This window comes from Lysobacter rhizosphaerae (assembly GCF_054779795.1).
Genome location: NZ_BAAGXO010000002.1, coordinates 1 through 113882 on the forward strand (window position 1 = coordinate 1; position 113882 = coordinate 113882).

Genomic DNA, 113882 nt, shown 5'->3' on the forward strand with positions numbered 1-113882 from the left:
CTTGAAGGACGTCCAGAAGCTGCTGGAAAGCCGGCCCGAGATCGCCGCCCTTACGCGCGGCGGCAACGAGAAGGCCATCGCCGATGCGTTGAAAGAACAGCTCAATAATGCCGGCGGCGAAAAGGCCGTTGCCGACGCCGTGAAGGAACAGCTCAAGAATGCCGGCGGCGAGAAGGCCGCTGCCGACGCCTTGAACCAGTACCTCAGCAAGCACCCGTTGAAGGATGGACAAGACATCACGGACCTTGCCCGCAACGGCAAGGAGAAGGCCATCGCCGCTGCCTTGAAGGCACGGTTCGGCAAGCATCCATGATCACGCGGTGACTCAACCCCGCCGGTCCCTGCCACTTCGATTAGTGCCTGCCAATGAACTCACGTCGCCCCATAGCCATCCTCGGTGGCCAGCGCATTCCCTTCGCCCGCCAGAACACCGCATATACGCATGCGTCCAACCTGGAGATGCTGACGGCCACCATCGACGCCGTCGTGGAGCGCTTCAACCTGCAGGACCAACGGCTTGGCGAAGTCGCAGCCGGCGCCGTCCTCAAGCACACGCGCGATTTCAATCTGACGCGTGAAGCCGTCCTGGCCAGCCAACTGGCACCCCAGACCCCCGCCTATGACGTGCAGCAAGCCTGCGCGACATCGATCGAGACGGCCATCCTGGTCGGCAACAAGATCGGCATGGGACAAATCGAAGTCGGTATCGCAGGTGGCGTCGACTCGTCCTCCGATGCGCCTGTGGCACTCAGCGAAAGCTATCGCCAACTGGTCCTCGCCCTGAATCGTGCGAAGACAACTAGCGAGCGCCTGCGCGTTCTCGCTGGCTTTCGGCCTTCGATGTTCCGGCCGTCCGTGCCTAACGTGAATGAGCGCCGTACTGGCCTGTCAATGGGCGAGCACTGCGAGTTGATGGTCAAGCAGTGGGGCATCACCCGGGAAGCACAGGACGAACTGGCGCTGGCCAGTCACCGCAACGGCATCGCCGCCTATGAAGAAGGTTTCTACGACGACCTGGTGGTTCCGTTTCAGGGCCTGCAGCGCGACAACAACCTGCGTGTCGACACTTCGATGGAAAAGCTCTCCAGGCTCAAGCCGGCCTACGACAAGACCAGCGGCCATGGCAGCCTCACAGCGGGAAATTCCACACCGCTTACCGATGGCGCCGCTGCGATCCTTCTCGCCTCAGCCGAATGGGCCGATCTGCATGGCATACGCCCGCAGGCGTGGGTGGTCGATGCGGAAACCGCAGCCGTTGACTACGCCGGTCCGCACGCGGAAGGACTTCTGATGGCACCGGCTTATGCCGTGCCGCGCTTGCTCAAGCGCAATGGACTGAGCCTGCAGGACTTCGACTACTACGAAATCCATGAGGCCTTCGCAGGCCAGGTGCTGTGCACGATGAAGGCATGGGAAGACCCGGATTACTGCCGCGAACGACTCGGACTGCCGCACGCGCTTGGCAGCATCGATCGGAGCAAGCTCAACGTGCGGGGAGGCTCGGTAGGGCTTGGGCACCCCTTTGCGGCGACCGGTGCCCGAATCCTGGGCAGCGTGGCCAAACAGCTGATGCTGCATCGCATCCAGACCGGAAAGCCGGCGCGGGCTCTTGTCTCTGTTTGTGCCGCAGGCGGCCTTGGCGCCACCGCCATCGTGGAGGCATGAGTGCTCGCCAGAGCATCAACGGAGCGCACCGGCCTTGTGGAAGTCAGGCCGCGCGTCTCGAACGATCAGCGCTGAACCAGAGCAGCGCCGAGGCCTGCGAGCGAAATCGCCGATAGAAGTAGCCTCGAATTGCCGCCACGCATTCCACACTCGTTCCGAGCGCGGGGTCGCCGACATAGGCGATATGCACGTGCCGCACGATAGGCTCGCGGGCCAGGCGCACGGCGTACTCGAGCGTCTCCGAATTCGAGGCATCGATCAAGGAAGCCTTCGTCAGATCCACGAGCACGTTCCGGAACGATGACTCAGTCTGGAGTTCGATCAGATTCGCAAGAGCGCCGCTCCTGTCCTGAAGCGAAACCTCCCCGTCGAAGACCACGCGAATGACACGTGGGCCGGGCAACAGATCAACCACGTACGGCATCGAAGCGGCTCGAGAGACGACTTGCAGGAGCATGCCGTTCAATTACGACAGACGTCTTTCAGCAGACGTCTTTCAAATGACTCTGCGCAATCAGGAACTTCGATCCTGAATCGCCATGCTGCCGTAACTGCAGCACTCCCTGCCAGGTTGGCCGCTACTGGATCCGTGCAGGAAACCTTGTCATTGCAGCGACTCAATCAGTCGACCAAGCGTGCCCTGCCCGCTCATGCGATCTATCCACCACGCAAGAGCCGCGCCCTCTTCGCCACTGCGCCAAGCCAGACGGACCGTCTCGGCGGCGCGCGGCTCCTCCACCTGCTTCTCGACCAGCAATCCGGCACGGATGGCGCCACGCGCCACTGGTTCGGGCAAGAATCCGAAGCCCAATCCCGATATCTGCAAGGCGAGCTTGGTGCGCATGTCGGGCACGGTCAGCGTGTCCTGTCCAAACAGCAGGCCGACGGTTCGCGGCAACAGCTTGCGTGCGGAATCGGCCACAGCAATAGCCCGGTGCTCATGCAGCTCCGCCTTGCCCAACGGCCGATCGCGATCCGCAAGCGGATGTGACGGTGCGACGGCAAACACGAATTCGATCGTTCCCATCACCTCCGAAACATAGCCACCACCGGACGGGCCATCGCCCGTGGCGCCGATCAGCAGGTCGACGCGACGCTCCATGAGCGCTTCCCATGTCCCTGTCAGTTGGTCGAGCGCTATGCGCAGGCGCGTGCTGTCGGCGACGGCATAGAAATCCCGGATGTCCGCCTCCAGTGCCAGAGGCGAGAACACCGAGTCCATGCCGATCGAGAACTCGGTCTCCCAGCCCGAAGCCACGCGGCGCACGCGCAGCTCCAGGTCCCGCGCGGCCTTGAGGAGATAGCGCCCTTCCTTGAGGAGTTCCTGCCCTGCCGTCGTCAGCGCGACACGCGGGCCCAGCCGCTCGAAAACCTGGACGCCCAGGTCGTCTTCCAGCTTGGCAACCGTGTAGGAAATCGTCGAGGGGACCTTGTGAAGCTCCTTGGCCGCCGCGGCAAAAGAACCGCGCCGGTCGATGGCATCGAGGATCTCCAGGGCGTCCAGGCTCAATCTAAGCATTCGATTTTCTCGATCATAGGACGGCAATCTACTCGCTTTTCATTCGCAAATGCCGTCCACATACTGTGCACCAAGCCGATATCAAGCCATTCGGCGAACTTTCGAATTATTCGCACATAGCGATTGGAGCACAACATGATGCAGGTCCGTAAGAGCGAAGAGCGCGGCCGCGCCGAGCACGGCTGGCTGAGCTCCAGGCACACGTTTTCGTTCGCCGAGTATCGCGATCCCCGCCACATGGGCTTTGGGCCCCTGCGCGTGATCAACGAGGACAAAGTCCAGGGCGGACAAGGCTTCGGCACGCACGGCCACCAGGACATGGAGATCATTTCCTACGTGCTGGACGGAGCCCTGGAACACCGCGACAGCATGGGAAACGGTTCGGTACTGCGTTACGGCGATGTCCAGCGGATGAGTGCCGGGACTGGCGTGCGCCACAGCGAGTTCAACCACTCGCCGACCGAGCGCGTGCATTTCCTGCAGATCTGGGTGATGCCGGAAAAGGGCGGCCTCCAATCGGGGTACGAAGAAAAACATTTCGACCCGTCTTCCAAGCGCGGGCAACTGCGGCTGGTCGTTTCCCCGGATGGTCGCGACGGGTCGTTGCGGATGAACCAGGACGCGTTCCTGTTCGCGACGCTGCTCGATGGCGATGAGCACGTCGAACACACACTCGCACCGAACCGCCGAGGCTATGTCCACGTGGCCCGCGGCACCCTCAAGGTCAACGGCGTGGAACTGCGTGCCGGTGACGCCCTGAAGATCGAGCAGGAGCAACGCATCACCCTCGATCAGGGCTCGGACGCCGAAGTCCTCCTTTTCGATCTTCCCTGACTATTCCGGAGACACCAATGAACATCCTCGACAAGATCCGTTACCCGGTGGCGCGCGTCTCGCTTGGCGCCATCTTTTTCATCCTGGGCCTGAGCAAGATCTTCAGCTTCGCCGGCGTGGCCGGCTGGATGGCCAGTTCTGGCCTGCCCTTCGCAAAGCCGCTGCTCGTGCTGACCATCGCCATTGAAGTCGGCGCCGGCCTGCTGCTGATCATGGGACGCCACACTCGCCTGGCCGCCCTGGTGCTCGCCCTGTTCCTGGTTCCCGTCACCCTGGTGTTTCATGCGTTCTGGAGCGCGGATGCCGCCAGCTTCCAGGACCAGCTCACCCAGTTCCTGAAGAACCTGGCGATCTTCGGCGGCATGCTCCTGCTGGTCGACCGTTCGCGCGACACAGCCAAGGCCTGAGTTTCACCCGCCCTGCCCGGCTGCGCATGATGCAGCCGACAGGGCGGCGCGCAAGTGACTGACTCAATAATTTGGCGGAGCGGTGAGATTCGACTCACGGATGCGTCACCGCATCGCCGGCACAATCGTGGCACGCGCTGCTTGGCGGCAGCACTCGAGGCCCGGTGCGCCTGAGCGACACATCTTCGTAGCGGACGTTGCACCCGTTTGTAGGATTCCAGGCCGTCCTCAGAGGTCCCAGCCTTTCTCCTGCCACCAATGCAGTACCGACGTGATCAACGCAGATTTTCTTGCGTTCATCGAGAGTTGAGCGTCGCTCTGTGTCCCATCCAGGAGCTCAGATCATGGTTCCTGTTGCGATGATTCCACTGCGTGAATTCAGCATGGCGTGCCGCGAAGAACTGGCGGCGCGGGAGCACCGGTACTAGGAGGACTTCCGATGGCCGATCGAATCCAGGACCCGCGACTGCGCGCAAAGCGCATGGATGCGGACGCGGCGGCAGCGCTGATCGGCCATGGCATGAACGTGGCGATGAGCGGATTCACCGGGGCGGGCTATCCGAAGGCCGTGCCGGGTGCATTGGCCTCCCGCGTGCATGCGGCCCACGATCGCGGCGAGGAATTCCGCATCAAGGTGCTCACCGGCGCGTCGACCGCACCGGAACTCGACGGCGCGCTCGCGCGCGCGGAAGGCATCGAGCTGCGCCTGCCGTACCAGTCGGACCCCGTGTTGCGCGATCGCATCAATGCGGGCGAACTGGAGTACATCGACCTCCACTTGAGCCATGTCGCCCAATACACGTGGTTCGGCTACTTCGGTCCGATCGACGTAGCCGTCGTCGAAGTCACCGCGATCGACGAGGACGGCCATCTCGTTCCCTCGTCCTCGGTCGGCAACAACAAGACGTGGCTCGAACAGGCCGGGCGCGTGATCCTGGAAGTCAATCATTGGCAGCCCGCTGCGTTGCGCGGGATGCACGACATCTATTACGGCACGGCATTACCGCCGAACCGCAAGCCGATCCCGCTCCTTCGTCCCGACAGCCGCATCGGCGAGCCGTGGCTGCATTGCGATCCCGACAAGGTCGTCGCCGTCGTCGAGACCGATGCGCCGGACCGCAACACGCCCTTCGACCCTCCTGATGCGGCATCGAAACGGATCGCGGAGCACCTGCTGGAGTTCTTCCGCCATGAGATCCGACGCGGACGGCTGACGCCTTCGTTGCTTCCGTTGCAGTCGGGCGTCGGCAACATCGCGAACGCGGTGCTGGCCGGGCTGGCCGAGTCTGGCTTCCACGATCTCGCCGCCTACACGGAGGTCATCCAGGACGCGATGCTCGACCTGATCGAACGCGACGTGCTGCGCATGGCGTCGGCGACCGCATTCTCCCTCAGCCCGATGGCAATAGAGGCGTTCGTCTCCAACGTCGATCGTTACCGCGAGCGCATCGTGCTCCGGCCACAGGAAATCTCCAACCATCCGGAACTGATCCGTCGCCTGGGGTGCATTGCGATGAACGGCATGATCGAGGCCGACCTGTACGGCAACGTCAATTCGACGCACGTGTGCGGCAGCCGCGTCATGAACGGCATCGGCGGCAGCGGTGATTTCGCGCGGAACGCATACCTGTCGGTGTTCATGGCGCCGAGCACCGCGAAACGCGGTGCAATCTCCACCATCGTGCCGATGGTCAGCCATGTCGACCACACCGAGCACGATGTCATGGTCGTGGTGACGGACCAGGGGCTCGCGGACCTGCGAGGGTTGTCACCCAAGCAACGCGCGCGGACGGTCATCTCCCATTGCGCACACCCGGATTACCGGGACGCGCTGCAGGATTATTTCGATCGTGCGTCGCGCGACAGTTTCGGCAAGCACACGCCGCACCTGCTCGGCGAGGCGTTGTCATGGCACCAGCGTTTCATCGAAACCGGCACGATGCGCGCGTGAGATTGGCGGAAGCGGTGTCCGCCAAACCCAATTCCAGCGAGATCCGATACGTTCCTGAAGATCCTATAAAACAGGCTTACTTTTAGCCATTATCTCGCAGGATCGTCCGATGACATCCATTGACTACCGACAGAATCCGATGCTCAATGTAGGGAACTATGTTGGGTACAGATTCCATGGCCCGGTCAGTCAACAAGCTCTCGAACTTGCGGATCAAGGCCCTGAAAGAACCCGGGCGCTACAGCGACGGAGATGGGCTCTACTTCTACGTCTCGCGGGCAGGCAATCGCTCGTGGGTGTTTCGTTACCGTGACCGCGTAACGGGAAAGCTACGCGATCGTGGCCTGGGCCCCGCCCGTGACGTAACGCTCGAACAGGCCCGTGCAGCAGCGCGACTTGCACGAGGAGAACTCCGGTCCGGTGTCGACCCAATCGACACTCGCCGAGCGCAGCGACTGGAAACGGCGCGCCAGCGACTCCAGGCTGTCACCTTCGGGCAGTGCACCGATCGCTACATCGAGACGCATCGGGCCGCTTGGCGAAACGCGAAACACGCAGGCCAATGGCGGGCCACCCTGGACACCTACGCAGCCGCCCTGCTCCCTCGCCCCGTTGCCGAGATCGACGACGCCGACGTTCTCCAGGCGCTTGAGCCTATCTGGGCCAGCAAGACCGAGACGGCCACCCGGCTCCGTCAGCGGATCGAGGCGGTTCTGGACTGGGCCGCCGCGCGCCAATACCGCCGCGGTGACAATCCCGCGCGCTGGCGCGGCCACCTCGACCACCTGTTGCCCACTCCCAGCAAGCTGAAACCCCACCAGCCCCGTGCGGCCCTCCCCTATGCCGACACACCGGACTTCTTCCAGATGCTGCAGGAGGAGGCTGGTATGGCCCCCATCGCCCTCCAACTCCAGATCCTCACGGCCACTCGCCCCGGCGAAGTCGTCGGCGCCCGGTGGGAAGAGTTCGATATGGACAACCTGACTTGGACAATCCCGGGCGAACGCATGAAAGCTGGGAAGGCGCATCGCATCCCACTGTCGCCTCAGGTCGTCAAGCTACTGGAGGCGGTGCCGCACGCGGCCGAATTGGTGTTTCCCGGGCGCTTGGATAAGGGAATGACCACAGCGGCACTACTGAAAGTGCTCAAGACTCTGCGGCCTGGGCTGACGGTTCACGGTTTCCGATCCACCTTCCGAGATTGGGCCGCCGACATGACTGCCTACCCGAGGGAGGTGGCGGAACAGGCCCTGGCCCATTCACTGCAGGACAAGACCGAGGCTGCCTATCGCCGGACGGACCTATTCGCAAAACGTGCGCTGCTGATGCGTGACTGGGCCCGCTATTGCGCCAGCCCTCGCTCGGCGAATGCGTCACTCTCTCCGATCCGCGCTTCCCGACGTTCCCGCTAAACGACCATCTTGGGCGTAGCTGACAGATGACTGACAGAGCCAGATCAATCCTCCCAGCCGAGAGTTATTCCCTGGCGGAACTGGCGAGACTCTTAGCTCCGCTGGTTAAAGAGCCGGGCGAGTCCATGCGGAACGCGGTCGACAAGGTGCGGAAACGACTGGAATACGCCGTCGAGCATGGCCAGCTACAGCAATTGGACGCAGGCGTGTTCTCAACGGCTCAAATTATCCCGTGGGCACGAAAGAAGTGGCCGAAAGCATTGGGGGCCATCCCTGTCAGGCAAGACGTCGACCTAGAGGCTGGCTTGGCTGTCAGGGATACGCCAACCCCCGACGTCATTCCGGGTGACATTGATCTGCGCCGGGAAGCGTTTATGACCTTCTTCAAGGCCATCGGCCGGTTGGAACGAGAACTGGCAGCGGCAAGTGCCGAAGCCGAGCAACTCCGTCCCGCGGCCGAAAAGTACGAGGAGCTTCGCAAGAAACTGAAGGCATCGGCCAAGCGCCCGAGGAAAGGCAGATAACGCCGGCGCAGAGAAAATCACTAGCGTTGCTAAGAATTTTTCTCGACACACAATGAGGTAGCCATGTTCCCAAGCGCACCAAGGAGCGCTCAACATGGCCAACAAGCCCCCGCAAGTTCCGTCTAGTATTTCGATCCTTCGCCGCCCGGAGGTCGAGGCCCGAACGGGACTCTCCCGCAGCACGATCTACCTCAAGGTAGCCCAGGGCGCGTTCCCGAAGCCGATCAATCTGGGCCCTCGGGCAGTCGGCTGGGTGGCTGCTGAGATCGATTGGTGGTTGGAGCAGCAGCTTGCCGCCAGTCGTCGAGGTGGCTAACGATGGGAGCGCTGGCACCCGCCCCCGGCAAGCGGATACCGGAAAGAAAGCGGCGCAAATTCAAGGGACGAACGTCGCTCCCCTTTATCGCCATCCCGCGAGAAGTCCTGGACTCTTCTGAGTTTGGAGACCTCAGCCCGCAAGCGACGAAACTCCTGATGGAGCTGTCTCGTCAGTTTCGTGGCAACAACAACGGCGATTTCAGCGCCGCCTGGAAACCTCTGTCCGAGAGAGGCTGGAACAGCCCAGGCACGTTGAATCGCGCCAAGAAGGAACTCACCGAAACCGGCTTCGCGCTTGTCAGCCGACAAGGCGGTAAGAACCGCTGCTCGCTTTATGCCATGACTTGGTGGGCCATCGATGAGTGCAATGGAAAACTCGATGTGGCGCCCACCCACGCGCCCCTGAACTTGTGGAAAAAAACAAAACCTGTAGTCCATATAGGTACCAACCTAGACCACTCGAGTACTAACCACCGCACCTTAGCCGACGCTGCTGATTCGACTGGTCCAAGTAGGTACTTGCCAGGGCAATTGAGCGGGGTCGGTTAGACCACAGGCGTACGCCTTCTTAGATCTACCAGCGGCTGTTGCTCTTTCAGCCAGTGTTGTCACATAGAACTCCTCGCGCGCAGGCGCGCGCGAATGACTTTGGTGAACCCGTGACCATCAATAAATGTGGAGCTCAGACACGGAAAGGTACCCCTTGCCAGGCCAAGGGCCGGCTCAAGGGTGGACGTTGCAAGTGGCACGGGGGGTGTTCCACCGGCCCCAGGTCCCGAGAGGGAAAGGCGCTCGTAACGATGAACCTCCCAAGGGTTCGTGCAGCTCGCTCGGCCAAGGCCCTTGCGTAGAACCGTCCCGCGGTTCCGCTGGCGCAGTCCTCGCTAGGCAGTTGCTAGGCAGGTTTTCGACCACGTCCCATCCCAGGAAGAATCCCTGTCGGCATTCGCCGAAGTCGAGGGCCCGGCCATGAAACGCCTCCCTCCCAAACCAACTCCCGCTTTGTCGCCAGGGTTGTGCTGGCAGGCTTCGCCGCGACTCCCCGCTTGAGGCCACTGCTCCCACAGCGATTCCCGCCCGGGTGCCTCGCATGGACGCGCAGCCAGAACCGAAGACTGGAACTGGTCGCTGGGGCACCCCTTGATCTGGGGCCAAATAGGGTGGTCAATAGGCGCGCCAATCCCGCACCAACGAATCAGGGGCCCTCATGCGCGAAACCCGAAAGTACCTGGCGATCTTCTGGGTACCACGCACACAGGCGGAGCACTCCTCGATCGCCAAGGCCGTCGCCCACCACTCCGATGGTGACTATCAGATGGTGTTTATGCAGGCCGGAGCGAAGCCTGACATTCCCTTCGTAGTCGCCTACATCTTCACGTCGGGCACTGAGGCCAACCAGATGGGTTTTGGCCTGCTCAATGGCGACAATTACCTCGTGACGGAGATTGGTGACCGCAATTGGGTAAACGGTAGCGTTCGCGCTCAGGAGTGGCTGCAAAAGCATCGGCCAGAGGGAAGTCGATAAGCACGCTGATCCCAATGGCGGAGCACTCCTTCGCCTAAAAAACGCTTTCGAGGCCAATTTTCTCGGGGCAAAGCGAAACCGTCCGGAAGCATCCCCTACGAAGTTCCCACTCACAAAAGCTCTCAGCGGGGAACCTTGTCAGGCAGCCAGCCGATGTTCGAAGTACGGCCGCTCACGGTCGTCGAGAATTGTGTAGAGCTGGGCCAAGTTGCGCGGATCCGGATTGAGCCAGGTGTCGACATGCTCGGACTTGATCGGACTGATGCAGCGATCATGGCCGGCCGCCGCCACTTCGGGCGGTGGGTCGTCGGTGATCACGGCGAACGACAGCAGGTCGGGCTCGCCCGCACCCTGCCAGTGCGACCACAGGCACGCCACCAGCATCGGCTTGTGCGTATTGGGCCGAAATTCGAGGATGACGTTCTCCTCCTTCTCGCCCAGCACCGACTCGCGGCGTTCCATAGCGCGGCGGCTCACATTCTCGTAGAACGCATTGGCGACCACGACCCCGTGGTGGTGACCGAATAGGTCCTTCCAGTAGCTGCCCAGGCTGTCACGGCGCGCGTTGTAGGTTCCCGGGAACTTCACGTCGTTGAGCGCTGGCTTGCCCGCGGGCCGGCACTGGTAGCGCATCGGCTTAACCACGCGCTTGCCGTGCTCCATGACCATCACCGGCGCGTACCAGCCGGGAAAGATGCGCGAATCCTCACCCACCAGCTCCGTGCGGCGTAGATCATTCAGCTTCCCCATCGCCCATTCGATCTTGTCGGCGGCAATGCGCTTGCTTTCGGTGGCGGCCTTGGTGGTCTTGGTCTGAAGGGTGCGTTCGGCGTCGGCAAGGCGCTTCTTCTGCTTGAACAGCTCCTGCTCCAGCTTGCCCGCCTGTTCGGCGTTGTAGCCGTGCACCATCTCCAGGATCTGCCGTTCCTCCCCCGTATCGGGATTGGCGAACGTAGAGTCCATAGCCTTGGGAATCTTCACCTTCGCGCCTTCCCGGCGGTCCCAGTACAGGCGCACGAATTCGCGGATGCCGATATCGGCACCGAAGTGGCGCACGTACTTGTGGTAATCCGCTTCGATCTCGGCTGAGTAGCACATGTTTCGTCCTCCGGTCGGCGACGTTCAGGCCATGGTAGCGAGGACGGCCGCGCCGGGCGTGACGCTGGCCGCCGTGTCGGCTTCGCCCATCGCGCTCAGGTGCCGCAGCAATCGCGCCAACGACACCACATCCTGGTGGTTATGTGCGAGCACGCGCCGCAGGGTGTGCGCGCTGCTGCCGCGCAAGTACGACAGCCATGCCGCGGGCGCCTCGGAACCGGGCAGGTCGTCCTCGCGCAGCACGCGCAGGACCTGACGCTCGATTGTCGCCAGCCGGCAGTTCTCGTACACGCCCCGCCAGCGCCGGCGCGCGGGATATAGCAGGTCGACGTGCAGCAGGCCCGCTAGCGGATTGGCTCGCCGTGCGAGGCGGTAGCGGGTCGCCAGCAGCGGCGCGTCGTAGCACTTGCCGTTGTAGCTGACGAGGATGGTGCCTGGCGCCAGCCAAGTGCGGAAGGCGTCTAGCATCGACGCTTCCGCCGCCATGTTGGCGATGGTTAGCTGGCGGATTCGCAGCCCGCCCTCGAACCAGTCGGCCGCGCCAATCATGAAGGCGCGAGTGCCGGTTCCGCCAGCGAGGCCCGTGGTCTCGGTATCGAAACAAAGCAGGTTCGCCGTAGGCAGCGCTTCCTTGCGATCGAACGCGCCACAGAATTGATCCGGCACGGCGTCGTCGCATATGCGTTCCTCGCGAAGGAACAGGCCAGGCGCGATTTCGCTGCCTGGTAAGGCGCGGTCGTGAGAGGTCACACGAGTGACCGCCGGCGCACGTACGCGCAGCAACTGCCGCAGCGCATCGATCGAGGTAGAAGAAGACGGCGGCGGTGGCACTGTTGCAGGCGCCGAGCCGCCCGCCTGCCGCTTCAACTGCTGCAGCTTGGCCAGGGTGAGGCTCATGCCGCCTCCAGTGCCGATAGCACGCTAAGCGCCAGTCCCTTGGGCGAAGTCGCCGCGTCCTCGTGCACAGCCAGCACCGGCCCCACGCAGGCCGGACATCCGGATTTGCAATCGCAGCGTTCCACCAGTTCGCGCGCCCGTACCACCAGTTCGCGCTGGCGTCGCCATAACGGCTCGCTCTGCCCCACCCCGCCGGGATAGTTGTCATAGAGGTACACCGTCGGCACGAAACGGTCGTGCATCGCCACGTCGACCGCACTCCCGTCGGTTGCGCGCAACTGCCCACGCCCGCGTCCGTCCGCGGTCGCGAACCATGCGCCATCGCCGCCGCCCACCGCCTTCTGCAGGTCGGCGGCATCGGCCATCACCGCCACCTTTGCCACCACGTGCAGCGCGTAGCCCGCGCCGAGGAAGCCATCGAGCGCGTCCTGGCGCGAGGCGAAGCGTGCATCCAGCTCATGCTGCGGCAACTGCCACCACAACGACGTTGTGTGCATCTCCTGATCGGGCAAATTCACCGGCCCGTAGCCGATGTTCTCGTGGGTGTAGTAGCGGATCTTCTTGTAGCCGGCCACGCGCCGCACCACGTGCACTTCGCCGTGGTGACAGGTACCGGCGCCGGCGACGGCCCCGTCGAAGCGCTCCAGCACCTTGAGCTTGGTGTAGTCAATCGCGTCGGTGTAGTAGTCGACGTGCGTGCGCGTGACATATGCCTTGCGCCCTTCCCAGTCCAGGCGCTCCACCTGGTACGGCGTGGACTGCACCATGTGGATCGCGCCCTCGTACAGCATCAACGGTGCGGAGGAGAAATCCACCTCGGCGATGATCACTTGGCGCCCGTCGGTGCGGTCGACCACGACAAAGTTGCCGTCCGCCACCGAGCGCAGGCTAACCGCGTTGGCCGGATAGCTGTCGGCGATCCATTCCCAGCGCTCGCCTTCGGCGTGCACCACGCCATCCTCGGCCAGCAGTTGCAGGTACACCTCCGGATCGACCGTGCCGAAGCGTTCACCTTTGAGGAACGGCAGCTCGAACGCCGCGCAGCGGATGTGGTCGAGCAGAATCACCGGCTGGTCGGGCGCGATGCGTGCGTGCTCCGGCGTCGCCGCGGAGAAGAACTCCGGATGCCGCACCACGTATTGGTCGAGTGGATCGGAACTGGCGACCAGCACGCCCACCGACGCCTGTTGCCGCCGCCCGGCTCGGCCGAAACGCTGCCACGTCGCCGCGACCGAACCCGGATAGCCGTTGAGCACCACGACATCGAGGCTTCCGATGTCGACGCCCAACTCCAGCGCCGAGGTCGAGACGATGCCGTCGATGCTGCCAGCGCGCATCGCGCGCTCGGCTTCGCGCCGCTCGGTCGGCAGGTAGCCACCGCGATAGGCGCGGATCCGAGCCGGCTTGCGCGGGTCGCTGTCGAAGACGTCCTTGAGGTACTTGGTCAGCACCTCGACCATCGTCCGCGACTGCGCGAACACCAGCGTCTTCAGCCCCGCCTTGATCGCGGTGCGCGCGATCCGGTTGGACTGCGAGCGCGCCGACGCTCGCAGCCCGAGGTCGGGATTCACCACCGGCGGATTCCACAGCAGTACGTGCTTGTCGCCGCTGGGCGCGCCCGAGTCAGTGATCGCGTGCACGTCGGCCTCTAGCAGCGCCTCAGCGTGGTCCTTGGGATTGCCGATGGTGGCCGAGCACAGGATGAACTGCGGCGACGCGCCGTAGAACGCGCACACCCGCTTCAGCCGCCGCAGCACATTGGCTAGGTGCGAGCCGAACACGCCGCGGTAGCTGTGGATCTCGTCGATGACGACGTATTGCAGCCCTTCGAAGAACTGCGCCCACTTGGTGTGGTGAGGCAGGATGCCCTGGTGGAGCATGTCCGGATTACTCACCACGATGTCGCCGTTGAGCCGGATCGCCTGACGCTGGTCGCCCGGCGTATCGCCGTCGAACGTCGCGGGCCGCAACCCGAGATCGCCGGCCCTGTTGAGCTCGAGCAGCTCCGCGACCTGATCCTGAGCCAGCGCCTTAGTTGGGAACAGGTACAACGCCTTTGCCTGCCGCGTCATCGCCCCCGCAACGACCGGCAGCGTATAGCACAGCGATTTTCCCGAGGCCGTCGGTGTCGCCACCACCACATGGCCGCCGCGCTGTACCGCGCCCCAGGCCTCGGCTTGGTGGGCGTAGAGCTGCGTCACGCCGCGGACGCGCAGGGCAGCGGCCAGACGCTCAGGCAGTTCTGCAGGTACGTCGGCGTAGCGCCCTTCCCTACCCGGCAGTACGAAGTGGCCGGTGATCAGCGAGGCGTGCTTGCCAGCCAATCGCGTGGCGAGCAAGCCGCCGTCGACAGATGGACCAGGCAGCGATGGCGGAGCGAAAAGGCTAAGGGCCGACATTGTGGATCCTGCTGAATGGCGTAGACGTTCTATCCGCGGACCATCTCAATCCCTAAGACCGGCGCAGCCGCAACGGCCGCTTGCCGTCAGTGGCAAGCTGCTATTAGTATTATTACTAATTAAAGCCAGTAGATGCCATGAACTGCCTGGACGCAGCCATTCTCTTCAATCAGCGCTGCCCGAAAGGCTCGGCCGCTGAGATCGTCCACAAGTCGGGTGAGCGACTGAGCGTACGGACCGCAGGGGCCGCCTTCGTATGGGGAGGGCTGGCGCTGGTGGAGTTAGAAGGCGCCAAAGGTCTGTTTCAGGTAGAGCATGTGCGGCCGGTCAGTGACCCATCGCAAGCTTCCACGGACACAGACCCTGCAGTTTTCAAGCAGAACCAAAGGTCGCCTAATCGGAGCAAGGCCGCACTTCCGCAAGAATCCGCGCTCGTTCTAGTCGGCACGACTCGTTAAGGCTCGACACAGCCTGCCGGAGCGGCCCTAGGCTTAGTGCGGGAGTGGTACCGACGCCTACATTGGTTACGCTGGCTCACCTATGCGCGATGTCCGCTATCGGCCAGAAGCGGACATAGGCGTCTACTGCATGGGAAGTGGCCGCAGCAATTCGGGCTTGAAGAACCGGCTTGCAATCGCCGCCAAGATGATTGGCGCGAAACCGATCACGGCGGCAAAGAACAAGAGGCCCGCGTTACCGAATACACCGGCCTTGTAGAGCGCGTAGCCCGAAAACAGCAAGGCATGCGTGACAGCCCCGGCGGCGTACGCCACGCCTACAACCTTGCCGCTATACGGCCCGCGAATCGCGGACGCGTAAATGACCCAAATGGACAACGGAACGAACAAGAACGCGGCGCTCCACAGACCAGTGTTGTAGGCGCCCGCCGCGATTCCGCCGGCGGTGTGCACAAGCCCGTTGGCGAACAGCAATCCCCAGAAACTGAAGCCGATTAGGACGTTGCGCCTGAAGAGATACGCAGCCAGCGGCGCCCCGAACCACATGAGCGCGATGTTCACCACCGGGTAGAAAGCCAGCGGAATCGGACAGGCTGGATACGGCGGAAAACCGATCTTCTGGCAAATCATTTCCTGAATCGAGTAGTCGAAGCCCAGCACCGGCAGGCTGTATTCCTCGAACTGATGTATCCAATAGAGCGGCACGGCGAGCCACGCCAGCCAAGCCGAATCACGCCACCGCGATACCGTGGTGTCGCCACGGAAGGTGTCGGTCGTTAGCAGGATGGCGACCATCACGATCGCACCGCCTACCCCAATGAACGGCCAAACGGTGTAGAACCAATGCGTTTGCACGGAGCCTCCACATTCGCAATGCCCCAACCGAGCATACCGGCTCAGACGTTGACTGACTGCTTTGGGTCGGAAGCAGCCATCGATCCGCTTCGTCTAGCTGCTACCGCCTAACGGTCGCAGCGTCGGCGACACGCACACGCACACGCACAATTCCGCCATGCGCCCCGCAGGCAACCATAGCCCTCACCCCGATCTGGCCTGGCGACCTGCGGCGGCGTTCGGCCACGACCGGCAGCTGAGCTGGTCGAAGTGTTGGGCTAGCGCAAGGCAGCTGTGAAGCGTCCGCTAACGGCCAGAAGCGGACCCGTGAGGCGCTGCTAGCTTCACCGCTGCGGGCTGCCCCCCCAATGGCCCCGGCGACACGGCTGGGCTACATTTGGGTCCCTGCCGGAGAGCTGCGATGACAGAGCGCGACCGCTTTTCCAGGTCGATCCACAACATCGACTCGCAGGACCTGGATCTCCTTGAATGCCTTTTGCGTATCGATCAGCACCGTCCGTTGGACGTACGAGCCAACGGCCTGCTGGATCGCCTTGTGGAAGGTGGTCTGGTCGATAGGGAGAACGGGGATCTGAGCTTGACGCCTGCGGGTGTGGAGCGTTGCCGCTCCCTGCAGCATCGCGTGGCCTCCGACAAGGAGGCTGCGAAAGTGCTCGCCGCACGTGGATTTGAGCTAGCCGAGATTACCAGCAGGAAATGACTGACCGCGTTACTGGCTGCGACGATGCGCTGCCTTGTCCAATTCCGCCGGACTCCGACCCGGACTTAATAGGGCCGCGTTGAGTTCGGGCTACGGCGGGGCATGTCGGACGGCCGCTATGGGTCGGAAGCGGACATTGGCCGCGTCGCTGCCGCCTAACGGTCGCAGCGTCGGCGACACGCACGCGCACAATTCCGCCATGCGCCCCGCAGGCAACCATAGCCCTCACCCCGATCTGGCCTGGCGACCTGCGGCGGCGTTCGGCTACGACCGGCAGCTGAGCTGGTCGAAGTGTTGGGCTAGTTCAAGGCCGCTGTGCATAGGCGGCAAGCGTCCGCGGGTTAAGCCGAAACCTCGGTCCCAGCACGATGCACATGCTCGCGTTCCCATGCCCTCGTGCGCCTTTTGGCCTCGTCGAAAAGGCGCTCATGGTTCTCCAGCCGGATCATCCGGCTCGCTTCCGGTGTCAGCAGTTGCCACACCGGATCGTATAGGTGGAACACCTTCAGCATCGACTGCACGCTTGTAGGGGCTACGCAGTCGGTGCCGAAAAGGAAGCGATGCGGATGGCGGTTGATCACGCCGGCGACGCGTCGCGCGCTTTCCTCCGACTCCACGGCATAGTTGACGACCTTGTCCCAAGAGATGTCCAGGTACACATGGTCGAGGTCATGGTTCTCCAGCACGTCCTCGATGATCTCGGCTTGCCGCTCGATGGGGTTGACCACGCGCCCAAGACCAACATGCGCCCAGATGATGGTCGTCTTCGGATGGCGCATGAAGAGTTCCTTCGTCTGCAACGCGAAGATCGGCTGCTGGCCATTTTTTGGGAGCGGTCTTTCGATTTCGGTGTCAATTAGCGCGATCAACCCGACGTCGGCGGCGAAATCGAACAGGCGACCCAGCGCCGGATTGCCGAGCGTCGCCTTCTCGCCAGCAATCTTCGCCGATACAGACTCCTTGATGACCGAGAATTCGCCAATCCCGCAGAACACGCCGGGAAACGTATTGAGCACGCGGCGAACGTGGTCGGCGGCGTACATGTCCGCCGGATTGAACCCGGAGATGAGCGGATCGAACCGCGCTTGCGCCTGCGCATCCAGCGACCGGAACTGCATCGCCAAGTGTGCGTCGGTGAACGAGTAGTAGTAGAGCGACGCGTCAGACTGCATGTAGTACGTCGGCGGCACGTAGCCCATCTCTGCATACGACCAGTGTTGCTGCAACGGCAGCCCGAATAGCACCGACCGCTTGATGGTGTCTCCCATCATGGACAGAAAGTCCCTGATGTCAGGACCTTCCTGAACGTAGTTGGTCAGATGGACGTGGGAGTCGTTGAACAGGTATTCGGCCACGACACGCCTCCTCAAGCCATGCCCACCTTGCCGAGCTTGCCGTTGCAAAAGCGTGAACCATCAGGGCGCTGGTTAGCCGATGCAATCGGCCCCGCGGGTAGGGCCAGCTCGCGCCTCGAACGACTGCTATGGGTCGGAAGCGGACATTGGCCGCGTCGCTGCCGCCTAACGGTCGCAGCGTCGGCGACACGCACGCGCACAATTCCGCCATGTGCCCCGCAGGCAACCATAGCCCTCACCCCGATCTGGCCTGGCGACCTGCGGCGGCGTTCGGCTACGACCGGCAGCTGAGTTGGTCGAAGTGTTGGGCTAGCGCAAGGCAGCTGTGAAGCGTCCGCTAACGGCCAAAAGCGGACGTTCAAAAAAAGCCGCGCTTGTCAGATCCGGGGCAGATGCAATTTGAAAGTCGTCGTGCCCTCCCCCGATTCCGCGCGAATGGTGCCGGCATGGGCCTGCGCGATCTGACTCACGATGAATAGTCCCAGACCCAGGCTGGCCTGCTCCGATTCGCCGCCGGATACGCCCCCGCGCCGGAGGGGTTCAAACATCAAGTCGAGCGTTTCGCGTGGAATTGGGTTGCCGGCATTGCCGACTGTCAGCTCAGCGCCGGAGCCTTCGTCGCGGAGCTCGACGCGAATGTCGCCGCCGCGAGTGCCGTATTTCTGTGCATTCACCACCAGGTTCGCCAGCGCTTCGCGTATGTGCGCGGCGTCGAACATCCCGCGCAATGATCCAGGGGACTCGAACTGGATCCGTGTTTCAGGCATGGACGCCCGCAGCAGCTCGATCTCTTCGCGGCACTCATGTGCGAGGTCGACGTCCGCCTTCTCCACTTCGAAGCCCATCCCTATTTGCGCCCGGTTGTACACCAGCAACTTGTCCAGCAATTCGCGCATGCGCACGCCACTGCGAATGAGGCGTTGCGCAGCGGTTGCGATCGGGGCATCGACCGCCATGTGCGCGATCATCTCGGACGTCATCACGATGGCGCTGAGGGGGCTGCGCAAATCGTGGCCTAGCACGCCCAGGAAAATGTTGCGCCACCGCTCCACCTCGACCGCGTAGTGGCTCACCGACTCGGCGATAGCCTCGTCGATCGCCTCGTTGAACCTGGTGACCTCGTCAGCGGAGGCAGATTTCTGGTCAGGCGCATTTGCCCACAATCGCAACACGGACGCGCGCAGGGCGCGGTACTCCGACACGAGATTTGAAATGCTGTAACCGCTGTGGGCGCGATGCAGGGCATGTGTACCGGCTGACGACCGGGGGCGCCCGATGGGCGCCAGTGCCCGGCCTTCGGACTTCGCGATTTCCTCAGCACGTGTCTGCGGCGTCCGCAAGTCCGCCACGATCGCCTCCACGATCTCTGGTAAGTGGTCGCGCAGTGCAATGTTGTCCAGCGGCGTGCCGACCTCCACGGTCTTCGCGAACGTAATCGCGTCTTCGATGATCGTTTCGGCGTGATGCTCGATGAAGTCCGCCAGTCCGCTGTTCATGCCGTGCGTCCAGTCCTAGATCCGAGGGCATCCTAAGCCATAGGCGAGCCGTGCCCGCCGCCATGTGGACGAATATCCGCAATGCGTCGAACGCTGCCCCCAAGCATCGTGGCATCCAGCCAGTCTTCATGCGGGGATAACGTCGTATGCCACAGGGTGGTTTTGTTGCAATGCAGCAACCGCAAATTAGGAAGTCGCTTGTCCCTATTGACCAAGCTTGTGGCGCGCGCGCGTGTAGCCCTCACTCCGCCCAAGGCCCACGCCGCAGCCGAGGACCTGCAGGTCCAGATCAGCCGGGTTATCAATAATGCGCTGGTTGCCGCTGGCCTTTCGTCAAAGTCACCTTTGTCGCCACCTGAAGCAAATGGGCTACCTGCGCAAGAGCCATGGTGGAGCCAGCCCGCCCCTCGATCCCGCCGCACGACTAAGTCGGATCCACTGCCAGGAACATTCGCGGCGCATTTATTTGCACATGCTGCCGGCAAGTGTCGCTACAAACTGTACGTACCTGTGCAATACACAGCGAACTCGCCATCTACTTACCCGTTGCTATTGATGCTTCATGGCTGCACGCAGTCGCCTGATGATTTTGCAGAGGGCACGCGTATGAACGAGCTTGCCGAACAGCATGGATTCTTGGTTGTCTACCCTGCGCAATCCGCGAAAGCAAACGGTTCAAAATGCTGGAATTGGTTCAGGCCGAGTCATCAAATGCGTGCGAGTGGTGAGCCAGCCCTGCTCGCTGCCCTTACCCAAGACATCGTCCTCAAGTACGCCGTCGATACGAAGCGCATCTACGTGGCCGGACTCTCCGCAGGAGGTGCCATGGCGGTAATCTTGGGTGCCACATATCCCGATGTATTTGCGGCTGTTGGCTCCCACTCCGGGCTTCCCTATCGCGCCGCCCACGACGTACCTTCGGCCTTTGCAGCAATGGGTGGCAGCCATATCACCCTTGATCCCATCGATGATATTTCGACGGGAGTATTGGCTTCGGTCACCCCGCTGATAGCGTTTCAAGGTGATTGCGATAGGACGGTCGCTGCGAGTAATGCCGAGACGCTTGTAAGGCATGCAATCCGGGCTGCAGCGGCGCTCTCTCCAGAAAGTCATGTAAGCAAAGGTGAAGGAACTGGACGGGCTTATACCCGGACTACCTACACGACGTCGCTGGGTGAGCCCCTGGTCGAGCTGTGGCAGATACATGGTGCTGGCCATGCCTGGTCGGGAGGAAGCCCCATCGGTAGTTACACCGACACGCAGGGACCTGATGCTTCCGCTGAGATGGTGCGGTTCTTCCTACAGGTGAGCCGCGAGGCCTGAACAGGCGGAGCAGTATGCGAAAAAGCAATGGGCGACTGCATTCACGCCAGTCTCCAGCAACTTTGAACAAAACCCCCAGCGCTTCATCCAAGCCGCATGACGCGGCAGTGGCAGCGCGAGCCATGGTGCGCACGGTTGCCGCAAGCGTGCTATGTCGGTGTCCGCGAATGCTTGCCTGCGGCGGACAACGGCATTATTGGACCAAAGACTGCCTAAGCCCGGCCCTGGCCTTCTCCGCGACGACGCGAGTTGCTGCGGTGCCCGTCTGTTTCCAGGTTTCGTATTGCTCATCCAGCTCTGCCCGTTCCTCGGCCGAGAACAACTCGCGCGCCATCTTGAACATGGTCTTCTCTTCTTCCTTCGCGTGATGGTCGATGAACTCGCCAAACACCTTGGTGCGCCCTGCAAATTCCGGTGTTCCGAGGTCGGCGGCATGTACTTCCGGAATTATCGAAGTCTCGACGGCGTGGTGCTCCGCCAACGCCTCGGCATGAGTCTGCAGCCCGTCGCGATCGGCCCGTTTCTTGAAGGCGGGATAGAACACCTTCTCCTCCCACTTTGCGTGCGGGATCAGATTCGCCTCGATCTCTTCAAGCAACCCGGCGCGCCTCTTAACCCCGCGATCGGTGGTGTCTTTCATTTCTACAAACAGCGCGCGCAGCGCGTCATGTTCGGCCTTGAGTGTTTGCAGGATGTCGCGTGCCATGTGATGAACCTCGATTCGCAAATGAGCATTTACGTTCGCACGCGAGCGGTGCACGTAACGTGACCCGCCACGTACAAGTACCGGCAGACTGAACTATTTAGCTGGCCATCTAAAGTGAATGGCGATGCATCACAGTCTGTTACGGGATACGCGCCATCTTTTGTGCAACGGACACTCGTCGAGTACACAGGAATAGATCAATGCAATGGGGAACAAAAAAACGGCCGCCTCGGAAGCGGCCGTTTGCCTTGGTGCTGCGAGCTAGTCTACTTCTGCCTCTTCGACCTGCTCCACATGGCGTTCCGTACCTGTCTGCCGCTGCTCTTGAAGATCGTTGCGCTCTTTGCGCTCTGTGTCCACCTTAGCCTGTTGGCGAGGGGTGCGTTCCGCATCTTGGGCATGCTGCGATGGAGTCTGCCGATAGCACATGGTGTCGTCCCTCTTCGAGATCCGGCCTGTTGCCGGCACCAAAACCATACGCTGACCGCAAGAAGGTCTTGCGTGAGAAATTCGTGGAATTGAGTCCTATATCCGCGCCGGAACTCAAACCTGCTTTCCCCTTGGGCTGAATCCACATGGTGGAATCGCCTGGAAGCGGGACGGCGAATTGGGGTCAAGTTGATAGAATTGGAGGTAGGAAATCGAGATCGCTCCCCTGCATCCGATCCTCGCGCGCCACCCCGCGATACCGGGTGGCTACCTAATTACGATTGGACCGCTTGATTGCGGCTCGCAATCTCTTCAACTAACCCAGGCCTTATGGATGATGGGCTTCGCCTCTTCCCAAGTCATCGTCTGAGCCTTCCAGCTCTCGTGGATACCGGCGAGAGCATCCCAGCTCCTTTTGACGCTGGATCTGCACTCTTCCCAGTTTTCGCCTCGGAGCACCCTGCGACAAGCCAGGCCGAAATGTTCTGCATATTCCTTGCCGGAGTGCGGAAGTTGATGCATCGCTAACCTCGTAGGGGCATGGAGGTAACGAAGGTACAGGGGGGTGACTGAACGATGGCGCGATATGGACGGGCAAGGGGCGTTTAAAGTCCTGCTGCTTTCTGACCCGGTTAAGGGGCGCATCTAGTCTGTTGAATGATCGAACGTTCGCCAGATGGAAAAGGTTCCAGCAGCCTGCAGCGCCTTGGTCGTCGCGGGCGGGCTATCAGATCGCAGTCGCGTGAGGCCCACTGAACGGCGGTGTCAGGGTGCCGTATCGGTCAAGGCACGCCCCCAGCAACACCAGTCCCAGGTCTTCGGACAGGCTGGCGAAGGAATGCCGCTCCCACTCCGACCAGATGCGCATCCAGATATGGGGCGACAGCAGGTGCGAGTGGATCGTGCCTTCGAAGATCAGAGGACCATGGATGGCGGCCGCCTGGGTCGGTCGCACGCGTTGCGGTACGACCACCCAGGAAGCCATGCCGGAATAGAGGGAAATGAGCATTGTCGGGTCCTGTCTTTGCAGCGAGCTGCACGGAGGCCCGTAAAGCACGACGAAAGGTGGAAGTCGTCGAGTGCGAACTAGTGGCCGCGCATCACCGTGGCCTGGATGACCGACAACGCGGCCATCGCCTCCTCGCCGGCGCGCCGCATCGCCATGGGCTGCGGCCGTTCCGGAGGCCAGCCTTCATTCTCCGCGGATGCGAGGGCGTCACCGCAGCGATCACGGCTACTGGCAACCATGGCTGCGCTCTCGAGGACGATCCGGTGAGTCTTGATGGGATGCATCACGGGGTCCTCTGTAAGGACCCGCTCCCGTGGAAAGACACGCGTCATTGCCGGCGCTCTTCAACCTAACACCTTTCGAACGGAGCGCTCGAACATTCGGACCAGTGGCCACCGTCGAGGCCGGTGATGTCGATCGCCATCGGCGAATGCACGCCAGACGACTAGTTGCGACGATCGCCTGTCAGATTACGAATAAGCAAGTTGTGAAACGGCGGTGCTCTGGCCCCGCCGTTTTTTATCCGGCGCCCGCGCACCGCGCTGGCGTGGTCGGAGCAACTTGGGAAGGGCAAAGCCCAAGCCGTGGGCGACGGCCACCTTGGAAGGGAGTGGAATGTCCGCCATGGGTCGTTAGCGGCCACTCGCCAACTCGTCGCGGCGGACTGCTGATCTACGACCGCTATCGGCCAAGAGCGGACATTGGCTATGCCTAGGCGGAACCAAGCTCAAGAGATGGGAGAGGGCCGTCAAAAGCACTTAGCGTCCAGCATGACCGACGAACGCAGCCAGTAACACGAGCTCGATGGCAAGCAGGGCCAGCGACACATCATTGCGCAGCCCGGGTGCGACGCAGGCCGACAGCACCATCGCGCCCATGAACACCATGCGGATCCATGACAGATGCCCGCTGGCCAAGCGCAGGTACCACGTCTGGACGAGCAGGTAGCCCAGGGCTCCGCCGAACATCAGCACCGCGAGTACTCCGCCCGTGCGCGCGCCGGGATCGGCGATGGTGACTTCGTTGGCGACGGCTACCGCGATCAGGCCCGCGACCACGAGCACCATGCCGTTGGCCGCCAGCCTTGCCGCCCGCAGTGGATCGGACGTGGTTTCGGTGTGTCGCGATACCAGCGGATCCGAAGCGGTGAAGTACAGGGCCCAGAACGCGATCACGATGACGGCGGCGCACACGCCGGTGAACAACGTGGCGACACCGGCACCGGCCTCGGCAATGGCCTGGCCCGATGCGAACACGATTTCGCCCAGCGCGATGATGAGGAACAGGCGCAGCCGCTCGAGCATGTGGGTGGCGTCGAAGGGCATGTGTTCGGACTGCAGGCGCGTTCCGGGCACGGGATGGGCGAGCCACGTGCCGATGAGGTCCACGCCGGCAGCGGCAGACCACCACGCCAGTCGCGTTTCCGTGTTGCCGAGCGCACCGGCCAGCCAGAGCGGGGCGGCTAGCACCTGCCAGCCCAGCATTCTCCAGTAATGGTTGCGCAGGTAGCCCGGCACCGTGGGCAGCGTCGAGAAGATCGTGCGTCCAATCTGGATCACCAGCATCGGCACCACGAAGGCGAGTGCGCCGTGTTCGAAAGCATGGTCAATGGCTGCGTTCATGAAAAGTCCGAGGACCATCACCACCAGCAGCATCGCCCGCGTCCTGGCGGGGCGGCCGTGGGTCAGCGTGACTTCGAAGGCGCTGTACGTCCAGACGAAGAACACGCCGACCAGCATCACCAGTGTCTCGGCCAGGCCGCGCCAGTGCAGCGCATGTACCAGGTGTGCGGAAAGCTGCGACACCGCGAACACGAACACCACATCGAAGAACAGCTCCAGCGGGCTGACTTCAGTCCCCAGGTTCCCCGAGTCAGGGCCTTCTGCAACAATCCGGTGACCGGCAGGTTCCGTCATGACCCCTCAGGAGTGGTAGCACCATTCAAGGATAGGCCGGGGTCGGCTTAAGGAGCCAATTCGCCGAACTTGTAGGAAGCGGTGACGCCGCCGTCCATGAGGAAATCACTGCCGGTGATGAAGCCAGCGTCGGGGCCCATCAGCAGCGCGCCGATGGTCCCCACTTCGTCGGGCGTGCCAGCGCGACCGGAGGGAGATAGCTCGATCATGCGGCGATAGCCGGGACCGCGCGGACCGGAAAGCTCTTCCTTCGCGAGCGGCGTGATGATGATGCCGGGGCTAATGGTGTTGATCCGCGCGCCGCGCTTGCCCCAACGCACCGCCTCGGCCATCACGCGCAGCGAGTTCCCGCGCTTGGATAGCTGGTAGGCATGCAACGGGTCGGTGACCTTGTCCGACTGCAGCATCGGCAGCGCGAGCAGTTCTTCCGTTGGCGTGGTCGCCAGCGCTTTGTCCTGCTCTGGCGTCAGCGCCGGCAGGCGATGGCCGGACTGCGAGGCGATGACCACGCCCGCACCGCCCGGCGCGATCACGCTGCCGAATGACTCCAGCACGAGCGCGGTGCCGTACAGGTCCACCTTCAGGATCGTTTCTGGCGATGCCTGCGTGGGCGATACACCGGCGGCGTGGATAAGGCCGGTGACGGACCCGAGCCGCGTGGCGCGTTCGACCAATCCCTGTACCGACCCCCGGGAGGACACGTCGACGATGGCAGTCGTGACCTGGAATCCGGCCTCCCTCAGAACTATCGAAGCCGCGTTGGCATTTTCCTCGCGCAGGTCAGCCAACACGATGTGCTTGCCGGCTCCGACGCGGCGGGCGATCGCCTGGCCGATCGAGCCTGTCCCTAATAAGACGATGATGTCGGACATAGTTCTCTCCTTCTCGGCAATTCGTTCAGAGCGAGCAAGGGTGGCTTCGCTAACGTGGGTTGCGGACATCCAGCGCCGCAACTCCAAATCAGAACGGCCGCATGCGCTTGATGTCTCGCTGGGGCGGCTCGCCGAATAATCGACTGTATTCGCGACTGAATTGAGAAGGACTCTCGTACCCGACGAACCCGCCAGCGCTGCTTGCGTCAACGTTGTCATTAAGCATCAACTGCCGCGCTTCTTGCAGCCGCAACTGCTTCTGGAACTGAAGCGGGCTGGTTCCGGTGATCGAGCGGAAGTGCTGGCGGAATGTTGAAGGGCTCATGTGCGCCCGGGCAGCAAGTTCCTCCACTTCCATCGGTTCCTTGAAGTTCCGTTTGAGCCAAGCGACGGCCTTGGCGATCTGCTGGCTCGGGGATCCAGCGGCCACGAGGTCCTGGAGGTGTGCGCCGTGTGGCCCAGCCAGCAAGCGGACGACGATCTCCTGCTGGACCAACGGAGCCAATGAAGCTACGAGAGCCGGTTCCCCCAGCAGTTCCACCAGGCGCACCAGTGCATCGAGAAGCGCGGCGTCCGATGCTTCGACCGAGATGGATCGAAATGCTCGATCGCGCGGCCGCCGCGCAATCTCCACCTCAGACGCCGCCTGCGTGATCAGACGGGAGTCCAGCGTGAGAAACAGGCCGAGGAACGGCTCTCGTTGACTGGCCTTGGCGACGTGCGCAACTACGGGCGAGTCGATGGTGGTCAGCATGGATTGCCCAGGGGCGTAATTGATCACCTCGCTACCCAGCAATACCTGCTTGCTGCCTTGGACGATGACGCCCAGGCCGAGCCCGTAGACGCAATGTAGGGGAACGGTAGGGCTGCTGCGCCGATGCAAAGACAGCGCCGGGACGGCAGTCGGGTGATCGCCGTCAAATCGGGCAATCCGCTCGACCGCTCGCGCCAGCCGCGATACGGCCGGCGTGGATTGCCCGTCCTGCGAATTGCTCTTGTCCATGCATGCCTTCCCGCCATCAATCGATGCTTGGAGCCTACACCCGCCCAGGCCGCCAACGGCCGCTGGTGCGCAGAATTCGTCGTTTTGGGCAAGAACCGCGGCAGATCTGGCAAACGCCCGCCGACCACGAGGCCGACACTGGCGACGTCGAATCACAGCCAGGAATTGCACCCCATGAAGCACATCTCGATCGGCGGGCTCGAAGTGTCCCGAATCGGACTAGGCGCTATGTCGATGTCCGGCTACTACAACATCGGCGCCGGTAGCGACGCCGAATCCATCCGGACGATCCACCGCGCTCTCGACGTGGGTGTCACCCACCTTGATACCGCCGAGATCTATGGACCCTACGCCAACGAGGAACTGGTGGGTCGCGCGATCAAGGGTCGCCGCGACCAGGTGGTACTGGCAACGAAGTTCGGCATCGTCTCGCACGCCGGAGGCGGCCCTGGCGTACTCGACAGCAGCCCCGCCAACATCCGCACCGCGGTCGAAGGCTCGCTGAAGCGGCTCGGCACCGATCACATCGACCTTTACTACCAGCACCGTGTCGATCCGAACACGCCGATCGAGGACACCGTCGGCGCCCTGGCCCAACTGGTCATCGAGGGCAAGGTCCGCTTCCTGGGCTTGTCCGAGGCCGGTCCCGCGACGATCCGGCGCGCCCACTCGGTGCATCCGATCACCGCACTGCAGACCGAGTATTCGCTGTGGACGCGTGACCCCGAGGCGGAGTTGTTGCCACTGCTGCGGGAGTTGGGAATCGGCTTCGTGCCGTATTCGCCTTTGGGCCACGGCTTCCTGACCGGTGACATCCGGTCGCCCGAGCAGTTGTCCGACGACGACTGGCGCAAGACCAATCCGCGCTTCACGGGGGAGAACTTCCAGAAAAACCTTCGCATCGTGGACGAGGTGAAGGCGGTTGCTTCCGAGGCGGGGGCGACGCCGGCGCAGGTCGCGCTGGCGTGGTTGCTGGCGCATAGCAATGACATTGCCCCGATCCCCGGCACGAAGCGCGTGGCGCGCGTCGAAGAGAACAGCGCCGCCGATGGTATCGAGTTAAGCGTCGAGCAGATCGACCGGCTGAACCAACTAACGCCCGCCGCCGGCGAGCGACATGACGAAGGCAACATGGCCGTCATCGACCGATGACGGATGCAGGAGCCATCATCCGGAGGTGCGCCATGAGCACGAAGGAACTTGTCATTTCCCCGTTGACTACAGGCCCCGGGTCGCGCAGTCGACGCGACTTTCTTGCCAACGCATCGCTGGCGTTAGCGGCAATGGCGGTCGGCATCTCCTGTTCGAACTCGGAGCCTGCGCGGCCACAGTCGAGCGCCGCCGCCAAGCCGTCCCCGCACCAAGGAACAAGAGCAATGAAGAAGAGAAAACTTGGAGAGCTTGAGGTGTCCGCGCTCGGCCTGGGCTGCATGAGTATCAGCGCCAACTACGGCCCACCGGCGGATCGCACCCAGGGGATCGGTGTGATCCGTCGCGCCCACGACAAAGGCGTCACCTTCTTCGATACCGCCGAAGTGTACGGCCCCTATACCAGCGAAGACCTGGTCGGCGAAGCGCTGGCACCGATCCGCGACGACGTGGTGATCGCAACCAAGTTCGGGTTCGACCTCGAGGCCGGTGGCCTCAACAGCCGACCCGATCGCATCCGGAAGGTCGTCGAAGGCTCGCTCAAGCGCCTCAGGACCGATCGTATTGACCTCTACTACCAGCACCGGGTTGATCCGGCCGTGCCCATCGAAGATGTGGCCGGAACGATCAAGGACTTCATTGCCCAGGGCAAGGTCCTGCACTTCGGGCTTTCGGAGGCAAGCCCGAGCACGATCCGCCGCGCCCATGCCGTCCAGACCGTCTCCGCGATCCAGACCGAGTACTCGCTTATGGAACGATCGTCGGAGCACAACGACGTACTCGCCGTGTGCGAAGAACTGGGCATCGGCTTCGTGCCATGGGGCCCGCTGGGGATGGGCGTGCTCACCGGAAAGATCAGCCCCACCTCCCGATTCGATCCTGCGACGGACCTGCGTTCCGGGTTTGACCGCTTCTCGCCCGATAACCTGGCGGCCAATCAATCCATCGTCGCATGGCTTACGGACTTCGCCTCCAGCAAGAATGCGACGCCTGCGCAGGTTGCACTGGCGTGGCTGTTGGCCCAGAAACCTTGGATCGTGCCGATCCCGGGCACGCGTAACCCGGCCCACCTGGACGAGAACCTGCAGTCCCTTGGCGTCGAGCTGTCGCCGTCTGACTTGGCGCAGATCAAATCGGCATTGTCCAGATTCACGGTGCACGGTGGCCGCATGAACGCGGAACAGATGAAGGTCGTCGACGAGACGAAGTAGAGATCAAGCGCGGAGCCTGCTGGTCCCAGACTCACACGCTTGACGGCTGGAAATCGGGGGCGGCTTACCCGGCCAGGCCGCGCATCACTATCACTTCGCGCCGCGGCGGTGCGCCGAACAGTCGGCGGTATTCGCGGCTGAATTGCGACGGACTTTCATAGCCCACGCGATGGCTGGCGGTGGCGGCTTCCATGCCGTCGACCAACATGAGCCGGCGCGCTTCCTGTAGGCGCAGCTGTTTCTGGAACTGCAGCGGCGTCATAGTCGTGGCGGCTTTGAAGCGCTCGTGTAGCGATGAGGCACTCATGTGCGCGGCAGCAGCCAGATGCTCGATGCGTAGCGGTTCGGCGTAACGCTGCTTGATCAGCTCGATCGCACGCGCCACGCGCTGAGCGGGACCGTCGGCGTCGCACAGCTCGCGCAGGCGGTGGCCAAGTTCGCCGGTAAGCACGCGATAGTGGATCTCGCGCATCGCCAGTGGTGCCAGGACCGCCGCTTCCTCCGGCGTGTCGAGCAGGCGCGCCAGGCGAAGCACTGCATCCAGCAGCGGCTCACTCGTGCGCGCCAAGTACACCGCACGACTGTGGTTGACAGGCGACGTCCGGTCAACGGGCAACTGCAGCAACAGCTCGCCGACCATGGCCGGATCGATACCCACTCGAAGGCACAGGTATGGACGCTCCGGCGTGGCTTCCAGGATTTGCCCGCTGATCGGCAACGACATCGAGACGACGAGGTAGTGCAACGGGTCGTAGATGAAGACCTCGTCGCTCAGCATCGCGCGTTTGCGCCCCTGCACCACCACGCACACGCTGGGGTGGTAGACGCTGGGCAGGGGCTGGGACGGCTGGCTGGCCTGGATCAGCGACAGGCCCGGCACCACGCTGGGATGCAGGCCGTCGCCGGGGATGTTTCGGGCAACCCGATCGGCGAGCTCCGCCTGTTGGGCTTCAAGTCCATGGCCTGTGGCGAGCACGTTGAATGCGTTGTCGTTCATGGGCTTCCCGCGGTTTTTAGCCTGCGACGATTATGCGCCGCGAACGGCGTGCGCCGGGTCATCGCCGCGCTAGGACCGGAGGATCAGGCAAGGATTGGCGAGCAATGGGCTAGCGCCGTGGAGAGCTGCGGGCGGAGCATGTGTCCACCCCTCCCCACCCCCTCATCAGGAGACACCATGAGCATTCCATTCCCCCGCCGCACGCTCGGCCGCCAGGGCCTGAGCGTCTCCGCCATCGGCCTGGGCTGCATGGGCATGTCGGACTTCTACGGCCCCAGCGATGAGGCCGACAACCTGGCCGTGCTGGACCACGCCATCGACATCGGCGCGAACTTCCTGGACACCGCCGATATGTATGGGGTCGGCCGCAACGAAATTCTGCTGTCGAAGGTGCTGCGCACGCGCCGCAATGAGGTCGTGCTGGCGACGAAATTCGGCAATGTGCGTGCGCCTAACGGCGATTCCCTCGGCATCGACGGCCGCCCCGAGTATGTGGCCGCGGCCTGCGACGCCAGCCTGAAGCGACTGGGCGTGGACCACATCGACCTGTACTACCAGCATCGCGTCGATCCGAAGGTGCCCATCGAGGACACCGTCGGCGCGATGGCGCGCCTGGTCGAAGCCGGCAAGGTGCGGCACCTGGGCCTGTCCGAGGCCTCCGGCGCAACGGTGCGCCGCGCGGCAGCCGTGCATGCCATTGCGGCGCTGCAGAGCGAGTACTCGCTGTGGACGCGCGACATCGAAGACGATGCGCTGCACGCATGCCGCGAACTCGGCATCGGCTTCGTGGCCTACAGCCCGCTGGGGCGCGGCTTCCTCACCGGAGCGATCCACAACGCCAGTGAGCTGGCCGATAGCGACTGGCGCCGTCAGAACCCGCGCTTCCAGGACGGCAACATCGACCGCAACCAGGAACTAGTTCAGGCGGTAAGCGAACTGGCCGAGGGCCGCGAATGCACGCCAGCACAACTGGCGTTGGCGTGGCTGCTGCATCGCGGCGCGGACGTCGTGCCGATCCCCGGTACGCGTCGGGTTGCGCGCCTGGACGAGAACGCCGCGGCTGCATTCATCGACCTGTCCCTCGCCGAACAGCGTCGTCTGGACAATGTGCTGGCGAGTCACGAGGTCGCCGGTGCTCGCTATCCCGCTGCGGGAATGGCGACGGTCAACGCCTGATCCATCGACCGGCGCGCATGCGCCGGTCTTTCTTCCCTCCACGAACACTGCGGTGGATGTGTTGGCCGCAGCGAAGCGAAAGAACGCCGGAATGTGTCGCAACGATATTCTTTGAGATGGGAGCGCTATCGCGTCTTTGGTGACTTGCGCTCCGGTGCACGGTGCTGGAGCGTGGTCGCCTCAAGTATCCCGGGTATCGCGGAAACGAGCGCGTCGATGGCTACACGCGTCTTCAATGGTAAATAGCGTGACTGTGGCCAGACCGCATGAACCTCGGTCGAGGGCACGCGTTCGCTATCCATCACCAGCTCGAGCTCGCCGGTGCGCACGTAGCGAGCCAACAGCCAGCAAGGCAGCCGGGCGAGCCCCGCGCCCGCAATGGCAGCATCTGCGATCGCTTGCAGATCGTCGAAGCGTAGACGGCCATCGATACGAAGTTCCCTAACCCGACCTTCGCCATCACGGACGCGCCAAGTAACGTCATCGCCGGAGCGTGCGTATACGACGCAATCGTGGCCGACCAACTCATCGGCATTAGTCGGCCTCCCGTGCTGATCCAGATACGACGGAGCCGCGCAGATTGCCCCGGATAGGGGCCCCAGTCGGCGTGCTGCGAGGATGCCGCTGTCGGGCAGTGCGCCAATGCGGATCGCGAGGTCGAAGCCTTCTTCCACCAGATCCACCACTCGATCGTTGAACGACATCTCAACGCTCAATCGAGGATGCTCGATCGTCAACGCCATCAGGACCGGCGCGATGCAGTGGCGGCCGAGCAGTACTGGCGCGCTTACCCGCAAACGTCCGGTAGGCTCACGGCGGCCGGAGTCCAGCGCGGCATCGGCGGCATCGAGTTCTGCCAGCGCTCGTACACAGCGTTCGTAATAAGCCTGACCGTCATCCGTCAGTCTCTGCTGGCGCGTGGTGCGATGAAACAGGCGAACGCCCAGTCGCTGCTCGAGCTTCGCGATGCTCTTGCTAACAGCAGAGCGTGTTACTCGCATTCGCTCGGCAGCCAGCGCAAAGCTGCCGACTTCCGCAGCCTGCACGAAGGTGGCGATCCCGCTCAGGCGGTCGTGTTGTTCCATTGGTGCCTTTGCGGATACACAGAGAATCTAAACATCCACCACCGGGGAGGTCACGGCACCCATATCCTATCCCCTCCAGCATCGAAGCGCACCGAACCGGCGGCGCTTCACACGCAGCAACATTGGAGAGTCATCGATGTTCGTGGGTCACTACAGCGTCAGCCTCGTAGCGAAGGCCTATGCGAAGGACGCGCCACTGGGACTGCTATTTCTCGCGGTGCAGTGGCTGGACATTCTGTTCTTCCCCTTTGCCATCGTGGGGATAGAGCAGCTAAGGATCGTTCCCCATTTCACTCAGTCAACGCATTTCGAGCTGCCGTTCATGCCGTACACGCACAGCTTGGTAGCGGCGCTATCTTGGGCCGCCGTGTCCTATGTCGCCGCAGCGCTCTGGTCCAGGCGGCGTGTCACGAAGCCGCATTGGGTGGCAACTGCGGTCGCCATCGCAGTCTTCTCGCACTGGGCTCTCGACCTGATCGTCCACACGCCGGATCTGCCGATCCTTGGCGATAGTTCAACCAAGCTCGGACTGGGGTTGTGGCGCAGTGCAATTGCGACTGCCGCGCTCGAACTTTTTCTGACACTCGTCGGCCTATTTTTGTATCTGCGTTCAACGCGGGCAACTTCCCCGATGGGCAAATGGGCGATGCCCTGCTTTGTCGGCCTGCTGCTGATCATCGGCGTCGTCAATATTTTCGGGCCACCCTTGGGCAATAGCGTCACCTCACTCGCTGCTGTCGCTCTAGGGTCGTATTTCGGCTTCGCTGCAGTTGCCGTCTGGTTGGAGCGCTATCGCATTTCGACCCGCTCGCACGGGGTGCATACCGGCAGGGCACCTAAAAATTCATTCAAGCCGAAGCCGCTTCGCGGCTCGGCTTAAATCAGGCGTTAGGCATCACATCACTCACAAGGAAGATTATTCGTGTCAAACCTCCCCAAGATCGGTGCATTGTTTGAGGCTTATGCCAGCAACAACGTCGCAGCGGTGAGTGACGTCATGGCTGACGACATCATTTGGCGCATTCCCGGCCATCATCCTCTTGCCGGGGAAAAGCACGGCATCACAGAGGTACTGGCCTTCTTTGACCAGCTAGGCAAGGCAGGGTTCCAAGCGCAACCCTTTGCCATCGCAGAGCATGGTGACTACGTCATAGACCACCATCGTGGATGGAGCACTTCCGGCAAGGGGCTAGATCTGACTTGGTGTCTCGTTTTCCGGTTTGAGCAAGGAAAGATCAAAGAGGTGACCAACTTCTGCTCCGACCAGCATAGGGCGGATCTGTTTTTTCATGAGATATACAAGCTAAGGCCTATCCCCGAGCGTTTGGCCGGGTGATGCCTAACAATTCATTCAAGCCGAAGGCGCTTTCGCTCGGCTTAATTCAGGCGTTAGGCGCCAAGGGAAAGTTCTTGGACATTCGCGTTGACAACCTGGAAAGCCCCGAGGTGCTAGCGCTGCTCCGTGAGCATCTCGACTCTATGGCGCCCACCGCCCCGGCGGAGAGTCGTCATGCTCTAGACCTGAGCGGCCTACGCGGTTCTGATATCACCTTTTGGAGCATCTGGGATGGTCCAGTGGTGGCTGGATTCGGCGCGCTCAAGCATTTGACTGAGTCGCACGCCGAGGTCAAATCCATGCGTACTGCCGCTTCCTATCTACGGCAAGGTGTGGCCTCAAAGATGTTGCAGCACATTATTAAAGAGGCAGCCGTGCGCGGCTATTCGAGACTGAGTTTGGAGACGGGTTCAATGGAGTTCTTTGAGGCCGCACGGCGCCTGTACACATCATTTGGGTTCGTTCCATGCCCCCCGTTTGGCAGCTACAAGACAGATCCCAATAGTGTGTTCATGACTAGGCAACTCAACGAGTTGGCGCCTAACAATTCATTCATGCCTAAGCCGTTTCGCGGTCCAGCTTAATCCAGGCGCCGATCGGTGGCTCGACAGTGCAATGACAGTTAAAGGGAAAGGCTGTGTTGAAGTTGGGAGCATGAAACGCTCCGACTTTGATTGTTGCGCAAGGCGCCTGATTGGCGATGGCGGAATAGCGGCGGAGATTGTCGTCGTCGCGACTGGTCCGCCTGACCGGTTATTCCGATACTACTGATGGCTTCCACAACGGAGCCGATTTTGCAGCCCGTGTGCGCAAGGACCGTCGTATCTTCCACAAATTGAACACGAGGGATCCCCCGCATGCCTCGCGGCACCACCACGTTCCGCATTACCCAACTGATCACCCACCTGCACCAGATTGCCGACCAAGCCGAAGTGGTGGCCCAGCAAGACCCCGAAGACTGCTGGTACTGCAACGGTTTTTCCTTACCCGAGCACCTCGCCATTCACGACGACCGCTCCTGCCACGTTTGCGGCGGCCACGGCAAGGAACGCCAACCGCACTGGATGAAGTACCAATAACCATGTGGGTTTCTACAAGCTCACCGTTGCAGAGCCTTGGGATCGCTGGAATGGGCCGCGTCGCGGTTCCCTAATGCGGCAGTCCCCTTGCCGTCCCCATGTCCGCTATCGGCCAGAAGCGGACATCGGCGACCTCGCAAAAGCCCCCTCTGGAATAAGCAACCAGCGGCAAAAAACGCTTGCGCCGCGCACCAGAATGCAATATGATGCACGTCATATGAAACGACCCGCTCCCCGTTCTAAGGAAGCCACGCACGACCGCATCGTGGACGCTGCCGCACGCGCAATCCGGCGCAGCGGCTACAACGGCACGGGTGTCGCCGACATCATGAAGGCCGCCGGTCTGACGCATGGCGGCTTCTATGCCCATTTCCCGTCGCGCGAGGCCATGCTCGCCGAGGCTGCTGACCGGGCCGGCAGTGAAGCCGTGGCGATGATGGAGCGAATCGCTTCCAGCTTGCCGCCACAGCAGGCGCTCCCGGCCATGATGCGGGCGTATCTCTCGGACGAGCACCTCGAAGCGATCGAGACCGGCTGTGCAACGGCCGCGCTGGGCTCGGAGATGCCCCGCCAGGCGCCTGAGGTCAGGCGCGCCGCGACGCGCCGCATCAAGGAAATGATCGACTTCGTCGCCCGCCAGTCTCCCGACTGGGGACAGCCGAGCGCACACGAACACGCCCTTTTCAGCGTCGCGACAATGGTCGGCGCCCTCATCCTCGCGCGTGCCGTCGACGACCCCAAACTTTCCGATGGGCTGCGCGAGGCAGCGCTGAAGCATCTCGCCCCCACCCAGGACTGACCGCCCGGAATCCACGTCTGTACGTTGTCTTTGAATATGATGCGCGTCATATAAGAGCACGATTTCCCCTCTGACTGAAGGCACTCCCATGAACATCAAAGGATCCGTCGCCCTCGTAACAGGTGCTTCATCAGGTATCGGCGAAGCCACCGCGCAGCGACTCGCAATGGCGGGCTATAAGGTCTACGGGACCAGCAGACGCAGAGCCCAGGCCGGCCAGCGATCGTTCGAGATGCTGGCCCTCGATGTGACCAGCGACGAATCCGTCGATGCCGTGGTCAGGGAACTGATGCGGTTGGAAGGCCGCATCGATCTGCTAGTGAACAACGCCGGCTTCGGTGTTGCGCCAGCCGGTGCGGAAGAGAGTTCGATCGAGCAGGCCAAGGCGATCTTCGAAACCAACTTCTTCGGGCTGATCCGCATGACTCGTGCCGTCGTGCCTCATATGCGACGCAGGGGAAACGGTCGCATCATCAACATCGGCTCGGTGCTTGGTTTCCTTCCGATGCCCTACGGAGCTCTCTATGCCGCAACCAAGCATGCGGTTGAAGGCTATTCGGAGTCGCTCGATCACGAGTTGCGCACAAGAGGTATCCGGGTCTCGGTGATCGAGCCGGCCTACACGAAGACGCAGTTCGAGACGAACTTTCTGGCCCCCGATTCGAAGCTCGATGAGTATCGCGACGTTCGCGCGCTCCTGGACAAAGTGCTCAAGCGGGTAATGGCAACTGCTGATGAGCCGGCCGTCGTGGCCGGCGTCGTGCTGCAAGCGGCTATCGCTGTCCAGCCAAAACTCCGGTACACGGCCGGCGGGCTCGCGAATCGCCTGCGATTGCTTCGCAGATTTGCGCCGACTCGATTGGTGGACGCTGGCATCCGAAAGGATCTGCGACTCGATACGTTGCCGGCGTTTGGATCTCGTACACCGGCTCTTGAAAGAGTGCCAGTCGTTCATTCAGAGAAGTAGGAGAGCAAGATGAAAGCACTCACATTCAAGCGCTATGGCAAGTCGCCCGAGATCGGGATTGCCGAGGTGCCTCGCCCGGTGCTAAAGCCCGACGAATTGTTGGTTCAGGTCCACGCTGCTGGCCTGAATCCGATCGACAACATGATTCCGACGGGGGCTTTCAAACCCGTCCTGCGGTTCCAACTGCCGGCCACGCTGGGCAGCGATCTGGCCGGTGTGGTGACTGAGGTCGGCAACCGCGTAACCCGCTTCAAGCCAGGCGACGCCGTCTTCGCCAGCATCTTCGATCTCGGCATGGGTTCGATCGCCGAATTCGCGGTAGTGCCGGAGCGCGCTGCCGCGCTGAAGCCGTCCAATCTGGACTTCGTGCAGGCAGCTTCGATCCCGATGGTCGGTCTCACCTCTTGGCAGGCGCTGAGGGAGCGCGCCAATCTTGTGGCCGGCCAGAAGGTGTTCATCCCTGCAGGGTCCGGCGGCATCGGCACGTTCGCGATCCAGTTGGCAAAACACCTTGGTGCCAAGGTGGGAACTACCACCAGCACGGGCAACATCGAACTGGTTCGCGGCCTTGGCGCAGATGAGGTGGTCGACTACAAAAAGGAAGCATTCGAGAAAGTGCTGCGCGGCTACGACGCGGTGCTTGGCACGGTCAGGGGTGACGCGGTCGAGAAATCCATCGACATCCTCAAGCCGGGGAGCGCGATTGTCTCTCTCATCGGACCGCTGGATGCGGCGTTCGCTCGCGCTCGACGGCTGAACTTCTTCCTGACGTTCGTGTTCGGGTTGATGAGCCGCAAGATCAGGCGCCTTGCGAGGAAGCGGGACGTCACCTACTCATTTCTCTTCGTGCGTCCCGATGGCGATCAACTCGCCGAAATCGGCGAACTCCTCAAGGCGGAGCGCGTCCGGCCAGTGATCGACAAGGTGTTTCCGTTCGAGCAAGCAAAGGATGCACTTGCATACCTTGCCCAAGGACGCTCCAAAGGCAAAGTCGTCATCGACCTGAGAGTGGGCGAGAACGCACACTCCAGCTCCGCCTGAACGGTGCGAGCCCCCCGGCCGCCCTTCACTCCTGCGATACGATGAAAGACCGATCGTACTTGTCGCCATTGGCGGCCACATCCTGTCGGGCGGTAAGGTCCTCCTTGATTAGGTACGTGACGCATGTCCGCTTTGGGTCGGGAGCGGACATCGGATGGTCACCGTCGACAAGCTCATCAGCCTCGGGTGCAACCGGGCACGCTGGCACCGACGCACGCAGCTCAGCGATGTCAGCCCTTCAGTAGCGTGCTACGCCAGTTCTTGCCGTCCTCTGCCATTGTCCGCGCTTGCAGCACATCTTCGTTGGGGGTTGCGGTCGCGCGAAGCTCAAAGCGGTTGCGGAACGGCTCCGAGCTCAGTCGACCTGCACACTCCACTCTGCAGGCGAGTTCAGCTCCCGCTGCATGCTCGACTCATCATCGTCATCGGCGTTCCAGATGTAATGCGGTGCTTGGGAAGGAGCGCGTCCCGATGCTGCGCGGCACTTTTCTATGAACGTCGGTTCGAGAGCGTCCTTGATCTGGCGCGCTTGCTCGTAGACGGCCAGGGGTCGTGTGCCTTCGGGGATGTCCCATCCCTTCGGACCAGGACGCACGATGATGTTGGATGTGCAGTGCGGATTACGGGTGTCGCCGGCCTGCGGCATCATCCCCATCCAGAAGAGGATGCGCAGCGGCCGACTCACGCCGCCTGCTGCCTGGCCGGCATCGATGCGCCTCGTCGGCTGCGTGGCGACCTGAGTCGCAACGGGCGGCGAATCCTGCGCTGGGGCGTCTTCGGTTCCGCTTCTTGTCATCGTGCTCGGCCGCGGCATGGCGACCGGGCTGGCCGCCAGCAGTCGAGCCTCTTCGCGTTGCTGGTCCTCGTAATTGGAGTGTGCGACATCAGCCAACCCCTGCAGGCTGCCGCTGAGGATGGCGTTGAACATGGTGGCGCGTTCCTGACGACGCGCCATCGCCTTGCGCTCCGCTTCGGCGCGACGTACTTCCTCGGCCTTCGCCAGCTCCGCATTCCAGGTCGACGTCGCCTGCGCCGCGAGGGCTTCCGCCTGTGCTTCGCTCATCAGCTGCCAGCCCATCTGGCTGAAGGCCTGCTCCGTCACCGGCGCGAATTCGGGCCGTGAGCCGTCCTGCGTGACGGCATCGAGCCTCAGGAGCCGGTCCGCGGATGAGTTGAGGGCATACCCAGATCGGGCTGCGTTTTTTCTGCCAAGTGAGTACCAGTCCGTCGCGAAGGAGTAGGCATTCAACGGACGCAGCGTCGTCTTGCGCACGCCGAAGGGCGACGTGATCTCAACGGCCAGCTCGCCGCGCACCTTCCCTGGTCGAATGATCCATCGCTCGGTCATGCCGAAGGTGTTGCGATCGAGCTGCATCGCGGTGCCGCCGTTGATCCACTTGAACCGGTCGACCACATGCAGCGTGCCGATGCTCGTGGGCTCCGTACTCTTTCCCCAACTGCTGTCGGCGAGAAACGCAAGAACGCCCCATACCGCTACGCGCTCCGGCGTCAGCGGGATCTCGGCTGTCCGTGCGTCGGTCGGCGCCGGCGCCGGCGCAGCTTGTGCTGTCGCCTGCGCCGCCGAAGCGGCGAAGGCGGCAGTGAGGGCACCGAGGAGTGCGAGCGGAAGCGAGATAAGCGCGATTCTCACGGCTTCACCGAGTTAAAGGGCAGTGGCGCCATCATGCCCTGCCGCTTGATCTCCGGGCAATGCGCGACTTGGCGAGAGTGGTTGCGTGTGCCAATCGGGCTGATCACCGATACCGATCCCAACTGACCAACTTGCCGCGGTCGAATCATGTCCGCTTTCGGCCAAAAGCGGACGTTCAAAAAAACGCCGTCGCTTGTCAGGTCCGGGGCAGATGCAATTTGAAAGTCGTCGTGCCCTCCGCCGATTCCGCGCGAATGGTGCCGGCATGGCCTGCGCGATCTGACTCACGATGAGGTTCTTTCTACAGGTAAGCCGCGAGGTCTGAACAGGCGAGCAGTGTGCGAAAGCTACGGGGGCGACACTACATTCACGCCCACGTCTCCAGCATCACACGACCGCCCTTTTCCGGAGTGTCTCGTCATGGCCGTGCGTAAGAATCCCCACAAGACTTCCCCGGCCAGCAGGACAAAGACCAAGACCTCGACCAAACCCGCCAGCGCCGCGCCGGAAACCCGCGGCAATGCCAATGAACTGCACCAGCTCGTTGGCGGCGAGCACGAGACCCTGACCACCAACCAGGGCATCCTGGTCTCGGACAATCAGAACTCGCTGCGCGCCACGCCGCGCGGGCCAACGCTGCTGGAGGACTTCGTCCTCCGCGAGAAGATCACTCACTTCGATCACGAGCGCATCCCCGAGCGCGTCGTCCATGCGCGAGGTTCCGCCGCGCATGGCTACTTCGAGTTGACGAAGTCGCTTGCGAAGTTCACCACTGCGAAGATCTTCACCGAAGTCGGCGAGCGCACGCCAGTGTTCACGCGCTTCTCCACCGTCGCGGGTGGCCCCGGCTCGGTCGATACCCCGCGCGACGTGCGCGGCTTCGCGGTGAAGTTCTACACCCAGGAAGGCAATTTCGACCTTGTCGGCAACAACATCCCGGTGTTCTTCATCCAGGATGCGATCAAGTTTCCCGACGTCGTGCACTCGGTGAAGATGGAACCCGACCGCGGCTTCCCTCAGGCGGCCTCCGCGCACGACACCTTCTGGGATTTCATCTCGCTTACGCCCGAAGCGCTGCACATGATCATGTGGACGATGAGCGACCGCACCATCCCGCGCTCGCTGCGCATGATCGAAGGCTTCGGCGTTCACAGCTTTCGACTGCTTGATGCCAAGGGCCGCTCGACCTTCTGCAAGTTCCACTGGCGCCCGCGCCTGGGACTGCAGTCCACCTGCTGGGACGAGGCGGTGAAGCTGCAGGGCGCCGACAACGATTTCCATCGCCGCGATCTGTTCGAGGCGATCCAGGCCGGCAACTTCCCCGAGTGGGATCTGGGCGTGCAACTGTTCACCGAGGGGGACGCCGAGGCCTTCCCGTTCGACCACCTCGACTCGACCAAGCTCATCCCCGAGGAAACGGTACCGCTGACGATGATCGGGCGCATGGTGCTCGACCGTTGGCCCGACAACTTCTTTGCCGAGACCGAGCAGGTCGCGTATTGCCCCGCCAACATCGTGCCCGGCATCGACTTCAGCAACGATCCGCTGCTGCAGGGCCGCCTGTTCTCCTACCTCGATACCCAGCTGCTGCGCTTGGGCGGGCCCAACTTCCACCAGCTACCGATCAACGCCCCCAAGTGCCCCTTCGCCAACCAGCAGCGCGATGGCCACATGCAGATGCAGACCCCGCGCGGTCGCGTGAACTATGAGCCGAGCACGCTTGACCCGACTTCCGCGCGTGCCACGCCCAGTGGTTTCCGCAGCTTCGCTGAGCCGGCCGACGACGGCGCCAAGGGTCGCATCCGCTTCGAAGCCTTCGCCGACCACTACAGCCAGGCGCGGCTGTTCTTCCGCAGCCAGACCGAGATCGAGCAGGCGCACATGGCGTTCGCGCTGGTGTTCGAACTGTCGAAGGTCGAGACGCCGCACGTGCGCGATGCGATGGTCGGCCACCTGCGCAATGTCGACCCGGACCTGGCACGCCGCGTCGCCGAAGGCCTGGGCATGGACAAGCTGCCGCCCGCACCCAAGCCCGCCGTGCCGGTGATCGACATGCCGCCGTCCCCCGCGCTGCAGATCATCGGCAAGATGAAGAAGACGCTACAGGGCCGCGTGATCGGAATCCTCGTCGACGACGGCTCTGATGCGAATTCCGTGGCAGCCCTCCGCCAGGCCGCCGATGACGCCGGCGCCGCGGTCAAGATCGTCGCGCCGAAGATCGGTGGGGCGCTGCTATCCAGTCGCAAGAAGCTACCGGCCGACGGCCAACTCGCTGGCACCCCGTCAGTCGTATTCGACGCGGTGGCACTAGTGTTGTCGAAGGACGCCGGTCAGCGCCTGAGCCAGGAAGCGGCGGCAGTGGATTTCGTGCGCGACGCCTATGGCCACCTCAAGGCGATTGCGTTCGACGCCGGGGCGGGTGCGGTGCTGGATGCGGGCGGCATTGATGTCGATGCCGGCGTGATCTCCGCTTCCGACCCCCAGCGCTTCATCAAAGCGGCCATGACGCGTCAGTGGCAGCGCGAGCCCATGGTACGCACATTGCCGTAAGCGTCTTACGCGGGGCGTCCGCGGATGCCTACAGCTAAAGTTGCCCCCTTTTGAGGTGGCGGGTAGCCCGATCCAATAGGGGGGCTGAACGGTCTGGACCTGCCCCCCACCTAGGGTTGCCGCGAGATACCGAAAGCGTAGATTTTTGTTCCGCTGGCACCCGGGAGGCCGCTATGCCTTCGAGCGAGCAGGAACTCATGGTCGCTGTCCTGCAGATCGTCCGCGACGAGTGCGGCACTCCACGGTCATGGGAAGCGCTTGAACCCGATCTGGCGGCTGCGTGGGAGCGACTACGCAGCGCCAATTGTCCGCACTGGGACGAGGTGCGCGAGAGGGTGCGCGAAGCCTGTCGCGACAACGTGACCTGATCCAGAGGATTAAATCTCCGTGCGCTGAACCCCGGCACAGGCAAGGCGGCGTCTGCGCCGGGGTTTTGACGCACCGGAAGCACTCCCGGCGGCGCGAATCTAGCGCGTGGCGAGTGCGCCTTATGTGAAGCCGGTTGCCCGTCTGAAGCGGTTTCGCAGCGCGGCTTTAGTCCAGAGGCAGCTCTGGATTCGATGAGACCACTCGCATCACTGGCGCGTACCTAAGCACCAGCATGCCCACCTTCTGTTCCGCGGACGCTTTCGCGTCATCTCCCAGTAGAGCCGCCGTTTCTACGATCATGTTGGCTCGGCCCGCCAGAACCCGAAGGAACTTCGGAGCCTCTGGATACTTCTCCAGCAGACTCGGAATCTTGTTAGCGAGCTCGTCGATTTGGATATCGACTTGAATACTCATCATGGGACAGCCTTTTAGAAGGTCCCCGGGGCGGTAGTTTGTGACCAAGCCGGTCGGCCACTCGACGGCCCCATCGTGCCGCCGGCCAAGACGCGAAGCTGACCTGCGCTGTCCCTGACCCGGACCCCGGATGCAATGCCATGCCTGCAATAGTTGTCCTCCGCAGCGCACACGGCAGCCCGCATGGCCTCGTCCTTACTGTCGTAGATACGGGGAAGCCGTTGGCTATCCATGAGGATGGCCCATTTCTTAGCTTTGAATGGCACGACGTCGTACCAGAACATATCGCCTCCCGCGCTACGCGTGTAGCCCGATTTTAATGCCTCATCAGTAAAGGACTTGACCCTGGCAGCCGTCCGTTCAGGGCGCATGGTCGCTCAGCTCGCAAGCGCTCACCCGCGCCCATCACAGGGCGGTGGCCCAGCTCGCTCGGTACCAACGTCTTTGCGTGTCTTAGGAGGACATCCCTACACTCGCCCGACAAGACCCTAAGCGGCCCCCACCCATTGGCGAACGTGCCCCGGCCGGGGCATCCTCGGTCTTAGTGGAATACCTTGACCTTGACCCAGTGGTCGCCGTCCCTCAGTTGAACGCCGGTCGGTTGGCCATGGTTGGTGTAGCTGCCTCGGGCCGCCCTTAGCGCCGCCAGCATTGCGTCGTCCTCAGAGCTGTAGACGAGGGGCCGGCTCTGACCGTCGAAGACGACGTTCCACTGCTTTGCGGTAAGTGACATTACGTAATACCAGAACATTGGCGCCTCCAGGACTAGCGAGCTACCACCGTTGCTCCGACCTTCCACAAAGCCCCGCTTTCGCGGGGCTGTTATGTCGTTAGGGATCAGAGCTCTTCGTCGCGGCTTCCGCTCGGCCTGCGCTCACTCTGGTTGCCTGGGCTGCTCTTATTCTGGCGTTGGGATTGGTCATCGTTCTTGCGGCCAGCTTGGCGCTGTTCCTGCTCGCGTCCCATTCCCTTTTGGCTCTCGTTGCTCTTGTCGCGATTCTGATTGTTGCCGGTATTGGTAGGCATCGATCTTATTCCTCTATTACCCGTACCCGACGATATGTCGGTGCATAAACAATGCCGCGTATGTCGTAAGGAGTTAGTTATTCATCGCTATTCATTGAATGGTACGAGTTAACGATTCAGCTAGATGGATTCGCCGGCATCTGTATACGCGACCTGCACTCACTGCATGAGAGTCTTAAAGAACTCACCGGTAAGCGAGGTCCATCATGGCACGCGACATCCTGCAAACCCTCAAGGCCGAACACGACACGCTGCGCGGGCTGTTTGACGAATTGAAAGACACCACGGATCGCGGAGTGAAGACGCGCGAAGGCTTGCTGGAGAAGATCGAAGCCAATCTGATCCCGCACGCGAAGTGGGAGGAGAAGGTGTTCTATCCCGCATTCAAGGAACGCGCCGATCGTGACGGTCTGCAGACCCATGCCGAGGCGTTGGCCGAACATCATGCCGTCGAGACTTCGGTCATTCCTGAAGTCCATGCAGCCGACCCTGGCACGCCTGAATTCGCGGGCCGCACGAAAGTTTTCGGCGAGTTCATTGACCATCACGCCAAGGAAGAAGAGAAGACGATGTTCAAGATGGCGCGAGAACTCTTCTCGTCAGAGGAACGGGCGCAGTTGGACGAAGACTACGAGACCTGGAAACAGTCGGACACCGCGGCCAATCTAGTCGCCGCCGAAAAGGCCAAGGCCGGGGTCAAGGGAGTAGTCAGATCGCTGACAGGCACGAGGTGATCCGCACGTCCGTCACGCTAGTCGGCCTGCCATTCATCCCGCATTTGCATGTAGGGGATGCGCGATGCGGAGCGACCGCTGCATTTGGTTGACGCGGCCTTGCCGTGACCGATGGGACCATCGTCGCCCCGAACGCGCGGCGTTCTTCGCGCGAAGGAGTCCTCATGGCACGCGCACCTTCCTCCCAGTCATCCGGCGCAACCTCCCGCGGCAACGGCAAGCTGCCCCACGCCGACGCGATCCGCGCCACCGTGCAGCGGCAACAGGCGATCCAGGCCCGCGTCGACCGCCGCGATGCGCGCGAAGGCGTGGAAACAAAACCGAAAAAGAAGCAGCCTGTGCAGGCCGGCGTCGCCGAGCAGCCCGAGAACCCGATGCCCGCACAGCACCTGCGCAAGCCCGGCAACGAGCACGCGTTGAAGGAAGCGCCACGCTTCCTCGCGTCCGCGTACCGCGGCAGCGGCAAGCTCGAAGGCATGGCTGCGCTGGTTACCGGCGGTGACTCCGGCATCGGCCGCGCGGTGGCGGTACTGTTCGCGCGCGAAGGCGCCGACGTCGCCATCGCCTACCTCAGTGAGCACATCGATGCGCAGGCGACCAAGGCGCACGTGGAAGCCGAGGGCCGCCAGTGCGTGCTGCTCGCGGGCGACGTGCGAGACCCGCGTTACTGCGAGGAAGCGGTGGCAAAGACCTTGGAGGCGTTCGGACGGCTGGACGTGCTGGTCAACAACGCCGCGTTCCAGCAGCATAGCGCCCGGCTAGAGGACATTACCGACGCGCATTTGCAGGAGACTCTGCAGACCAACATCGCCGGCTACATTCAGATGGCGCGCGCCGCCGTGCCGCACATGCAAAAAGGAGCCGCGATCATCAACACCGGCTCGGAGACCGGGATTTTTGGCAGCAAGCACCTGCTCGATTACTCCGCGACCAAAGGCGCGATCCACGCTTTCACCAAGGCGCTGGCCAGCAATCTGCTAGAGCGCGGCATCCGCGTGAACTGCGTCGCCCCCGGCCCGGTATGGACACCGTTCAATCCCGCTGATGCGCCCGCGGAGAAAGTCGCGAAGTTCGGCGAGGACAGCGACATGGGCCGCCCGGCCCAGCCCGAGGAGATCTCGCCGGCGTTCGTGTTCCTGGCCTCGCCCGTGTGCTCTTCCTATGTCAGCGGCGTGATCCTGCCGGTGATGGGTGGGCCGCACGGCTGAAATGGACTTGCATTGTCTGCAGGGGGCGGACCACAAAGCTCATCGATGGAGATGGCGCGTGCCAATTTCAACGAGATGCCTGGAGAACGCAGATGGGAAGGCCACATGGTTACAGCCATTTGAACCATCGACTTACCGCCAGACTCGCCAGTCCCAGGGTCGCCATGCCACCGACCGCGATCCAGAACCCGGTATCGCGAGCCTTGAAAAACGACGCATCGAAATTCATGCCCAGAGTACCGGCGATGGTGGCGAGCAGGCCGATGACCACGGTCGCAAAGGTGAGGATCTTCATAGTGCGATTGACGTCGAGCGCGGTCTGGTTGCTGAACAACTCGAAGCTGCCAATCACCAGGTCGCGCGCGTTCTCGACCATGTCCATGGCCCGCTCGTAGCGGGTATCGAGTGCGCCGAAATTGCGCTCCGCCTCACGGCTTTCGTCCGGGCGAAAGTCTGGGCGGGACAGCGCGCCGAAGACTCTGCGATGCGGCGCGAGCATCCGCCGCAGGCGCGAGGCAGCCTTGCGCAGCCGTTGCAGCTCGGTGAGCGATTGCCTGGCCTTCTCGGTCAGGATCTGCACTTCCAGGCGCTCCACGCCGATCTCGAAATCCGATACGGCATCGAAGTAAGTCGACAGCTGCCAGTCGAGAAGCGATGCGACGAAGCTGTCGGTACTCATCTGCCCGATGCTTGAATGCCGGTCCTCGCGCCCGCGCAGGGTTTCAATGAACTCGATTTCCTGCTGGTGGATGCTCACGACGACGTGCCCGTTGGCAATGATGGACAATACCGTGCCCTTGATGTCATCGATCCGGGAGTCGACTACCGCGACCACGCGCAGCCAGAACCACTCCGCTTCCTTCTGCACTTCGGGCGACGTGCCCGCATCGAGGAACTCGCGCGCTGCCTCGGGCAGCCCGCACCCGTCCCAGGTCTGTTCGAGCATCGCCTGGTCGGGATTGACCAGGTCAACCCATAGCAACTGGTCATCGCTGGGTGCGACACGCGCGAGTTCCGCACAGGCCACTTCGCTGTCCGGCGCATCCGCGACGAAGAGTCGCGCTTGGCAGCGGGTTGTCGCGCGCTGGGGATTCGAATTGGGCATTGCTTCCGTGTACGACCGGTGCCGTCTGGCGAACGTGAAGGTTGGCCGGGATGCCATCGCTTTTCGCTAGCGCCTAACGGGCGCGTTGGATACTGGATGCTATTCAGCGCGGGTTGCAGACCACATGCGTCAAGTCAGGGTAGGTTGTGCCGGTTGGTCTGTATCACGCCAGCATGCCCGGCTGCTTGGCGATGGAGCCAGCATGCTCGCACGCTACGCCTCCCGCTTCTCAGTGGTGGAGGTCAACTCATCGTTCTATCGTCCGCATCAGACCAAGACATATGCGCGCTGGGCCTCATCTGTGCCCCGAAATTTTCGCTTCTCCGTCAAGCTGCCGCGTGCGATCTCACATGAACTGGCCCTTCGGGATTCTGGCCCGCTGCTCGATCAGTTCCTCGGCGAAGTCGAGGGTCTGGGTAACAAGTTGGGCGGATTCCTGCTCCAATTGCCGCCCAGCTTCGCGTTGGACTTGCGCACGGCTTCAGCATTCTTCCGGGCATTTCGAAACCGCAGTAATGCGCCACTGGTGTTCGAGCCACGCCATGCAAGCTGGTTCACGGCACGGGCCGAGCCATTGTTTGAACGCTTCGAGATTAGTCGGGTGGCAGCAGATCCCGCACTGGAGGGAGGTGACAGCCCCAACTTAACGCCCTATTGGCCCTACTGGCGCTGGCACGGCTCTCCGCGCATGTACTACAGCGCCTACTCCGAGGAGGCCCTGAGCGCACTGGCGGTTGAGGTCCACCAGAGCAGAACGGCGCCAATTGCGCCGTGGGTCATTTTCGACAATACCGCGCATGACTTTGCCGTCACCAATGCAGCTCGCTTTCAAGAGCTGCTCAAGGCAGCCGACCCAGGTAAGAAAGGAACACGTGTTGCATGATGAAGGCCCCTCCATCGTCATCCTGAAGGCAGGGGCCGCGCAGCGCGCCCTGGCGGCTGTTTCCCGACCCCGCGGTGAGCGGCGCGGCCTCGCTCGTGGCCGGATCAAATCTCCGGGCGATGGATCCCGGCACAGGCAAGGCGGTCCGCTTCTGGCCAGAAGCGGACATCCACGCCGTCATCCGGCCTCTCCTGGCGCATGGAGACGCACCTAATTGCCCTTGCGTGCAACCGCGTGTTCGACCAACTCGGCTGTCCAATCCTCAGCAAACGCATAGCACCTCTCGGTGACGTATTCGCTGCCACGAGCGTACACGGGCAACACGGCAGGACCGGACGCAATATCCGAAACTGTCGTACGCCATGCAGCCAAGCAGGCGTCCGGATCGGGATGCGTACGAATCAAAGCCCGTAGTGCCATCCGAAGGACAAGAACCTGAGCCTGCAAATCGCAAAGCGCTTCCTCAGTCAGTCGGTCCATAGGCTCCCACCAGCATTGAGGTAAAAGAAAGCGCCCCGCCTCTGCGGGGCGCTACTAGATCAGTTGTTGAAGGTTGATCCCACCTGGATGCGGCGAGGGGTGGTCTCGGGACGCTTCGGGATCATGATCTGCAACACGCCGTTGTGACCGGTCGCCGTAATCCCTTCAGGGTCCGCGCTATCGGGGAGCGCAAAACGGCGATGGAAGCTGCCGTGTTGGCGCTCGATGCGGGAGAAGCGTTCGCTTTCGTCGATCTCGCTCGTACGCTCTCCTTTGATAGTGAGCAATCCCCTATCCATCTGCACATCGATGTTCTTGGGGTCCACGCCGGGAATATCGGCATAGAGGATGAAGCGGTCCTGCTCTTCCTTGATGTCTACTAACGGAATCCATTGGCTTGTCACGACTGACGATTCGTCCCTGGAGCCGCCTTGCAAAAAGTTGCCTTCAAAAAGGCGATCGATGATTTGGCGGACTGGGTCTGTGGTTCCCTGTCCGCCCCACTGCGGAAAGCGAGCCATCTGATTCATCGCATCTCTCCAATTAAGCGTTGATCTCCGGATGTGGTAGGTCCCATCCGGCCCGAAAAATAGCGCGCCGACGCGTCTTTTCAAGCGGGGGGAGACGGTCCGTTGGCGATTCTTAAGGGTCGTCAAAAATGCATAAAAATCGCACCCGCAGGAATGTCCGCTATGGGTCGTTAGCGGTCGTTCGCTGCCTGCTAGGTGCAAGCCAGTAACAGCGACCGCTATCGGCCAGAAACGGACATTCGTGACTTGGCTCCCGGGCCATCGATGTGGTCCTCCGGAACGAGTCGCTTCGGCTCAGATGACTCAGTGGCGGGCAGGTAATCCGTCCCGTGTAAAGGCATCGGAATCAGAAAGCCCCGAAATGGTCCCTCGCCAACGACTTGGCCGGTGGCGAGGGCTTCGGAGTATCACGGATTCTGCAACGGGTCCTTGCTGTCGCTATAGCGCACCGAATGGAAGACTTGATCGTTGATCGCGTTGCACCAGCCCGGTTCCCACGTGCGGCCTGGGTTGAGGCCGTAGTTGGCTTGGCAGTTCCAGCCGCGGTCAGTCATGAAGCAAATGCGTACGTCGACCGGGTAGTCGCACTGGTTAGCCACTATCGCCTTGGTCCCCGTCTTGTCGCCGCAGCGGTGCGGGCTGGCCTCAGGCGGCGTGAGGCAGGTGTTGGGGTCATTGCGCGTCGACGCCTCGCCTCCCGCCTGCGATTCGCTGCGCAGGGTGGACGGACCCGAAGCGTGCTCCCACGATCCCGTGCCCGACCCGGACAGTGAACGGTACGTCGTCGCCGCCTGTGGCGTGGGCGAGCTGGGCGGCGCCGTCGTTGCGGCGCTCGCATAGGTCACCGGTTGTGCGGCCTCGCGCTCCTGCGCATCCCGCGCCTCCCGCAATTGCGTCTGTTGTTCCTCGATATGACGCAACTGCGCCTGCATTTCTTCCTGCCGCGCATCGGCCTGCGCCTGCGCGTACTGCGCCTCGTCTACGCCCTGCTGCAGCCCACCCATGACGGCATTGAACATGGCGGCATCCTCCGCCTCGCGCTCCGCACGCCTGCGTTCATCCCTCACCTGCTCTTCGGCGGCCATCAGCTTCTGCTCGCTCCGGTTCGCCTCGGTGTCGGGGTAGTACTCCCCAGAGTCAAAGTAAGAGTAACTGCGACCGCCAAGTCGCATTCCGCCATTCTTCCAGTCCTGCTCGTCGTTGAAGCCGGGCCGATCGGGCATGGCCCTGAGCGTATGGCGAAGTGTGCCGCCCTGGACCCGGAGGCTGCCTGGATACGTCAGCTCCATCACCAACGCGCCATCGCTCTCCAGATGCGCGATCGCGCGGCTGGTCCGCTCTGGAAGTTCGAGGAACTGAAGACTGCCATCCGGCCCTTCGCGCAAGCGCGCCGTGCCCCAGAAGCCGTGCAGGATGAAGACTCCGCCGTCTTCGGCGAGATCAAACGACGCCGTGGTGTAGTGGTAAACGAAGGCCTGTCCCGCCAACGCCGCCATCGGACCGAAGAGGCGTCTCGCCCGATCCGCCGGGCTTTCGCTGCTGACGGGCACGACCGGGGTCGCGGTCTCGACCGGGGCCGCTGAAGACGCCGTCGATGCGGGGGGTGCAGGCGCTGGCGACGTCACCGCATACGCAGCCTCCGCGGGGGAATCCGTCTTCGGCGGCGGGTAGCGTGTCCAGGGCGTGGCTGCGTCGTCGGAGACCAGCGCACCATCGCGCACCTTGGCGCGACGCACCTCCAGCACACCGTCCGGCGTCAGCACCACGTGATAGACCCACTTCAACAATCCCTTGCCGACAAAGACGACGCTTCCGTCGGACTGGAGCGTACCCGCCCATTGCTTGTTGCCCAGGACCGACGACGTCAGCAACAGTTCGCCCGTGCGCTCTCCGGGCACGATCGTATTGGTATAGGCGGCCGTGTCCTTGTCCTTGTTCGGATTGATGTATTCCTCCAGCAGCTCGGTGCCTTCCTGGCTCCAGCGCCAGCGCATCCAATAGCCCCCCTTGTCTTCGGGTTGCCGCGTCGTACCGGCCAGGCGCTGGTAGACCCCCCATTTCGACGCATCGACCTCCGAGGCGTTCGCCCCCAGGACAACACCCAGCCACAAGCCCAGCGCCAGCAACGTGGCGCCCCACTTCAGTTCTGATTTCATGCTCCCCCCTTGCCTGGATATCTTACGTCCGGGCTGGCGGGGTTGCGCGAGGCTGGATGCCTGACGTCTGCTTCGGGTCGTTAGCGGCCACTCGCGAGTTCACCGCAGTGGCCTTCTGGCCATGTCCGCTTCCGGCCAAAAGCTGACGGTTTCCCGCTCAGAGCTGAAGCTTTACGTCCAATTGACGCGGCCCTCCCGGTGAGCGAATAGAGGTTTTACGCCTCATCTGCCGAAAATTTCAGCGTGGCCAAGAGGGCCTCGTCGACAATTCCGAGCTGTTGATGAAACAGAAAATTCTTCGTGCGCGCGAAGCGCGCCTGCCCCTGGCCACAGCCATCTGCGCCGTCGCCGGGCTGATGGCGCTGACTTCCCAAGCCAAGGCGGTCGAAGTGAGCGGCAATGCTGCGCTGACCACCGACTATGTCTGGCGCGGCAGCACGCAGACGCAGGGTGATCCGGCGGTCCAGGCCGGCTTCAAGGTGGTCGGCAATACCGGCCTGTATATGTCGATCTGGGGTTCGAACGTCGAGTTCGCACCCGAAACCCACGCAAGCAGTGAGTTCGACTTCACCGTCGGCTGGGGCAGAAAGTTGTCGAACGACTGGGCTGTCGACGTCAACGTCCTGTACTACGGCTATCCGTCGACCACGGTCGATCTCAACTGGACCGAATTGAACGGAACAGTCACCTACGCCGACAACTACTGGCTGTCGGTGGGCTACTCGCCGGAAGCACTCGGCAGCAGCGACACCGGCGTGTACACGCAGCTCGGGGCGCGCTTCCCGGTCACCGGCACGCTGCGGGTTGAGGGCGCGGTCGCGCATTACTTCCTGGACGACGTGTACGACCGTACCTACTCGCACGCGCAACTGAGTGCGATATGGGCGCTCAGGGCACCGTTCGAGCTGCGCTTGACAGCACACGGCACGGATTCGAACGCAAAGCAGATTTTTGGCGAGGACTTTGCGGGCTCGCGCGTGGAAGCGGCATTGCAGGCCAGCTTCTGACGTCCCGCAACCAAGCCCGAGCGACAGCTCGGATCAATGCGCGGCGATGTCACGTAGCACATCTCGCTCGAGCGCGAGCCAATCAAGCTGTTGGGATCTGCGTAGGGAACCCGACAGAAGTGAAAGCATAATTGCTTTCATATCAAATAGTTGGAATTAGCCGTGGCGGAAGCGGTGAGATTCGAACTCACGGATGGGTCTCCCCATCGCCGGTTTTCAAGACCGGTGCCTTAAACCGCTCGGCCACGCTTCCGTAGTGCTGCTTGCCCCGGGGCGAGCCGCGGGGCGCGCATTCTCTCACGCCGGCTCGACGGTGGGCTCGCGCGATTTGCCTGCTGCCTTTTCCTTGGCGGCGTGTGCGCCCTTCTTTACCCCGTCCGGGCACGGACCCGGAATATCGCCGCACTGCAGCCGCGCCGATTCCACCAGGCCCGGGACGCGTTCGGCCAGGAAGTCGATGAACACCCGTACGGCCGGCAACAGGCCGCGGCGCGACGCGAACACTGCATGGAAGATGCCCTGCGGCAGGCGCCACTGTGGCAGCACGACTTCCAGCTCGCCACTGCGCACGGCTTCGGCGCATACGGTTTCCGGGAGCATGGTGATGCCCACGCCCTGCGTCGCCAGCGCCATCAACATCGGGAAGTCGAAGCCGGCCACGCGCGGCTTGAGTTCGACGCGGCGCACTTCGCCGTTGGGGCCGTGCAGTTCCCAGCGCTGGTGGGCTTCGTCCTCGTTCATGCTGAGGGTGACGTGCTGGGCGAGATCGTCCGGGTTGGCCGGACGTCCCATGCGCTTGAGGTAGCCCGGGCTGGCGACCAGCAGCTCCTGGATCTGGCCGAAGTTGCGCATCACCAGGCTGCCGTCGTCGTCGAGGCGATTGCGTACGCGCAGGGCGACATCGACGCCTTCATTGATGATGTCGACGCGGCGGTTGCTGACGTGCAGCTGCACGCGCACCTGCGGGTACTTGGCCAGGAATTCCGGCAGCAGCTTGGGCATCTGCTGCTGCGCCATTCCCACCGGCACGCTCACGCGGATCACGCCGCGCGGTTCCGCGCTGAGGCGGTCGACGACTTCGCGCGCGGCCTGTGCCTCGGCCAGCATTGATTGCGCATGGCGATACACGCTGTGCCCAACTTCGGTCACGGCGAAGCGGCGCGTCGAACGCTGCAGCAGGCGCACGCCCAGGTCGGTCTCGAGCTGGCTGATGCGGCGGCTCAGGCGCGACTTGGGGATACCCAGCGCGCGTTCCGCGGCGGCGAAACCCTGATGGTCGACCACGGCGGCGAAGTAATAGAGGTCGTTGAGGTCCTGCATGGCGATTATCCTGCAATCAGAACAGTCAGTGATATTAAACCAGCTTTATCCTACTCATGCAACAGCGGAAAGTACGCCCCAACGCGGCCCTGGCCGTACCTATCCGGAGATTTCCATGAAACTGCTGCATATCGATTCCGCCGCCACGGGCGCCGGCTCCGTCACCCGCGAGCTTACCTCTACCATCGTCGCACGCTGGCAGGAGGCCGTACCTGGCCTGTCGGTCACCTATCGCGACCTCGACGCCGAGCCGCTGCCCCACCTGACCGGTCCGGTCCTGAGCAAGGTCGATCCGGCCATCGCCGAGGCCGGCGAACAGACGCTCCAGCAGTTCCTCGACAGCGACGTCATCGTGCTCGGCGCGCCCATGTACAACTTCAGCGTGCCCTCGACGCTGAAGGCATGGATCGACCGCATCGCGCTGGCCGGCCGCACGTTCCACTACACCGAGAAGGGCCCAGAAGGCCTGGTGCACGGCAAGCGCCTCGTCATCGCCAGCGGTCGCGGCGGCATGTACGGCGACAGCAGCCCGGCGGACTTCCAGGAAGCCTATCTGCGCCAGGTGTTCAGCTTCCTCGGCGTCACCGACATCGAGTTCGTGCGCGCTGAAGGCGTTGCCTACTCGCCGCAGCACCGCACCGATGCGCTGGAAGGCGCGAAGGCCGCGATCCAGGCGCCGTTGCGCGAAGCTGCCTGATCTGAGGCTGCTTGATCGTTCCAGTCACGCGTTTCCACGCCCTCCCCTGCGCCGGAAACGCGACGGGCCCGCATTGCGGGCCCGTTTTTTTTCCAGCGGTAGTCGGTTTAGGCGATGCGTTCGGCGCCGCCCATGTAGGGGCGCAGCACCTCAGGCACCGTGATCGAACCATCCGCTTCCTGGTAGTTCTCCATCACCGCGATCAGCGCGCGGCCCACGGCGACGCCCGACCCATTGAGCGTATGCGCCAGTTCCGGCTTGCCGGTGGCGGGATTGCGCCAGCGCGCCTGCATGCGGCGGGCCTGGAAGGACTCGCAGTTGGAGCAGGAGGAGATTTCGCGATAAGTGTCCTGCGACGGCAACCAGACTTCCAGGTCGAAGGTCTTGGTCGCGGCGAACCCCATGTCGCCGGTGCACAGCAGCACGCGGCGGTACGGCAGGCCCAGCTTTTCCAGCACGACTTCGGCGCAGCGGGTCATGCGCTCGTGCTCTTCGTAGCTCTCTTCCGGCTTCGTGATCGAGACCAGCTCGACCTTCTCGAACTGGTGCTGGCGGATCATGCCGCGGGTGTCGCGGCCGTGGCTGCCGGCTTCGGCGCGGAAGCACATCGAATGCGCGGTCATGCGCAGCGGTAGTGCGTCGGCTTCGACGATCTCGTCGCGGACGATGTTGGTAAGAGGCACTTCCGAGGTCGGGATCAGGTAGCGCCTGTGCGCATGCTCGCCCTCGCCCACCGTCGTCGCGAACAGGTCGTCCTCGAACTTCGGCAGCTGGCCGGTGCCGCGCATCGAATCCGCGTTGACCAGCAGCGGAACGTTGGTTTCCTGGTAACCATGCTCGCCGGTGTGCAGGTCGAGCATGAACTGTGCGAGCGCGCGGTGCAGCCGCGCCAGTTGCCCACGCAGCACGGTGAAGCGGGCGCCGCTGAGCTTGGCGGCGGTGTCACCATCGAGCCAGCCGTTGCGCGCGCCGAGTTCGACGTGGTCCTTGACCGCGAAGCCGAACGCGCGCGGCGTGCCCCAGCGATGCTGTTCGGCGTTATGGGCTTCGTCCTGGCCGAGCGGTACCGATTCGTGCGGGATGTTCGGGATGACGAGCGCGATCGCTTCGATCTGGGCGCGGATGTCCTCGAGGCGGTGCTCCGAAGCCTTCAGCTCCTCGCCGAAACCGGCGACCTCCGCCATCAACGCCGAGACGTCCTCGCCCTTGGCCTTGGCCTGCCCGATCGCCTTGCTGCGCGTGTTGCGCAGGTTCTGCAGCTCCTGGGTGCGGATCTGGATCTGCTTGCGCTCGCTTTCCAGCGCCTCGAGCGCGGCGGCGTCGAATTCGAAGCCGCGGGTCTCGCGCAGGCGCGCAGCGAGTTCGGCGGGGTTCTGGCGCAGCAGGGTCGGGTCGAGCATGGCGGGCGTGGCGGCAAAGGTGACGAAGCTCGCGATTATCGCAGGCTTGTTGCGCCGGTTGCCCAATTATTAACAAGCGTCCCGTCACCATCGGACCGTCCCCCTTGTCCGCTGCCCCATGACCCATAGCCCTTCCGCGTCGCAACCGCCTCATCGCTTCGACTTCGCGGCCTGGCGTCCGTCCCGCCGGGCCCTGCTCTGGGTGCTGGGCGCGTTCGTACTCGGGCTACTGCTGTTCCTGCTGGTCTGGCGGAGCAACAGCAACAGCGACTTCTACCGCGCCGGCCCGGCAGCGCCCACGGCGGCCAGTCCGCAGTACGCGCCGCTGCCTGCCCCCGCGGCGGCGGGCTCGGATGAGGTCAGCGACGTGCCGGCACCGGCCCCGTCGCAACGCGGGGACGAGCAGCAACCCCGTCTGGTGGAAACCGCGCCGCCGCCTCCGCCTGCCGCCCCCGCACCACCGGCGCCCCCTGCCGCGGCGGTGGCCACAGCGCAACCACAGGCGATTTCCACGCCCTCGCCGAAGTATCCGGCGCAGGCCCTGCGCAACGGCGAGCGCGGCACGGTAATGGTCAGCGTGGAAATTGGCGCGGATGGCGTGCCAACGGACGTCGACGTGGCCAGGAGCAGCGGATCGCGCCAGCTCGACCGTGCTGCCCTGGATGCGGTGCGGCGCTGGCGCTTCCGTCCGGCGATGGCCGATGGCCGGCCCACCACGGGCCGGGTGCAGGTGCCGATCAGTTTCGAGAATTGATGGCGGGCGAACCCGTCACTCGCGCAGGTTCATGCCTGCGGTACGCGCGAGGGTGTCGAAGCCGGGGAATGAGGTCGCGACGTTGGCGACATCATTGATGCGCACGTCGCCGCTTGCCAGCTGGGCGGCGACGGCGAAGCTCATGGCGATGCGATGGTCGCCGTGGCTTTCGACAACACCGCCGGTCAGGCGTCCGCCTTCGATCACGGCACCGTCGGGCGCTTCCTCGATGGCGATGCCGAGCGCACGCAGGCCCGCGGCCATCGACGCGATCCGATCGGATTCCTTGACCCGCAATTCGGCGGCACCCCGCACGACGGTGCGGCCTTGTGCGCACGCGGCGGCGACGAACAGGATCGGGAACTCATCGATCATGTCCGGCACGATTTCCACAGGCACGTCGATGCCGCGCAATGGCGCATGGCGCACGAGCAGGTCCGCCACGGGTTCACCACCCTGTTCCTGCCGGTTTTCCTCGCGGATATCGGCACCCATCGCCCGCAAGGCGGCCAGCAGGCCGGTGCGGCGCGGGTTCATGCCCACGGCTTCGAGTCGCACTTCGGATCCGGGAACGAGCGTGGCCGCCACGATGAAGAATGCAGCCGAGGAAAAATCAGCGGGTACATCAATGTCGATCGCGGAAAGGCGATGTCCCCCAGGCAGGCGCGCGATACCCGGCGCGAAATCGACCGGCCAACCGAAGGCGGCCAGCATGCGCTCCGTGTAATCACGCGTCGGGTGCGGCTCGCGCACGACGGTTTCACCGTCGGCGTACAGCCCCGCGAGCAGTAATGCCGACTTCACCTGCGCGCTGGCCACCGGCGTGGCGGTTTCGATGCCGTGCAGGCGAGCGCCACCATGGATGCGTAGCGGCGGCAGTCCGCCCGGTGCGCTGTCGATCTGCGCGCCCATCGCCGCGAGGGGATCGATGACCCGACCCATCGGCCGCTTCGACAGTGATTCATCGCCGACCAGCGTGCTGTCGAACGCCTGTGCCGCCAGCAGGCCGGCCAGCAGGCGCATGCCGGTTCCGGCGTTGCCGCAGTCCAGCGACGCGGGGGTGCCCTGCAGTCCATGCAGGCCGACGCCATGCACGATCCTTTCACCGTCATTGGGCGCCTCGATGCGCACCCCCAACTGCGCGAATACGCGCGCAGTGGCGCGGGTATCCTCGCCCTCGAGGAAGCCGCGGACATGCGTGGTTCCTTCGGCGATCGCGGCGAACATGACCGCGCGATGCGAAATCGACTTGTCGCCGGGGACGCGCACGTTGCCGCGGAGCGCAGTTCCAGGGGATGCGATCCATTGTCCGGCAGGCGCTTCGCGGTTCATCCCAGCACCGTGTCGAGTGCCGCCAGCAGGCGCTGGTTCTCGTCGTGCGTGCCGATGGTGATGCGCAGGCAGTCGCCGAGGCCGTAGCCGGCCATCGGACGCAACACGACACCCTGCGCGATCAGGGCCGCTTCAAAGAGCGCCGTGTTCGCGCCGAATTCGACCAGGACGAAATTCGTCTGCGACGGAAACACGCGCAGGCCGCGCTGCTGCAATGCCTGGCTGAGCCGGACACGCTCGACCGCATTGCACTCCAACGACCACTGCAGGTGGGCCGCATCATCCAGCACCGCCTCGCACGCGGCGAGTGCGGGGCCATTGACGTTGAAGCTCTCGCGCACGCGTTCCATCACCGCAACCAGACCGGGGGCAGCGAGCAGGTAGCCGACGCGGAGGCCGGCCAGGCCGTATGCCTTGCTGAAGGTCCGGGTCACCACGAGGTTGGAATGCCGCGCCAGCAGTGGCAGCGCGCTGGCGTAGTCCGGAGCATCCGCCATCTCCGCATACGCCTCGTCGAAGACCACGATGACGTGGTCCGGAATGCGGGCAACGAAGGCTTCGAGCGCATCGCGTCCGAACCAGGTCCCGGTCGGATTGTTGGGGTTGGCGACATACACCAGCTTGGTGGCCGGCGTGATCGCCGCCGCGATCGCGTCGAGGTCGTGACCGAGCGGCATGGCCGCGTGATCGCGCGGCAGCGCCGCGACCACCCGTGCATCTGCGCCTGCGCACTGCGTCGCCAGCGCGAACACGGCAAAGCCATAGCGCGAATACACGACCTCCTCACCCTCGCCCGCGAAGACCTGCGCCAGTTGCATCAACAGCTCGTGCGAGCCGTTGCCGAGCAGGATCTGGCCGACGTCGATGCCATGCTTCACCGCCAGTGCCCGCTTCAGGTCGAGGCCAAGGGGATCCGGATAGCGGTGCAGCGAATGCAACTGGTCGAGGATCGCCACGCGCGCGGCTGGCGATGGACCGTAGGGGTTCTCGTTGGAGCCCAGCTCGACCAGGTTGTCCTCGCCGAACTTGCGCCGGAACGCGACCAGATCGTGGCCCGGATCATAGGCGCGCAGGCCCTGCACGCCGCGCGATGCGCGGGCGGCGAACCAGGCTTCGTCATGCATTGCTTCAGCCATCACGCAATCGCCACCGGATAGGAGCCCAGCACCTTCACCTCCTGTGCGAACGCCTCGACCTCGTCCAGCGCGCGACGCATCGCGTCTTCCTGCGCATGGCCGGTGATGTCGATGAAGAAGGCGTACTGCCACAGGCCGGTATGGCCGGGGCGCGACTCGATGCGGTTCATGCTCAGGCCGTGCTTCGCGAAGGGAGCCAGCACGTGGTAGAGCGCGCCTGGCTGGTCCTTGATGAAGACGAGGAGCGAGGTGCGGTCGTTGCCCGACGGCGGGAACAGCTCGCGGCCGAGCACCAGGAAGCGAGTGGTGTTGTCGGGCCGGTCCTCGATGGGGCCGGCCAGCGACTTGAGGCCATAGACGGTCGCGGCACTGATGCCGGCGATGGCCGCCGCATCGTCGGCGTTGCGCGCCCGCTTGGCGGCGTCCGCGTTGCTCGTCACTGCGATCTTCTCGGCTTTCGGCAGGTACTGCCGCAGCCAGGCCTTGCACTGCGCGAACGACTGCGGATGCGAATAGACGCGTTCGATGTCCTCCAGACGGCCTGCGCGCGAAAGCAGGTGCTGGTGAACACGCAACTCGACCTCGCCGCAGATCCTAAGGCTCGAGGTGAGGAACATGTCGAGCGTCGACTGGATCGTGCCCTGCGTGGAATTCTCCACCGGAACCACGCCGAAATCGGCATGGCCGGCTTCCACTTCCTGGAATACTTCCTCGATGCTGGACAGCGGCAGGCCATGGATCGAATGGCCGAAGTGCTTGTAGACCGCCTGCTGCGAGTGCGTGCCCTCCGGACCGAGGAAGCCGATCTTCAACGGCTCCTGCTGGGCCAGGCAGGCCGACATGATTTCGCGGAACAGGCGCACCAGCACCTCGTCGTTCAGCGGACCGTCGTTGCGGTCGACGACGCGGCGCAGCACCTGTGCCTCGCGCTCGGGGCGGTAGTAGTCCACCGCCGCCGCGAGCTTGCCCTTGGCCTTGCCGACCTGGTGCGCCCAGTTGGCGCGCTCGATGATCAGCGCCTGGATGCGCTGGTCGATACCGTCGATGTGCGCACGGACTTCGGCGAGGTCGGGCTTGGGTTCGTTCTTGCCGGTTTCCGGCTTCGCCGCCGCCCGGGTGCGGCCGGTGGTCTTGGCCGGACTGCGTTTCGTGTGCGTACTGACTTTCTTTGCCATCTGTGCCTCGGTCGCATCCGGTTACTTACGTATAGCCATCCCTGGCGATAAACCCGGGCTCCGGATCGCCCGGCCCGGCCATCCATGGCCGGGCGTTCGCGGCCGCAGCCGATGCCGATAGGGCATCGGCTATGCGCGGCCGCTCACCCATGCCTTTGCCTGAAGTCGCGCATGAAGTCGGCCAATGCCTGCACGCCGGCCTCCGACATCGCGTTGTAGATCGAAGCGCGCATGCCGCCGAGCGCGCGGTGTCCCTTGAGGGAGATCAGGCCAGCGCCCTGCGCTTCCGTGAGGAAAGCCTTGTCCAGCGCCTCGTCGTGCAGGAAGAACGGCACGTTCATGCGCGAACGCACGGCCTTGTCGACCTCGTTGCGATAGAACCCACCGGAGCTGTCGATCACCTCGTACAGCAGCGCCGACTTGCGCGCGCTGCGGCGGGCGAATTCCTCGACGCCGCCTTCGGCCAGCATCCACTTCACGGTGAGGCCGAGCAGGTACCAGTTCCAGCTTGGCGGCGTGTTGAGCATCGATTCGCCCTTGACGTGCGAGCGGTAATCGAGGATGTCGGCGCGCGGCTGGCCGGCGCGTTCGAGAAGGTCGCGGCGGATGATCACGACGGTGATGCCGACCGGCCCGAGGTTTTTCTGGGCGCCGGCGTAGATCACGCCGAACTTCGACACGTCCACCGGCTCGGAGGCGATGCTCGAGCTGAAATCGGCAAACAGCGGGACGTCGCCTACCTCGGGGATGTCGCGGAATTCAACGCCATGGATGGTCTCGTTGGCGGTGACATGGACGTAGGCCGCATTCTTCGAAAACTGCCAGGTGTCGCGCGCGGGAATGCTGCGGAAGCCATCGGCCTCGCTGCTGGCGGCGACATTCGCGGCCACATACGGCTTGACCTGCTTGATCGCGGTCTTGCCCCAATGGCCGGTCAGCACATAGTCAGCCGCCTGGCCCGGCGCGGCGAAGTTGAGCGGCAGCAGCGCCTGCACGGTCGTCGCACCGCCGCCCAGGAACAGCACGGCGTAGTCGTCGGGAATCGACATCAGGCTGCGCAGGTCGGCTTCGGCCTCGGTGGCGACCTGGATGAACTCGGGGCCGCGATGGCTCAGCTCGACGATGGACGCGCCGACGCCATGCCAGTCGAGCATTTCCTCCTGCGCCTGGCGCAGGACGGACTCAGGAAGGGCGGCGGGACCGGCGCTGAAATTGTGTACGCGTGACATGGATCTCCTCGGCTTGGCGAAAGTTGTCTCTTGCGGCACAGGGATTCGCTCCAGGATGGGCGAACCAATGGATTGGCAAGGCGAGGGATGGCAGGCCAGGCGGGGGTATGTGCAGCCGTTCTAGTATGCCGCAGCGCAACACGCATGGATCAAGAGTTGCGCGCGCAACTTTTCGCCCACTTATTCCCTCTGGACATATAGTCGAACCACAGTTGTCCGGAGCCGGCCATGTCCCTACGCGATGTCTTGCGCATTCCCTCCTCCGAACTCACGGACGAGGCGGTCTACCGCGACCGTCGCCGCCTGCTGGCCGCGCTGGCGGCGGTGCCGGGACTTGGCCTCGCCGCCTGCAGCGACGCAGCCCCACCGCCGCCATCTTCAAAAGTGACGATCACGCCGGAACAGGCGCGCGCCGGATTCCGTACCAGCGAGGAGCTCACGCGCTACGAGGACGTCACCACCTACAACAACTTCTACGAATTCGGCACCGACAAGGCCGACCCGTCGCGCGCCGGCCGCACCTTGCGGCTGCAGCCGTGGAGCGTGGCGGTAGGCGGCCAGTGCGCGAAGCCGGGCGTCATGTCGCTGGAGGACCTGCTCAAGGGCGCCACGCCCGAAGAACGCATCTATCGCCTGCGCTGCGTCGAGGGCTGGTCGATGGTGATTCCGTGGCTGGGCGTGCCGCTGGCGAGCGTGCTCAGGCGCTTCGAACCCAACTCCAAAGCGAAGTACGTCGCCTTCACCACGCTCGAGGACCGCAAGCAGATGCCCGGCCAGGGATACCGTGCGCTGGACTGGCCCTACCGCGAGGGCCTGCGCATCGACGAGGCCATGCATCCCCTCGCCTTTCTCGTCACCGGCCTGTACGGCAAGCCACTGCCGCAGCAGAACGGCGCACCGCTGCGGCTGGTGGTGCCGTGGAAATATGGATTCAAGGGCATCAAGTCGATTGTCGCCATCACGTTCGTCGAGACCATGCCGTTCACCAGCTGGAACGATACGCAGCCCCAGGAATACGGCTTCTTCAGCAACGTCAACCCCAGCGTGGACCATCCGCGCTGGTCGCAGAAGACCGAACGCCGCATCGCCGGCACGCAGAGCAAGCTGTTCGCCGAACGCATCCCCACGCGCATGTTCAATGGCTATGCGGACCAGGTCGCCGGGCTGTACACGGGCATGAACCTGCGGAAGTGGTTCTGAGATGACTCCTGCCAAGCGCGGCGCCCGCACGTCACGCGGCGTGGTCGCCGCCAAGTGCGTCGTCCATCTGCTCGCATTGGTACCCGCCGCGATACTGGGTTGGCAGATCCGCGCGGAGATCTTGACCGGCAGCGGCGGGCTGGGCGCGGATCCGGTCGCGGAGATCGAACATCGCCTCGGGCTATGGGCCTTGCGCTTCCTGATATTGACGCTGGCAATCACGCCCCTGCGGCAGCTGACGCAGCAGCCCGTATTCGTGCGCTTCCGCCGCATGCTCGGACTGTATGCCTTCTTCTACGCGACGCTGCACCTCACCGCCTATCTCGTGCTCGACCTGCGTGGCTACTGGGCGCAGATCTTCGAGGAGATCGCCAAACGTCCCTACATCACCGTCGGCTTCACCGCATGGCTGTTGCTGGTGCCGCTGGCGGTCACGTCCACGCAGGCGGCGATTCGCCGGCTCGGCCGCAACTGGGGGCGGTTGCACAAGCTCGTGTACGCCGTTGGCGTGCTCGCCGTGCTGCATTTCTGGTGGCTGGTGAAATCCGACGTGCGCGAACCCGCGCTGTACGCGGCGATCCTTGCCACCCTGCTGGGTTGGCGCGTCGCGAAAAGCCTGCGTGACCGGCGCGCTAACGTGCGCCGTACAGCAGCAGCAGGCTGAGTGCGGCGGCGAGGAAGAGCGCCGCCAGCAACAGCCAGGGCACGCGACGGATCGAGGAAGGAGCCTTCGATTCGCCTGCCGGCGCGGCAGGCGCTTCGACCGGCGCCGGTTGTGCCGGTTTTTGAGGTTCGCCGGGCGTGCCACGGCTGGGCGCTTCGACCAGGAATCGCTGCGTGTCGAACACCACCTGGTCTCCCGCCCGCAGCAAGGCACTGCGTACGGGCCAGCCATTGACGAGGCTGCCTTCGTGCGAACCCAGGTCGCGCAGCACCAGCCCTTCGGGGTGCGGCTCGAGGCGCGCATGGCGGTCCGCGAACGCGGGATCATCGATGCGGATGTCGCATTCGGGCAGGCGCCCGACCAGGCGCGGCTGGTCCAGGGTGATGCTGCGGCCGTGATGCGGGCCGCCGACGCCGCGCAACACCATCCGCGGGTCGGCACCGGGATCGCTCGAAGCCGGCTTCGCCTCGGCCGGCGCCGAAAGCGGCGTATCGCCGAGCAGCAGCCATTCGTTGCCGTCGACGAACACGGCATCGCCCGCACGCAACATCGCCATGCGACGCACCGGCCGGCCGTTGACATGGAGGCCACGCGCGCCCTCGCGCAACTGCAGCCAGACGCCCCGGCGATCCACGCAGAACTGCGCGATCGCCTGCGCGGGATCGTCAACCATGACCGGGCGGTCGGCAGGATCACGACCAATGGAATGCACGCCCGGTCCGAGGACCAGGTCCGGCTGCTGGCGATTGGGAAACCGCAGTCTCAGGTGGGTCATGTGGCAGGAGATAGGGCGCGGCCGCAATCTAGCACGCCGCACCGCGTTTGCCGCACCGCGGATGCGTGGCGCCTGGATGCACTGCCCGCACAAGACGCCGGACGGGAGGAACTACCCTGTCCAACATCGATGTCCGGCCCGCTCATTCCCTGCCGCATGCGCAAGCACGCAAGGCGGTACGGGAAGTCTCGGACAAGCTCGCGGCGAAGCAGTCGCTCGTTACAGCGTTCCTTCTCCCCGCGAACGGGGAGAAGGTGCGCGGCGCAACGCCACGCTATCGGAGTGCGTCAGTCCCGGCGCCACCAGAAATTGTCGCTGGCCCCGTCGACAGGAAAGTACCAATAGAACCCGGTTCCATACGGATCCAGGAAAGTGAAGTACTCCACGCGGTTGATGAAGCTGTTGTAGATAAAGAATTTGTCACCCGCTTTCGCCTTTGCGAAGTCGCCAAGTGAGACGCCATAGTTGAGATGGCGCGCATCCCAGATATTCATCTGGCTGCGAAACGCCGTTCCGCACACCGATGTGGGCGCGGTATTGCCCAGGTACTGCCAGTACGAGTTGTCGTGCTCGTTGGTGGGGAAGTACCAGTAGGCCGGAGAGGGAGGGTCGCCGTGAGACAGGTTGGCCAGGCGGAAGTACTCGCGCTTGCCGATCCAGGTGTTGTAAATGGTGTAGATGGATCCAAGAAGTCCCCTGGGGGGCGACCCGGGGGCTTCAGCGCCCCACGTATGGGCTGCGCAGGTTCCGGTCAGCTGTTCGACGACGAAGTCCACGCTTGCCTGGCCCAGCAGCTGATTGGCGTAGCCGCTAAGGTGCATGTTGTCGAAATACAACCGGTTTTTCAGGCCCGACGCGTCGCAGCCCGTCAGGTAACGGGGCTCGATCACCACATCGGCGGCCTGGCTTGCTTTTACCTGGTCGGCCAGCGCGCTCGCTTCCGCCACGCATCCCCCCTTGTAATTGACTTGCCAGGTGAAAGCGAACTGCTTCAGGAAGCCCCAGAAGACGGGAGTGTTGAATCGATAGAGCGTCGCGGCAGGCACAGTCAGTCCGTCGATGCCGCCATTGAACCGATTGCTGTACTCACGCGCGCGGCCGAGGGTCGCCGCATCCTTGCCGGCAAAACGCGGCAGCTCGGAAAGATCCAGGAGCTTGTAGACCAGGAATCGCCTCGCCCCCCTGTCGGCGAGCGTGCGCATGTGGCGCTGGATATCGCCGATCGCCGAATCGACCAGGGTCGCGTCCCCCTTGTCGACCGCGGCAAGCACGTCATTGGCGCCAATGAAGAAGACGTAGAGGGCTTTCGGGTCTGCCTGGGCGTGCTGACTGGTGAATGAAGCGACCTGAGCGGATAACGACTGTATGTCTGCTCCGGTTGCCTTTGCGCCGATGAGTGCGAAATTCTCTCCCCGTAAAGATCCCACGATCGAATTTTCGTAGGCGGGGCGCAACTGCTTGCCCAGCAGGTTGGCCATGACCTCCATCGCCACGGGTCCGTCAGAGATGGACTTCCCTGCGTAAAACGCCGCTCCGAGTGATACGGACTGTCGGGCTTTTCCGCATGCGACCAGTCCCAGGAGTGGGTTTTTGCAAATGGCGTTGATATGGGCGATGCCCGCGCCATTGTCGCTGGTGCTATCTCCGAACACATAGATATCGGTGATGTCGGTGGTATTGACCTGTGCCGATACGTGAGTCGGAACACACGCCATCAGGCAGAGAATGATCAGGCGAACGACGTGTACATACAGACGCATGTGAACTCCTTGTCTTGTCTTGTCGCGGGAGGCAGGCGAGCACGAGTCGGATGGTTCCAACCCTGGCTGGTCCTTCCTGGAGCCTAGCCATCATCAGCAACGCGTCGATGAGCGAATTGGCGAACGCCCGGTTGCTGAAAACGCAACTTCTCCGGGGCGCCTGGCGCACTGAGGATGCGCGGAGGCTTGGATGACGCCGGTCATGGCCGCACAATGCGCGGCAACAGGAGGAACCACCATGTCCAGCATCGATATCAAGCACGCTCATTCCCTGCCGCATGCGCAAGCGCGCAAGGCGGTACAGGAAGTCGCGGACAAGCTCGCCGAACGCTTCGGCATCGGCTACGACTGGGAGGGCGACACCCTCAAGTTCGCCCGCAGCGGCGTCGACGGCAAGATCGACCTGGCCCCCAAGAGCCTGCGCGTGACTGCCAACCTTGGCTTCCTGATGTCCGCCTTCAAGGGAACGATCGAGAGCGAGATCAAGCGCGTGCTGGACGAACGCTTCGGCTGAGTTGATCCGGGCGCCTCAGCAGTTCTCGTATTTCCAGTTGCGGCGCTTGCCTTCGGCCATCCATTCGACGGCCTGTTCCAGACGCCTGGCCCTGGTTTCCTCACGCTTGGCTTCGGTGATCCATTCGACATATTCCCGCCGGCAACTGGGCGGGAAGGCATCGAACGTGGCGCGCGCCCTGGCATTTTTCTTCAGCGCCGCCGCCAGGTCGTCCGGAACCTCGACCGGCGCCTTGGGCTTGGCGTCCCTGTTCGCCGGACGCTTCACGCCATCCTCGATCAGCTTCATCGCCCGCTTGAGGTAACCGCTCAGCTCGCGCTTGCCCGGCAAGTCGGCGACCCCGGTCAGCCGGCCGAACTGGCCCATGGCGTCCTCCTTGCCATCGCTACCGACGACCCTCGCGCCCTGCCACAGGCCGAACGTCGCGTGCTGCTTGAAGGCCGCCATGCCGCACAGGATGCTGCCCCGGTAGGTGAAGCTGGGTGCGCTCCACTTCATCGTCTCCTCGCAATCCGGGCAGGCGGCGTGGACGACCTCACGCAGGTGTAGCAGGATGGGTCGCGCGAACTCCGCCGAACTGGCGATGTAGGCATCGATGCGGGGGTCGCGTTGGCCCATGGTTGGTGTCCGGGGTGCAGGCGACCTATTCTGCATGGCTTCTGCGTTGGGATGAGAAACAGGGGGAAATCATCATGGTCGACCGGGAACGCCGGCAGCACAAAGTCGTTTCAGGCGCGGTCCTGCGCGCGCAGTTGACCGAAGAACAGCTCCTCACGTTGCAGGAACTCGAGCGCTTCGGCTGCGAGCTCAAGTTCGTCCGCCGCGCGCCGTTCCAGGACCCGGTCGCGGTGGTGGTCGATGGCGATCGCAAGTCGTTCTCCCTGCTGAAGCCGGATGGCACGCTGGAGGACAATCCCCAGGGCCTCAAGCTGCGCGACACTCTGGTTCCAGCCTGACAGGCACCATCAAGCTTGCTGCTGCAGGGCCCAGCGTCCCAGCGTGCGGTATTCGTTGCGTCCGCCCAGCAGGCTGTCGATCAACACGAACTCGCCTATGGGCCACGTCACCGGGTCGATGGCCTCGAGCGGCAAGGGCGAGCTTGCGCCGCGCAACACGGTGACATGCGGCTTGAACGTGGGATGCCCCTGCACTGCCACGTGCTGCCTGGACAGGGCCTTGCGCAATTCCTCCCACAGGCCCTGCAACGACGCGCTGGCCTCGGCACATCCTAGCCAGCCTATCCCCCTTGGAAAATGGCCCGCCCGATCCAGGACCAGGTCGAAGGCCGGTAGCTTCAGGGCCTGCGCGGCGCGGCATGCCGCATCGATGCGCTCCCTCGGCAACTCCGAAAACATGCCGAGGAAGTGCAGGGTCATGTGGTAACGCGACGGCGACACCCAGCGGCCTTGCACCGCATGCCTCTTGCGCAGGGCTTCGACGGTGCGCGCCGTGCGATCGCGTGCGCTGGCGTCGGGCACGAGGGCGAAGAAGACATTGTGGCTGGCGGTTTCGCCCGCGGTCGTGGACGCGGACCCGAACAGATCATCGTGCATCCGCCCAGTGTAGTGCTTCATGCGCTGGCGACACCCTTCGCGCAGGCATTTCCGAAACGGGGCGCATCGGAAGCGATGTCCGCAGGAAACCTGCGATGACAGCAGTTACGTCAACGGCTGCGGCTTCATCGGTTGAAGCCACCAGGGCGCGTCATTTCTTCTTCGCCTGCGCGCGCAGGTAGTCGGCGAAACCGCGCAGCTGCAGTCCCTGCACCTGGTCCACCACCGGGACGAACTTGCGCAGGTCGTCGGGCGTGTAGCCGCCGGCGCGGTACCACAGCGTGATCTTCGTGCCACCCTCGACCTTGGCCAGGCGCCACTCCAGCGCACCGTCGAGGCCCATGCCCTGCAGCGGGCCCAGACCGCCGGTCATGCGCAACGTGTGTTCCGGATCGACGAAGGTGACGGTCATGTGCCATGCCTGCCGCGCACCGTTGATCTCGCAGAAGCAGCCGCCGGCACGCGGCTGGATCGAGAGCTTGCCGGCATCGCCCCACCAGGTGTGGTCCTTGGGCCACCAGCGGCCGACGTCGTTGACCAGCGCCTTCCACGCGGTCCTGGTATCGACCGGGACGACCTGCAAGTTCTCGAGGGTGAAACCGTTGGGCGCCGAATCCTTGACCTCCGCCCGTACCGCGCCGCACGCCAATGCGGCGATGGCCGCGGTCAACAGGATGCTGGTTCGCATGGCCAATCCCCGGAGGCAGAGCGCCGATTAACGCGCGGCGTCCGGCGGCGTGCAAGTGGACTCAGGGCAGCCTATCGGTCCGGTTGAACGCGTCAGCCGTCGAGTTCGGCCCAGCGTACGTAGGCCGCATCCAGTTCCGCCTGCGTGGCCGCCAGCGCCGCGTTGTGGGTCGCGATGCCCTCGCTGCCGCGCTGGTAGAAGGCCGGGGCATTCATCGCCTCGGTCAGTTCCGCAAGCCGGGTCTCCAGGGCCTCGATGCGGACCGGCAGCTGCTCGAGTTCGCGTGCGTCCTTGTAGCTGAGCTTGCGCTTCGCCGCTGCGGCGGCAGGCGTTGCCGACGCCACCGGTTGCGTTGCCGGCCTGGCGGCCGGTTGCAGGGAGGCCGCACTTTCCGGCCGCTGGCGCAGCCAGTCGGTGTAACCGCCAACGTAATCGCCCACGCGGCCCGCGCCTTCCATCACCAGCGTCGAAGTCACGACGTTGTCGAGGAAGTCGCGGTCATGGCTGACCAGCAGCAGCGTGCCCTGGTAGTCGGACAGCAGGTCTTCCAGCAGCTCCAGCGTTTCCACGTCGAGGTCGTTGGTCGGCTCGTCCATCACCAGCAGGTTGGACGGCTGCGCGAACAGCTTCGCCAGCAGCAGGCGGTTGCGCTCGCCGCCCGAGAGGCGCGTGATCGGCGCGCGCGCGCGCTCCGGCGTGAACAGGAAGTCCTGCAGGTAGCCGATGATGTGTTTCGGGCGGCCGTTGATCTCGACGCTCTCGCGGCCCTCGGCGACGTTCTCGATCGCATTCCAATCCTCGCGCAGCGTGGCGCGGTACTGGTCGAAGTAGGCGACCTGGAGGTTGCTGCCCAGCTTCACCGTGCCCGACGTCGGCGCCAGCTCGCCCAGCAGCAGCTTCAGCAACGTGGTCTTGCCGCTGCCGTTGGGCCCGATCAGGCCGATTCGGTCGCCGCGCATGACCGCGGTGGACAGCTCGCTCACGATGGCCTGTCCGCCGTAGCCGAAGGACACGTCCTTCAACTCGATGACCTTGCGTCCCGAGGCATCGCCCTGCGCCACTTCCATGCGCACGTTGCCGGTGAGGTCGCGGCGCTGCGAACGCTCCGAGCGCATCGCCTTGAGCCGGCGCACGCGGCCCTCGTCGCGGGTGCGGCGGGCCTTGATGCCCTGCCGGATCCACACTTCCTCCTGCGCCAGCAGCTTGTCGAAGCGGGCATTCTCCTGCGCTTCGGCGTTCAGGCGCTCCTCGCGGCGGCGTTCGTAATTGGCCCAGTCGCCCGGCCAGCTGGTGACCTGACCGCGGTCGATCTCGACGATGCGCGTGGCCAGCGCCCGCAGGAAGCGGCGGTCGTGGGTGACGAAGACCAGCGCGCCCGGCCAGGCCTTGAGGAAGCCTTCGAGCCAGTCGATCGCGGCGATGTCGAGGTGGTTGGTCGGTTCATCCAGCAGCAGTACGTCGGGCGACGACACCAGGGCCCGCGCCAGCAACACGCGCCGCTTCATGCCGCCGGAGAGGCCGGAGAACAGCGCATCGCCGTCGAGGTCGAGGCGGGTCAGCGTTTCCGTGACGCGCTGGTCGAGCGACCAGCCCTCCGCGTCCTCGATCTTCGACTGGACCCGGGCGAGCGCATCGGTATCGACGTGGTCGGCATGGCTGAGGTGGTGGTATTCGGCCAGCCAGGCGCCGAGCTGGCCCAGGCCCGCGGCAACGACGTCCCACACGTCCCCTTCCGCACCGGCCGGCACTTCCTGCTCCAGGCGCGCGATGCGCACCCCGCCCTCGACGCGGACTTCGCCATCATCGGGCTTGATGTCGCCGGCCAGCAGCTTGAGCAGCGTGGACTTGCCGGCGCCGTTGCGGCCAATCAGGGCGATGCGTTCGCCGGCATCGATGGACAGGCCGACATTTGCCAGCAGCAGCGGGCCGCCGACGCCGTAGTCGACGTTTTGCAGAGTGATCAGGGACATGTGCCCCATTCTACCGGTCCCGCATGCCCCGCTCCCGGCGCATACTGATCCCGACGCGCGGCACATCGCCGCGACATCCAACGTCCAGCGGAGGACACCATGTCAAAAGGGCTCGACAAGAAGAAGGAACAGAAGAAGAAGCCGGCGAAGACGCTGAAGGAAAAGCGCGCCGAAAAGCAGGACAAGAAGTCCAACAAGGGCTGAGCCCATCGGCTGAGCCGCGCCGGCCCGCGAGGGCTCCACGGCTCAGCACATTCTCCGGAGTCCGCCCTACGCGCTGTTCGAGGGCACCGTCAGCGCGCCGGACCCAGCACAACGATCCTGGACGCCATGGGGATGCGTTCGTTGCGACGCAGGGCAATGTCGACTTCCTGGCCATCAAGTCCAAGGACGTCGAGCGGCTTTCCGTCCAGCGCTTCGACTTTCGTAGCGGCGTCGTAGCCGATGCGATTGAAGATGTGGGAGTCCGCCTCGTCGACGTGGATCGTGCGCGTGCCCGTGCGGATCTCGTGGACGGTGCCGTGCAGGTAACTCCCCCATACGTGATCCGCCGTGGTCGTCGCCAACACGCGTATCTCGCCTGCCTGCAGCCGTGCGCCCACCTTCCGGACTTCCACCAGCAGGCGGTCGCCGTGCGCGAGTTCGGCGATCGACGCCGTGCCGCCAGCCGGGCTGGCCGCAAGAGGAGTGTCGTAATAGACATTCACGGGGCCGCGCTCCCCTACCCGGCTGCCGATCTGCGTGTCGCGGCTCAGGATCAGGCGATGGCTGTTCGCGTCCACGCGCGTCAGGGTGCCGACCACGTGGCCCCGATCGGTAGGCCCTCCCGCACTCGCCACGCCGCCACCTGTCATCGCGACAAGACAGACCGCCAGCCAGCACGCCATGCGCCGTGCGGCCGGCCGATATCGAGTTGGCGTGCCGACCATGAAGCCCCCGCCGAAACCGGTACGCCACGATGATGCGCCCAAAAAATCCGGCTTCGCGGACCCGCCCTGCTCCCCCGATCGGGGGATGGGTCAGGAGCTGCAGGACAGCATCGAACAGCCCGCGCGCTGGCGCGCCCAGTCCGGTCGCCTGGCGGCGAACGCCTCGCGCCCGGCTTGCTCTTCATAGGGCCTGCGCATCACATCCAGCAGTTCGTGGATGCCCGTGACGTCACCCTGCTCGGCCCGGTCGATAGCCTGCTGGGCAAGGTAGTTGCGCAGCACGTACATCGGATTGGCCGCATTCATGCGGGCCGCCCGCACGGCCGCGTCCGGCGCGTCCGCCTGCACGCGGGTTGCGTAGCGCGCCAGCCAGGCATCGAAGGACGGGCGCGCCGCGTCGCGCTTGGCTTCGTCGTAGAAGGCGTGCGCCAGCGGCTCCAGGGAGGGAGCGGCGATATCGACCTGCGCCAGCGCGCGGAAGAACAACGTCATGTCGACTTCCGCATCCGCCAGCAGGGTGTGCAATTCCTGCACCAGTTCCACGTCCGCATCGCGGCACTCCGCCAGTCCAAGCTTGCGTGCGGTGTTGTCGCGATCCTCGCGCGTGTAGACATCGGCATAGCGCTGCAAACCGTCGTTGAGGCGCTGCGCATCCTCGAACAGCGGCGAAATCGCCTGCGCCAGCCGGATCAGATTCCAGTACGCGATCTTCGGCTGCCAGCCGAAGCGGTAACGGCGGCCTTGCGCATCGGTCGTATTCGGCGTCCAGTCCGGGTCGTAGTTGTCGATCCAGCCGTAGGGACCGTAGTCGATGGTCAGGCCGAGGATCGACATGTTGTCCGTGTTCATCACGCCATGCACGAAGCCCACGCGCATCCAGTGCGCGATCATCACCGCCGTGCGCACGCACACCTCGCCAAACCACGTGGCGTACAGCTGCTCGCCCTCGCCTTCCAGCTCCGGGTAATCACGGCGGATGCAGAATTCCAGCAGCTGCCGCAACAGCAGCAGGTCGCCGCGCGAATACGGCAGCTCGAAGTTGCCGAAGCGCAGGAACGACGGTGCCACGCGGCAGACGATCGCGCCGGGCTCCGGCTTCGGATGCCCGTCGTAGAACATGTCGCGCACCACCATCTCGCCGGTACCGACCAGGCTGAGCGCGCGCGTGGTCGGCACGCCGAGGTGATGCATCGCTTCGCTGCACAGGAACTCGCGGATCGACGAGCGCAGCACGGCACGGCCGTCGGCGGTGCGCGAATACGGGGTCAGACCTGCTCCTTTTAGCTGGAGCTCCCACCGCCTGCCGCTCGCGCTGACCGTTTCGCCCAGGGTGATCGCACGGCCGTCGCCAAGCTGGCCGGCCCAATGACCAAACTGGTGGCCGCCGTAGTTCGCGGCGTATGGCTCCATGCCGGGCAGCAGCGCGTTGCCGCCGAAGACTCGGGCGAATTCGGGGGATTGCACCTCTGCCTCGTCCAGCCCCAGTTCCGCGGCCATCTCGCGGGAGTACGCCAGCACCCGCGGTGCCTGCACCGGGGTGGGCGTCACCCGCGACCACAGCGCGCCTTCCACCTGGCGGATGCGCGCCCCGGCTTCCGGGTCGCCCGGCAGTTCGCGCACGAAGGCATTGTCGAAACTGACATCCAGCATCTGCCGAACACGTCCTCTTGATCGAGTGACTATCGTAGCGGGCACGAATCTCCCTCGACGTGATCCGCTCCCGCTCGACCGCCGGCGATGCGCTTCACCAGAGATCGAAGCGCACGCCTTCCCGTTCGTTGTCCCAGATCGTACTGACCACCCACCAGCGGTCGTGGTCGAAGCACAGCTGGATGCTGTTGGCGCCACGTTTGAGCACCACCGGCGAATCAGGCGATGTGCGCGCTTCGTACAGGCTCCAGGCATGGGCGACCTGGCCGAAGCGCTGGATGCGGTGGGCGATGTCGATCTCGTAGAAGTCGTTGACGGCGAAGAACGGCTCGACGTCGCGGATGTAACTGTCCTGGTCGAACACATGCGCACGAGTCGAGCCGTCAGGCTGCACCACCGTGCGCAGGCTCAGGGCTTCCGGGCGATGCAGGAAGCGGAAGCGCTCCCAGTCGCGCGGTGCGCCGGCCGGGCCGGAGATGCATTCGTAGATCGCGCGGATCACGCTCGGAATCTCGCGGACATCGTCGTTCCATTGCGGATTCATGGGCTACTCCTGTGGGGTGCCGAGGGTGTGGAGCCGGAGCTCATACGCCACCCGCTACAATAGCCACCCAGACCGGCCCATGCGCCGGCGCCATCGAGGCCGCCATGAGCGCCCCAGATTCCCCCTCGGACGCAACGTCCATCAAGTTCACCGACCTCGGCCTGCCCGAGCCGCTGCTTAAAGCCCTGGCCGATGTCGGCTACGAGAGCCCCTCGCCCATCCAGGCCGCCACGATCCCGCCGCTGCTGGCCGGACAGGACGTGCTGGGCACGGCCCAGACCGGCACGGGCAAGACGGCAGCCTTCGCCCTGCCGATCCTGGCCCGCATCGATCCCGCCCAGCAGAAGCCGCAGGCGCTGGTGCTGGCGCCGACGCGCGAGCTGGCGATCCAGGTCGCCGAAGCCTTCCAGAAGTACGCCAACCACCTGCCCGGCTTCCATGTGCTGCCGATCTACGGCGGCCAGAGCTACACCCCGCAGCTGGCGGCGCTGAAGCGCGGCGTGCAGGTCGTGGTCGGCACACCCGGGCGTGTGATCGACCACCTCAATCGCGGCTCGCTCGACCTATCGCAGCTGCGCTGCCTGGTGCTCGACGAAGCCGACGAGATGCTGCGCATGGGCTTCATCGACGACGTCGAGGCCGTGCTGAAGAAGGTTCCCGAGACGCGCCAGGTCGCCCTGTTCTCGGCGACCATGCCGTCGCAGATCAAGCGCATCGCACAGACCTATCTGCGCCAGCCGGTCGAGGTCGCGATCAAGACCACGACGACCACCGCCGCCAACATCCGCCAGCGCTACTGGGCTGTGAGCGGCGTGCACAAGCTCGATGCGATGACCCGCATCCTCGAAGCCGAACCCTACGACGCGATGATCGTGTTCGCGCGTACCAAGCTCGGCACCCAGGAACTGGCCGACAAGTTGTCCGCGCGCGGCATTTCCGCCGCCGCCATCAACGGCGACATGGACCAGAAGGCGCGCGAGCGCACCATCGCCCAGCTCAAGGACGGCCGCATCGACGTGCTGGTCGCCACCGATGTGGCCGCGCGCGGCCTCGATGTCGAGCGCATCAGCCACGTGCTGAACTTCGACATCCCCTACGACACCGAGAGCTACGTCCACCGCATCGGCCGCACCGGCCGCGCGGGCCGCAAGGGCGAGGCGATCCTGTTCGTCGCCCCGCGCGAACGCGGCATGCTGCGCGCGATCGAGCGCGCCACCCGCCAGCCGATCGAGCAGATGGAGCTGCCCAGCATCGAGACGGTGAACGAGCAGCGCGTGTCGAGGTTCCTCGGCCGCATCACCACCGCCCTGGAAAGCACGGAACTGGCGATGTTCCGCGACCTGGTCGAGCGCTACGAGCGCGAGCAGAACGTCCCGGCGGTGGAGATCGCCGCCGCCCTGGCCAAGCTGGTGCAGGGCGACATGCCGCTGCTGCTGCAGGTCACGGCGCAGCAGCTGCGTCCGCATCGCGAAGGCGGCGGCTTCGAGAAGTCCGGTTTCGAGAAGCCCGGCTTCGACAGGGCCCCGTTCGGCGACTCGCGTGGCGGCCAGGATCGCCACGGTGGCGAACGCCGTCCCGGCGGCAAGTTCGACCGCGAACGGCCGCGACCGGAGCGCAGCAGCGACTGGGCCCCGGCCACCTCCACCCCGGCTTCCTCTGCACCGGCCAGCCGCCACAACGCGGCGGAGTCGTTCTTCAACGATGACGCACCCAGCGCGCCGCGTCCGCCGCGCGAACATCGCGAGCACGGCGCCCCCGAAGCGGGCATGGAAACCTTCCGTATCGAAGTGGGCCATCGCCACGGCGTGAAGCCCGGCAACATCGTCGGCGCCATCGCCAACGAGGCGGAGCTCGAGAGCCGCTACATCGGCCGCATCGACATCCGCGACGACTTCAGCCTGATCGACCTGCCCGAGGGCATGCCGCGCGAGATCATGGACCACCTCAAGCGCGTGCGCGTCGCGGGCCAGCCGCTGCGCATCAGCCGCGACGGCGAGGCGCGTCCGCACGGCCGCGATGACGACGGGGACGCACGTCCGCCGCGTCGCTTCGATGGCCCGCGCGGCGGCAAGCCGCATGGCGCCGGACCGCGCAAGCCGCATCGCGGCAATCCGCACCGGTAAAGCAAAAACGGCGGAGCCCGGCTCCGCCTCGCGGCATGACCTGATAACCAGCCGGACGTGCAAGCACGTCCGGCTTGCCGCACCCTATCGGGCATGTCCCGCATCCTCGTCTTCCAGCACGTCGCGGCCGAGCCCCTGGGCACGCTGGATCCCCTGATCCGCGGACGCGGCCACCGCATCCGTTTCGCCAATTTCGAACGGCAGCCCGACGCGGAACCCAACGTCGACCGCTACCGCGGCCTGGTCGTGCTGGGCGGACCGATGAACGTGGAAGACCACGCCCACCGCCACCACCTGCGCACCGAACTGCGTGCGATCGAACGCATGCTGGCGCAGGACAAGCCGGTGCTGGGGATCTGCCTGGGCGCGCAACTGCTGGCACACGTGCTGGGCGCACCGGTGCAGCGCAATCCCGAACCGGAGATCGGCTGGTATCGCCTGCGCACCACCGAGGCCGGACGTCGCGACCCGGTGCTCGCCCCCTTGGGCGACGGCATCCCGGTGTTCCAATGGCACAGCTATCGCTTCGAGATCCCGCAGGGAGCATCACACCTCGCGCGCACCGACGGCTGTGAATCGCAGGCTTTCCGTCATGGCGACAATGCCTACGGCTTCCAGTTCCACCTGGAGATGGACGAACCGCTGATCGAACGTTGGCTGGCCAATCCCGCCTATCGCGCCGAACTGGCGGAGCTCGGCCATACGGATGACGCCGCGATCCGCACGCAGACACGGGCGCACATCGCGACCATGCAGCGGCACGCCGACGCGGTATTCAACAACTTCCTCGATCTCGTGGGCCGGCCCCAGCGACGCCACACCCTGCCTTCGCGCGAATGGGCCTGATCGGGAGTCTCAGCGCAGCTCGAAGCTGTCGCCGTCGAGCATCGCCGGGAAGTGCTCCCGGTGCTGGATCAGCGGCGCCGCCTGCAGCAGCATCGTCGACACCACTTCCTCGTCCGCTGCCTCGGTGATCGGGTGGCCCAGGAAGTCGATGATCGCGCTGTCGCCGGAATAGGCCAGGCCATTGCCGTCGGTGCCGACGCGATTGACGCCCGCGACGTAGCACAGGTTCTCGATCGCGCGCGCGCGCAGCAATGTCTTCCACGGGTAGCTGCGCGCCGCGGGCCAGTTGGCGACGTAGATCAGCAGGTCGTAATCGAGCATGCCTTCGCGCTCGACATTGAAGCGATTGCGCGAATACACCGGAAACCGCAGGTCGTAGCAGACCAGCGGGCAGATGCGCCATCCCTTCCACTCCACCGTCAACCGCTCGCGGCCGGCCGCATAGCGCTCGTGCTCCCTGGCATAGCGGAACAGATGGCGCTTGTCGTAGCTCTGGACCTCGCCATCCGGCTTCACGAACAGCATGCGGTTGAAGACGCCCTGCTCCGCACGGATCTGCACGCTGCCGCAGATGGCGGCATCGATGCTGTCGGCCTGCCGTCGCAGCCACTCCACCGTCGGCCCATCCATGGTCTCGGCATCGGTGATGGCTTCATTGCTGAACCCGCTGGTGAACGTCTCCGGCAGGATCACCAGGTCGGTGGTGTTGTGCAGGGGTTCGATCAGGTCGGCGTAGTAGTCACGGTTGCCGGCCGGATCATGCCAACGGGTCTCGCCCTGGATCAGGGATACGCGGAGGTTCTTCATGGCTCAACTTTATCGCGCCGCCGTTGGACCGTCACGCCCCTGGGTGCCACACGGATGAAGCACTGACCCTTCCCGACGCGCGTGCTCGCCGGGAATCCCTGAGCTGAAGACTCAGTCGCGCGCTCCTGGCGATGGAGCCCTCCCGCGCGGAGCAAAGATCGGTGCGGCACCCAGCGCATGAACGCGAAGGGCCAGCGAAGCTGGCCGTCAACACCTGATTGGAGCGCCAAGCACCTTGGCCAGCCGCCGCTACGGCCGATGGTCCGATTCGTGCTCTTCCGATTCTTCCGATTCGTTGGTAACCACCGTGACGGCACCGCTCTTCGCGTCCACATGAAGATGCGCGGGTTTGCCGTCCTTCGATGCGTCGGCATCAAAGTGTGCGCCCTCACGCTCTATACCGTGAACATTGGAATAACCCGCCGCCTCCAGCTTGGACTTGACCTGTGCGCTGGTCAGCTCGCTTCCTTTTTCACTGTATTGCGCAGCTGCCGCACCGACCGAGCCGAACAGGAGCGCGGCGAGCACTACCGCAATTGTCGAAAGTCGCTTTTGCATATGCTTTTCTCCGTACGCCCCCTTGCTACCCGGAAGTGACGCGGTACGGAACGTACTACTTGGCGTGAAATTGCGGTGTGAACCTTGCTGAGCGGCAGTGGCATTGAAAACCGCGTAAGCGGCAAGAAATCTTCGCTTTTCGTTCGCGACGCGGGCTCAGCGCAACACGCGGAATTCCACGCGCGACCACGCACCGCTATCCGCAAGCGCCGTCAGCGCATGCACGCCCGGGTCGCCAAAGTCGTGCAGGAAGGAACCCGCGCCTTGGGACTCGCCGATAAAACGTCCATCAAGGAGCCAGCGGATGCGCGCCTCGCTGCCGATGGCCCGCACCGACAGGCGCAAGGGATGGGTGCTGTTGGGCGCGCGCGCGAGGCTGGCCTTGTCGTTGATGCCTTCGATGCGCAGCTCTTCGCTGGCATCGCGCCCGTCTGGCGCGCAGTCGGGCGAAAGCGCCGGGAGCCGTGCCGCCGTGCGCGCTTCCACCGACAACCAAGGCGAGGCCAATGCCGGCCAACGCGCGATTTCGCCCGCGCGCCGTTGATGCGGTCTGCCGCAGTCGGCGGACAGGCGCAGGCCCGAGTGGGTGTCGACATCGAACCGCTCACGACCCGCGTTCCACAGCCGGGCATCGCGTTCGGCGAAGGTCGGCGGGACGACGCCATCGAGCGTCCACGCTTTCAGCTTCCTGCGGCATAGCTGTGGCGCCTGGGGATCGGGTGGCAGTCCCAGTGGCCAGCAGATGTCGATCTGCTCGACGTTGCGCGGCGGCGGCCGCGGCGCGCCATCGCCATGCTGCGCCGGCAGGCTGTCGATGACCTCGAACAGCAGGGGCAGCGACGTCACCACTCCATACTGGCCTGGCAGCGGCGTGCCATCGGGACGCCCCACCCACACGCCCACTGTGTAGCGCCGCGTGCTGCCCAACGCCCATGCGTCGCGGAATCCGTAACTGGTGCCCGTCTTCCACGCCACGCGCGGCCGGCCGTACTGCTCGAAGGTGTCGGAGACGCTGCCGGGGCGCGGATTTGCTTCGAGCGTGTCGCGGATGATCCATGCCGCACCCGGCGACAGCAGGCGCCGCTCCACGCGCGGCGCGGCCGGCTGGTAGCGCACACGTCCCGCGACGCCCTCGCGGTTCAATGCGGCGTATGCGCCGACAAGATCTTCCAGACGCGCACCGGTGCCGCCGAGGATCATGGCGAGATTGGGCTTGCCGCCGTCAGGCCACTTCAGGTCGATCCCTGCATTCGCGAGACGCGCGGCGAAGCGTGAGGGACCGACGCGATCGAGCAGGTCGACAGCCGGCACGTTCAGGGACAGGCGCAAGGCTTCGGCCGCACCGACGGGCCCATTGAAGGCCATGTCGAAATTGCCGGGCCGGTAGTCGCCGAACGCCTGCGGCGCATCGACGAGGAGGCTTTCGGAATGGATCAGCCCGTCGTCGAGGGCGAGGCCGTAGAGGAATGGCTTCAGTGTTGAACCCGGCGAGCGCCACGCCTTGACCATGTCGACATGACCGAGGCGTGCCTTGTCCGCGAACTCGACCGAGCCAACGTAGGCGCGCGCTTCCAGCGTGGCGTTGTCGACCACGAGCAACGCGGCGGAAGTCCGCTCGGGAAGATCGGAAAAATAGGCGGAAACACGTTCTTCCAGCGTGCGCTGCAGGTCGATATCGATGGTGGAGTCGATCCGGACTGCCCTGGGATTGGCAACGCGCAGGCGTTGCGCCAACAGCGAGGCATGGCGAGGCGGCTGCAGGGAGCGCGCGACGACGGGCTCCATGCGCGCGTCGCGGACATCCTGTGGCGACCACACACCCAGCGTGGCCATGCGGGCGATGACCTTGTCGCGGGCAAGGCGTGCATGTTCGGGTTCACGATCGGGCCGCAACCGGCTGGGCGATTGCGGCAGCACGGCCAGCAATGCGGCTTCGGCATGCGAGAGGCGCGCGGCGGGCTTGCCCAGATAGGCCCAGCTCGCGGCTTCGATGCCTTCCACCGTGCCGCCGAAAGGCGCGCGATTGAGGTAGATGGTGAGGATCTCGCGCTTGTCCAGGTGGACCTCTAGCTGGATCGCGCGTCCCAGTTGCTTGAGCTTGCCCCAGGGCGTGCGCGCGTACCGGCCATTGGCCGAAGTGTCGAGGATGCGCGCGACCTGCATGGTCAGCGTCGACCCGCCCGAGACGACGCGGCCGTTGCGCAGCCACTGGCCGCCGGCACGCAGCAGCGCGACCGGGTTGATGCCGGCGTGGTGCCAGAACCATCTGTCTTCGTAGTCCAGCAACGCCTGCAGATACAGCGGCGAGACCTGTCCGGTGGTGACGGGATAACGCCAGATGCCACCGCGATCGGCAAAGGCCCGCAGCGGTGTGCCTTCGCGCGAAAGCACCACGGCGCCGGCATCGCGTTCGCGTGGCAGCGGCAATGGGAACGCCAGGTCCAGCAGCATGGCTGCGGTGATGAGCAGCAATGCGGCCAGCGCGAACTGGAGCGGGAAGCGGCGGTGGATGCGGAGTGGACCGAAGAAATGGAAACCCGCCGCGCCAGCGTCGATCGCGCCGGCGTCGATCGCGACTTCGCAGTGTCGCTCTTGATCGTCATCCCGGCGCAAGCCGGGATCCATTTCGCGATGCCGCTGTTGCTCGTCATCCCGGCGCAAGCCGGGATCCATTTTGACCTTGCTGTTGGCTTTTCTCTTGAACATTGGAAGGCAACGACAACAGCAAAATGGATCCCGGCTTTCGCCGGGATGACGATCCCTTTCCCGACTTTCGCCGGGATGACGATCCCTTTCCCGGCTTTCGCCGGGATGACGATCCCTTTCATTCCGGCCATCCCTCCAACCCACGGCTCGTTTGGTTGGGTTGGAGAGCACGACACAGAATTCGGATCACCGCCCTGGCTGCTTCACCGTCAGCATCGCCGGACTCGCCTTGCCGACGCCGCGCATGTCGGGACGGTACATGTCCTCGACCAGCGAGGGTGGCACGGTGTAAGTACCCGGAGTCACCGCGCGTACCAGGTAGAACAATCGCGCCGTGTCGTAGGTGCTGAGCTTCAATGCCGCGACATAGCGGTCGTCGCGATACTCCTCGTGCCGCACTTCCGCCGCCTCGTCGCGATCGGCGATCTCGATGCCGTCCACGACCACACCTGCCCATTGCTTGGCATCGCCCAGGTTGAAGTTTTCGATCTCCAGGCCCGCCGGCAACAGGTCCGTCACCAGGGCGTCGGGCATGTTGACGCTGCTCTTGATGGTGAGTTGCACGATCAGACTGTCGCCTTCCTCCAGGATGCCGCCACTCCATTCGCTGCCGTCGGTGTTGTAGTACTTGCGCGCGACTGACACGACGCTGGCATCTGGCTCCGGCGCGTTGCGCGGTATGCCGGCAACCTCGAGGCTGGCATACAGCGGCGGCTGGCCCTGCGGCACGAAGCTCGCGCCCCGCGCCAGCGCGTCATGGTCGAAAACCCGCCCGGTGATGCGCGTGGCCGCGACATCGGAGGTTTCCGCGCCCACCTTCCACTGGCCCGACACCATCTTCTTCTGGTCGGCCATCAATGCCTTGCCAAGCCGCGCCAAGGCCACCTGCTCCTGCGTGCTCAGCCAGAACCAGCGCTGGCTACGGCGTGCATCGAGTTCGCGCCCCAGCGAGACCGCGCGGGTGTCGTACTCCGGACTGGCGTAACCGCGCTCGTGCAGCAACGCGATCATCAGGGCGTCATCGCGCAGGCGCGTGCCGTAGTCGGCGAGATACACCGGACGGTTTTTCGGATCCATGCCAAAGCCCATGGCTATGGCCTTGGCACCACGGGATTTGTCGCCCTGCAGCGACAGGGCCAGGCCCAGGTGCACCAGCGGCAGGCCCGTCAGACTCTGCTTGCGGTTGTTGTCGTACAGCGCCCGCAGCGTACCGAGCGGCGCGCGGTTGACGCGCGCAAGCACGTAGCCGGCGTGTGCCTGGTAGGCGAACTTGAGATGGTCGCGGTTGTCGTAGCCGTAGAACGGTGCACCGCCTGCCAGCAGATCCTCGTTCAGCGCCTTCAGGGTCTTCTGCAGCATGGCCTCGGGCACGGCGAAGCCGGCCTCGCGCGCATCCAGCAGGAATTCAGCGATGTACGGCGTCAGTGTCTGGTTGACGTAGTCGCCATCGCCCCACATCGAGAAGTGACCCGAACTGACCTGCATCGAGGCCAGTCGCCCGAAGGCGCCCTCCATGCGCTCACGCCGCTGTTTCGCGCTGAGCCCGGTCACGCCGAGCATGTTCGCGGTGGCCTCATCCAGTTCCAGTGCGGCGTAGCCCTTGCTGGTGGTCTGCTCGGCGCAGCCGTAGGGATACTTCAAGACGTCTTCCAGCGCGGCGGCGAACGGAATCGGCGGCAGCGCGCTGACGACCATGCGCGCCTGCACCGAGCCGGGCATCAGGCCGTCGGTCAGGTCGGTGCCCAGTGGCACCGCCGCAAGTTCGCTGAGAACGCGCGTCCGCGAGCGCATGACCTGCGACCAGCCCGGGCGTACCGGCACGTCGTACTTGCGGTCGACGCTGTAGCCATTGCCATCCACGCGCACGCGTACCTGCGCCGTCGTGTAGCCCTCGCGCGCAACCAGCGGGAAGGTGTAAGTCGTCTTGCCATCGACGGCGAGCCTGGCCGTGCGCGTCGCGTCACTGAGCGACAACGGGCCGATGCCATCGAGTCGCACCTTGAAGTCGCCGTTCTTGCCGGTGAAGTTCTGCAGGTCCAGCGTCACGCTGCTGCGGTCGCCGGGCGCCAGCACGCGCGGCAGGCTGGCTTCGGCGAGCACCGGCGCACGCACGACGGTCTCGTTGTCCTTGCTGCCGTATCTGTTGCCCGAGTAGACCACCGCCGAAACGCGCAGCGTGCCGTTGAAGTCCGGAACCGCCAGCTTCACCCGCGCCAACCCTTTCGCATCCAGCTTCACGGGGCCACTGAACAGGTCCACGGTCTGCACATGCGCCGTCGGACGACGGGCCTGCGGCAACGCCAGCGGCGCCATATCGCCACCGAAACGGATCTTTGCCGTGCCGCCCTCGAAACTTTCGATCACCCGTCCATAGACGTCGTACGCATCCACGCCAAGGCGACGCTGGGCGAAGAAATGCGAGCTGGGATCGGGCACGGGGAAACGCGTGATGTTGAGGATGCCGACATCGACCGCGGACACGGTGACGAACGCCTCCTGCCCCGCCAGCTGCGGGACGCTCACCGTCACCGGCAGGTCGCGCTCGGGGCGCATCTGCTTGGGCACGGCAAGGCCCACGGCGACGGTGCGGTCGCGACGATCCATGGGCACGTGCGCGATGCCCACCGCGCGTGCGGGCGTGATCTTGTCCGTGGCGCTGCCGCCGCGGAACACCAGCGCGGTGACATAGACGTCATGGCGTTCCCAATCCCGGGTGACCGGGATCTCGAACGTGCTGCCCGCTTTCGCTTCGATGTCCTGCACGTAGAGCATATGGTCGCTTTCGACCATCAGCAGGCCCTTGCCTTCATGCGGCGGCGTCAGCGTGACCTTGAGCTGGTCGCCGGCCTTGTAGGCGGTCTTGTCGAGCGCGAGCTTGACCTTGTCCGGGCGCGCATCGAGGCCGCGGTTCTCGTCGCTCCAGCTCCAGCCGGCCTTGAACGGGTAGCGCGTGGTGAGCCTGGTCGCGGGGTCGTAGACATCGAGGCGGTACTCGCCCCACTCCACCGGAAAATCGATCTTTGCCGGCGATGCCCCGACATCGACGACGCGTGTCGTGATGTCTTCATAGCGACTGGTGAAGTCGTAATCCCAGCTGTCGTCGCTCCAGTTCCAGTGGTAATCGCGATGCTCGCGCACCAGGGTCACCCGCAGCCCCTTGCCGGGTCGCACCTTGCCGTCGCTGCCGAAGCGGCTCAGCTGGAAAACCGCATTGGCATTGGAATCGGCGCCTTCCTTGTCGTCGAACAACGGCCGCACGCCGACCAGCGCATCGGCTGGCCACAGCACGCGCTTCAGGCTGCGGTTGACGCTGCGCCCCCCGGTTTCGAACACGCTGCCGGTGAGCATCGCGGCGATCGTGCTGACCGGCCTGGCTTCGGCCGGAAGCGCGATGTCCTGCTGCAACTTGCCTTCGGCATCGAGCTGGGTGTCGATGACATCCTTGGCCTCCTTCGGCAGGGCCAGCGTGGGATCGCCGAAGAACCAGCCGGGCATCTGTTCGAGCGGATGCTGCTCGACGGCGACGGTGAGTTTTGCCGTGAAACGGTTGGACGCCGCGGGCGCGCCATACAGGTAGGCACCGGTTGCCTGCAGGCGCAACGGTTCGCCGGGCTTGATGATGTCCTGCGCGGCGAGATCCAGCTTCATGCGTTCGGGCAGGAACTCTTCCACGCGCAGGGTCATGCCCTGCACCGCTTCCTTGCTGGCGGGATCCGTACGGAATTCCACCCGCCAGCGGCCCGTGGCGGCATCGACCGGGATCACCTGCGCATCGCGGATGAAGCCCTGCGCGTCGGGCTGCACCTTCGTTTCCAGGAACGTCTTGCCGTCCGGCTGCACGTAGCGCACGAACAGGGGTTGCAGTGCCTTGCCCTTGACCGCAACGGGCTGCCCATCCTGGTCGCGGAGCAATGCGGACAGGCGCGCGGTTTCCCCGGGGCGGTAGAGATCACGGCCGGACCAGGCGAAGACGTCGAACCAGGCCTGTTCGCGACCGGCCACGGCGAACTCGGAAAGGTCCAGCGCCGGCTGGTTGAACGGCAACATCGACACGTCGCCGCCGCGCTGGGCGATCAGCACGTGCGCGGCGTCGAGCTTGTAGTCGAGCATGGCGTTGCCGTTGCGGTCGGTCGCCGACTTCATCACCGGCTCGCCCGCGCCGTTGAGGATCTTCAGTTCCACGCCGCTGATGGCGCCGCCGGTTTCGAGCGAGGCGGCGTGCACGAACAACCTGTCCTTGTAGGCGCGCGCGTGCAGGCCAAGATCGCTTACGGTGAAGAAGGCGGTATCGAACTCCTCCTTGAACGTGCCGGTGCGTTTCATCACCGCGAAGTACAGGCCCGGCGCCTGCAGTTCTTCGATGTCCTGCAGCGGCAGGTAGGTCAGCACGCGCTCGTTCTTCTTGCCGCCGAGCACGAAGCGGTTGACGTATACGGGCTCGGCAAGCTCCGACAGCGGCGCGCGGCTGTGCTGGACGCCTGCATCGTCGTCCCACGAATAGTCGCGCTCGAGGTCCCACGCGCTGCGACGGCCACCGCGCTGGAATTCGGAGAAGAACCTGGGCAGGTCCTTCTCCCTGATCCGCAGGAATTCGACGTCGATTTCCGGCACGTTCACCGATACCACCGGCAGGCCGCGGCTCTCGCGGGCCGGCAACACGCTGCCCTGCGACGCGAAGCCGACGACAGGCTCGAGGGGGCCGGTGTAGACCGTGCGTTTCTCTTCCTTGCCCAGGCGGTTGCCGTCCGCGGCGGTCAACCCTGCGCTGATCGTGACGACGTATTCCTTGCTGGCTTCCACGTGCGGGAAGCGCAGGACCCTGGCCTCGTCATCGCCGTCGTCATCGAGCACCCAGCCGCCCTTGACCGGCGCACCTTCCTTGTCGGTGACGGCGATCAGTGAGTCGAATTCCTGCGAACCCACCAGCGGCCGGCTGAACTCCAGCGCGAGGGCAAGTTCATCGTCGTCCTTCTGGTCGGGGTAGGCAGCGAGCAGGCCGAAGCCCTTCACGGCTTCCCGCTTGCCCGCGATCTTCTCGCCGGTAACTTCGGGGAGCTGGCCAGTGGCCTCGCGCTTGCACCCGCCAACGACAAACAGGGCAAGCAGCGCCAGCACGAACATGCCGTGCCACTGCAGGCGAACGGAGGACAAACGGGACCGCAAGGATCCATCCCGACACCGAACGCGCTTCATGCGACTCTCCCCAGGTTTGCGCACAAGCGTATAGAACCGGAGCCACGTCACACAATGGCGTCCAGCGGTAGCAGGAAGCACGCCAGTGAACTGACGTTTAGCATTGCCACGTCGCGCCTGCAGTAACCCAAAGAAGAGCAGTTACGCGGTTTACCGGCCGCGACGGCCAAGTGCTTCCGCGCCTGGCCTGGAAAAGAAAACGCCGCCCGAAGGCGGCGTTTCCAGGAACCGGAACCGATCCGGAACCGACCCGGATCAGTCGACCGGATCCATCGTCGCTTCGGAGCCGTGCGCGGCGATTTCCACCCCGTGCGCGGCAACGGATTCGCCATCGCCCTCGTCGTCCAGCGACGCGTCCAGCCGTTCGATCGCCTGCAGCGTTTCGTCCGCCGCCATCCGCATCAGGGTGACGCCCTGGGTGTTGCGGCTGACCTGCGAGATCTCCGCCGCGCGCGTGCGCACCAGGGTGCCGCCATCGGAAATCAGCAGGACCTCGTGGTGGTCGGACAGCTGCACCGCGCCGACCAGCAGGCCGTTGCGCTCGGTGGTCTTGAGCGCGATGACGCCCTGGGTGCCGCGTCCCCTGCGCGGGTATTCCTCGGCCGGGGTGCGCTTGCCGTAGCCGCGTTCGCTGGCGGTGAGGATGTCGCCGTCGCCATCGACCACGATCAGGCTGACGACCTTGGCGCCGGTCGGAGCCTCGTCGCCCTCGCCCTCGCCTTCGCCTTCGGCCAGGCGGATGCCGCGCACGCCGGTGGCGGTACGGCCCATCGAGCGCACTTCGCTCTCGGCGAAACGCACGGCCTTGCCGTTGCTTGCGAACAGCATGATGTCGCGGGTGCCGTCGGTCAGCTCGGCGTTGACCAGCGCGTCACCCTCGTCGAGGTTGATCGCGATCTTGCCCTTCTGCAGGCGGAAGGCGAACTCGGTGAGCGGGGTCTTCTTGACCGTGCCATTGCGCGTGGCGAAGAAGACGTACTTGCCTTCCGCGTACTCGCGCACCGGCACCACCGCCTGGACCTGTTCGCCGGCTTCCAGCGGGATCCAGTTGATGATCGGGCGGCCGCGCGCGTTCGGACCGGCATCCGGCAGCTGGTGCACGGACAGCCAGAACACGCGACCCGCGCTGGTGAAGGTCAGCAAGGTGTCATGGGTGTTGACCAGCCAGAGCTTGTCGATGAAGTCCTCGTCCTTGGTCGACGCCGCACTGCGGCCCCTGCCGCCGCGCTTCTGCGCGCGGTAGGCGCTGACCGGCTGGCGCTTGGCGTAGCCGGAGTGGGACAGCGTCACGACCACGTCTTCCGGCGCGATCAGGTCGAGGATGTCGAGGTCTTCTTCCGAAGCGCGGATCTCGCTGCGGCGCGGGTCGTTGAATTCTTCCTTGAGGTTGCGCAGCTCCGTGCGAATCACGTCGAGCAGCACGGCCGGGTTCTCGAGGATCTCGATCAGGCCGCGGATGGTGTCGAGCAGCTGCTTGTATTCCTCGGTCAGCTTGTCCTGCTCCAGCCCGGTGAGGCGGTGCAGGCGCATCTCGAGGATCTGCTGCGCCTGGGCCTCGGTCAGCTGGTAGCGACCGTCGATCAGGCCGACGCCTTGCGGCAGGTCTTCCGGACGCGAGGCTTCGGCGCCGGCGGCGGCCAGCAACGCACCGACCAGGCCCGACTCCCACGTGCGCGCCAGCATGCGGTCGCGCGCCTCGTTCGGGTTCGCCGACGTCTTGATCAGCTCGATCATCTCGTCGATGTTGGCCAGCGCGACGGTGAGGCCTTCGAGGATATGCGCGCGGGCGCGGGCCTTGCGCAGTTCGAAGATCGTCCGGCGCGTCACTACTTCGCGGCGGTGGCGCACGAAGGCTTCGAGGATCTGCTTGAGGTTCAGCAGCTGCGGGCGGCCGTCGACCAGCGCCACCATGTTGATGCCGAACACCGACTCCATCTGCGTTTGCTGATAGAGGTTGTTGAGCACCACTTCAGCGGACTCGCCGCGCTTGACCTCGATGAAGATGCGCATGCCGTCCTTGTCGGACTCGTCGCGCAGCTCGCTGATGCCCTCGAGCTTCTTTTCCTTCACCAGCTCGGCGATCTTCTCGATCAGCCGCGCCTTGTTGACCATGTACGGGATCTCGGTCACCGCGATGGCTTCGCGGCCGGTGTCCTCGTTGACTTCGATATCAGCCTTGGCGCGCATGCGCACGCGGCCGCGACCGGTACGGTAGGCGAGCTGGATGCCGCCGACGCCGTTGATGATGCCCGCGGTCGGGAAGTCCGGGCCGGGGATGTAGTGCATCAGGCCGTCGATGTCGATCGCGGGATCGTCGATCAGCGCGATCGTCGCGTCGACCACTTCGCCGAGGTTGTGCGGCGGGATGTTGGTCGCCATGCCGACCGCGATGCCGGCGGAACCGTTGACGAGCAGGTTCGGCACCCGGGTCGGCATGACCGTGGGTTCGAGTTCCTTTTCGTCGTAGTTGGGCTGGAAGTCGACGGTTTCCTTGTCGATGTCAGCCATCAGCTCGTGCGAGAGGCGCGACATGCGCGCCTCGGTGTAACGCATCGCGGCGGCGGAGTCGCCGTCGATCGAACCGAAGTTGCCCTGCCCGTCGACCAGCATGTAGCGCAGCGAGAACGGCTGCGCCATGCGCACCAGCGTGTCGTACACCGCGGTGTCGCCGTGCGGGTGGTACTTACCGATGACGTCACCGACGATACGAGCCGACTTGTAGTACGGCTTGTTGCTGTGCGCACCCAGCTCGGTCATCGCGAACAGCACGCGGCGATGCACGGGCTTGAGACCATCGCGGACATCGGGAAGCGCGCGGCCGACGATCACGCTCATCGCGTAATCGAGGTAGCTGCGGCGCATCTCGTCTTCGAGGTTGACCGGGATGATTTCCTTGGCGAGTTCTGCCATTCGGGTTCCGTATGGGTGCGTTTGCATCGGGCCCGGAGGCGAGGCAAAACCATGCCCGAGCGGGCGTGTTTTGCGGCTCGCTCAGGGCGGCTTCAAAAGACGTGAAATCTTAGCACGGATCGGCCTTTCAATGGCCCCTTATTCCCACGCAGAAACAGGCACTTACGCGCCTTTTCGGAAGCCGTTTTGAACGTGCCCCGCCGGCCGATCGCAGGACCGCCGGAATAGCGCCCGATCAGGCGCCGAACGCGGCCTTCATGGCGGCTTCGTCCGGACGCTCGACGACCCCCTTTTCGGTCACGATCGCATCGATCAGATCGTGTGGGGTGACGTCGAAAACAGGGTTCCAGGCGCCGATGTCGTGTGCGGCCGTGCGCACGCCGCCGATCGCGAACATCTCGCCCGGGTCGCGCTCCTCGATGTGGATGGCGTCGCCGGACGGCGTGGCCATGTCGACCGTGGAGGACGGCGCGGCGACCATGAACTTCACCCCATGGTGGCGGGCGGCAATGGCCAGCTGGTAGGTCCCGATCTTGTTGGCGGTGTCGCCATTGGCGCAGATGCGGTCGGCGCCGACGACCACCCATTGCACGGCGCCCGTCTTCATCAGGTGCGAAGCCGCGGCATCGGCGATCAGGGTCGGCTGGATGCCGTCCTGCTGCAGTTCCCACACCGTCAGGCGTGCCCCCTGCAGCCACGGGCGGGTCTCGCCGGCGTATACCCGGCCGATCCGGCCCTGGGCGACCCCTGCGCGGATGACGCCCAGCGCGGTACCGAATCCGGCGGTGGCGAGCGAACCGGTATTGCAGTGGGTGAGCACGCCGCTTGCGGGCGCGATCAGCGCCGCGCCGAGCGCACCCATGCGGCGGTTGGCGGCCAGGTCCTCATCGTTGATCGCCTGCGCTTCACGCACGCTCACATCGCGCCAGTCCGGGCCCGCCGCGCCCAGTGCCCGACCCATGCGTGCCAGCGCCCAGGCGAGGTTCACGGCGGTGGGACGTGCGTCGTTGAGACGCTGCATCGGCGCCTCGAGCTTGCGCGCGGCTTCGGCACCGTCGGCGGCTTCGATCTTCATGCCCGCGAGCACCACGCCCCACGCAGCCGCGATGCCGATCGCCGGTGCACCGCGCACGGTCAGCGAATGGATGGCGGTGGCGACTTCGTCGCTGGTTTCGCAGCGCACGTATTCCGTTTGGAACGGCAGCTTGCGCTGGTCGAGCAGCTCCAGGGCGTCGCCGGTCCAGCGGATGGGACGGATGCGGTCGTAGCGGTCGAAGTCGATGGCGTTGTCCATGGGGCAATTGTATGCCCTGCGGATGCAACAGCCGCGGGGCGACTAGGCGCGGCCGAAGTCGAACGCCAGGACATCGGCAATGCGCGTCGTGGCGAGCATGGCCATCATCAGGCGATCGACTCCGAGTGCAACGCCGGCACAGCTGGGGAAACCGGAATCCAGCGCCGCCAGCAAGCGTTCATCGCGCGGTGGCTGCGCATCGCCGCGTTGCCCGCGCCGCTGCAGGTCATGGTCGAAGCGCATCCCCTGTTCCGCGGCATCGGCGAGCTCGTGGTAGCCGTTCGCGATCTCCAGCGGACCGAGGTACAGCTCGAAGCGTTCGGCTACGGGCGGGTCGCCGGCGCGGATGCGGGCAAGTGCGCATTGCGAAGCCGGATAGTCGTACAGCGCCAGCAGCTGGTCGGCGGGAAACGCAGGTTGCAGGCGGTGCGTCATGAGCAGGTCGAGCCAGTCGTCGCGGGTCAGGCCCTGCGGGTCGATCACGACATCACCCAATGCCTCGCGCAATTCGGCTTCGCTCGCCGTCGCGGGGTCCACGCGCAGCTGCTGTCGATAAAGGTCGTGGTAGCTGACCTGCGTCAACTCCGCGCTGCGTCCCACCAGCGCCAGCGCGGCGTTGACCACCGCCGCCGCTTCCTCGATCAGCCGGCGATGGTCCCAGCCGACCCGGTACCACTCGAGCATGGTGAACTCGGGGTTGTGGCGGCCACCGGCTTCGCCATCGCGGAATACGCGGCCGAGCTCGTAGCAGTCGCCCAGGCCCGCGGCCAGCAGCCGCTTGAGCGGGTATTCCGGCGACGTGCGCAGCCAGCGCCTGCGCGGCGCTCCATCGGTGCGGCCACTGAATTCGAGGGAGAACGAGGCGATGTTCGGGTCGGTATTGCCGGCGCGCGAAAGCACCGGCGTCTCGACTTCGAGTACCCCGCGTTCGGCAAAAAAACCGCGGATGGCGGCGTTCAGGCGCGCACGCAGGCGCAGGGCCGCGAACGAAGCCGATGGCTGCCAGTCCCGGGGCACTGTCCCTGTCACTGTCGCGTCCCGGCGAGGAAGGCGAGCAATCTCGCTTCGTCCCAGATCTCGATGCCGAGTTCCTGCGCTTTGGCGAGCTTGGAACCTGCCGCTTCACCGGCGACGACGAACGAGGTCTTCTTCGACACGCTGCCGGACACCTTCGCCCCCAGGGCTTCCAGCCTGGCGCCCGCTTCATCACGCGACATCGCCTCCAGGCCGCCGGTCAGCACGACGGTCTGGCCGGACAAGGGCCCTTCGGAGGCGCGCTGCGGTGCGCCTTCCTTCCAGTGCACGCCATTGGCGCCGAGTGCGGCGATGACTTCGCGGTTGTGCGGCTCGGCGAAGAAATGGGCGATGCGCGCCGCGACGACGGGACCGACGTCCGGTACGTGCCTCAGCGTGTCCACATCGGCCTCCATGATCGGAGCGAGCGCGCCGAAGTGTTTGGCCAGGGTCTTGGCGGTGGACTCGCCGACATCGCGGATACCCAGCGCATACAGCAGGCGTTCCAGCGTGGTGTTGCGGCTCGCATCGATGGCGGCAATCAGGTTTTCCGCCCATCGCGTTGCCACCTTGCCGGCCTTCACGGTCTCCGGGGTGATGCCATCGCGCTCGTCGGCGCGGCGCTTCATCTCGAGGAAATCATCGAGCGTCAGCTTGTAGAGGTCGGCAACGGTGTGCACATGATCCAACTCGACCAGCGCCGTGATGAAGCGCTCGCCGAGACCCTCGATATCCATGGCGCGGCGCGATGCGAAGTGGAAGAGCGCCTGGATGCGTTGCGCCGGGCAGAACAGCCCCCCGGTGCAGCGTGCCACCACTTCGCCTTCCTCCCGCTCGACCGCCGACCCGCAAGCGGGGCATTGCGACGGCATCACGAACGGCGGATGCAGCGGATTGCCCTGCTTGTCGCGCGGGCGCCGTTCCTCGATCACGCGCACGACTTCGGGAATCACGTCGCCGGCCCGGCGGATGATCACCACGTCGCCCTTGCGCACGTCCAGGCGCGCCACCTGGTCGGCGTTGTGCAGCGTGGCGCGCGTCACCGTGACGCCGCCGACGTGTACCGGATTCATCAGCACCCACGGTGTCACCGCGCCGGTGCGGCCCACGTTGACCTCGATCGATTCGACGGTGGTGGCTTCTTCCTGCGCCGGATACTTGTGCGCGATCGCCCAGCGTGGCGCGCGCGAGACGAACCCCATGGCGCGTTGCTGGTCGTAGCGATCCAGCTTGTAGACCACGCCGTCGATGTCATAGGGCAAATCGTCGCGCTGCTGGCCGATGTGTTCGAAATATTCGAGCAGGCCTCCGGCGCCACGCGCCGTGGTGACCTGCGGACTTACCGGCAGCCCGAACTCGCGCAGCAGGGCGAGCGTCTGCGAATGCGTGGGCGGCAGCTTCAGGCCTTCCACTTCGCCCAGCGAATAGGCGAAGAACGCCAGCGGCCGTTGCGCGGTCACGCGCGGATCGAGCTGGCGCAGCGAACCGGCGGCGCCGTTGCGGGGATTGGCCAGTGTTTTTTCGCCATTCTCCCGCGCCCACTCGTTGTAGCGTTCGAAGGCGGCCTTGGGCATGTAGACCTCGCCGCGCACTTCGAGCACGGAGGGCGCCTTGCCGCGCAGCTTGAGCGGAATCGCACGCACCGTGCGCAGGTTGGCGGTGACGTCCTCGCCGGTGGCACCGTCGCCGCGCGTGGCACCGCGCACGAACTGCCCGTGTTCATAACGCAGGCTGATGGCCAGGCCGTCGAGCTTGGGCTCGGCGGAAAACATCGGCTCGAAATCGCCGGTTTCCTTGCCGATGCGGGCGACGAACTCGTGGATTTCGTCGGGACTGAAGGCATTGGCCAGCGACAGCATCGGCACCGCGTGGCGGACTTCGGCGAACTTCGCCGACGGGGCGTTGCCTACGCGCTGCGTCGGCGAGTCGGTCGAAGCCAGCTCGGGATGTTCGGCTTCCAGGGCCTGCAACTCGCGCAGCAGGCGGTCGTACTCGCTGTCCGGAATGCTCGGATCGTCAAGGACGTAATAGCGGTAGTTGGCGTCTTCGATCTGCTGGCGCAGTTCGGCAATGCGGCGGGCGGGGCCTTGGGTCACGTGGATCCTGCGCTCGATGGTGCGGCGATCCCCGATTGTAGTGCGCAGTAGTGCGCAGCCTTGTGGACCCGCTGTTTGTGGACCGCAAAAAATCTCAGGGCCGGGCGTCCCGCCGCGAGGGAATCGACGGCCCAGGCCGGCTGCGCCGATGCCTGGACCGAAGTATTACCAGCGCCCGGGCCTGGTCAGCGGCGTCACTTCGCGCTGGCGGTCCCAGGCCCGCAACTCGTCGCGGATATGGGCGATGCGTTGGCGGCCGAGGGCATTGCGCGACTCGTCGAGCACTACGCCGTCGAGCAGTTCGGCCATGCGCTGTGCCGTCGGCAACATGGTCTCCCATGCGTCCAGCGCGGGCGTGGGTGCCGGGAGGGTGAGGAAGAACGCGATGGCCGGGGTTTCCATGGCCTGGATGTTGGCCATGTCGAAGCTGCCCGGCTTCATGATGTTGGCGACGCTGAAGACCGGTCCGCGCTCGGGATGGTTGTCGATGAGGCGATGGAACACGCCCATGTGGCCATAGGACAGCCCCGCCTTTTCCGCGGCGACCACGATGTCCGGGCCATGCAGCTTCGCGCCGGCGCGCGCCGCGAGGTACAGCGTCACGATCTTTTCGAAGCTCTCATCCGAACGTTTGCCGAGGTCGCTGCTCGCCTGGCCCGGGCCGGTGCCCGCGGCGTCGGCTGCCAGCTCCAGCTCAGCCTGCGTGGCGCGTTCGTCGTAGTTGTCCACGACCTCGCCATTGCCGGCGGCGCTGTTGAGCGTCGGTTCCGCGCGCGGCGCGAACTGATCGGCGATGCTGGGGCGCGGGACCCGCTTGCCCTGTTCCTGCTTGCGCGGCCTGCCGAAGAAGACGATGGCGCCAATCAGGATCAGTCCGGCGATGGCGATCGCGATGCGCAGCAGGGTCGTGTCGGACATCGTGCGTGGTCTCCGTTTTTTATCGCGATTTACGCGGCGCCGGCCAGGCGCGTGGCTTCGGCCAGGTCCACGGACACCAGGCGGCTGACACCCGGCTCGCGCATGGTCACGCCCGAGAGCTGTTGCGCGGCTTCCATCGTCGCCTTGTTGTGCGTGACGAACAGGAACTGTACCGCTTCGCTCATCTCGCTGACCATGGCGGTGAAGCGGCCGACATTGGCTTCGTCGAGCGGCGCGTCCACTTCGTCCAGCAGGCAGAACGGCGCCGGATTGAGGCGGAAGATCGCGAACACCAGCGCGACTGCGGTCATCGCCTTCTCGCCGCCGGACAGCAGCGAGATGTTCGACACGCGCTTGCCCGGCGGACGCGCCATGATCGCCACGCCGGTGTCGAGCAGGTCCTCGCCCGTGAGTTCCAGATAGGCATGGCCGCCGCCGAACAGGCGCGGATACAGCTCCTGCACGCCGGAATTGACGCGGTCGAAGGTGTCCTTGAAGCGGCCGCGGGTCTCGCGGTCGATCTTGCGGATGGCCTCTTCCAGCGTTTCCAGCGCCATGGTGAGGTCGGCGTCCTGGGCGTCGAGGTATTCCTTGCGCTGGGCCTGCTCCGCGTGTTCCGCGATAGCGGCCAGGTTGACCGGTTCCAGGCGGCGCAGCTTGCCGTCGAGGTCGGTGACGACCTTCTCCCACGCCGACGGATCGGCATGGTCGGGCAGCGTGTTGACCACGTCCTCGATCACGAAGCCGGCCTCGACGATCGCCGCACTCAGCGTTTCGGCCTTCAATACCAGCGCCTGCTGTTCGAGGCGGCGCTGGCCGATGGCTTCGCGTTGCGAGATCGCCTGCTCGTCGCGGGCATGGCGGGTCTGCTCGAACTGGCGCAGTTCGTTGTCGATGCCGTCGAGCGTGGTGCGCGCGGCAGCGAGGTTCTGTTCGACGATGACGCGCTGCTCCAGCGCGACCTGGCGCTGCTGGTCCAGCTGGTGCACGGGCTCGTCGCCTTCGGCGAGCTGCTCCGCGAGTTCGCCCAGGCGTGAATCAAGCTGACCGCGCTGGCCGCCCATGCGGTCGAGGCCCTGCATCAGGCCGGCGATCTGGGCGCGCTGGGTTTCCACCGACAGCAGCAGCGCCTGCGCGGCATCGCGCGACTCGCGAGCCATGTTGCGGGCCTGCTCGCGCGCCTCGGACAGCGCACGGCGTTCGGCGTCGAGCGCAATGCGCACGTCTTCCAGTTCGGCCATGCGCATGACCGCCTCTTCCTGGCGCGCACGGGCCTCACCGGCCTGCTCGCGCGAACCGCTCAGGGAGCTGGCGAGCTGGGCGAGTTCGGCATCGATCTTTTCGATGCGGCCGCGGGCGTTGTCGAGGCGGCCCTGCTGGCTCTGCAGCTGGCCGGCCAGTTCGGACACGCTGCGGTGCGCCATGTACAGCGCGCGCTGGGCGTCTTCGCGATGCTGTTCGGCGGCAAGCAGGCGATCGCGCCAGGCGGTGATGCCACGCTCGAGCTCGTGCTCGCGGTGCTGCAGTTCTTCGATCTGCGCGCGCAGTGTCTGGATCTCGCGCTCGCGCAGCAGCGCGCCCTGCTTGGCGGCGCCGGAGCGCAACACGCGCACCCAGCCGGCGCCGAGGCGCTCGCCATTGCGGGTGATGACGGACTCGCCGTCGCCGAGCTGCGGCAGCAGCGCACGCGCCTCGCCCAGGGTTTCGGCGGTGTGCAGCTTGGCGAGGATGCGGCGGATCGCGATCGGGCCCTGCACCTTCGACGCCAGCGACGTCGGGGCGAACGTGACGGACTCGTTGTGCGGATCGACCAGCGAGAGGCGGCCTTCGCCGAGATCGCCGATCGCGTCGACCAGCGCCTCGGGGGCTTCGACCAGTACGCCTTCGATCAGCTGGCCGAGCGCGCCTTCGACGGCGTTTTCCCAACCCGGCTCGACGACCAGCTTCTCGCCGACGCGAGCCGCGTTGTCGAGGCCACGCTGGCGCAGCCATTCGGTCGCGGCGCCCTGCTCCTGGCCCAGCGCGGCGTGCTGCAGCGTTTCCAGCGAGGACAGGCGTCCACGCGAGGTCTGCGCCTGCTTGCGGACCTCGGCGAGCTCGGTCTGCGCGGCGCGCTGCTGGTCCTGCAGTTCCGTCAGGCTGTGCTTGCGGGTCTCCAGCTCGGTCGTGAGGCTGTCGAGCGATTCCTTCTGGGTGTCGTGCTGCTCCTGGATACCGGCGAAGGCTTCCGCCAGCGCGGTCAGGTCGAGGCCGGCACGCTCGGTCGTCAGCGATTCGCGACGGCGATCGGCGTCGAGCGACTGGCGGTCGAGGTGTTCGATGCGGGTGCGTTCGACGTCGGCGGCGCGGGCGGCTTCGGACTGCGCACGGGTATGCGTATCCCAGCGCTGCTGCCACTCATTGAGCCGGGTTTCGGCGTCGCGCAGCGCATCCTGGCGGGCGATGTCTTCCTCGCGCAGCTGTTCCAGGCGCGGCTCGGCTTCCTCGATGGCGTTGCTCAGCACGTCGAGCTTCGACTGGTCGTTGCCGATGTGCGAGGCGATCTCGGCCAGCTGCGTCATCGCCTCGTCGCGGGCGCGCTGCAGGCGCGTGGACATCTCGCGCTGGTGCTGGATCTGCTGTTCGATGCGCGCCAGTGCACCGCCGACTTCGTAGCTGGCGCCCTGGGCCTTGTTGAGGTTCTCCGCGGCTTCCTCGCGGCGCACGCGGCCGGTTTCGATCTCGCGCTCGGCTTCGCGCTGCTCGGCGATCAACTGCTGCAGGCGGGTTTCCTGCTGGCCCAGCTTCTCGCGCTGGGTCTGCAGTTTCTGGTCGAGGACGCGGTGCTCCAGCGCCTTCCACTCGGCGTCCTTCACCTTGCGCTCGGCCTGGATCGCCTGGTACTGCTCGGCCTGGCGCGCCTGGCGCTTGAGGTGTTCGAGCTGCTTGCCGACCTCCTCGCGCAGGTCGTTGAGGCGGTCGAGGTTCTCGCGGGTGTGGCGGATGCGGGTCTCGGTTTCCTTGCGGCGCTCCTTGTACTTGGAGATGCCGGCAGCTTCCTCGAGATAGACGCGCAACTCCTCGGGCTTGGCCTCGATGACCTGGCTGATCATGCCCTGCTCGATGATCGAGTAACTGCGCGGGCCCAGGCCGGTGCCGAGGAACAGGTCGGTGATGTCGCGGCGGCGGCACTTGGCGCCATTGAGGTAGTACTGGCTCTGGCCATCGCGGCTGACCACGCGCTTGACCGAGATTTCGTTGAACGCGGCGAACTCACCGGTGATCGTGTGATCGGAGTTGTCGAAGATCAGCTCGACCTGCGCCTGCGATACCGGCTTGCGCGCCGAGGAACCGGCGAAGATCACGTCGGTCAGCGAGTCGCCGCGCAGTCGGCTGGCCGAGCTCTCGCCCATCACCCAGCGCACGGCATCGATGATGTTGGACTTGCCGCAACCGTTCGGACCAACGACGCCGGTCATGTTGGTCGGCAGGTGCAGAGTGGTCGGATCGACGAACGACTTGAAGCCGGAGAGCTTGATGGTGGAAAGACGCATGTGGCGCGGGTGCCCCGGGCGAGGCCATTGCCGGCTTCGCCACTTGATTCTGAAACAGGTTAAATAGTTCGCCTAAGCCATTGATTCACTTAGACGGCGTCCGACTTACAAGCCGGAGTTGTGGGCGAGTATAACGGGCCGGTTTGCGCGTGACAGGGGCCTGCGCACGGAACCGCGGAAGTCGTCCCGCATATCTAAGGTGTGTCCGCTTCCTGCGGCGTACGCGCCCGGATGGCGAGGGCATGGATGTCGGTCGCCATCAACTCCCCCACGGCGGCATAAACGGCACGATGGCGGGCAATGGGGGACATGCCGACGAAGGCGCCGCTGACCACGTCGACGCGGAAGTGGCCGCGGCCGTCGCGCGCTCCGGCGTGGCCGGCATGCTTGTGGCTCTCGTCCTCGATCTCGAGCCGCACCGGGGCCAGGGCGGATTCGATGGCGGTACGGATCGCATCGACCCGCTGTTCGCGTGCAGGCATCAGGGCAGGACCCGCTTGAACGGGCGCACGTCGACGCGCGTGTAAACGCCGGCTTCGATGTACGGATCGGCGTCGGCCCAGGCACGGGCGTCTTCCAGGGAGCCGAATTCGGCCACGACCAGACTGCCGCTGAAGCCGGCCGGGCCCGGGTCTTCGGCATCGATGGCGGGACAGGGACCGGCCAGCATCAGGCGACCCTCGTCGCGAAGCGCAGTCAGCCGGGCAAGATGCGCCGGACGCGCCGCGACACGCCTGGAGAGGACATCCGGGCCATCGTGGCCTTCGATCACGTACCACATGTGTTCATTCTTCCTGTGCGCGGGGTCGAGGAATTGTAGCCGCGCATGAAATCGCAGCCCACGCGGCGGTGGAAGTCGCTGGACACGCCCTGCCCGGCCCCGTACCCTTGACGGCAACTACCTGAGGCCGGAAGCAGCGGCCGTCGCGACTGGGGCCCCACACCGTCGCCACACGCACATCGAAGTGCATCGCTGCGCCTTCCCGCCCCACGCCCGCAATCCACTTCACCTCCATCGCCCCGCCATGCGGGTGCGCAGGCTGAAGTCCATTCGGGCAACTTGGGACCAGCTTTCGACTTTTGCAGTCCGTAGCACCTTGCGGTCGTGCCGTGCAGACCGGGCCTTGCCCCCTGCCAGCACCGCCGATGCCAGCCAATGCCAGGGCCCGGAGGGGCCGGCTTCGAATGACCGATGACGTAAACAGCGGCGATGTAACCGGCGATGGCAGCGTGCCTGCCGCGCCGGAAAACAACCACAACGGCAACAACCGGCCGCAGCAGCAGGAAATGCCGCTGGCGATGGTGCTTGGCCAGCCGGTGCTGCAGATCCCGCAGGACCTCTACATCCCGCCGGACGCGCTCGAGGTCATCCTCGAAGCCTTCGAGGGCCCGCTGGACCTGCTGCTGTACCTGATCCGCCGGCAGAACCTGGACATCCTCGACATTCCGGTGGCGGAGATCACCCGCCAGTACGTCGAGTACATCCAGTCGATGCACGAGATGCGCTTCGAGCTGGCGGCCGAATACCTGGTCATGGCCGCGATGCTGGCCGAGATCAAGTCGCGCATGCTGCTGCCGCGCGCGCCGACCGAGGAAGGCCTGGAGGACGACCCGCGCGCCGAACTGGTGCGTCGCCTGCAGGAGTACGAACGCTTCAAGAAGGCCGCCGAAGATATCGATGCCCTGCCCCGCCAGGACCGCGATACCACCCCGGCTACCGCCTTCGTCCCGGATCGCGCCTCGGTGAAGCTGCCGCCGCCGGTCGAGATGAAGGAGATGCTGCTGGCCCTGCACGACGTGCTCAAGCGCGCCGAGCTGTTCACCCAGCACGCGATCAAGCGCGATGCGCTGAGCGTCCGCCAGCGCATGGCGGACCTGCTGGAGGCGTTGAAGGACGGCGCCTTCCATCGCTTCGAATCGCTGTTCACCGCCGAGGAAGGCAAGCTCGGCGTGGTGGTGACCTTCCTCGGCCTGCTCACGCTGGCCAAGGAGCAATTGCTGGAAATCGTCCAGGAAGGCCCGTTGCAGCCGATCTACGTCAAGTCGCTGGCCCTGATGAAGGAAGGCGAGGAGATCGAGTTGAGCAGCGAATTCGACACACCGGCCGCGAACGACGATTCGCGCTGACGCCACGAACGACACCCATCCCAACCGCCCGCACCCGCGGGAAGCTGCTTAAGGCCAGAGCCCCCGAGCATCCATGGATCAGAATTTCATCACCCGCATAGTCGAAGCCGCCCTACTCGCGGCCAACCAGCCGCTGACGCTGGCACAGCTGCATTCGCTGTTTCCCGAGGAGCAGCCCGCGCCCAACGACAGCGTCGAGACTGCGCTGGAAACCCTGCGCGATGCCTGCGAAGAACGCGGCGTGGAACTGGTCGAACTCGCTTCCGGTTTCCGCTACCAGGTCAAGGCCGACGTGCACGCCTGGGTGTCGCGCCTGTGGACCGACCGCAAGACCAAGTACACCCGAGCCACGCTCGAGACCCTCGCCCTGATCGCCTACCGCCAGCCGATTACCCGCGGCGAGATCGAACAGGTCCGCGGCGTGGCCGTCAGCAGCAACATCATCCAGGCGCTGGAAGAGCGCGAATGGATCCGCGTCGTCGGCCACCGCGACGTGCCGGGCAAGCCGGCGCTGTTCGGCACCACCAGGGCCTTCCTCGACTACTTCGGCCTCAAGCGCCTGGACGAACTGCCGCCGCTGTCGGAGCTCAAGGACATCGGCGAGCTGGAACCGCAACTGCAGTTCGACAACGTGATGGACCCGACGCCGATCGAAGCCGGCGGCATCGGGCACGAAACCGGCGTTGAAGCCGACGCTGCCAACGCCGACGACCTCGATGCCGACGAGCGCGAAGACGACGACATCGAAGGCCTCGGCGAGGCCGACGAACACAACGAACACGCCAGCGATGGCGATCCCGAAGCCGCGCCGGGAATGCGCGCGGCGGACGAGAACGAATTCCTGGAGGAAGAAACCTTCCAGGACAACGCCGTCGAGACGACGACCGTTCCAATGACCGATGACGACGCCGAAACCTCCCTCGCGGAGCAGGCATCGTCGGAGCAAGAGAAAAATGACTGAAGAAAAGAGCCGCAAGCTCACCCTCAAGCGCCCCGGCGCAGAGAACGCCGACGCCCCCAAGCTCGAGGAGCGCCTGCACAAGGTCCTCGCGCAGGCCGGCCTCGGCTCGCGCCGCGCGCTGGAACAGCGCATCGCCGACGGACTGGTCAAGATCAATGGCGAAACCGCCACGGTCGGCCAGAGCGTCACCGGCGGCGACAAGATCGAGATCGACGGCAAGGTCTTTGTCGCGACCGCGCTGACCGAACCCGCCCGCGTGCTGATGTACAACAAGCCCGAAGGCGAAGTGACCACGCGCGAAGACCCCGAAGGGCGTCCGACCGTGTTCGAGTCGCTGCCGATGCTCAAGGGCGCGCGCTGGATCGCGATCGGCCGCCTCGACATCAACACCACCGGCCTGCTGCTGCTCACCACCGATGGTGAACTCGCCAATGCGCTGATGCATCCCTCGTTCGAAGTCGACCGCGAATACGTCTGCCGCGTGCGCGCACCGGAAGGCCAGGACGTGGTGCCGGACAACCTCGTCGACCGCCTCGCCCGTGGCGTCGCGCTGGAAGACGGCCCGGCCAAGTTCGACGAGATCGAACGCGTCGGCGGCAGCAACATGCCTCAGGAAAGCCGGCACGACTGGTTCCGCGTCGTGGTGAAGGAAGGCCGCAACCGCGAAGTGCGCCGCCTGTGGGAATCGCAGGGCTGCCAGGTCAGCCGCCTCAAGCGCGTGCGCTACGGCAAGGTCGCGCTGCCGCGCGAACTGCTGCGCGGCCAGTCGCAGGAACTCGCCTCCGAGAAGGTCGAAGCACTGCGCAGTGAACTCGGCCTCGAGAGCGATACGCCTTCTGCCCTGACGCTGCAGCCGGTGATCGGCCAGCGCAAGGCGACCAAGTCGACCATCGACCTCACCGGCCGCGCCCGCTCGCAGGGTTACGTCAGCGGCCACAACACCGCCGACGAAGGCCGCGAACTGCGCCGCTTCGACCATGTGCGCGAAGACCGCCGCGGTGGCCGCGGTGGCAAGAAGCCGCACGGCGGCCTGACCGTCAGCGGCGAAATGGCGGCGAAGCAATCGCAGAAGCCGTTCAAGCAGCGCAAGGAAAAGGGTCCGCGTCCGTTGCCGGAAGGCAATCCCGCCGCGTTCCGTACCTGGTACGTGCCCGAAGGCGTCGAGACCGGCCCGACCGGGCATCGCAATCCGGAAAACCGTGGCCCCCAGAAGCCTTACGGCAAGCGTCCTGGTGGCGGTGGCGGTGGTGGCGGTTACGGCGATCGCGGACCGCGTCGCGAAGGTGGCTTTGGCGGCGGTCAGGGTGAAAGCCGTGGCCCGCGTCGCGAAGGCGGCTTCGGCGGCCAGGGCCAGGGCGAAGGTGGACGCGGCGGCTACGGCGGCGAACGCGGTCCGCGTGGCCCGGGTGGCGAGCGTGGTCCGCGTGGCCCCGGTGGCGGTGGTGGCCAGGGACAGGGTCGCGCGCCCAAGCCCTACGGCCATCCCGGCAATGCACCGCACTTCCCGTCCGACCATGCAGGCACGGGCGGCTTCAATCCGTACGGCGACAAGCCGCGCGGCCCGCGTCCGGGCGGACGCCCGGGTGGTCCGCGTCCTGCGGGAGGCGGTCCGCGTCCTGCAGGCGGTCGCCCTGCCGGTCCCGGCGGAAATCGCCCGGGTGGCAATCGTGGCCCCGGCGGCCCGCGTCCGGCCGGCCCCCGTCCTGGTGGTCCGCGCGGTGGTGGACGTCCCGGCGGCGGCCGCCACTCCGGCGGTTGATCGAGCCATTCGCGACAGGAACAAAAGGCGCTTCGGCGCCTTTTGTTTTTGTGGTTTCCCGCAGGCGATTCATTAAACCCGCGCTCACAGCCGCTTCTCACGCCGGGTGCTATGTGCAACCCGGCACAACGCGGAGAACTGCCATGCGCACTCCAGCGAAATTCGCGGCCCTCATTACAGGCATTCTCATCGTGTTGTATGCGTCGAGCGTGCGAAGCGGTGCACTGGTCGAGATCCCGTTCGGGCTCGGCAACTTCCAGATGCCCTGCTGATCGACTCAGCGGCTTCCTGATCAGCAAGGGAAGGTCAACCAACTGCAAATCGAGCCATGACATGGGCCCGCTAGGTGAACGCGGCCTGTCCTGTACAGCCGCCTTCGCTCTGTCGTGCATGCAATGGGCGTACACGACAGGTGCGGATTCGCACTGACAGCCCAGCGCTCAATGGCCCTCTCGAATGCAGACCTCCTCGTCATGACGTTCCTCGACTCCGTCGAGCAGGGACAGGGGATTCCCGACGGCTGTGATTCCGCATCGCTGGTCGAACAGGAACTCATCCGCGCAGAGGCCGCCGGTTGGTCACTGACCCTGAAAGGGGTCGTACGCCTCAGGAATCTGAGGTCGGTGGTTTACCTCCCCCTTGGGAAGCGTTAGACGCGTATCTGGCGGTTGCGGCCGCGCACTTGCCAGAGCTCCCACGCGCTGGTCTTGCAGTGAGTGCGCCCGTCCCCCGCTTCGCCCTCGCTTCACACACCACCCGTATCCGCCTCACCTGCATCGATGATCCTGCCCCCGGCTCAGGCATGGGACGACGGGATGGCAGCGGGCACCGATACGTACGACTTCGACGTGACCGTCGTGGGCGCCAGCTTCGCCGGTTCGGCATGCGCGCTGGCAGCCGCGCAACGCGGATTGCGCGTGTGCGTGCTGGAACGCAAGCGCGACCCCGGCGACAAACTGCGCACCACCGGCATCATCGTGAAGGAAGCCGCCGAGCAGACCCTTCTCAACCAGGTGCCCGCGCACCTCACGCGACGCGTCGAACAGGTTCGCCTGTATGCACCCAGCCTCAAACAGGTCGCCCTGGCGGCGCCGGGCTACTACTTCCTCACGACCGATACGCCAGGCGTGATGCGCTGGTTGGCGGAGCAACTGCGCGCGAACGGCGTCGACCTGCGGCTGGGCACGTCGTTCACCGAGTGCACCCGTGCCGATGACGGTTGGCAGGTCGAAGGCCTGGGACGTACGCGCTACCTGGTGGGTGCCGACGGCGCGCGTTCGCGCGTTGCCGAACGCTGCGGGCTCGGCGAAGTACGGCAGTTCCTCTACGGCATCGAATACGAATTTCCCGGCGCGCGCCTGGCGAATGCCGATGCCCTGCACTGCTTCATCAGCAAGCGCTACGCACCGGGTTACATCGGCTGGATCGCGCAGAGCCCCACCGGTGTGCAGGCAGGATTGGCGCTTCGCCACGACCCCGGCCACGCGCGCATTCCCGACATCGACGGTTTCCTGCTGCGGGTCGGCGCCGCCGGTGGACTTCCGCGCCACCTCAAGCCTGGCCACACGCGCGCCGGACTGGTTCCGTGCAGTGGCCCTGTCGCTTCGATGACGGGCGATGGCGTGATCCTGACCGGCGATGCCGCCGGCATCGTGTCACCGGTCACGGCGGGCGGGATTCATTCGGCCTGGGAACATGGCTGGGCCGTCGGTCGCGCGATTGCCGCGCGCCTGCGCGACGATGGCCCGCCGCCCGAATGCGTCGCCGTCGAATCCGCCCCCCGCTTCCGCGCCAAGCGTGCCCTGCGTTGGGCCTACGATCGCCTGCAGTTCGACTGGCCCTTCGACCTGCTGCTCCATTCCCCGCCCCTGCGCTGGGCCGCGGAACAGGTGTATTTCCACAAACGCCGCTGCTAGACCGCGCATCGGCGTCGAGCGCCGGAAGCGCTTGCGAAAGCGGCTACGAATCGTCGCGTCGCGACAGCAGCTTGTCGATCAGATCGATCGGCAGCGGGAAGACGATGGTGGAACTCTTCTCGCCGGCGATTTCGGTGAGCGTCTGCAGGTAACGCAACTGGATCGCACGCGGATCACCGCCGAGCAGGCGCGCGGCTTCGACAAGCGCTGCCGCGGCCTGCTTCTCGCCTTCGGCGTGGATCACCTTGGCGCGACGCAGGCGCTCGGCCTCGGCCTGGCGTGCGATCGCACGCACCATGATCTCGTTGAGGTCGACCCGCTTGATCTCGACGTTGGCGACCTTGATGCCCCAGGCATCGGTCTGCGAATCGAGGATGTTGCGGATGTCGTCGTTGAGCTTCTCGCGCTCGGCCAGCATCTCGTCCAGGTCATGCTGCCCCAGCACCGAGCGCAGCGTGGTCTGCGCGAGCTGGCTGGTGGCTTCGTAGAAGTGTTCGACGTTGATGATCGCCTTCTGCGGATCGATCACGCGGAAGTACACGACGGCATTGACCTGCACCGAGACGTTGTCGCGCGAGATCACATCCTGGGGCGGCACATCCATGACGATGGTGCGCAGGTCGACACGCACCATCTGCTGCACGATCGGGATCAGCAGGATCAGGCCCGGCCCCTTCACCTTGAAGAAGCGGCCCAACTGGAACACCACGCCGCGTTCGTACTCGCGCAGGATCTTGACCGCACTGAAGAGGATGGCGGCGAACAATACGATCGCGGGCAGGTAGAGGATGATGTTCATGGCGCGCTCCGTCAGGGTCATGGGTCGAGCGGGACGACTTCAAGCACCAGGCCATCCATCGCCTGGACACGCACGGATTGCCCGCGCCGAACCGGCGACAGCGACACGGCCTGCCAGACTTCACCCCGTATCCGTACCTGGCCGCGTCCCTGGAAATCACCGGTGGCGATGGCGAGATGCCCCACCAGTTCCTGCATGCCCGTAACCACGGGCAGCCTGCGCGCCCGCGCCGCAAGCCAGATCAGGGCCATGAATCCGAGCGCGCTGGCAAAGGCGATGCCGAAGATCAATTGCCCCGGCACTCCGAATCCCGGCACGTCGGTGTCGAACAGGATCAGCGATCCTGCGACCAGCGCCACCAGGCCGCCGATACCAAGCGAACCGAAGCTGGGCATGGCGAATTCCGCCGCCATCAGGGCCACGCCCAATACGATCAGCGCCACGCCCGCGTAGTTCACCGGCAAGACCTGCAGTGCGTACAACGCCAGCAACAAACAGATCGCGCCGGTCACGCCCGGAAACAGGGCTCCCGGCGTGTAGGCCTCGATCACGAGCGCATACAGTCCGACCAATAGGAGCAGGTATGCGACTGTGGGCTCGGTCAATACACCCAGCAACCGGGCACGCCAGTCGGGACGTAACGCCGTGACGGCAACGCCTTCCAGTTTCAGCAAAGTCCGACGTTGCCCCAGCCTCACCTCGCGGCCATTGGCCTGGCGCAACAGCGATGGCAGGTCGGGCGCGATCAGCTCGATGACATGTTGCGACAGCGCCTGGCTCGCGGTGAGCGTGGCGGCATCGCGTACCGCGGCCTCGGCAAACTCGACATTGCGTCCGCGCAGTTCGGCCAGGGCGCGGAGATAGGCGACGGAATCGTTGACGACCTTGCGCTCCATGGCGGTTTCGCCATCCCTTTGCGGTTTGCGCGGTCCTTCCTGTTCCGTGTCCGGCGTCGCGTCGGCGTCCCGGGCCTTGTCGCGATCTCCATCGGATTGACCATCTCCGGGGGCAGGTGTCGATGGCGCACCCGCACCGCCGATCGACACCGGGGTCGCCGCCCCCACCGACGTGGCGGGCGCCATGGCGGCCAGGTGGCAGGCATAGAGGATGTAAGTGCCGGCGCTGGCGGCCCGCGAACCCTCCGGCGCCACCCAGCCGATCACCGGCACATCCGAGGCCAGGATGGCTTGGTTGATGTCGCGGGTGGCCGCGTCGAGACCGCCGGGCGTGTCGATCCGCAATACCACCGCGCGTGCCTGGGTGTCGGCAGCCCGCTTGAGACCGCGCTGCACGTAGTCGCTGGTGGCCGGACCGATCCCGCCCTTGATGTCGAGCAGGAATACCGAACCCGCCGGGACGTGTTCTGCGAAGAGCGGCGCCCCCCACAACCCGAAGATCAACAGCAGTGCGTAGCCAAGCGATCTCATGGCAAGCCTGCGGCCGCCTCGATGCCTTATCTGATACCAGCCGCTGTTAAGGACGCGCACAAGCGCGCAGCCGTCTGGCTGCGCGCTGCCATCTCGCACCGTGCCCCACGTGCGTCCGGCCACGCCGGCGCACGCGAGAGTTCAATCAGGTCCCGGACTCGGTCTGCGGCTGCTCGGGTTGCGGCGCCTGCTCCGGCGTCGGCTGCATCGGCTGCTGCATCCCTCCCATGCCCGCATAGTCGACCACCAGGGACACCCGGCGGTTGTCGCGTCCCGCGTCGCCGGTGGCGCCCGGCCGCACCTGGCGGTTCGTGGCTTCGCCATAGCTGACCGCTCGCACCTGGCCGCCGAGTCCGCCGGTGTTCGCCAGGTAGTCGCGTACGGTTTCGGCGCGACGCTGGCCCAGGCGCTGGTTGAAGGCGGCCGAACCTGCCGGGTCCGCGAACCCTTCCACCGTCACCACGGCATCGCTGTGGTTGTTCTTGATCGCACGGGCGAAGTCATCGAGCAGCGGCTTGTCTTCTTCGCTCAGGGTCGCGTCACCCGTGGCGAAATGCGCTCCAGTCTCCACGCGGATCCGGCCCTGCATCTCGGTCACCAGCACATCGTGCTTGCGCGACAGCTCCTCGATCTGCGACTGCAGGCGCTGGTCGCTGGCCCGCAAGTCGGCAATGGTGCTGTCGAACTCGTCGCGCTTGATGTAGCTGGCGCAACCGGAGAGTGCGATCGTCGCGACGGCGATGGCGAGTGCGGTTGTACGAAGGGATCTGCGGGGCATGGTCGTTCTCCTTTCCGGGGGGCCCGCGTCCGCTTCCAGCGGGCCGCGATGCCAGGCGACCAGTCGGGGAGCAAGCGCCAGTGCGATTCAGGATGGCGAGGCGTATCAATCCCACAGCACTTGTGAAGGATCCGTACCGGACTTGCTAAAGAGCCCTAACAAATCCAGACCTGCGCGAGACGCGCCACAGGGCTTCCGCACAGCTTCGCGCCGCCTCACCCGTCGGGTTGAGGCCGGGCCAATGCTGCAATCGCTTCGGGGCACGATTTCGGGCAGCGGCTTCTTACCGTGGCGTAGTTCTGGATGGCTACTCAGCCGCGACTGCCGACGGATACAGCGCACTTTGCCGGGTGCTATTCACACCGTTAGTTTGATTTTCTAATGAGCGTCATGGATCAGGAGTTTGGCAACCGCGTAGCAGTTGGCCTAGACGACCTCAAGTTCATTCAGCCAGATTCGCGCGAGCACCGCGGCGGGCAAGCGCGAGAAAAGAGACCGCTAACAACCCGAAGCGGACAGATGCGAGTTTGGCCCAAACAGCCCACCCGCCGGGCTGCCTTATGGGCGGAGCATTCTCATTGCGCGCGATGCAGTAGTGATGCCGGGAGAGACGGAGACTGATGGATTCAAGCGCAACTCTCCCTAGTTGCCACATCTTCACAATCCATCTACGTATTCCAACGTAAGCTGAATACGGGCCAGACTCCGACGCGGCATCACAGGCGGAACGGATGGCCGCCGCTATATTCCCGATACCGCAGACTAAGGAGATTGGAATGTTTCTGACCAAGAAAAATCTGTCGATGGCGCGTACGCTCGGCGTGGCGATCGTCGCCGCCGTAGGCCTTGGCGGCTGCGCCACCTATAAAGAGGAGTTTGCAACGATCAACTCGCGCCTCGATTCACTCGACGCGAAGGTCCAGACCGCAGCCCAGAGCGCCGAATCCGCCAATCAGTCCGCGCAACAGGCCAATCAGTCCGCGCAACAGGCCAACCAGCGGCTGGATCAATTGGAAGGCCGCGTCCAGCAGCTCGAAACGTCGCCGCGCCGCAAGCCGCGCGGTTAGTCGCTCTCAATCTTTTACGAACGGTTTAAACTCGAGACCGGTGGCGTTTTCTGGCCACCGGTCTTTTTTCTTTCCCCAGTCTTCGTTCCAAGGAACTGTCCCATCAATACGTACATACACCCTGCGATCCGGGCCGCCTGTGGCGCGCTGGCGCTCGCGCTGGCGTTCGCGAGCTTCAAGGCCAGCGCGGAGGAAACCGCCGTGCAACCGGTGGCCGCCGTCGACCAGCTTCCGCCAGGCCAAGAAGTGTCCGAGACGGTGATTGAGCTCGCGGGCTGGGTTGTCGCAACCAGGGACAGCCAAGGCTATCCGTTCGCGATCATCGACAAGGCCGCTGCACAGGTCTTGGTGTTCGGCGGTGACGGCCGGCTTCGCGGCGCCGCGCCTGGGCTCTTTGGCTCGGCGATCGGCGATCATTCGGCCCCCGGCATCGCCGGTCTCGCGCTTCGCGAAATTCCAGGCCGGGATCGCACGACGCCTGCGGGTCGCTTTGTGGGCGGTTTCGGCCCATCAACCGACGCTGGGCGCGTGCTGTGGGTGGACTACGATTCCGCGATCTCCATGCACCCCACGGCTACTGGCATCCCGGCCGAGAGACGCGCCGAACGCCTTGCATCGCCTTCGCCGGACGACAACCGAATCACTCATGGCTGCATCAACGTTCCGCCCGAATTTTACGAGCAGATCATCCGTCCGACGTTCGAGAGGGGCGGGGTGTTCTACATCTTGCCGGACACGGCGTCGCTAGCGGAGACCTTTCCGGAGTTCGCGCAAAGTCGCGCGACTGCGCAACACAGCGACGGTGGAAGCGCACGGCCCGCCCCCAAGTGAAGGGCGCGTCGGCGTGCTGCCTTTGATGTGCGAGGCACTGCAGCGGCTGGCGCTGCTTGCTACGACTTCATGAGGTACTAGAGGTACGGAGCGGCGAGCCAGTAGATCCCGAGGATGACCACCAGCCACATCAGCAGCTTCAGCAAAAACCCGGCGACCTTGAACGCGAGATAGAGGCCGATCACCACGAGTGCGATGCCCAACCAGTTCATGCCACGCCTCCCGTGCAGATGGATGGTTCCAAGTTATCGTCCCTGTCGTCGCGCCGGCATCAAGATGCAGCCGCTTCCTCGAATACGAGGCTGCAGCAGGTCGTTGCTCCTTCCGCCTTCTGCAGCTCGGTCACGTCCACCGTCACCACCTCGAATCCCGCGTCACGGATCCGCTGTGCCGTCCGCGGGAAACAGGCCGGCATTACCGCGACGTCGCCGATGCGCAGGATATTGGCCGCGTGCTCCTCGGCCGGGTCGACTTCGATGATGGCGAAGCCCGGAAACGACGCGGCATCGATCCAGGCCGGCTGCAGCAGCAGGGTGTCATCGCGAAGCGCGGTCACCGCGGATTTCAGGTGCAGGCAACCGTGGATGGGCACGGACTGGACGTGGTAGCCGAATTCCTCGATGGCGGCCTGCAGCTGCGCGCTGCCTTCCGCATTGCTGCGCCCTGACTGGCCGACGTAGAGCGTGCGGCCGACGCGCAGCACGTCGCCCCCGTCGAGCGTGCCCGGCGCCTCGATGGCCCGCAGCGGGCGATAGCGACGCAGCAATTCCGCCACGCTCGCGCCTTCGCCGCGCCGCGACTCGGCGCCGGGACGCGTCATCACCGCGACTTCGTCGAGGACGATCGCCACGTCCTCCACGAACACCGCGTCGGGCATCGACGGCTCGGCTTCCAGCACCAGCACCCGGCACCCCAAGGCGGATAGCGCCCGTTGATAGGCGCGGTGCTGCGCATCGGCACGGGCGACATCGATCGGCGTGCGTGCAACGTGGGTGAGCTGGCAATCGCCGAGGCTGGGACTGACTTCGCGGGTGATGGCAATGCGCATGGGTGTCCTGATGCATGGGCGGCCCCTGTTTTAGCACTTCAAGTGCACTAGCGCCCGATGCGACCTGGGTCCACGACGGGCACGCCCACTCTTCCCGCGCGCGGCGGCGCGTTTGCATCGCCCCGCAGGCGCAGGTCTTCCGCGGCGCCGCATAATGTGCGGCCTTTCCGAGCACGCCTGCCATGTCACGCGCACCGTTCACCACTTCCGGCCTGGTCGTCATCGGCGGCGGCCCCGCTGGCTTGATGGCCGCCGAGGTCGCGCGCGCCGCGGGCGTGGAAGTCGATGTCTTTGAAGGCAAAGGCTCGGTCGGCCGCAAGTTCCTCATCGCCGGCAAGGGCGGCTTGAACCTGACGCATGGGGAAGCGCGGCCTGGTTTCGATGCGCGTTATGGCGAACGGCAAAGCGACGTCGCGCACTGGCTCGACGATTTCGATGCCGACGCATTGCGCGAATGGGCGCGCGGATTCGGCATCGACTCGTACATCGGCACGTCCGGCCGGGTGTTCCCTATGGATCGCAAGGCCGCACCCCTGCTGCGCGGCTGGGTGAAACGCCTGCGCGACCAGGGCGTGCGCTTCCACGTACAGCACCGCTGGCGGGGCTGGAGCGAAACCGGAGCGTTACGGTTCGCCACGCCCGAAGGCGAACTGGATGTCGTCGCGCCCGCGACCGTGCTGGCCCTGGGCGGCGGCAGTTGGCCCGAACTCGGCTCGGATGGCGCGTGGGCGCCATGGCTGCAGCAACGCGGCGTCGACATCGCCCCATTGCAACCGTCCAATTGCGGCTTCGACATCGGCTGGAGCGAGCACATCGCGCAACGTCATGCCGGTGCGCCACTCAAACCGGTGATCGCGCACTGGCACGGCCTTGATGGCCACGCGCACAGCCTGCAAGGCGAATGCGTCGTCACGACGACCGGCATCGAAGGCAGCCTGATCTATGCCCTGTCGGCCACGTTGCGCGACACCATCGCGCGCGACGGAACAGCGACGCTGCATCTCGACCTGGCTCCCGGCCGCGACCTGGAGCGCCTGCGGCGCGACCTGGCGAAACCACGTTCCGGGCGCAGCTTCAGCGAACACCTGCGACGTCAGGCCGGCATGACCGGGGTGAAGGCTGCGCTCGTACGCGAGGTCCTGTTGAAGCCGCAACTCGAAGACGCCGACGCCATTGCCACTGCCATCAAGCGACTCCCGTTGACGCTGCGGCAGCCGCGGCCGATTGCGGAAGCGATCAGCAGCGCCGGTGGCGTGCGGCTGGAAGCGCTTGATGAAGCGCTGATGGTGAAAGGCATCCCGGGACTGTTCTGCGCCGGCGAAATGCTCGACTGGGAGGCGCCGACCGGCGGTTACCTGCTCACGGCCTGCTTCGCCAGCGGCCTGCGCGCGGGTCGCGGCGCGGTGGCGTGGCTGCGACGCTGACTACGGTTTGCGCCCGGATACGACGGGCACATGCCAGACCGCGTAGTGCGGCGGCGTTTCAATCGAAGCAATGATCGTGTCGAAATCGGCGGCGACATCCGCCGTGCTGCGCCCTGATGCTCCCGCCAGCACCTCCGTATAACCGTCGCGCCACGCGCGCATGATCCCGGCGAACGTTTCGCGATCCACCCGCAGCGTATCGACGGTGACGAAATCCAGCGCGATGTCCCTGTAACCGGCCTGCGCGAGCAACGCTGGCGAATGCCGGCCGATGTGTCCATCGCAGCCGATGCTCCTGAGGTAGGCGATCGCGTTCTGGTTCCAGAACACGTCGGGATCGAACTGCACGCCGTCGCGCTCGACCACGGGCATGTGCAGCATCCCGTAATCCTCCGACAGCAGGTGCAGCCAGCCACCCAGCTTGAGCACGCGGGTGATCTCGGCCAGCACCAGGGGGAAATCCGGCACCGCCTGCGACATGTGCCGGCACACGACGAGGTCGAAACTGGCGTCGTCATGGTGCAAGGCGAATGCGTCGCCCTGCTCGTAGCGGATGCGTTCGGCGAAGGCCGCGCTGTCGCGCCGCGCCAGCAGGAGATTGCTCTCCAGGATATCGATGCCGACCAGGGTCGCCTGCGGATAGCGGTCGGCCAGTCGCCGTGTGATCTCGCCGGTGCCGCATCCCAGGTCCAGCACCCGGATCGGACCGGCCAGGGCATAGCGATCGAACAGCACGTGTTCCTGCGGCCAGATGGCCTCGGCCTGGTGCGCAAGGTTGCGCGCCATCGACTCGTCGCCCATCTGTTCGGCCTGGGGATTGCGATCGTGGCTCATGGCGGCGCTTCGTCGAGGCCCTGCTCCCGCGACAGGGCCGGCATCGGTGCCCGCAACCAGCTCGACGCCAGCGCCAGCCAGGACACGATCATCGCGATCACCGCTTTCTGCACGAGCCCACGGAGGTGGTCTACCAGGAAGGCATACCACAGCAACGAAATGAAGCACACGACGGCAAGCGTGAATGCGAGGGCAAAGCGCTGTCGCCAGGCTTCGTCCACGCGGAACCACCAGGCCTGCAGCAGCATGGCCGTGGTGACGCAGAGGAATGAGATCGCCGCGGAAAGATTGTGGACGAACGACTCCAGCGCATGGGGGCCAAAGCGCGAGCCGGACTCGGCCAGCGCCGTGACGACCAGCGCGACACCACCGACCACGAACAGGAGCAAGGGAATCGAACTGCGCGCCGCCGCGGCGAGCGTGCGTTGGTAGCCCAGCCCCAACAGCCCCAGCGCGGCGCTCAGTGCGAAATACGCCGTCTTGACGACCCACCCGTATTCGCCGCGCAGGTACGAACTGAGTGGCGCACGCATCCAGTTGAGGTCATCGCGCACGAACTGGGCGAGGATGCACACGGTTGCGAATACCACCACGCCGGACAGCGCCAGAGTACCCAGGCGGGGCCCGTGAAGATCCGAATGCGAAAGTTTCATGGCCGGTCCCTACGCCGGAAACTGCGCCCATGCTATCGCGGCACGACGGCCGGCGGAACGCGATTTTTTCGCAACGTGATTATGCGTTTGAATCGGCCAGCGGCTTCAGCTCCGCATCCAGTGCCACGCGATCATCGAAGACGAAGCAGCGGCCGTCGTAGCCGTAGCCGCCGACGCGCTCGAAATACCCCAGGATCCCGCCCTCCAGCTGCAGCACGTTCGCCATTCCCTCCGCGTGCATCCACAGAGCGGCCTTCTCGCAGCGGATGCCGCCCGTGCAGAAACTGACCACGACGGCGTCGGCCAGCGCGCTGCGATGCGGGGTCAGCGCCTCCGGCAGGTCGGTGAAGTTGTCGATGGGCAGGGTCAGCGCGCCGCTGAAAGTGCCGTAGCCGATTTCCTCGCGGTTGCGCGTGTCGAGCAGGACGAGGCGACGACCGCTGTCGTCCTCGCCCTTTTCGATCCATCGCGCCAGGTCTTCCGGCGCCACGGCCGGGGCGCGCCCTTCGAGCGGCGAGGCATTGTCGCGGCGGAACGCGATGATTTCCTGCTTCAGCTTCACCTTCAGCCGTGCGAATGGCTGGGTGCGGCTGCGGCTCTCCTTGACGACGATGCCGGTGAAGCGCGGATCGCTGCGCAACGCGTCCAGGAAGACATGGATGGCCGATTCCGCACCGGCGAGGAAGATGTTGATGCCCTCCTCCGCCACCAGCACGGTCCCGCGCAGGTCGCCGGCTTCGGCTAGCCCACGCACCTGCGCGGCGACGGCCGCGGGATCGTCGATGTGAACGAAATGGTAGGCGGCGATATTCAGGATCACCGGCGCATTTTACGGCCCGCCGGACTGCAGGTGCGACCGCGTTCGGCGCAGGCCAGCCCACGAACGTTTCAGGCCCGGGCGCAGCTCGCCGCGCGCTCGAGCAGGAGGCTGCGTTCGCGCTCGTTACGGGTCATTCCCGCGGCCCGTTCGAATTCGCTGCGCGCTTCCTCCATGCGCCCGAGCTTGAACAACAGGTCGCCCCGCACGCTCGGCAGCAGGTGGTAACGCGCCAGCCTCGGCTCGTCGGCGAGGGCATCGACCAGTTCCAGCCCCGCGGCCGGACCGAACAGCATGCCCAGTGCGACCGCCCGGTTGAGTTCAACGATCGGCGAGCCGGTCAGGCGCGCCAGCTCGCCGTAAAGGCCTGCGATGCGTGCCCAGTCCGTGTCTTCGGGCCGCAGCGCCCGCGCGTGGCAGGCGGCGATGGCGGCCTGCAGCGTGTACAGGCCGCGCGCGCCGAGTCTTTCCGCCCGTTCCAGCGCGGCGAGCCCGCGGCCGGTCAGCAGCCGGTCCCAGCGCGCGCGGT

Annotated in this window: 103 protein-coding genes and 1 tRNA gene (1 of these 104 running past the window's edge); 45 read left to right on the forward strand and 59 right to left on the reverse strand. The window is 64.8% G+C overall.

Translation table 11 applies throughout. The features are described 5' to 3' along the window. Positions 1-313: hypothetical protein (locus ACYVGE_RS04060; protein ID WP_460727317.1), on the forward strand; the 313-nt coding region annotated here is incomplete at its 5' end. A gap of 53 nt (positions 314-366) precedes the next feature. Continuing rightward, positions 367-1665 carry an acetyl-CoA C-acetyltransferase gene (locus ACYVGE_RS04065; RefSeq protein WP_460727319.1) on the forward strand — a complete coding sequence of 433 codons (1299 nt, stop codon included), beginning with the start codon at positions 367-369 and terminating at the stop codon, positions 1663-1665. Positions 1666-1708: 43 nt separating this feature from the next. Here ACYVGE_RS04065 and ACYVGE_RS04070 read toward each other — a convergent pair whose 3' ends face one another. After that, positions 1709-2122, reverse strand: a complete 414-nt coding sequence (locus ACYVGE_RS04070; protein WP_460727321.1) for a hypothetical protein — start codon at positions 2120-2122, stop codon at positions 1709-1711. Positions 2123-2269: 147 nt separating this feature from the next. After that, the gene (locus ACYVGE_RS04075; RefSeq protein ID WP_460727323.1) at positions 2270-3184 is read right to left on the reverse strand and encodes a LysR substrate-binding domain-containing protein; all 915 of its coding nucleotides are present in this window, start codon (positions 3182-3184) and stop codon (positions 2270-2272) included. A gap of 135 nt (positions 3185-3319) precedes the next feature. Here ACYVGE_RS04075 and ACYVGE_RS04080 point away from each other — a divergent pair, with 135 nt between their 5' ends. The 9 genes from ACYVGE_RS04080 (at position 3320) to ACYVGE_RS04120 (ending at position 10155) form a co-directional block, all read left to right on the forward strand. Continuing rightward, a complete protein-coding gene (locus tag ACYVGE_RS04080; RefSeq protein ID WP_460727325.1) occupies positions 3320-4018 on the forward strand; it encodes a pirin family protein in 699 nt (232 codons plus the stop codon). Positions 4019-4035: 17 nt separating this feature from the next. After that, positions 4036-4425, forward strand: coding sequence for a DoxX family protein (locus tag ACYVGE_RS04085; protein ID WP_460727327.1), 390 nt, complete (start codon positions 4036-4038; stop codon positions 4423-4425). A gap of 439 nt (positions 4426-4864) precedes the next feature. Next, the gene (locus ACYVGE_RS04090) at positions 4865-6376 is read left to right on the forward strand and encodes an acetyl-CoA hydrolase/transferase family protein (protein ID WP_460727329.1); all 1512 of its coding nucleotides are present in this window, start codon (positions 4865-4867) and stop codon (positions 6374-6376) included. A 176-nt stretch (positions 6377-6552) separates the two neighbouring features. Continuing rightward, positions 6553-7788 carry a tyrosine-type recombinase/integrase gene (locus ACYVGE_RS04095; RefSeq protein WP_460727331.1) on the forward strand — a complete coding sequence of 412 codons (1236 nt, stop codon included), beginning with the start codon at positions 6553-6555 and terminating at the stop codon, positions 7786-7788. A gap of 26 nt (positions 7789-7814) precedes the next feature. Further along, positions 7815-8312, forward strand: coding sequence for a hypothetical protein (locus ACYVGE_RS04100; RefSeq protein WP_460727333.1), 498 nt, complete (start codon positions 7815-7817; stop codon positions 8310-8312). A 94-nt stretch (positions 8313-8406) separates the two neighbouring features. Continuing rightward, positions 8407-8628 (forward strand): helix-turn-helix transcriptional regulator, encoded by a 222-nt coding sequence (locus ACYVGE_RS04105; RefSeq protein WP_460727335.1) that lies wholly within the window; start codon positions 8407-8409, stop codon positions 8626-8628. Positions 8629-8630: 2 nt separating this feature from the next. Continuing rightward, the gene (locus tag ACYVGE_RS04110) at positions 8631-9179 is read left to right on the forward strand and encodes a hypothetical protein (RefSeq protein WP_460727337.1); all 549 of its coding nucleotides are present in this window, start codon (positions 8631-8633) and stop codon (positions 9177-9179) included. A gap of 110 nt (positions 9180-9289) precedes the next feature. Further along, on the forward strand, positions 9290-9481 hold the full coding sequence (locus ACYVGE_RS04115; protein ID WP_460727339.1) for an HGGxSTG domain-containing protein: 192 nt from the start codon (positions 9290-9292) through the stop codon (positions 9479-9481). A gap of 356 nt (positions 9482-9837) precedes the next feature. Then, positions 9838-10155 (forward strand): hypothetical protein, encoded by a 318-nt coding sequence (locus ACYVGE_RS04120; RefSeq protein WP_460727341.1) that lies wholly within the window; start codon positions 9838-9840, stop codon positions 10153-10155. 138 nt (positions 10156-10293) lie between these two features. Here ACYVGE_RS04120 and ACYVGE_RS04125 read toward each other — a convergent pair whose 3' ends face one another. From ACYVGE_RS04125 to ACYVGE_RS04140, 4 genes are all read right to left on the reverse strand, one after another. After that, positions 10294-11253 (reverse strand): SOS response-associated peptidase family protein, encoded by a 960-nt coding sequence (locus ACYVGE_RS04125; RefSeq protein ID WP_460727343.1) that lies wholly within the window; start codon positions 11251-11253, stop codon positions 10294-10296. A gap of 24 nt (positions 11254-11277) precedes the next feature. Further along, positions 11278-12150 (reverse strand): ribonuclease H-like domain-containing protein, encoded by an 873-nt coding sequence (locus tag ACYVGE_RS04130; protein WP_460727345.1) that lies wholly within the window; start codon positions 12148-12150, stop codon positions 11278-11280. Next, on the reverse strand, positions 12147-14549 hold the full coding sequence (locus ACYVGE_RS04135; protein ID WP_460727347.1) for a DEAD/DEAH box helicase: 2403 nt from the start codon (positions 14547-14549) through the stop codon (positions 12147-12149). The genes ACYVGE_RS04130 and ACYVGE_RS04135 overlap by 4 nt, the downstream gene beginning before the upstream one ends. 581 nt (positions 14550-15130) lie before the next feature. Beyond that, positions 15131-15802, reverse strand: coding sequence for an HXXEE domain-containing protein (locus tag ACYVGE_RS04140; RefSeq protein ID WP_460727349.1), 672 nt, complete (start codon positions 15800-15802; stop codon positions 15131-15133). A gap of 460 nt (positions 15803-16262) precedes the next feature. On the opposite strand from ACYVGE_RS04140, the gene ACYVGE_RS04145 reads away from it, so the two are divergent. Further along, the gene (locus ACYVGE_RS04145; protein ID WP_460727351.1) at positions 16263-16562 is read left to right on the forward strand and encodes a hypothetical protein; all 300 of its coding nucleotides are present in this window, start codon (positions 16263-16265) and stop codon (positions 16560-16562) included. A gap of 341 nt (positions 16563-16903) precedes the next feature. Here ACYVGE_RS04145 and ACYVGE_RS04150 read toward each other — a convergent pair whose 3' ends face one another. Both ACYVGE_RS04150 and ACYVGE_RS04155 read right to left on the reverse strand, forming a co-directional pair. Further along, complete coding sequence (locus ACYVGE_RS04150; RefSeq protein ID WP_460727353.1) at positions 16904-17917, reverse strand: amidohydrolase family protein; 1014 nt, start codon at positions 17915-17917, stop codon at positions 16904-16906. A 377-nt stretch (positions 17918-18294) separates the two neighbouring features. Beyond that, positions 18295-19413 carry an ATP-binding protein gene (locus ACYVGE_RS04155; protein WP_460727354.1) on the reverse strand — a complete coding sequence of 373 codons (1119 nt, stop codon included), beginning with the start codon at positions 19411-19413 and terminating at the stop codon, positions 18295-18297. Positions 19414-19611: 198 nt separating this feature from the next. Here ACYVGE_RS04155 and ACYVGE_RS04160 point away from each other — a divergent pair, with 198 nt between their 5' ends. Continuing rightward, positions 19612-20736: an extracellular catalytic domain type 1 short-chain-length polyhydroxyalkanoate depolymerase gene (locus ACYVGE_RS04160; protein WP_460727356.1), complete on the forward strand. Its 1125-nt coding sequence runs from the start codon at positions 19612-19614 to the stop codon at positions 20734-20736. A 193-nt stretch (positions 20737-20929) separates the two neighbouring features. Here the strand turns inward: ACYVGE_RS04160 and ACYVGE_RS04165 are convergent, their stop codons facing one another. The 6 genes from ACYVGE_RS04165 to ACYVGE_RS04190 form a co-directional block, all read right to left on the reverse strand. Further along, the gene (locus tag ACYVGE_RS04165) at positions 20930-21442 is read right to left on the reverse strand and encodes a hemerythrin domain-containing protein (RefSeq protein ID WP_460727358.1); all 513 of its coding nucleotides are present in this window, start codon (positions 21440-21442) and stop codon (positions 20930-20932) included. Positions 21443-22598: 1156 nt separating this feature from the next. After that, positions 22599-22880: a hypothetical protein gene (locus ACYVGE_RS04170; protein ID WP_460727360.1), complete on the reverse strand. Its 282-nt coding sequence runs from the start codon at positions 22878-22880 to the stop codon at positions 22599-22601. 77 nt (positions 22881-22957) lie between these two features. Next, complete coding sequence (locus tag ACYVGE_RS04175) at positions 22958-23164, reverse strand: hypothetical protein (RefSeq protein ID WP_460727362.1); 207 nt, start codon at positions 23162-23164, stop codon at positions 22958-22960. Positions 23165-23638: 474 nt separating this feature from the next. Further along, complete coding sequence (locus ACYVGE_RS04180; protein ID WP_460727364.1) at positions 23639-24796, reverse strand: low temperature requirement protein A; 1158 nt, start codon at positions 24794-24796, stop codon at positions 23639-23641. A gap of 47 nt (positions 24797-24843) precedes the next feature. Continuing rightward, complete coding sequence (locus tag ACYVGE_RS04185; protein WP_460727366.1) at positions 24844-25668, reverse strand: SDR family oxidoreductase; 825 nt, start codon at positions 25666-25668, stop codon at positions 24844-24846. Positions 25669-25756: 88 nt separating this feature from the next. After that, positions 25757-26671 (reverse strand): AraC family transcriptional regulator, encoded by a 915-nt coding sequence (locus ACYVGE_RS04190; protein WP_460727368.1) that lies wholly within the window; start codon positions 26669-26671, stop codon positions 25757-25759. Between the two features lie 174 nt (positions 26672-26845). On the opposite strand from ACYVGE_RS04190, the gene ACYVGE_RS04195 reads away from it, so the two are divergent. Further along, entirely contained in the window at positions 26846-27823 is a 978-nt protein-coding gene (locus tag ACYVGE_RS04195; RefSeq protein WP_460727370.1) for an aldo/keto reductase, read from the forward strand. A gap of 32 nt (positions 27824-27855) precedes the next feature. Further along, complete coding sequence (locus ACYVGE_RS04200) at positions 27856-29031, forward strand: aldo/keto reductase (protein WP_460727372.1); 1176 nt, start codon at positions 27856-27858, stop codon at positions 29029-29031. A 64-nt stretch (positions 29032-29095) separates the two neighbouring features. On the opposite strand, the gene ACYVGE_RS04205 is transcribed toward ACYVGE_RS04200, so the two are convergent. Beyond that, positions 29096-30028, reverse strand: coding sequence for an AraC family transcriptional regulator (locus tag ACYVGE_RS04205; protein ID WP_460727374.1), 933 nt, complete (start codon positions 30026-30028; stop codon positions 29096-29098). A 177-nt stretch (positions 30029-30205) separates the two neighbouring features. On the opposite strand from ACYVGE_RS04205, the gene ACYVGE_RS04210 reads away from it, so the two are divergent. Further along, on the forward strand, positions 30206-31204 hold the full coding sequence (locus tag ACYVGE_RS04210) for an aldo/keto reductase (protein ID WP_460727376.1): 999 nt from the start codon (positions 30206-30208) through the stop codon (positions 31202-31204). Between the two features lie 125 nt (positions 31205-31329). Here ACYVGE_RS04210 and ACYVGE_RS04215 read toward each other — a convergent pair whose 3' ends face one another. Next, positions 31330-32289 (reverse strand): LysR family transcriptional regulator, encoded by a 960-nt coding sequence (locus tag ACYVGE_RS04215; RefSeq protein ID WP_460727378.1) that lies wholly within the window; start codon positions 32287-32289, stop codon positions 31330-31332. Between the two features lie 136 nt (positions 32290-32425). Between ACYVGE_RS04215 and ACYVGE_RS04220 the strand changes: the two genes are divergently transcribed. The 7 genes from ACYVGE_RS04220 to ACYVGE_RS04250 all read left to right on the forward strand — a co-directional run bounded on the left by ACYVGE_RS04220 (position 32426) and on the right by ACYVGE_RS04250 (position 37511). Next, positions 32426-33169, forward strand: a complete 744-nt coding sequence (locus ACYVGE_RS04220; RefSeq protein WP_460727380.1) for a hypothetical protein — start codon at positions 32426-32428, stop codon at positions 33167-33169. A 42-nt stretch (positions 33170-33211) separates the two neighbouring features. Further along, entirely contained in the window at positions 33212-33625 is a 414-nt protein-coding gene (locus ACYVGE_RS04225) for a nuclear transport factor 2 family protein (RefSeq protein ID WP_460727382.1), read from the forward strand. Next, the gene (locus ACYVGE_RS04230) at positions 33625-34209 is read left to right on the forward strand and encodes a GNAT family N-acetyltransferase (RefSeq protein WP_460727384.1); all 585 of its coding nucleotides are present in this window, start codon (positions 33625-33627) and stop codon (positions 34207-34209) included. The genes ACYVGE_RS04225 and ACYVGE_RS04230 overlap by 1 nt, the downstream gene beginning before the upstream one ends. 273 nt (positions 34210-34482) lie before the next feature. Then, positions 34483-34704 (forward strand): hypothetical protein, encoded by a 222-nt coding sequence (locus ACYVGE_RS04235; protein ID WP_460727386.1) that lies wholly within the window; start codon positions 34483-34485, stop codon positions 34702-34704. 265 nt (positions 34705-34969) lie between these two features. Continuing rightward, positions 34970-35503 carry a TetR/AcrR family transcriptional regulator gene (locus ACYVGE_RS04240; RefSeq protein ID WP_460727388.1) on the forward strand — a complete coding sequence of 178 codons (534 nt, stop codon included), beginning with the start codon at positions 34970-34972 and terminating at the stop codon, positions 35501-35503. A gap of 88 nt (positions 35504-35591) precedes the next feature. Beyond that, positions 35592-36470: an oxidoreductase gene (locus tag ACYVGE_RS04245; RefSeq protein ID WP_460727390.1), complete on the forward strand. Its 879-nt coding sequence runs from the start codon at positions 35592-35594 to the stop codon at positions 36468-36470. A 9-nt stretch (positions 36471-36479) separates the two neighbouring features. Next, complete coding sequence (locus ACYVGE_RS04250) at positions 36480-37511, forward strand: NADP-dependent oxidoreductase (protein ID WP_460727392.1); 1032 nt, start codon at positions 36480-36482, stop codon at positions 37509-37511. Positions 37512-37866: 355 nt separating this feature from the next. Here ACYVGE_RS04250 and ACYVGE_RS04255 read toward each other — a convergent pair whose 3' ends face one another. After that, positions 37867-39162: a hypothetical protein gene (locus tag ACYVGE_RS04255; protein WP_460727394.1), complete on the reverse strand. Its 1296-nt coding sequence runs from the start codon at positions 39160-39162 to the stop codon at positions 37867-37869. A gap of 420 nt (positions 39163-39582) precedes the next feature. On the opposite strand from ACYVGE_RS04255, the gene ACYVGE_RS04260 reads away from it, so the two are divergent. Next, on the forward strand, positions 39583-41712 hold the full coding sequence (locus tag ACYVGE_RS04260; RefSeq protein ID WP_460727396.1) for a catalase: 2130 nt from the start codon (positions 39583-39585) through the stop codon (positions 41710-41712). 173 nt (positions 41713-41885) lie between these two features. Further along, the gene (locus tag ACYVGE_RS04265) at positions 41886-42080 is read left to right on the forward strand and encodes a hypothetical protein (protein WP_460727398.1); all 195 of its coding nucleotides are present in this window, start codon (positions 41886-41888) and stop codon (positions 42078-42080) included. A gap of 956 nt (positions 42081-43036) precedes the next feature. Here ACYVGE_RS04265 and ACYVGE_RS04270 read toward each other — a convergent pair. Both ACYVGE_RS04270 and ACYVGE_RS04275 read right to left on the reverse strand, forming a co-directional pair. Then, positions 43037-43246, reverse strand: a complete 210-nt coding sequence (locus ACYVGE_RS04270) for a hypothetical protein (protein WP_460727400.1) — start codon at positions 43244-43246, stop codon at positions 43037-43039. Positions 43247-43332: 86 nt separating this feature from the next. Further along, positions 43333-43521, reverse strand: a complete 189-nt coding sequence (locus ACYVGE_RS04275; protein WP_460727402.1) for a hypothetical protein — start codon at positions 43519-43521, stop codon at positions 43333-43335. 206 nt (positions 43522-43727) lie between these two features. Here ACYVGE_RS04275 and ACYVGE_RS04280 point away from each other — a divergent pair, with 206 nt between their 5' ends. Beyond that, complete coding sequence (locus tag ACYVGE_RS04280) at positions 43728-44255, forward strand: hemerythrin domain-containing protein (protein ID WP_460727404.1); 528 nt, start codon at positions 43728-43730, stop codon at positions 44253-44255. Positions 44256-44419: 164 nt separating this feature from the next. Beyond that, a complete protein-coding gene (locus ACYVGE_RS04285; RefSeq protein ID WP_460727406.1) occupies positions 44420-45463 on the forward strand; it encodes an SDR family oxidoreductase in 1044 nt (347 codons plus the stop codon). A 109-nt stretch (positions 45464-45572) separates the two neighbouring features. Here ACYVGE_RS04285 and ACYVGE_RS04290 read toward each other — a convergent pair whose 3' ends face one another. Next, positions 45573-46568, reverse strand: coding sequence for a magnesium transporter CorA family protein (locus tag ACYVGE_RS04290; RefSeq protein ID WP_460727408.1), 996 nt, complete (start codon positions 46566-46568; stop codon positions 45573-45575). A gap of 124 nt (positions 46569-46692) precedes the next feature. Between ACYVGE_RS04290 and ACYVGE_RS04295 the strand changes: the two genes are divergently transcribed. Further along, positions 46693-47451 (forward strand): DUF72 domain-containing protein, encoded by a 759-nt coding sequence (locus ACYVGE_RS04295; protein WP_460727410.1) that lies wholly within the window; start codon positions 46693-46695, stop codon positions 47449-47451. A 539-nt stretch (positions 47452-47990) separates the two neighbouring features. Here ACYVGE_RS04295 and ACYVGE_RS04300 read toward each other — a convergent pair. Both ACYVGE_RS04300 and ACYVGE_RS04305 read right to left on the reverse strand, forming a co-directional pair. Next, entirely contained in the window at positions 47991-48461 is a 471-nt protein-coding gene (locus ACYVGE_RS04300; protein ID WP_194931408.1) for an Hsp20/alpha crystallin family protein, read from the reverse strand. A 407-nt stretch (positions 48462-48868) separates the two neighbouring features. Continuing rightward, positions 48869-50617, reverse strand: a complete 1749-nt coding sequence (locus ACYVGE_RS04305) for a hypothetical protein (RefSeq protein ID WP_460727412.1) — start codon at positions 50615-50617, stop codon at positions 48869-48871. A 281-nt stretch (positions 50618-50898) separates the two neighbouring features. Here ACYVGE_RS04305 and ACYVGE_RS04310 point away from each other — a divergent pair, with 281 nt between their 5' ends. After that, positions 50899-51624, forward strand: a complete 726-nt coding sequence (locus ACYVGE_RS04310) for a TorF family putative porin (protein ID WP_460727414.1) — start codon at positions 50899-50901, stop codon at positions 51622-51624. 163 nt (positions 51625-51787) lie between these two features. On the opposite strand, the gene ACYVGE_RS04315 is transcribed toward ACYVGE_RS04310, so the two are convergent. Together ACYVGE_RS04315 and ACYVGE_RS04320 are read right to left on the reverse strand one after the other, a co-directional pair. Next, a tRNA-Ser gene (locus ACYVGE_RS04315) sits at positions 51788-51877 on the reverse strand. Between the two features lie 44 nt (positions 51878-51921). Then, complete coding sequence (locus ACYVGE_RS04320; protein WP_460727416.1) at positions 51922-52944, reverse strand: LysR family transcriptional regulator; 1023 nt, start codon at positions 52942-52944, stop codon at positions 51922-51924. 115 nt (positions 52945-53059) lie between these two features. Between ACYVGE_RS04320 and ACYVGE_RS04325 the strand changes: the two genes are divergently transcribed. Beyond that, on the forward strand, positions 53060-53641 hold the full coding sequence (locus ACYVGE_RS04325; protein ID WP_460727418.1) for an FMN-dependent NADH-azoreductase: 582 nt from the start codon (positions 53060-53062) through the stop codon (positions 53639-53641). Between the two features lie 107 nt (positions 53642-53748). On the opposite strand, the gene serS is transcribed toward ACYVGE_RS04325, so the two are convergent. Then, complete coding sequence (gene serS / locus ACYVGE_RS04330; protein ID WP_460727678.1) at positions 53749-55041, reverse strand: serine--tRNA ligase; 1293 nt, start codon at positions 55039-55041, stop codon at positions 53749-53751. A gap of 118 nt (positions 55042-55159) precedes the next feature. On the opposite strand from serS, the gene ACYVGE_RS04335 reads away from it, so the two are divergent. Further along, a complete protein-coding gene (locus ACYVGE_RS04335; protein ID WP_460727420.1) occupies positions 55160-55795 on the forward strand; it encodes an energy transducer TonB in 636 nt (211 codons plus the stop codon). A 15-nt stretch (positions 55796-55810) separates the two neighbouring features. On the opposite strand, the gene aroA is transcribed toward ACYVGE_RS04335, so the two are convergent. The 4 genes from aroA to serC form a co-directional block, all read right to left on the reverse strand. Beyond that, entirely contained in the window at positions 55811-57127 is a 1317-nt protein-coding gene (gene aroA, locus ACYVGE_RS04340; protein WP_460727422.1) for a 3-phosphoshikimate 1-carboxyvinyltransferase, read from the reverse strand. Then, the gene (gene hisC / locus ACYVGE_RS04345) at positions 57124-58263 is read right to left on the reverse strand and encodes a histidinol-phosphate transaminase (RefSeq protein WP_460727424.1); all 1140 of its coding nucleotides are present in this window, start codon (positions 58261-58263) and stop codon (positions 57124-57126) included. Before hisC ends, aroA begins: the two co-directional genes overlap by 4 nt. Next, a complete protein-coding gene (gene pheA / locus ACYVGE_RS04350) occupies positions 58263-59438 on the reverse strand; it encodes a prephenate dehydratase (protein WP_460727426.1) in 1176 nt (391 codons plus the stop codon). Before pheA ends, hisC begins: the two co-directional genes overlap by 1 nt. A gap of 143 nt (positions 59439-59581) precedes the next feature. Beyond that, entirely contained in the window at positions 59582-60667 is a 1086-nt protein-coding gene (gene serC, locus ACYVGE_RS04355) for a 3-phosphoserine/phosphohydroxythreonine transaminase (RefSeq protein ID WP_460727428.1), read from the reverse strand. A 228-nt stretch (positions 60668-60895) separates the two neighbouring features. Here serC and msrP point away from each other — a divergent pair, with 228 nt between their 5' ends. Both msrP and msrQ read left to right on the forward strand, forming a co-directional pair. After that, a complete protein-coding gene (gene msrP, locus ACYVGE_RS04360) occupies positions 60896-61867 on the forward strand; it encodes a protein-methionine-sulfoxide reductase catalytic subunit MsrP (RefSeq protein WP_460727430.1) in 972 nt (323 codons plus the stop codon). Between the two features lies 1 nt (position 61868). After that, entirely contained in the window at positions 61869-62531 is a 663-nt protein-coding gene (gene msrQ, locus ACYVGE_RS04365; protein WP_460727432.1) for a protein-methionine-sulfoxide reductase heme-binding subunit MsrQ, read from the forward strand. Here msrQ and ACYVGE_RS04370 read toward each other — a convergent pair. Further along, positions 62500-63306 carry an FHA domain-containing protein gene (locus ACYVGE_RS04370; protein ID WP_460727434.1) on the reverse strand — a complete coding sequence of 269 codons (807 nt, stop codon included), beginning with the start codon at positions 63304-63306 and terminating at the stop codon, positions 62500-62502. The genes msrQ and ACYVGE_RS04370 overlap by 32 nt on opposite strands. A gap of 287 nt (positions 63307-63593) precedes the next feature. Continuing rightward, complete coding sequence (locus tag ACYVGE_RS04375; protein ID WP_460727436.1) at positions 63594-65066, reverse strand: SGNH/GDSL hydrolase family protein; 1473 nt, start codon at positions 65064-65066, stop codon at positions 63594-63596. Positions 65067-65304: 238 nt separating this feature from the next. On the opposite strand from ACYVGE_RS04375, the gene ACYVGE_RS04380 reads away from it, so the two are divergent. After that, on the forward strand, positions 65305-65580 hold the full coding sequence (locus ACYVGE_RS04380; protein ID WP_460727438.1) for a polyhydroxyalkanoic acid system family protein: 276 nt from the start codon (positions 65305-65307) through the stop codon (positions 65578-65580). Positions 65581-65595: 15 nt separating this feature from the next. Here the strand turns inward: ACYVGE_RS04380 and ACYVGE_RS04385 are convergent, their stop codons facing one another. Beyond that, a complete protein-coding gene (locus tag ACYVGE_RS04385; protein ID WP_460727440.1) occupies positions 65596-66198 on the reverse strand; it encodes a YdeI/OmpD-associated family protein in 603 nt (200 codons plus the stop codon). A gap of 14 nt (positions 66199-66212) precedes the next feature. Between ACYVGE_RS04385 and ACYVGE_RS04390 the strand changes: the two genes are divergently transcribed. Then, entirely contained in the window at positions 66213-66536 is a 324-nt protein-coding gene (locus ACYVGE_RS04390) for a hypothetical protein (protein WP_460727442.1), read from the forward strand. Positions 66537-66545: 9 nt separating this feature from the next. Here the strand turns inward: ACYVGE_RS04390 and thpR are convergent, their stop codons facing one another. From thpR to ACYVGE_RS04420, 6 genes are all read right to left on the reverse strand, one after another. After that, entirely contained in the window at positions 66546-67154 is a 609-nt protein-coding gene (gene thpR, locus ACYVGE_RS04395) for an RNA 2',3'-cyclic phosphodiesterase (RefSeq protein WP_460727444.1), read from the reverse strand. A gap of 130 nt (positions 67155-67284) precedes the next feature. Further along, positions 67285-67821, reverse strand: a complete 537-nt coding sequence (locus ACYVGE_RS04400; RefSeq protein ID WP_460727446.1) for an SRPBCC family protein — start codon at positions 67819-67821, stop codon at positions 67285-67287. A 92-nt stretch (positions 67822-67913) separates the two neighbouring features. Then, positions 67914-69791, reverse strand: coding sequence for an ATP-binding cassette domain-containing protein (locus ACYVGE_RS04405; protein WP_460727448.1), 1878 nt, complete (start codon positions 69789-69791; stop codon positions 67914-67916). A 293-nt stretch (positions 69792-70084) separates the two neighbouring features. Next, positions 70085-70678 carry a hypothetical protein gene (locus ACYVGE_RS04410; RefSeq protein ID WP_460727450.1) on the reverse strand — a complete coding sequence of 198 codons (594 nt, stop codon included), beginning with the start codon at positions 70676-70678 and terminating at the stop codon, positions 70085-70087. Positions 70679-70810: 132 nt separating this feature from the next. After that, positions 70811-72370, reverse strand: coding sequence for a protein adenylyltransferase SelO (locus ACYVGE_RS04415; RefSeq protein WP_460727452.1), 1560 nt, complete (start codon positions 72368-72370; stop codon positions 70811-70813). A 94-nt stretch (positions 72371-72464) separates the two neighbouring features. Next, on the reverse strand, positions 72465-72914 hold the full coding sequence (locus ACYVGE_RS04420; RefSeq protein WP_310052418.1) for a hypothetical protein: 450 nt from the start codon (positions 72912-72914) through the stop codon (positions 72465-72467). Between the two features lie 104 nt (positions 72915-73018). Between ACYVGE_RS04420 and ACYVGE_RS04425 the strand changes: the two genes are divergently transcribed. Both ACYVGE_RS04425 and ACYVGE_RS04430 read left to right on the forward strand, forming a co-directional pair. After that, positions 73019-75037 carry a DEAD/DEAH box helicase gene (locus tag ACYVGE_RS04425; RefSeq protein WP_460727454.1) on the forward strand — a complete coding sequence of 673 codons (2019 nt, stop codon included), beginning with the start codon at positions 73019-73021 and terminating at the stop codon, positions 75035-75037. Between the two features lie 93 nt (positions 75038-75130). Continuing rightward, positions 75131-75883: a type 1 glutamine amidotransferase gene (locus tag ACYVGE_RS04430; protein ID WP_460727456.1), complete on the forward strand. Its 753-nt coding sequence runs from the start codon at positions 75131-75133 to the stop codon at positions 75881-75883. A 9-nt stretch (positions 75884-75892) separates the two neighbouring features. Here the strand turns inward: ACYVGE_RS04430 and ACYVGE_RS04435 are convergent, their stop codons facing one another. The 12 genes from ACYVGE_RS04435 to ACYVGE_RS04490 form a co-directional block, all read right to left on the reverse strand. After that, positions 75893-76690 (reverse strand): amidohydrolase, encoded by a 798-nt coding sequence (locus ACYVGE_RS04435; protein ID WP_460727458.1) that lies wholly within the window; start codon positions 76688-76690, stop codon positions 75893-75895. 249 nt (positions 76691-76939) lie between these two features. After that, positions 76940-77248: a PepSY domain-containing protein gene (locus tag ACYVGE_RS04440; RefSeq protein WP_457096041.1), complete on the reverse strand. Its 309-nt coding sequence runs from the start codon at positions 77246-77248 to the stop codon at positions 76940-76942. Positions 77249-77404: 156 nt separating this feature from the next. After that, a complete protein-coding gene (pbpC, locus tag ACYVGE_RS04445; RefSeq protein ID WP_460727460.1) occupies positions 77405-79921 on the reverse strand; it encodes a penicillin-binding protein 1C in 2517 nt (838 codons plus the stop codon). A 219-nt stretch (positions 79922-80140) separates the two neighbouring features. Continuing rightward, positions 80141-85075, reverse strand: a complete 4935-nt coding sequence (locus tag ACYVGE_RS04450; RefSeq protein ID WP_460727680.1) for an alpha-2-macroglobulin family protein — start codon at positions 85073-85075, stop codon at positions 80141-80143. Between the two features lie 327 nt (positions 85076-85402). Continuing rightward, positions 85403-88057, reverse strand: a complete 2655-nt coding sequence (gene gyrA, locus ACYVGE_RS04455; protein WP_460727462.1) for a DNA gyrase subunit A — start codon at positions 88055-88057, stop codon at positions 85403-85405. Between the two features lie 235 nt (positions 88058-88292). After that, the gene (gene mtnA, locus ACYVGE_RS04460; protein WP_460727464.1) at positions 88293-89351 is read right to left on the reverse strand and encodes an S-methyl-5-thioribose-1-phosphate isomerase; all 1059 of its coding nucleotides are present in this window, start codon (positions 89349-89351) and stop codon (positions 88293-88295) included. Between the two features lie 42 nt (positions 89352-89393). Continuing rightward, the gene (epmA, locus tag ACYVGE_RS04465; RefSeq protein WP_460727467.1) at positions 89394-90380 is read right to left on the reverse strand and encodes an EF-P lysine aminoacylase EpmA; all 987 of its coding nucleotides are present in this window, start codon (positions 90378-90380) and stop codon (positions 89394-89396) included. Further along, positions 90377-92461, reverse strand: coding sequence for an NAD-dependent DNA ligase LigA (ligA, locus tag ACYVGE_RS04470; RefSeq protein WP_460727469.1), 2085 nt, complete (start codon positions 92459-92461; stop codon positions 90377-90379). The genes epmA and ligA overlap by 4 nt, the downstream gene beginning before the upstream one ends. A 165-nt stretch (positions 92462-92626) precedes the next feature. Continuing rightward, positions 92627-93379: a cell division protein ZipA gene (gene zipA / locus ACYVGE_RS04475; protein WP_460727471.1), complete on the reverse strand. Its 753-nt coding sequence runs from the start codon at positions 93377-93379 to the stop codon at positions 92627-92629. A 29-nt stretch (positions 93380-93408) separates the two neighbouring features. Continuing rightward, complete coding sequence (gene smc, locus ACYVGE_RS04480; protein ID WP_460727473.1) at positions 93409-96912, reverse strand: chromosome segregation protein SMC; 3504 nt, start codon at positions 96910-96912, stop codon at positions 93409-93411. A gap of 194 nt (positions 96913-97106) precedes the next feature. Further along, the gene (locus ACYVGE_RS04485) at positions 97107-97394 is read right to left on the reverse strand and encodes a BolA family protein (protein WP_460727475.1); all 288 of its coding nucleotides are present in this window, start codon (positions 97392-97394) and stop codon (positions 97107-97109) included. After that, positions 97394-97693, reverse strand: a complete 300-nt coding sequence (locus ACYVGE_RS04490) for a YciI family protein (protein WP_310052397.1) — start codon at positions 97691-97693, stop codon at positions 97394-97396. The genes ACYVGE_RS04485 and ACYVGE_RS04490 overlap by 1 nt, the downstream gene beginning before the upstream one ends. A 404-nt stretch (positions 97694-98097) precedes the next feature. Between ACYVGE_RS04490 and ACYVGE_RS04495 the strand changes: the two genes are divergently transcribed. The 5 genes from ACYVGE_RS04495 (at position 98098) to ACYVGE_RS04515 (ending at position 103675) form a co-directional block, all read left to right on the forward strand. Next, positions 98098-99039 carry a segregation and condensation protein A gene (locus tag ACYVGE_RS04495; RefSeq protein ID WP_460727477.1) on the forward strand — a complete coding sequence of 314 codons (942 nt, stop codon included), beginning with the start codon at positions 98098-98100 and terminating at the stop codon, positions 99037-99039. A gap of 73 nt (positions 99040-99112) precedes the next feature. Further along, entirely contained in the window at positions 99113-100000 is an 888-nt protein-coding gene (gene scpB, locus ACYVGE_RS04500; RefSeq protein WP_460727479.1) for an SMC-Scp complex subunit ScpB, read from the forward strand. Continuing rightward, positions 99993-101759 carry a pseudouridine synthase gene (locus ACYVGE_RS04505; protein WP_460727481.1) on the forward strand — a complete coding sequence of 589 codons (1767 nt, stop codon included), beginning with the start codon at positions 99993-99995 and terminating at the stop codon, positions 101757-101759. Before scpB ends, ACYVGE_RS04505 begins: the two co-directional genes overlap by 8 nt. Positions 101760-101902: 143 nt before the next feature. Continuing rightward, positions 101903-102031 carry a hypothetical protein gene (locus ACYVGE_RS04510; RefSeq protein ID WP_460727483.1) on the forward strand — a complete coding sequence of 43 codons (129 nt, stop codon included), beginning with the start codon at positions 101903-101905 and terminating at the stop codon, positions 102029-102031. Between the two features lie 543 nt (positions 102032-102574). Next, a complete protein-coding gene (locus ACYVGE_RS04515; RefSeq protein ID WP_460727485.1) occupies positions 102575-103675 on the forward strand; it encodes an NAD(P)/FAD-dependent oxidoreductase in 1101 nt (366 codons plus the stop codon). Positions 103676-103718: 43 nt separating this feature from the next. Here the strand turns inward: ACYVGE_RS04515 and ACYVGE_RS04520 are convergent, their stop codons facing one another. Genes ACYVGE_RS04520 through ACYVGE_RS04530 form a run of 3 tightly spaced genes read right to left on the reverse strand, consistent with a single transcriptional unit; the run spans position 103719 to position 106679 of the window. Further along, positions 103719-104474, reverse strand: coding sequence for a slipin family protein (locus ACYVGE_RS04520; protein ID WP_460727487.1), 756 nt, complete (start codon positions 104472-104474; stop codon positions 103719-103721). Between the two features lie 17 nt (positions 104475-104491). Beyond that, complete coding sequence (locus ACYVGE_RS04525; RefSeq protein WP_460727489.1) at positions 104492-106024, reverse strand: NfeD family protein; 1533 nt, start codon at positions 106022-106024, stop codon at positions 104492-104494. A gap of 22 nt (positions 106025-106046) precedes the next feature. Continuing rightward, complete coding sequence (locus ACYVGE_RS04530; protein WP_460727491.1) at positions 106047-106679, reverse strand: OmpA family protein; 633 nt, start codon at positions 106677-106679, stop codon at positions 106047-106049. Between the two features lie 776 nt (positions 106680-107455). Between ACYVGE_RS04530 and ACYVGE_RS04535 the strand changes: the two genes are divergently transcribed. Together ACYVGE_RS04535 and ACYVGE_RS04540 are read left to right on the forward strand one after the other, a co-directional pair. Next, complete coding sequence (locus ACYVGE_RS04535; protein ID WP_457097788.1) at positions 107456-107746, forward strand: hypothetical protein; 291 nt, start codon at positions 107456-107458, stop codon at positions 107744-107746. 147 nt (positions 107747-107893) lie between these two features. Continuing rightward, positions 107894-108577 carry a hypothetical protein gene (locus tag ACYVGE_RS04540; RefSeq protein ID WP_460727682.1) on the forward strand — a complete coding sequence of 228 codons (684 nt, stop codon included), beginning with the start codon at positions 107894-107896 and terminating at the stop codon, positions 108575-108577. A gap of 77 nt (positions 108578-108654) precedes the next feature. Here the strand turns inward: ACYVGE_RS04540 and ACYVGE_RS04545 are convergent, their stop codons facing one another. Together ACYVGE_RS04545 and ACYVGE_RS04550 are read right to left on the reverse strand one after the other, a co-directional pair. Next, entirely contained in the window at positions 108655-108789 is a 135-nt protein-coding gene (locus tag ACYVGE_RS04545; protein ID WP_460727493.1) for a hypothetical protein, read from the reverse strand. A gap of 59 nt (positions 108790-108848) precedes the next feature. Further along, positions 108849-109625, reverse strand: coding sequence for a dimethylarginine dimethylaminohydrolase family protein (locus ACYVGE_RS04550; RefSeq protein WP_460727495.1), 777 nt, complete (start codon positions 109623-109625; stop codon positions 108849-108851). Positions 109626-109807: 182 nt separating this feature from the next. Between ACYVGE_RS04550 and ACYVGE_RS04555 the strand changes: the two genes are divergently transcribed. Then, the gene (locus ACYVGE_RS04555) at positions 109808-111049 is read left to right on the forward strand and encodes a TIGR03862 family flavoprotein (RefSeq protein WP_460727497.1); all 1242 of its coding nucleotides are present in this window, start codon (positions 109808-109810) and stop codon (positions 111047-111049) included. Here ACYVGE_RS04555 and ACYVGE_RS04560 read toward each other — a convergent pair whose 3' ends face one another. The 4 genes from ACYVGE_RS04560 to ACYVGE_RS04575 all read right to left on the reverse strand — a co-directional run. Continuing rightward, positions 111050-111883, reverse strand: a complete 834-nt coding sequence (locus ACYVGE_RS04560) for a class I SAM-dependent methyltransferase (RefSeq protein ID WP_460727499.1) — start codon at positions 111881-111883, stop codon at positions 111050-111052. It lies immediately after the preceding gene. Beyond that, the gene (locus ACYVGE_RS04565; protein ID WP_460727501.1) at positions 111880-112536 is read right to left on the reverse strand and encodes a DUF998 domain-containing protein; all 657 of its coding nucleotides are present in this window, start codon (positions 112534-112536) and stop codon (positions 111880-111882) included. Before ACYVGE_RS04565 ends, ACYVGE_RS04560 begins: the two co-directional genes overlap by 4 nt. Before the next feature lie 79 nt (positions 112537-112615). Next, a complete protein-coding gene (locus ACYVGE_RS04570) occupies positions 112616-113356 on the reverse strand; it encodes a sulfurtransferase (protein WP_460727503.1) in 741 nt (246 codons plus the stop codon). A gap of 68 nt (positions 113357-113424) precedes the next feature. Further along, positions 113425-113882, reverse strand: the final stretch of a protein-coding gene (locus tag ACYVGE_RS04575) for an RNA polymerase sigma factor (RefSeq protein WP_460727505.1). Its footprint extends 823 nt past the window's final position; the window shows 458 of its 1281 coding nt (coding positions 824-1281); its start codon lies off the right edge, out of view; its stop codon occupies positions 113425-113427.

Bases quoted from the DNA above. Each gene is read 5' to 3' on its own strand.
- ACYVGE_RS04510 (WP_460727483.1), top strand. From the start codon at position 101,903: ATGCGCACTCCAGCGAAATTCGCGGCCCTCATTACAGGCATTCTCATC.
- thpR (WP_460727444.1), bottom strand. From the start codon at position 67,154: ATGAAGCACTACACTGGGCGGATGCACGATGATCTGTTCGGGTCCGCG.
- pheA (WP_460727426.1), bottom strand. From the start codon at position 59,438: ATGGCAAAGAAAGTCAGTACGCACACGAAACGCAGTCCGGCCAAGACC.
- ACYVGE_RS04130 (WP_460727345.1), bottom strand. From the start codon at position 12,150: ATGAGCCTCACCCTGGCCAAGCTGCAGCAGTTGAAGCGGCAGGCGGGC.
- ACYVGE_RS04090 (WP_460727329.1), top strand. From the start codon at position 4,865: ATGGCCGATCGAATCCAGGACCCGCGACTGCGCGCAAAGCGCATGGAT.
- ACYVGE_RS04135 (WP_460727347.1), bottom strand. From the start codon at position 14,549: ATGTCGGCCCTTAGCCTTTTCGCTCCGCCATCGCTGCCTGGTCCATCT.
- gyrA (WP_460727462.1), bottom strand. From the start codon at position 88,057: ATGGCAGAACTCGCCAAGGAAATCATCCCGGTCAACCTCGAAGACGAG.
- ACYVGE_RS04285 (WP_460727406.1), top strand. From the start codon at position 44,420: ATGGCACGCGCACCTTCCTCCCAGTCATCCGGCGCAACCTCCCGCGGC.
- ACYVGE_RS04235 (WP_460727386.1), top strand. From the start codon at position 34,483: ATGCCTCGCGGCACCACCACGTTCCGCATTACCCAACTGATCACCCAC.
- ACYVGE_RS04200 (WP_460727372.1), top strand. From the start codon at position 27,856: ATGAGCACGAAGGAACTTGTCATTTCCCCGTTGACTACAGGCCCCGGG.
- ACYVGE_RS04220 (WP_460727380.1), top strand. From the start codon at position 32,426: ATGTTCGTGGGTCACTACAGCGTCAGCCTCGTAGCGAAGGCCTATGCG.
- ACYVGE_RS04280 (WP_460727404.1), top strand. From the start codon at position 43,728: ATGGCACGCGACATCCTGCAAACCCTCAAGGCCGAACACGACACGCTG.
- ACYVGE_RS04095 (WP_460727331.1), top strand. From the start codon at position 6,553: ATGGCCCGGTCAGTCAACAAGCTCTCGAACTTGCGGATCAAGGCCCTG.
- ACYVGE_RS04440 (WP_457096041.1), bottom strand. From the start codon at position 77,248: ATGCAAAAGCGACTTTCGACAATTGCGGTAGTGCTCGCCGCGCTCCTG.
- ACYVGE_RS04380 (WP_460727438.1), top strand. From the start codon at position 65,305: ATGTCCAGCATCGATATCAAGCACGCTCATTCCCTGCCGCATGCGCAA.
- ACYVGE_RS04415 (WP_460727452.1), bottom strand. From the start codon at position 72,370: ATGCTGGATGTCAGTTTCGACAATGCCTTCGTGCGCGAACTGCCGGGC.
- ACYVGE_RS04560 (WP_460727499.1), bottom strand. From the start codon at position 111,883: ATGAGCCACGATCGCAATCCCCAGGCCGAACAGATGGGCGACGAGTCG.
- ACYVGE_RS04065 (WP_460727319.1), top strand. From the start codon at position 367: ATGAACTCACGTCGCCCCATAGCCATCCTCGGTGGCCAGCGCATTCCC.
- aroA (WP_460727422.1), bottom strand. From the start codon at position 57,127: ATGAACCGCGAAGCGCCTGCCGGACAATGGATCGCATCCCCTGGAACT.
- ACYVGE_RS04375 (WP_460727436.1), bottom strand. From the start codon at position 65,066: ATGCGTCTGTATGTACACGTCGTTCGCCTGATCATTCTCTGCCTGATG.
- ACYVGE_RS04430 (WP_460727456.1), top strand. From the start codon at position 75,131: ATGTCCCGCATCCTCGTCTTCCAGCACGTCGCGGCCGAGCCCCTGGGC.
- hisC (WP_460727424.1), bottom strand. From the start codon at position 58,263: ATGGCTGAAGCAATGCATGACGAAGCCTGGTTCGCCGCCCGCGCATCG.
- ACYVGE_RS04190 (WP_460727368.1), bottom strand. From the start codon at position 26,671: ATGGACAAGAGCAATTCGCAGGACGGGCAATCCACGCCGGCCGTATCG.
- ACYVGE_RS04555 (WP_460727497.1), top strand. From the start codon at position 109,808: ATGTCACGCGCACCGTTCACCACTTCCGGCCTGGTCGTCATCGGCGGC.
- pbpC (WP_460727460.1), bottom strand. From the start codon at position 79,921: ATGGATCCCGGCTTGCGCCGGGATGACGAGCAACAGCGGCATCGCGAA.
- ACYVGE_RS04170 (WP_460727360.1), bottom strand. From the start codon at position 22,880: ATGCTCATTTCCCTCTATTCCGGCATGGCTTCCTGGGTGGTCGTACCG.
- zipA (WP_460727471.1), bottom strand. From the start codon at position 93,379: ATGTCCGACACGACCCTGCTGCGCATCGCGATCGCCATCGCCGGACTG.
- ACYVGE_RS04545 (WP_460727493.1), bottom strand. From the start codon at position 108,789: ATGAACTGGTTGGGCATCGCACTCGTGGTGATCGGCCTCTATCTCGCG.
- ACYVGE_RS04520 (WP_460727487.1), bottom strand. From the start codon at position 104,474: ATGAACATCATCCTCTACCTGCCCGCGATCGTATTGTTCGCCGCCATC.
- ACYVGE_RS04155 (WP_460727354.1), bottom strand. From the start codon at position 19,413: ATGAACAGCGGACTGGCGGACTTCATCGAGCATCACGCCGAAACGATC.
- ACYVGE_RS04270 (WP_460727400.1), bottom strand. From the start codon at position 43,246: ATGTTCTGGTATTACGTAATGTCACTTACCGCAAAGCAGTGGAACGTC.
- ACYVGE_RS04405 (WP_460727448.1), bottom strand. From the start codon at position 69,791: ATGTCCCTGATCACTCTGCAAAACGTCGACTACGGCGTCGGCGGCCCG.
- ACYVGE_RS04550 (WP_460727495.1), bottom strand. From the start codon at position 109,625: ATGCGCATTGCCATCACCCGCGAAGTCAGTCCCAGCCTCGGCGATTGC.
- ACYVGE_RS04530 (WP_460727491.1), bottom strand. From the start codon at position 106,679: ATGCCCCGCAGATCCCTTCGTACAACCGCACTCGCCATCGCCGTCGCG.
- ACYVGE_RS04290 (WP_460727408.1), bottom strand. From the start codon at position 46,568: ATGCCCAATTCGAATCCCCAGCGCGCGACAACCCGCTGCCAAGCGCGA.
- ACYVGE_RS04145 (WP_460727351.1), top strand. From the start codon at position 16,263: ATGACAGAGCGCGACCGCTTTTCCAGGTCGATCCACAACATCGACTCG.
- ACYVGE_RS04140 (WP_460727349.1), bottom strand. From the start codon at position 15,802: ATGGTCGCCATCCTGCTAACGACCGACACCTTCCGTGGCGACACCACG.
- ACYVGE_RS04260 (WP_460727396.1), top strand. From the start codon at position 39,583: ATGGCCGTGCGTAAGAATCCCCACAAGACTTCCCCGGCCAGCAGGACA.
- serS (WP_460727678.1), bottom strand. From the start codon at position 55,041: ATGCTCGACCCGACCCTGCTGCGCCAGAACCCCGCCGAACTCGCTGCG.
- ACYVGE_RS04320 (WP_460727416.1), bottom strand. From the start codon at position 52,944: ATGCAGGACCTCAACGACCTCTATTACTTCGCCGCCGTGGTCGACCAT.
- ACYVGE_RS04450 (WP_460727680.1), bottom strand. From the start codon at position 85,075: ATGTTCGTGCTGGCGCTGCTTGCCCTGTTTGTCGTTGGCGGGTGCAAG.
- ACYVGE_RS04275 (WP_460727402.1), bottom strand. From the start codon at position 43,521: ATGCCTACCAATACCGGCAACAATCAGAATCGCGACAAGAGCAACGAG.
- ACYVGE_RS04265 (WP_460727398.1), top strand. From the start codon at position 41,886: ATGCCTTCGAGCGAGCAGGAACTCATGGTCGCTGTCCTGCAGATCGTC.
- ACYVGE_RS04485 (WP_460727475.1), bottom strand. From the start codon at position 97,394: ATGCCTGCACGCGAACAGCGGGTCGATGCGATCCGTACCGCCATCGAA.
- ACYVGE_RS04400 (WP_460727446.1), bottom strand. From the start codon at position 67,821: ATGCGAACCAGCATCCTGTTGACCGCGGCCATCGCCGCATTGGCGTGC.
- ACYVGE_RS04070 (WP_460727321.1), bottom strand. From the start codon at position 2,122: ATGCTCCTGCAAGTCGTCTCTCGAGCCGCTTCGATGCCGTACGTGGTT.
- ACYVGE_RS04410 (WP_460727450.1), bottom strand. From the start codon at position 70,678: ATGGCGTGCTGGCTGGCGGTCTGTCTTGTCGCGATGACAGGTGGCGGC.
- ACYVGE_RS04335 (WP_460727420.1), top strand. From the start codon at position 55,160: ATGACCCATAGCCCTTCCGCGTCGCAACCGCCTCATCGCTTCGACTTC.
- mtnA (WP_460727464.1), bottom strand. From the start codon at position 89,351: ATGGACAACGCCATCGACTTCGACCGCTACGACCGCATCCGTCCCATC.
- ACYVGE_RS04325 (WP_460727418.1), top strand. From the start codon at position 53,060: ATGAAACTGCTGCATATCGATTCCGCCGCCACGGGCGCCGGCTCCGTC.
- ACYVGE_RS04215 (WP_460727378.1), bottom strand. From the start codon at position 32,289: ATGGAACAACACGACCGCCTGAGCGGGATCGCCACCTTCGTGCAGGCT.
- scpB (WP_460727479.1), top strand. From the start codon at position 99,113: ATGGATCAGAATTTCATCACCCGCATAGTCGAAGCCGCCCTACTCGCG.
- ACYVGE_RS04250 (WP_460727392.1), top strand. From the start codon at position 36,480: ATGAAAGCACTCACATTCAAGCGCTATGGCAAGTCGCCCGAGATCGGG.
- ACYVGE_RS04295 (WP_460727410.1), top strand. From the start codon at position 46,693: ATGCGTCAAGTCAGGGTAGGTTGTGCCGGTTGGTCTGTATCACGCCAG.
- ACYVGE_RS04535 (WP_457097788.1), top strand. From the start codon at position 107,456: ATGTTTCTGACCAAGAAAAATCTGTCGATGGCGCGTACGCTCGGCGTG.
- ACYVGE_RS04120 (WP_460727341.1), top strand. From the start codon at position 9,838: ATGCGCGAAACCCGAAAGTACCTGGCGATCTTCTGGGTACCACGCACA.
- ACYVGE_RS04300 (WP_194931408.1), bottom strand. From the start codon at position 48,461: ATGAATCAGATGGCTCGCTTTCCGCAGTGGGGCGGACAGGGAACCACA.
- ACYVGE_RS04125 (WP_460727343.1), bottom strand. From the start codon at position 11,253: ATGTGCTACTCAGCCGAGATCGAAGCGGATTACCACAAGTACGTGCGC.
- ACYVGE_RS04495 (WP_460727477.1), top strand. From the start codon at position 98,098: ATGACCGATGACGTAAACAGCGGCGATGTAACCGGCGATGGCAGCGTG.
- ACYVGE_RS04210 (WP_460727376.1), top strand. From the start codon at position 30,206: ATGAGCATTCCATTCCCCCGCCGCACGCTCGGCCGCCAGGGCCTGAGC.
- ACYVGE_RS04565 (WP_460727501.1), bottom strand. From the start codon at position 112,536: ATGAAACTTTCGCATTCGGATCTTCACGGGCCCCGCCTGGGTACTCTG.
- ACYVGE_RS04185 (WP_460727366.1), bottom strand. From the start codon at position 25,668: ATGTCCGACATCATCGTCTTATTAGGGACAGGCTCGATCGGCCAGGCG.
- ACYVGE_RS04105 (WP_460727335.1), top strand. From the start codon at position 8,407: ATGGCCAACAAGCCCCCGCAAGTTCCGTCTAGTATTTCGATCCTTCGC.
- ACYVGE_RS04205 (WP_460727374.1), bottom strand. From the start codon at position 30,028: ATGAACGACAACGCATTCAACGTGCTCGCCACAGGCCATGGACTTGAA.
- msrQ (WP_460727432.1), top strand. From the start codon at position 61,869: ATGACTCCTGCCAAGCGCGGCGCCCGCACGTCACGCGGCGTGGTCGCC.
- ACYVGE_RS04385 (WP_460727440.1), bottom strand. From the start codon at position 66,198: ATGGGCCAACGCGACCCCCGCATCGATGCCTACATCGCCAGTTCGGCG.
- ACYVGE_RS04085 (WP_460727327.1), top strand. From the start codon at position 4,036: ATGAACATCCTCGACAAGATCCGTTACCCGGTGGCGCGCGTCTCGCTT.
- ACYVGE_RS04175 (WP_460727362.1), bottom strand. From the start codon at position 23,164: ATGCATCCCATCAAGACTCACCGGATCGTCCTCGAGAGCGCAGCCATG.
- ACYVGE_RS04080 (WP_460727325.1), top strand. From the start codon at position 3,320: ATGATGCAGGTCCGTAAGAGCGAAGAGCGCGGCCGCGCCGAGCACGGC.
- ACYVGE_RS04425 (WP_460727454.1), top strand. From the start codon at position 73,019: ATGAGCGCCCCAGATTCCCCCTCGGACGCAACGTCCATCAAGTTCACC.
- ACYVGE_RS04490 (WP_310052397.1), bottom strand. From the start codon at position 97,693: ATGTGGTACGTGATCGAAGGCCACGATGGCCCGGATGTCCTCTCCAGG.
- ACYVGE_RS04230 (WP_460727384.1), top strand. From the start codon at position 33,625: ATGCCTAACAATTCATTCAAGCCGAAGGCGCTTTCGCTCGGCTTAATT.
- smc (WP_460727473.1), bottom strand. From the start codon at position 96,912: ATGCGTCTTTCCACCATCAAGCTCTCCGGCTTCAAGTCGTTCGTCGAT.
- ACYVGE_RS04435 (WP_460727458.1), bottom strand. From the start codon at position 76,690: ATGAAGAACCTCCGCGTATCCCTGATCCAGGGCGAGACCCGTTGGCAT.
- ACYVGE_RS04370 (WP_460727434.1), bottom strand. From the start codon at position 63,306: ATGACCCACCTGAGACTGCGGTTTCCCAATCGCCAGCAGCCGGACCTG.
- serC (WP_460727428.1), bottom strand. From the start codon at position 60,667: ATGTCACGCGTACACAATTTCAGCGCCGGTCCCGCCGCCCTTCCTGAG.
- ACYVGE_RS04420 (WP_310052418.1), bottom strand. From the start codon at position 72,914: ATGAATCCGCAATGGAACGACGATGTCCGCGAGATTCCGAGCGTGATC.
- ACYVGE_RS04195 (WP_460727370.1), top strand. From the start codon at position 26,846: ATGAAGCACATCTCGATCGGCGGGCTCGAAGTGTCCCGAATCGGACTA.
- ACYVGE_RS04100 (WP_460727333.1), top strand. From the start codon at position 7,815: ATGACTGACAGAGCCAGATCAATCCTCCCAGCCGAGAGTTATTCCCTG.
- ACYVGE_RS04310 (WP_460727414.1), top strand. From the start codon at position 50,899: ATGAAACAGAAAATTCTTCGTGCGCGCGAAGCGCGCCTGCCCCTGGCC.
- ACYVGE_RS04110 (WP_460727337.1), top strand. From the start codon at position 8,631: ATGGGAGCGCTGGCACCCGCCCCCGGCAAGCGGATACCGGAAAGAAAG.
- ACYVGE_RS04165 (WP_460727358.1), bottom strand. From the start codon at position 21,442: ATGGCACGCGACATCCTGCAAACACTCAAGGCCGAACATGACGCGCTG.
- ACYVGE_RS04305 (WP_460727412.1), bottom strand. From the start codon at position 50,617: ATGAAATCAGAACTGAAGTGGGGCGCCACGTTGCTGGCGCTGGGCTTG.
- ACYVGE_RS04505 (WP_460727481.1), top strand. From the start codon at position 99,993: ATGACTGAAGAAAAGAGCCGCAAGCTCACCCTCAAGCGCCCCGGCGCA.
- ACYVGE_RS04075 (WP_460727323.1), bottom strand. From the start codon at position 3,184: ATGCTTAGATTGAGCCTGGACGCCCTGGAGATCCTCGATGCCATCGAC.
- ACYVGE_RS04515 (WP_460727485.1), top strand. From the start codon at position 102,575: ATGGCAGCGGGCACCGATACGTACGACTTCGACGTGACCGTCGTGGGC.
- msrP (WP_460727430.1), top strand. From the start codon at position 60,896: ATGTCCCTACGCGATGTCTTGCGCATTCCCTCCTCCGAACTCACGGAC.
- ACYVGE_RS04245 (WP_460727390.1), top strand. From the start codon at position 35,592: ATGAACATCAAAGGATCCGTCGCCCTCGTAACAGGTGCTTCATCAGGT.
- ACYVGE_RS04180 (WP_460727364.1), bottom strand. From the start codon at position 24,796: ATGACGGAACCTGCCGGTCACCGGATTGTTGCAGAAGGCCCTGACTCG.